This is a genomic window from Rhizobium sp. ERR 1071, from assembly GCF_007828675.1.
GTDB classification, from domain to species: Bacteria; Pseudomonadota; Alphaproteobacteria; order Rhizobiales; family Rhizobiaceae; genus Rhizobium; species Rhizobium dioscoreae.
The window spans coordinates 1-115,343 of record NZ_VITM01000005.1 but is presented as its reverse complement, the minus strand read 5'-3'; the positions used below and the strand labels follow the sequence as shown (position 1 = coordinate 115,343).

Genomic DNA, 115,343 nt, shown 5'->3' with positions numbered 1-115,343 from the left:
GCTGTTGCGTGCCCAGGCCATGGAACCCGTTCCGGACAGGATCAGAATACCGGGCTTTCCGGCGAAGGCGCCGAGATGAGCCGCGTCGACATCGTTGAGAATATGCCGCTTGGCCTTGGGGAAGCTGGTCTCTATAGACTCGCGCTGCCGTTCCGACAAGTGGGCGACCTCACCATAGGCCGGCAGCGCGGCGGCGACGGCGGCCGGCTGCTCCCGCTCCAGGAAGGGGCGCAGGGCAAGATCCAGCTCGCGCCGCCAGTTCGGATTGTCCATCGGATTGACGCCGCCGCTCCGCGTCATCTGGAGTACGTTGCCGGCTCTATCAGCGAGCGCGACCAGCACCTTGCTGCCGCCGCCATCGATGCCGAGGATCAGCTCGTCGCTCATTCCGGCGCTCCGAGATCCGCGATTGTCATCTCGACGCCGAGGTTGACGAGTTCGCCGCGCCAATGGGCGGAAAGACCCGCATCGGTTATCACCTTGGCGGCACTCAGGGGAGCGACCTTATAGGTCGCCATCGTGCCGAATTTGGAGGAATCGGCGAGCACGAAACGGTGCGCCGAGCGGCTGAGCATGCATTTATTGAGGCTCGCTTCGGCGCTGTCGACACTATAGATCGCGCCATCCGGGCTGATGGCGCTCGCGCCGAGAAAGAGTTGATCGAACCAGATGCTCTCAAGCATCGCTTCGGCCTGCGGCCCGACGAGCGAAGCATTTTCGCTGCGAAGCTGGCCACCGAGCAAGACGACGTCCAGATTGGGAATATTAAGGAATTCCTGCGCCACGGTCAGGCCATTGGTGAAGATGCGAAGTGGGATCGGGTTGAGGCGGATAAGACGCGCGAGCTGCAAGACGGTGGTTCCGGCGTCGAGAAAGATCGCCGTGCGCGGGCTCAGCAAATCGTAGGCAGCTGTTGCAATTGCACGCTTGGCCGACAAATGCCGCTTGGCTCGCTCCTGAAAGGCAAGCTCCACCGAGGAGCCCTCGGCGATGCGAGCGCCGCCATGTACCCGGTCGATGGCGCCTTCCCGTTCGAGCACCTGCAGGTCCCTGCGCACCGTTGCCAGGGACGCGCCGATGGCGTCCGCGAGCGCCTGGATGGTCGAAAATCCGTTCGCATAGAGATGACTGCGAATAGCATCGAGACGATCGACTTTCACCCCACCGCCTGACTCAACGAAGGTTCCTCTTTCGCAATTGCTTCTATTTCGCTCAAACTTCCACCCAATAAGATCAATGTTAATCAGAATTTTGATCTTTTTTGATTTATTCCAGTGATCACCTCAGACCAAAAATGCAAACGCGCGGCCTCCTCTGTTGAGGAGACCGCGCTTGGGAATTACCTTCGCTGAAGACGTGATGGGCTAGTGGTAGGCGGGCAAAAGACTGCCGTGCTGCTCGATCATATCGTCGACAAGCGTCCATATTTGATCGGGTGACAGTTCCGCCGAGGTGTGCGGATCAAGTAGGGCCGCCTGATAGATGCGATCTCGCTTCTTCGTCACTGCCGCTTCGGCCGTCAGCTCCTGCACGGAAACGCTTAAGCGCATGACGGCGGCGAGCTGCGAAGGTATCCGCCCGATGCGCATCGGCTGAATGCCGTTGTGATCGACATGGCATGGAACTTCGACAATACACTCGTCAGGCAGATTTTGGATCAGTCCATTGTTCGGGACATTTCCGTAGATCAGCGCGGGCTGCCCGGTGACTGCCGCGTGAATGATGCCGGCCGCGTATTCGTTGCTCCGGCAGACATCGATCGGCTTGCCGCCTTCAAGGTCGCGACGCAACTCGTGCCAGTCGGCGATCTGGACCTCGCAACGGCGGATATATTCATCCAGGGGAATATTGAGCCGCTCTATCAGATCGCTACGGCCTTCCTTGATATACCAGGATGTATATTCCGAGAAATGCTCGCTCGATTCCGTGACGAAGTAGCCAAGTCTTTTTAGAACGTCGAAACGCACCCGATCGTCAGCTGGAATGCGTCCTTCTTCGGCCAGAGCGCGCAGACGCGGATAGAGGTCCTCGCGGCTGCCGTCGGCGTGCAGCTTTTCATATTTGAGAAAGAAGGCGACATGGTTGATGCCGGCCGAGAGATAGTTGATATCGGCGACATCCTCGCCGAGGCAATCGGCAAGATGGGTGGCCGTGTGCTGCACGCTGTGGCAAAGCCCGACGGTGCGGATGTGGGGCGCGATCTCCTTGATCGCCCAGCAATTGATCGCCATCGGGTTGACGTATTGCATCAGCAGGGCGTCGGGGCACACGTCTTCCATGTCACGGCAGATTTCTTCGAGAACAGGAATGGTGCGAAGCCCGCGGAAAATACCACCGATCCCGAGCGTATCGGCTATGGTCTGCCGGAGACCGTGCCGTTTCGGGATCTCGAAGTCAGTCACCGTGGCCGGCTTATAGCCGCCGACCTGCATCATCAGGATGACGAAATCCGAACCTTTCAGCGCTTGTCGGCGATCAAGCGACGCCTCGACGCGCACCTTGTCGAGATGAAGCGCCTCGCAGAGCCGGCGGGCAACGATTTCGGATGTTTTCAGGCGCTCCGGATCGATGTCGAAGAGGCTGATGACGTAATCGCCACCCGTTTGACTGGAAAGGACGTCGCCCAGAATATTCTGGGCAAAGACGGTGCTGCCGGCACCGATCAGGCAGATCTTTGGCATGAAGGGATCTCCGCTTGGAATAGCTTTGAGCCTCAATGCCTCTTTCAATTCGGAATTTCCTCCTGCTATCAATGAAATTATTCCCGGATTCGCGCCACCAGATAGGTCCCATGCCGAAACCCAGCCATTCCGTCGAGCGCGAAGCTCTCATCACATCCGCCGGCGGCTTTCTGATCGAGCGGCACATCGCCGATGCCATGAGCGCTGCGCATTGGCACGACCATGTCGAGCTGAACTTCCTCATGGAAGGGCAGATGACCTATATCTTCAATGGGAGGCAGGAGCAGGTCGAAGCGGGGCGACTGGTGCTGTTCTGGGCCGCCATTCCGCATAGGACGATTACGGTCACCCCTGGTGCGCCACTCATCTGCATCTATCTTCCGCTCGTCGACTTCCTGAGTTTGCCGATCGAGCGTAGCGTACGGCAGTCGATCATGCAGGGACGGTTTTCGGCCGACAGCCGCCCCTACCCCGCCGACGCGATGCTCCTGGCGCAATGGGTGGCCGATTGGGAGCATGGCGACATGGCTCGGCGTCGGCTGATCCTCGACGAGGTCAAGGTCAGAATACGGCGTTTCGTTCTCGATGCTCCCGACGACAACCGTGATTACGCCCAACGGCGCTCGGTACCGGCCGTCGGCATCGCCGTGCAGCGCACCGAAACATTGACGGACCTTATTCATACCCGTTATTGCGAACCGGTAAGCCTGCCAATGCTGGCAGGGCTCGCCGGCATCCATCCCAGCACGGCCAACAAGCTATTCCGCAGCGTATTGGGCATCTCCGTCAACGAATATCTGACGCGCTATCGCCTGGCCCGGGCGATGCAGCAGCTCGCAGAAACCAACAGCCCGATCCTTCAGGTCGCCTATGACTGCGGCTTCGGGTCCAGCAGCCGGTTCTACGACATCTTCAAACGGCGGACGGGAACGACGCCGAGACTGTTCCGGTCGTCGCTCGGACGGGATGGAGGCACTGATGATAGCGATGCAATGCCGTTCCTAACCATTTGACGGCGCCGGACCAAAGCTCTCGCGCCGAATGAGCTTGCTTTCGATGACATGACGCAGGGCCGTTGCCTTATCCGGCGCATCGATCCGCTCCATCAGCAAGCTCACGGCCATCTGGCCCATTTCCTCCACCGGCTGTTCGATGGTCGATAATGGCGGCAGCGAATATTCGCAGACCGGAGCGCCGTCGAAGGATACGATGGAAAGATCTGTCGGAATTTTCCAGCCCATGCGTTGAACGCAACTCATGAAGGAAATCGCCATGTCGTCGCTCGTGGCAATGACGGCCGTCGGCTTCAAGATGAGATCGGCAAATTCCGCCGCCGCGGCGACGCCGATCTGGAAACCATGCTGATAGTCGAGGCTGCCGCCGGACCTGACGATCGCGGTCTCCGGCAGACCCGCGGCGGCAAGCGCTTCAACGGCGCCCAGATAGCGTTCTCTATCGTGATAATTGCCCTCAGGGCCGGCAAGATAAAGGAAACGGCGGTGGCCAAGAGCAAGCAATTCGGCCGTGGCCTCGCGAACGGCCTGCCGATCATTGGTCACGACGCTCGGCAGGGCCGCGTGGCTCATATCGAACAAAAGCGACACGATCGGCAGGGCCGAATCCTTCAGTGACCGACCACCATGGACCGGTAGATCCGAGGAGAGGATGATGGCGCCACGCACCGTGCCGCCGAAAGCCAGATCGAGGATATGGCGCTCGGAAGCCTCGTCGCGATCGAGGTTGGCAATCATCAGGTGATAGCCGTTCTGGCTCAACGATCGATTTATCCCCTGCAGGACCAGAGGAATGACCTGCGAGACACCGTAATAAAGCGAGCCCGGCAGAATGATCATGACGACGTTGGACTTGCCGACACGAAGCCCCCTCGCCATGGCATTGGGCGTATAGCCGAGCTGCTTGGCGGCGGCATCGATCTTGGCGCGGGTCTTCTCGTTGACGCGACCGGGATTGGCAAGCGCCCGGCTCACCGTCGAGATCGCGACGCCTGCCAGCCGAGCGACGTCGGCCATCAAAGGGCCGGAATGCTCTTCTGCTGGCAGATCCTTGTTATTCTTCACTTTTTGGCGTCCTCCCCAATGCCTGTCGCGCGGGATGCTACGGCAAAGCTTATCATTTAGCAAACGTTTGCCAAAAATCGCTTGCATATAAAAACGACTTGTCTACTATCTAGGCACGGCAAACGTTTGCCACTTGCAGTGCATTGAAATCATTATGGATTATTTGCCGTGGATCGTGGTTCCGCGAGCGATCTTCCATGTCTTAAGAACGGATAATCTCATGAACTCTGCGGAACGGCTGCGTTTTGGTGTCGATCTCGTCACCTTTTTCCACCCCGGATTTTGGGGCGTAGGGGATTATGACGGCATCATCGCGCTATCGCGCAATGAGCCACGTGCCTTCTGGGACAAGATACTGGATGCCGTGCAAGCCTCCGGCGTCACCGGCGTGGAACTGACCTTCTCGCCCTTCAACTGGCAGGATGCGACGAAGACCTATGGTTCGGTCGAGAACTTCGCCGCAGAGCTTTCCAGGCGTGGCCTGACGCTTGCGAGCGGCTTCTTCGCGGAACTCGAAGCCGCCGGCGATTTCACCGAGGCCTCCGCCCAGGCCGCCATCATCGATAAGGCAGAAAAATATGCCGAATTCCTCAAGGCATGCGGCAGCGATATCATGGTCATCGGCGCGCCGCTTCGCCAGACGCTCGGCGCTCAGCCGGTACGGTTCTTCGATTTCGAGCAGGCGCGCAAGATTGCCGATTTCCTCAATCGCCTCGGCGCCGCTCTCTACGCCAAGGGTGTGCGGCTCGCTCTCCACACCGAGGCGCATTCGATTTTCGCGGCAGCGCGCGACGTCGATCTGCTGATGCTGCTGACCGATCCCGCCTACGTGCATATGTGCCCGGATACGGCGCATATCATCGTTGCCGGCTCCGATCCGCTGCAGCTTGTCGATCGTCACCATGAGCGCGTCATCATCGCCCATTGGAAGGATGCGCTTGGCCCGATGCCGGCCGATACGGTCATCGACGAGCATATCCATGATCGCCATCGCCCCTATTTCTGCGGCTTCGGTCTCGGCCGGGTCGACTGGCCGGGCTGGGCCAGGCTGCTGCGCGACCGCGGCTATGAAGGCTGGGCGATACTCGAGCTGGATGCCGCGCCCGATCCGGTCGGCGATATCGCCAACGGCCTGACGCTGGTCAGACAGGCGCTCTTGCCGATTTATCGCTGATACCAACGATCCGAAAACGAATAGCCCCGCCAAGAGGGCTTTCCTGAAGAGGTGGAACGATGAAAGACATAGTGAAAATGCTACTGATGGGAGCCGCGCTCGTTACGGCTTCCATTCCTGCCCATGCGGAAGACAAGCCGCAGGCCGAGGTGATGACCTCCTGGACATCAGGCAGCGAAGCCGCCGCCCTCAGCGTCGTCAAGCAGGAGTTCGAAAAGCGCGGCGGCACCTGGAAAGACTCTTCCATCGCCGGTTTCGGCGCGGCCGATGCCGCTTTCCAGAACCGTCTGGTCGCCGGCGATCCGCCGACCGCAAAACAGGCCGTGCTCGGCCTTGCCAATGCCGATTTCGTCAATCAGGGGCTTATGAACCCGATCGACGATGTGGCGAAAGCCGGCAAATGGGCCGACGTCCTGCCGAAATCGATCTACGATCTCATCACCTATAACGGCAAGGTCTACCTCTCCCCGACCGGCGCCCATGGCGAGAGCTGGGTGTTCTATTCCAAGGATGCCTTCGCCAAGGCTGGCCTCACCGGCGAGCCGAAGAGCTGGGATGAATTCTTCTCGGCACTCGATAAGCTCAAGGCAGCCGGCATTCAGCCCGTCGCCTGGGGCGGCCAATCCTGGCAGGAATCCAAGGTCTTCAACATGATCCTGCTGACCCAGGTCGGCATCGACGGCTTCCTCAAGATCTATGCAAACAAGGACAAGGGCGATACATCCGTCGAGGGCGTGAAGAAGACGCTCGATATTCTCGGCAAGCTTCGCGCCTATGTCGACGAGGGGGCTGCGGGCCGCAACTGGAACGACGCGACCGCCATGGTCATCACCGGCAAGGCGGGCGTGCAATTCACGGGCGATTGGGCCAAGGGTGAATTCGTTGCAGCCGGCAAGGAACTGGGCAAGGATTATGGCTGCATGCTCGTGCCGCAATCGCCGGGCATGGTCTACGTCGCCGATTCCTTCTCCTTCCCAAAGATCGCCGATGCGGCCGCGCAAAAGGGCCAGACCCTGCTTGCGGAGGTCGCCATGGATCCGACCGTGCAGGTCGAATTCTCGCTGAAGAAGGGCTCGGTGCCGATGCGCACCGACGTCGACAAGTCCAAGCTCGATACCTGCGCGCAAAAAGGCCTTGAGCTGATGAGAGCCGGCAAGATCGTGCCGGATCAGGCGCTGATCCTTTCGCCGCAGCAGGCCGGCGCACTCAACGACTTCGTTGACGAGTTCTGGACCAATCCGTCCGAGGACAGCGCCTCAGGCGCGGAGAAGTTCTTCGCGATCTTCGAATAGCCTTCCAGCGAGCCGATCCTCGAATTCCGGTCGATCGGCTCCGCCCATCCTTTTGAGAAAGTTTGCCTATGCAAACCAAGCGCAGACGACCCCTTGCTGCGACCTTTGCCCTGCTGCCGACATGGATTGCCGCGATCGTCGTCTATATCGGCACCATGGTCTGGTCGGTGCGCCTGTCCTTTACGGATTCGACCATTTTCCCCTCGTCCAACTATGTCGGCTTTGCCCAATATGCCAAGCTGTTCCGGACATCGCGATGGCTCGCATCCCTGGAAAACGTGCTGATCTTCGGCGTTCTCTACGTCGCCGGCTGCCTTGTTCTCGGCTTCGTGCTCGCCGCGGCCCTCGATCGCAAGGTTCGTTTCGAAAGCCTCTTTCGCACCATCTTCCTCTACCCCTATGCCATGTCCTTCGTGGTTACCGGCCTCATCTGGCAGTGGATGCTGAACCCGACCTTCGGCATTCAGGCGACCGTCAGGGCGCTCGGCTGGCAGAGCTTCGTCTTCGACTGGATCGTCAATCGCGACATGGCGATCTATACGGTGGTCTTCGCCGGTGTCTGGCAGGGAGCCGGTCTCGTCATGGTCATCGCACTGTCAGGCATGCGCGGGATTGGCGAGGAGCAATGGAAAGCCGCCCAGATCGATGGCATTCCGGTCTGGCGCATCTATGCCTCGATCATCCTGCCGCAGCTTGGGCCGGCGCTTGCCGCATCGGGCATGCTGCTCTCCATGGGCGTGATCAAGACCTATGACCTCATCGTCGCGCAGACTGGTGGGGGCCCTGGCTATTCGACCGAGGTGCCGGCAAAATTCATCATGGATAATCTCTTCGAACGCCAAAACCTCGGCCTTGCGAGCGCCGGCGCCACCGTGCTCGTGCTTTCGGTCGTCATGGCCGTCGCTCCGTTTCGCTACGCGCTCCATATGCGCGCCAGAAGAAGGGGAGCACATTGATGGCGGCTCTTCATCCCCGTGGTCCCAAGCCATCACGGCTCACGGCAGGCCAGATCGGGCTCTATGCCTTCCTCATCCTGTCCGCGCTCTTCTTCCTGCTGCCGCTTTATACGATGCTCGTCACCTCGCTAAAGACGATGGAAGAGATCCGCCAGGGTCGCATCTTCGCCTTCCCCGATACCATCGATTTCACCGCCTGGAAGACAGCGTGGTCGGGAGCCTGCATGGGCACCCAATGTCTGGGTGTGCGCATCGGCTTCTGGAATTCGGTCAGGATCACGGTGCCGGCAGTCGCGATTTCCGTCTTCATTGGCGCGATCAACGGTTATGCCCTGTCCTTCTGGCGGCCGAGGGGCTCGAACCTGCTATTCGGCCTTCTGATGGCCGGCGGCCTCATCCCCTACCAGATCTTCCTCTATCCGCTGGTGCGGCTGCTCGCCAACCTCAGCCTTTATAACTCAGTGGCAGGCGTGGTCCTCGTCCACGTGATCTTCGGCCTGCCGCTGGTGACGCTGCTGTTTCGCAACTATTTCGTCGCCATTCCCGAGGAGCTCTGCAAAGCGGCTCGCGTCGACGGCGCCGGCTTCTGGCGGATCTTCATCGAGATCATGCTGCCCATGTCGGTGCCGATGATCGTCGTCGCCTCGATCTTCCAGTTCACCGGAATCTGGAACGACTTCCTGATCGGCCTGGTCTTCGCCGGACGCGACAACCTGCCGATGACGGTGCAGCTCAACAACATCGTCAACACCACCATGGGCGAGCACGCCTACAATGTGAACATGGCTGCCACCATTCTGACCGCCGTCGTCCCGCTCGCCATCTATTTCTTCTCCGGCCGCTGGTTCCTGCGTGGTGTCGCCGCCGGCGCCGTCAAGGGGTAATGCCATGCAGCCTGCCGTCTCGGTCAAGGATCTCAAGATCGCCTATGGTGATCACACCGTCATCGACAAGCTGTCGATCGACATCGCTCCGCGCGAATTTCTCGTGCTGCTCGGCCCTTCCGGCTGCGGAAAGTCGACCCTGCTCAACTCGATCGCCGGCCTGCAAGACATCCGCGACGGCGAGATCTGGATCTCGGACAAGAATGTCACCTGGGCCGAGCCGAAGGATCGCGGCATCGGCATGGTCTTCCAATCCTATGCGCTCTATCCCCGCATGTCGGTGCGCAAGAATCTCTCCTTCGGCCTGCGCGTGGCGGGTCTTCCCAAGGCCGAGATCGAGGCGCGCATCGCCCGCACGACGTCGCTTCTCCACCTCGACAAACTGCTCGACCGCCGACCCTCGGAATTATCGGGCGGCCAGCGCCAGCGCGTCGCGATCGGCCGCGCCCTTGTGCGTGAGGTCAATGTTTTCCTGTTCGACGAACCGCTATCCAATCTCGACGCCAAGCTGCGCAACGAGCTGCGCGTCGAGATCAAGAAGCTGCATCAGAGCCTCGGCAACACGATGATCTATGTCACGCATGATCAGGTCGAGGCGCTGACGCTTGCCGATCGCATCGCCATCATGAAGGACGGCGTGATCCAGCAGCTCGCCAGCCCTTCCGAGATCTACCACCGCCCGGCCAATCTCTTCGTCGCCGGCTTCATAGGGGCGCCGGCGATGAACTTCATCGAGGGCGAGATCATTTCGAAGGCGGACGCGCCGGTCTTCGAAAGCAACGGACTTGCGATCCCCCTCGCCGGCTACCCTTTCCTCAGCGCCGTCAACGCAGGTCCCGCCACGCTTGGCATCCGGCCGGAGCATATCGCGCCGAATGGCGCGGACGTGGGTTGGCCTACCCTTCCGGGCACTGTCTCGGTCGTCGAGCCGATGGGCGCCGATACCGTGCTGTGGTTCGACTGGGCGGGCCGAAGCCTCTCCTACCGCGTCATGGGAGATGCCGCGCTCCAGCCGGGTGCGGCGATCACGCCCGGCCTCGATATCGCCAAGGCCTCCCTCTTCGGCGCTGACGGCGCCCGCCTCTAAGACCACTTCCACAGCATACGGAAATTATCCATGTCTCAGACTGTCTATGACGCGCTGGTGATCGGCTCCGGCGCCGCTGGCTCCTTCGCCGCCAAGGAATTGACTGCCCAAGGGCTGTCGGTGCTGCTGCTCGAGGCCGGCCCGGCGGTGACCCAGAAGGATTTCGATCCGAACCGCAAGAAGGCGCCGGCCAGCAGCATCAATATCTGGGAGCGCGCCCGCGCCACGCTGAAGGGCCAGCCGATCCAGGCGCGCGCCGCCTTCTTTACCGAGCGCTTCAGCCATTTCTTCGTCAACGATCGCAAGAACCCTTATACGACCCCCAAGGATGCGCCATTCCTGTGGATACGCGGCCGCCAGGGCGGCGGCCGTCTGCACAGCTTCGGCCGGGTGCTGCTGCGCTGGACGGATGATGATTTCAAGATCCGCTCGAAGACGGGCAAGGGCGTCGACTGGCCGGTTTCCTACGACGAGCTCGCGCCCTATTATGCCGAGGTCGAAGCAAGCCTTGGTCTCTATGGCAATGAGGATGGCGTGGAGACATTGCCCGACGGCGTCTACGCCCATCCGGCGAAACTGACCCCGGCCGAAGAAATCTTCAAGACGGAAGTCGAAGGACGCTGGCCGAAGCGGCATGTCGTTTCCTGGCGCTATATCGCGCCCGATGCCGAACGGACGCCGAAGCCGCTGCGCGAGGCGTTGGCGACAGGACGGCTGACCATCCGCCATGACGCCATCGTGCGGCGTATCACCACCGACGATGCCGGCGGCCGGGCGACGGGTGCCGAGTTCATCGACCGCGCGACCGGCAAGGTCGAGGCCGCGCGCGCTGCCCTCGTCGTGCTCTCCGCATCGCCGATTGAAAGCGTCCGGCTGCTTCTCAATTCGGCCACGGCTCGCCACCCCCATGGGCTCGCCAACAGCTCGGGTGCGCTCGGGCGCTATTTCATGGATCAGCTTCCATGCCTTGCCTTCGGCTCTTTCTCCAAGGCGAAAGGATGGGCGACCGATGATTCAGCGCCTGTCGATCCCTTCTACAATCCATCCGGCGGCATTTTCGTACCGCGCTTTGGAGAGGGCGACACAGGCCGCGGCGATTTCGACTATCAGGGAAGCATCGGTCGGGCGCCGACACCGGATGACGAGCCTTCACGACTGGCCTTCTTCGGCTTCGGCCGTATGCTGCCCTATGCCGACAATCGCATCACGCTCGATGCAGGGCGCAGGGATGCCTGGGGAATTCCGGTGCCCCATATTCGATGCGTCATGGGCGAGGAGGAACATGCCTTGCTGCGCCGTCAGGAAGAGGTATTGATCGACATGGTGCGCGGCGTCGGCGGCGAGCTGGAATTCATCGGCTCGCCCACCGGTCTTAGGGAAATGGGCCGTGGCGCCTTCCGCGATGCCGATCCGTTCAGCCGCTTCATGTTCCGCAGATGGTTCCGCAAGACCATGTGCATGGGCGCCGCAATCCATGAAACCGGCGGCGCGCGCATGGGGGCATCGAACAACGACTCCGTCCTCAATGCCCATAACCAGAGCTGGGATATCCCCAACCTGCTCGTGACGGATGCTTCCGCCTTTCCGGGCAGCGGCATTGCCGGCACCACGCTGACCGTGATGGCGCTGACCATCCGCGCCTGCAGGAACATCGCCGATCGATATCGCGCCGGACAATCATGATCAGGCGCTTCGTTCCGATTGGAATTCAAACCTTCGGTCGACCTCCATTTTAGATATGGAGGCTCGCCGCACTCCTCCATGGCCGCCGTCCGTGTAACCTTCGCGGTTTCGCCATCTGATGGAAATAGTTTGGCTTTGTCACCTTGCCACTGTAAATATCGTGCATATCTTTCTGCCCAACTACATCGAGCGATTGTGCAGGACGAAGAGGTGGGTTCGACCACTCCGTTACGGTGCCCAACCCAGAAGAAATTCGCGCCGAAATAGCTTGAAAAATTAGAATGTCTTTCGCCAATTGCAGGGAAATCCGGCTCTAGCGCGCAAAGCCATTTAAAGCGCACAATCTCCCCTCGCCACGAAGCGTCGAAAACCGCTTCTCGCGCCAGCATCTGGAGGAGATGCGGGACAAGCCCCATGATTTGACGAGCGTCGGGAACGCTTAGGGAGGAACAATGCTTGAACGACTTTTCAAATTGAGTGAGCACGGCACGTCCGCGCGCACCGAACTCATCGCCGGCGTGACGACGTTCCTGACGATGTCCTATATCATCTTCGTCAATCCCGACATTCTGTCGACGACCGGCATGGATCGCAACGCGGTCTTTGTCGCCACCTGTCTCGCAGCCGCGCTGGGTTCGATCGTCATGGGCCTCGTCGCCAATTGGCCGATCGGCATGGCACCGGGCATGGGGCTCAATGCCTTCTTCGCCTTCACCGTGGTTTCGGCTCTCGGCTTTACCTGGCAGCAGGCGCTCGGCGCGGTCTTCATTTCGGGCTGTATTTTCGTCCTGTTGACGGTAACCGGCGTGCGCAGCTGGCTGATTGCCGGCATCCCGCATTCGCTCAGAAGCGCGATTGCCGCGGGTATCGGTCTCTTCCTGGCGATCATCGCGCTCAAGAGCGCCGGCATCGTCGTCGCCAACAAGGCGACCCTCATTGGCCTCGGCGACCTCAAACAGACCGGCCCCCTTCTCGCGATCTTCGGCTTCTTCGTCATCGCCGTTCTCGATGCGCTGAAAATAAGAGGTTCGATCCTCATCGGTATTCTCGCCGTCACCATTCTCTCCTGGATCTTCGGCGTCAGCGAGTTCCACGGCATTGTTTCGGCGCCGCCGTCGATCATGCCGACCTTTTTGCAGCTCGACATCGTCGGCGCTCTCCATGGCGGCCTGGTCCATATCATCCTCGTCTTCGTGCTTGTCGAGGTTTTCGACGCCACCGGGACGCTGATCGGCATCGCCAAGCGGGCGAACCTGATCCAGGAAGGAAAGCCGAACAGGCTGAGCCGGGCTCTGCTTGCCGATAGCGCGGCCATCGTCGCCGGCTCACTGATGGGCACGAGCAGCACGACGGCCTTCGTCGAAAGCGCGTCGGGCGTCCAGGCCGGTGGTCGCACGGGTCTGACCGCGATCACCATCGCCGCCCTCTTCATCGCCGCCCTCTTCTTCTCGCCGCTCGCGGCTTCCGTGCCAGCCTATGCGACGGCTCCGGCGCTGCTCTATGTCGCGGGCCTGATGATGCGCGAGCTGACCGAAATAGAATGGGATGACCTGACCGAGGCGGCACCCGCTGCAATCACCGCGCTTGCGATGCCCTTCACCTACTCGATCGCCAATGGTCTTGCTTTTGGCTTCATCACCTATGTGGCCGTGAAAGTCTTCACCGGCCGCTGGTCGATGCTGCATCCGGCAACACAGATCGTCGCGGCCCTGTTCGTCGTACGCTTCGCCTTCTTCGCGGATTGACGGCGGAATGATTTCAAGGCCGGGTCGTTCGCTGGAATGACCCGGCCTTTTGGCGTTCCGCAGATTGCGAGGAACGGGAACCACTTTGACAAATAAGGGGCGCTGCAACCGCAGCGCCCCTTATTTGTCTGCACCGATCGAGATCCGATCAGCGGATCAGGAACGCCTCGTCATAGAAATGCTCCTCAAGATTGACGCCTTTGCCACCGCGATCCACAACGATGAAATCCGAGATGCCGTCGAGGGGCGTCAGGATGCCGTGCCAGACGTTGCGCCAGATATTGACGCCTTGTCCGGGCCTGGTTCGGAAAGCCATGGGCTCGCCCGGACCATTGTCCGTCTCCGGCGCCGCAACGACGAGGAACGGATTGCCGGTCAGCGGCACGAAGGCCTGGCTGCCGAGAGGGTGCCGCTCGACCATCTTCAGTTCCAGCGGCAGCGCATAGGGTTCGCCGCGCAGCCAACTGATCATCGTGCGTGCCTCCTCACCAATCGCTTCGACCTTTGCGAGATCATGATAACGAACGCATTTCCCGGCGTTGATGGGGAAACTTTGAGCCCCCTCCATTTCGATGACATCGCCAAAGGGCGCGAATGCGGCTCTCGCCAGCGGCTGAATTTCGATCACTTTCATTCATGGGTCTCCCGTTTCCATTCTCCGAAGTCATCTCTTCCTCGATCGACGATATGTTCGCTTGGGTTTGATACCTGACCCGCTGTGCGGACAGCGGAAATCGACCGGAGCGCGGCTGGCAACCCGGCGGCCGCCATGCCGCGGCTATTTCCATGGTCAATCACTACCGACGCTGATCACGAAGACCGCGGCATCGGATTCCCCCTGCCGCAAGCGCCTCTACCCGATACCCATCAGGGTCGGCCGAACATCGGCGTGCTCATCACGTCCGCCATGCAATACGGAAATCTGCATTTTCATCAAATGCATATCGCGATACCGGCACGTATTTCCCGGCCTCAGCGCATGCGAAGCGCGCAAGCCGTATTCATCCATCCCGCCGCGACATCGTATGAAACGCTCCTCCAAACGTTTCGACATCCAATGTCTAACCGCAAATCACGCGTGCCATTCCCCTTGGAAATTTTGAAAGTCTCGAACGTTACAGCTGCTTTTCATGGGAATGAGCCTGGCGGATAGTAGAGAAAGGAGCGCTACGTTCGGGAGAAGAATATGCAGTCTCATTCGCCAGGAGCCGGACGGCTCACGACCCACGTCCTGGATACGGCGCTCGGCAAACCTGCTGAAGGCTTGCGCATCGAACTCTACCGGATCGAGGGCGATGCACTGCACCTCCTGACGTCCACCGAAACCAACGACGACGGTCGCTGCGATGCGCCGCTGCTATCAGGCGAAACCATGCAGGCCGGCACCTACGAGCTGCGCTTCCATGCCGGTGACTATCTTGGCCGCACATCGGCGAGCCCGATGTTTCTAGACATCATTCCGATCCGCTTCGGTCTCGCTGATGAACAAGCGCACTACCATGTGCCGCTGCTCCTCTCGCCTTACAGCTACTCCACCTACCGCGGGAGCTGAAAATGACATCGACGAAAATCCGCTCCGAACTTCGTTTCATTCTCAACGGCCGGGACATCATTCTTACCGACGTGGCGCCGGACCAGACGCTGCTCGACTGGCTGCGCCTTTCCCGTTCGCTGAAGGGCACCAAGGAAGGCTGCGCCGAAGGCGACTGCGGCGCCTGCACGGTGCTTGTGGGTCGGCTGACGCCCGCGGGTGGCCTCGTCTATGAGAGCGTCAACGCCTGCATCCGCTTCCTCGGTTCGCTGGATGGCTGTCATGTGGTCACCGTCGAGCATCTCGCCCCGAGCGACGAACACCTGCATCCGGTGCAGCAAGCGATGGTCGACTTTCACGGTTCGCAATGCGGCTTCTGCACGCCTGGTTTCGTCATGTCGCTCTACGGACTTTGGATGCAGACGCCGAATCCCACGGATCAACAGATCGAAACAGCGCTCCAGGGCAATCTCTGTCGCTGCACCGGCTATGAACCGATCTTGCGCGCCGCCCGCTCCATCTCCCAATATGGCGGTACGCAAGACGACCCGCTGCTGATCGAACGCGAAACCATGATCGCGCGCCTGCAGGCCCTTCGCGATGGCGTCCGCGTCGAAATCGGCGAGGGTCGAAATCGGCTGATCGTGCCGGCGAACCTTGATGATTTCGCCTCGGTTCTGGAGGCATCGCCGACGGCGACCGTGGTGGCCGGCTCGACCGATGTCGGCCTCTGGGTCACCAAGCACATGCGCGACGTCACGCCGGTCATCTTCATTGCCGGGCTGCAGGAGTTGAAATCGATCGTGGTGAAAGACGGCGTGCTCAGCATCGGCGCCGGCGTCACCTATTCGGAGGCGTTCGCGACGCTTTCGCAGCATGTCCCGGCGCTTGGGCCGTTGATTACCCGCATTGGCGGCCAGCAGGTGCGCAACATGGGCACGATCGGCGGCAACATCGCCAACGGCTCGCCGATCGGCGATACGCCACCGGCGTTGATTGCGCTCAACGCGTCGCTGACCTTGCGCAAGGGCATCGTTCGGCGCACCATTGCGCTTGAAGACTTCTTCATCGCCTATGGCAAACAGGACCGCCAGCCTGGCGAATTCGTCGAAGCCATCCATATTCCGGTTCCTGCAGCCGCGGCGAAATTCGCCATCTACAAGGTGACGAAGCGCCGGGACGAGGACATTACCGCCACGCTCGGCGCCTTCCGGCTGGTACTTGGCGAAGATGGCACGGTTGCCGAAATCCGGATCGCCTATGGCGGCATGGCCGCGACGCCGAAACGGGCCTTCGCCGTCGAAAGGGCGCTGCTCGGCCAGCCCTGGAGCGAGAGGACCGTGGAGACGGCAATGGAGAAATATGCCCAGGATTACGCGCCACTGACCGACATGCGCGCCACGGCGGAATATCGCGCGTTGGCTGCCAGAAACCTGCTGCTGCGCTTCTACCTGGAAACGACGTCCATCGCGGCGCCGGCGCAGGTATCGAGATACGAGGCCGCGTAAGACATGAACAAGCACACTCCCGATCTCAAACCCGAAACCATCATTGGCGGCGTCCATTCCAGCCCGCGCCATGATTCCGCCCACAAGCATGTCTCCGGTGCCGCCGTCTATATCGACGACATCACCGAACCCACGGGCACGCTTCACGTCGGCCTCGGCCTGTCCACCGTGGCGCACGGCATCCTGAAATCCGTCGATCTCTCAGCCGTGCGGGCCGCCCCCGGCGTCGTTGCCGTCCTCACCCATGAGGATGTGCCCGGCGTCAACGATATCTCGCCCTCCTATATGCATGATGACCCCGTGCTTGCCGCCGGCAAGGTCGAGTTTCATGGCCAGCCGATCTTTTGCGTGATCGCCGAAACGCGCGAGCAGGCGCGCCGCGCGGCAAGGCTGGCAAAGATCGAGTACGAGGAATTGCCTGCTGATATCGACATCTGGGATCTGGATGTTTCCTCTCATAAGCAGGTCGTCACGCCGCTAACGCTGAAGCGTGGCGATCCGGCGGACGCTCTTGCGAATGCTCCGCGGCGCGTGAAAGGCCGAATGCGGCTCGGCGGCCAGGATCATTTCTATCTCGAAGGCCAAGTCTCGCTCGCTGTTCCCGGTGAGGACGACGAGGTGGTTGTCTATTGCTCCACCCAAGGCCCGAGCGAGACGCAGCACATGGTCGCCCATGCGCTTGGCGTGCCGAGCAATGCTGTTACGATCGAGGTTCGGCGCATGGGTGGCGGCTTCGGCGGCAAGGAAACCCAGGCGAACCAATGCGCCGCGATCGCTGCCATCGCCGCCAAGAAGCTGAAGCGCGCCGTCAAGATCCGGCTCGACCGCGACGAAGACATGATCGCGACCGGTAAGCGGCATGATTTCGCCATCGACTACGAAGTGGGCTTTGACGACGAAGGCCGCATCCTTGCCGTCGACTATACCTTCGCGCTTCGCGCCGGCTTCTCAGCCGATCTGTCCGGTCCGGTCGGCGACCGTGCGCTGTTTCACTGCGACAATGCCTATTTCTTTCCGCATGTTCATGCGAAATCGGCGCCGCTCTATACCAATACCGTCTCCAACACGGCCTTTCGCGGCTTCGGCGGTCCGCAGGGAATGGTCGGCGCCGAACGGGTCATCGACGAGGTGGCCTTCGCCGTCGGCAAGGACCCGCTCGAAATTCGCAAACTGAATTTCTATGACGCGATGGGCGTCGATGGTGAGCGCAACCTTACCCCCTACCACCAGAAGGTCGAGGACTGCATCGTTCAGCGCATCGTCGCCGAACTGGAGGAAAGCGCTGACTATGCCGGACGCCGCAAGGCGATCGCCGAGTTCAATGCCAAGAGCCGCATCGTCAAGCGCGGCATCGCGCTGACTCCAGTGAAATTCGGCATCTCCTTCACCAAGACGGAGTCGAACCAGGCCGGCGCGCTGGTGCATGTCTATAGCGATGGCTCCGTGCACATGAACCATGGCGGCACCGAGATGGGACAAGGCTTGCACCTGAAGGTGGCGCAGGTCGTGGCGGAAGAATTCCAGATCGATCTCGACCGGGTGAAGATCACCGCGACGACCACGGCCAAGGTGCCGAACACCTCACCGACCGCGGCCTCCTCGGGTGCCGATCTCAACGGCATGGCGGCCCAGAACGCCGCACGCCAGATCAAGGAGCGACTGATCGCCTTTGCCGCGGAAAGCCATCAGGTATCGCCTGACCAGGTTCTCTTCCTGCCCAACCGGGTGCGCATCGGCGACATCGAAATGCCGTTCGACGATCTCGTCAAGAAGGCCTACATGGCCCGCGTCCAGCTTTCGGCCGCCGGCTTCTACAAGACGCCGAAAATCCATTGGGACCGCAAGGCGGGCCGCGGCCATGCCTTCTACTACTATGCCTATGGCGCGGCGTGCTCGGAAGTATCGATCGATACGCTGACCGGCGAATATGTCGTTGAACGCACCGATATCCTGCACGATACCGGCCGCTCACTGAATAAAGCCATCGATATCGGCCAGGTCGAAGGCGGCTTCATCCAGGGCATGGGCTGGCTGACGACGGAAGAGCTCTGGTGGGACGGCAAGGGGCGGCTTCGAACGCACGCGCCCTCGACTTACAAGATCCCGCTTGCATCCGACCGGCCAAAGATTTTCAATGTGGCCCTAACCGATTGGTCGGAGGCCCATGAGCCGACGATCCATCGGTCCAAGGCGGTCGGCGAGCCGCCGCTGCCGCTCGGCCTCTCCGTCTTGCATGCCCTTTCGGATGCCGTGGCGAGCGTCGCCGACCACAAGATCTGCCCGCGTCTCGACGCGCCGGCGACACCCGAACGGGTGCTGATGGCGATCGAGCGTCTCAAGGCGGCGAAGAAGGAGTAAGATCATGCCTGCCGCCCGTGAAGATATCCGGGATTTTCTCCGCCGCGAACCGGCATCGATTCTCGTCGAGGTGACGGGGGTCGCAGGCTCCGCGCCGCGCGACGCGGATGCCTGGATGCTGGTTTCGGAGCGGGCAATCTTTGCGACGATCGGCGGCGGAACACTGGAATATATGGCGATCGACCAGGCACGACGGGCATTGCGCTCCGGCCTTGCGGCGGAGCCGATGAACGTACCGCTCGGCCCGGAGATCGGCCAATGCTGCGGCGGTCGGGTGGGCCTCGCCTTCACCGCCCTCAGTCCAGTGCTTGCGAATGATCTCATAGCTCGGAGCGACCGCGAGATGGCCACACGCCCACATGTCTATGTTTTCGGCGCCGGTCATGTCGGCGATGCGCTTGCCATGGCGCTTTCGCTCGCGCCATTACGCGTGGTACTTGTCGATACGCGAGAGGAAGAGCTTGTCGCCAGCTCCGTGCCAGGCATTGAAACCTGTCTCACGGCCATGCCTGAGGCTGTCGTGCGCGATGCGCCGGCCGGCAGCAGCTTCGTCATTCTCACCCATGATCACGCGCTCGATTTCCTGATTGCCGCCGAGGCGCTCAAACGTAACGATGCAGCCTATGTCGGCATGATCGGCTCCAAGACGAAGCGCGCCACTTTCCGCAACTGGCTGTCGCGCGAAAGCGGGCACGATGAGCTTTTCGATCGCCTCGTCTGCCCAATCGGCGGAACGGCCGTGAAAGACAAGCGTCCCACGGTCATCGCCACGCTTGCCGCCGCCGAGATCATGACAGCGGCGCTGACTTGGACGGCCGCGGCACAGCTAGCCGCGACAAAACCTGTTATCGGATAACGGGCAACTGCTTGAAGGGATTGGCGACCGGCACGCCGAGCGGCGCGAAATGCCGCTCATTGGCCGTCAAAACCGTGAGGCCGCATGCAGCGGCGATGGCGGCGATGGCAATGTCCTCGAAGCCGGGGTCGTGAGCACGCGCCCGGTCAAGCATCAGGCCAGCATGCTGCGCCTCCTCAACTCCGAAGGGCAGGATACGGCCGGCATAGAAATGTTCCACCGCGGCGAGCCAGCGGCGCAGGTGCTCCGCTTTCGTCGTCGCCCCAATCCTAACCATGCGGGCGATGCCTGCCTCGATCTCGGCGATGGTGATGGCCGAAAGATAAAGCCGGTCACTATTGGCGCGCAGCCAGGCCGCGAATGCCTCAGCGCCGACTTGGCGCTTGATCGGCGCATCGGCCGATACGATATTGGTATCCAGAAGATACAAGATCAGAAGCCATTTTCACGCAATGAACGCGCGGGCTTTCGCGATCGCTCTGGAATATCGGCGGGCTCGCCGGGAAAGGCGAGAAGCAGATCGGGGAAATCAGGTACTTTGGAGACCCTTTGCCATTCCTCGAAGGAAACCAGCACCGCTTCCTTCCGGCCATGGCGGGTAATAACGGTCGGCTCACCGGCCACCGCTTGATCGACCACGGCCGAAAGCCTCGCCTTCGCATCCTTGAGCTGGATTTCCTTCATGCCGCCTCTCCATATGACCACCGATAGTCATATGTGATTTCACTGAATTGAGCCAAGTGGAGATCAATCTGTCGCGTTCGATTCACGAGGCTGCGGCCACTGGCTCGTCCTCGAGCAGCTTGCCGATCAGCCGCTGACAGCGCTCCGCCATGAAATCGATCATCAGGCGGACCTTCGGATCCTGGAAACGCTTGTGCGGATAGATGGCGGCGAGCTGAACCGGAGCTGGCGGACTTTCCTTCAGGATCTCCACCAATCGCCCTTCCCTCAGATAGGCTTTAACCTCGAACAGCGGTTTGTTGATGATGCCGCGGTCTTCCAGCGCCCATTGGGTCAGCACATCGCCATCATCGCTGTCATAAGGGCCTGCGACCTCGAACTTGCGAGTACCTTCCGCCGTCATCAGCGTCCAGTAATATTCCTTCGATCCCGGATAGCGCAGCAAGAGACAGTCATGCTTGTCGGCGATCAACGCATCCGCGCTCGCCGGCACGCCACGACTTGCAAGGTAGGCAGGTGATGCGCAAAGCACCCGCTCGCAATTGAGGATACCGCGCATGCGCAGGTTCGAATCCTCCAGCACGCCAAGCTTGAAGGCGACGTCGACGCCTTCGGCGAGGATGTCGACATTGTGGTCCGACAGGCGCAAGCGTACTTCGATATCCGGATATTTGTCATGAAATTCCGGAATGCCCGAGGCGATCAGCCTTCGGCCGATGCCGAGCGGCGCGGTGATCCTCAGCGATCCCTTCGGATTTCGCGAAAGATCGGCGATCGCCGCTTCCGCCTCATTGACCGCCTCGATGATCTTCACCGCTTTTTCGTAGAAAACGCGGCCATGTTCGGTCGGCGAGAGCTTACGCGTGGTGCGGTTGAAGAGGCGCACGCCAAGATGACGCTCGAGCTCCTTGATGCGGTTGCTCGCCACCGCAGGCGTGACGCGCTGGTCGCGGCCTGCTGCCGAGAGAGTACCGAGTTCGACCACGCGAACGAAGACGCGGACATTATCAAGATAGGACATGGCTCCTTCTACCACATTGGCGCGCGGAACAAACCAGGGTTCATCTTATAGATTTTTTTGAAAGTGTTGGTGGATTCACCGGGATTTTCGAGAAAATCACCCGATGGCAAACAGTCCCGTGAAGATCAGGCCCATGAAGGCCGGGAGGAGTTCCCATGTATGAATATGCCATCGCCTGGGACTGGCTGACATTCGCCGTCCGCTGGCTGCACGTCATCACCGCCATCGCCTGGATTGGCTCGTCATTCTATTTCGTGGCACTCGACCTCGGCCTCAAGAAACATCCGGCCCTGCCGCCTGGCGCCTATGGCGAGGAGTGGCAGGTGCATGGCGGCGGCTTTTACCATATCCAGAAGTATCTGGTGGCGCCGGCCAACATGCCGGACCACCTCGTCTGGTTCAAATGGGAAAGCTACGTCACCTGGCTGTCGGGCTTCGGCATGCTCTGTCTCGTCTATTATGCCGGCGCCGATCTCTACATGATCGACCCGGCCGTGCTTGACGTCTCCAAGCCGGTGGCGATCGCCATTTCGCTCTGCTCGATCGCCGGTGGCTGGCTCCTGTACGACCTGATCTGCAAGTCGCCCTTCGGCAACGATAATACCCGGCTGATGGTGGCGCTCTATTTCATTCTGGTAGCGGTGGCTTGGGGCTATACCCATCTCTTTACCGGCCGCGCCGCCTTCCTGCATCTCGGCGCCTTCACGGCGACGATCATGTCGGCCAATGTCTTCTTCATCATCATCCCGAACCAGAAGATCGTGGTTGCCGACCTGCTTGCCGGCCGTACGCCAGATGCGAAATACGGCAGGATCGCCAAGCAGCGGTCGACGCACAACAACTACCTGACGCTGCCGGTGCTGTTCCTGATGCTGTCGAACCACTATCCGCTGGCTTTCGGCACGCAGTTCAACTGGATCATCGCCTCACTCGTCTTCCTGATGGGCGTCACCATCCGCCACTGGTTCAATACCCGGCACGCCAATGCCGGCAACCCGACTTGGACCTGGCTGATCACCGTCATCCTGTTCATCATCATCATGTGGCTCTCCACGGTACCGAAAATGCTGACCGGCGAACCCACAACGAAGATCTCCGCCATCCAGCAGCCCTTCATCACGGCGCAGGATTTCCCAAAGGTCCGCGATACCGTGATGGGTCGCTGCTCCATGTGCCATGCGAAGGAGCCGAGCTGGGAGGGCATCGTGGCTCCGCCGAAGGGGGTGATGTTCGAGACCGATCGCGATATCGCCGCCCATGCGCGCGAGATCTACCTGCAGGCTGGCCGCAGCCACGCCATGCCGCCCGCCAATGCCTCTCACATAACCGACGAGGAGCGCCGCCTGCTCGTCTCCTGGTATGAAAGTGCCATCAATGGGGAGAAGACCCAATGAACGAAGTCCTAATCCGTGGTCGCGTGCTGACCTTCCTTGCCGAGCCGCAAAGCATAGATGACACCGCCTCCTATCGCTATATCGAGGACGGCGCCGTCTTCGTCCGCGACGGCAAGATCGTGGAAATCGGCACCTATGGCGACGTGAGAAAGCTGGCTGACGCCGGCATCAGGATCGCGGACCATCGCCCGAACCTCATCCTGCCGGGCTTCATCGACACGCACCTGCATTTCCCGCAGACGCAGGCGATCGCCTCCTATGGCGCGCAGCTGCTCGAATGGCTGAATACCTATATTTTCGTCGAGGAACAGAAGTTTGCACGCGCCGCCCATGCGGCCGAAGTGGCCGACCGCTTCATGGACGAACTCCTGTCGAACGGCACGACGACGGCGGTTGCCTATTGTTCGGTGCATCCGGAAAGCGTCGATGCCTATTTCGCGGCGGCGCAAGCGCGCGGCATGTGCATGATCGGCGGTAAGGTGATGATGGATCGCAACGCGCCGGAGGCGCTGCGCGATACGCCGCAGCGCGGCTATGACGAAACAAAGCGGCTGATTGCGAAGTGGCACGGCCGCGGACGCGTCCATTATGCCATCAGCCCTCGCTTTGCGATTACCTCGACGCCCGAGCAGATGGAAATGAGCAAGGCGCTCGTCGCCGAGCATCCGGACTGCTATGTCCAGACGCATCTCTCGGAAAATCGGGATGAGATCGCCTTTGCCACCTCTCTCTACCCCGAGGCCAAGGATTATACGGATATCTATGCTCGCTACGGTCTGCTCAACGACCGCATGCTGCTCGGCCATTGTATCCATATGAGCGAACGGGAAGTCGCGGTGCTTGCGGAGATCGGCGCGGTGGGTGTCTTCTGCCCGACCTCGAACCTCTTCCTCGGCTCGGGACTTTTCAACGCCGCACAGTTCGACAGGCTTGGCGCGCGCTGGTCGGTCGCAACCGATGTCGGCGCCGGGACCAGTTTCTCCATGCTGGAAACGATGGATGAAGCCTACAAGGTGTTGCATTTGCAGGGGCAGCGGCTGACGCCGTTCAACTCCTTCTATCGCATGACGCGCGGCAACGCCCTGGCGCTCGGTCTCGAAAAGCGGATCGGCTCGCTGCAGGCGGGCGCGGACGCCGATATCGTCGTGCTGGATTCCAGCGCCAAGTCGGCCATGGAATTCCGCATGCGCACGACAACCTCATTGGCGGAGGAGCTCTTTATCCTTCAGACCATGGGTGATGACCGTTGCGTTGCCGAAGTCTATGTCGCCGGCAAGGCGATGAAGACCAAGGGTAAGAAGACAGATACGACGCTACGCGAACAACTGCAGCTCGCCTGACCAAGTAAATGTGGCGGACCGGCAACGCCGTCGTCTCGGCAGAGACGGCGGCGAAGACGTTCAGGTCCGCTTCGAGCGTCCACCCATTGCCTTCGTCAATTCTTCCGCTGCGGCCCGCACGACAGGGCCGAGCGCAGCAACCCTTTCATCCGGCAACCGCACAGCCGGGCCTGAAATCGAAATTCCGGCGATAGCCTCGCCATATTCATCGAAGATCGGCGCCGCCACGCATCGCATGCCGAGCGTATGTTCCTCATCGTCGATCGACCAGCCGCGCGAGCGGATCTCGTCCATATCCGCGAGCAGCATAGGCAGAGTGTCGCGGGTTTTGTCGGTGAAATGCTGCAACGGACGCTCCTGGAGCAAAGTTTTTATCTCGCTGTCCGCCCAGGTGGAGAGGATTGCCTTGCCTATGCCCGATGCATGGATCGGCCCGCGGCGGCCAGGGCGGAAGAAGGCGCGCATCGGCGCGTGGCTTTCCGCTTGCGAGATGAAGACGACGTCACCGTCCTCCTCGATGGCGATATTGGCGGTCTCGCCGGATGCCTCCATCAACTGCTTGAGGAAGGGCCGGCTGATCGTGCCGAGCTTGCGGAAGCGCAAGTAGGCGGTTCCGATCTCGAAGGCTTTCACCCCGATCGTCCAGGCGCCGGTCTCATCGTCATGCGCCACCATGCCGTGCTGAGCAAGAGACGTCAGTAGCCGGTGGACGGTGGACGGCGCCATAGCCGACCGGTCAGCGAGATCGGTCAAAACCGCGCCGTCGGCTTGCGCCACCAACTCCAAGAGTTTCAGACTGCGATCGAGCACTTGGACGGATGAAGCCGCCGCGTTCCCTGCCGGTTTCCGGCCCGGCCTGCCCCTCGTCTTTTCCCGATTTTCCGCCATGACGCTCACTCTAGACCAAACGCATGCCGCACAATTTGGCGCGACCCGCTTGGGCTTCATGACATATCCGCTTCGCCGCGATTGTTCCAGATTCGTTGAAAATGTTTATTTCCATATGATGGGATTAATTTCCATTTTTTGATTGCGCTTGTTCACCCATGCGGTACCTTCGATCCAGAAACGGAGGAAATCTCATGGCGAAGATGCGCGCAGTCGATGCCGCAGTGCTGGTTCTGGAAAAGGAAGGCGTCAATTGCGCCTTCGGCGTTCCCGGCGCTGTGATCAACCCCTTCTATTCCGCAATGAAGGCACGTGGTTCTATCCGCCATGTACTTGCCCGCCATGTCGAGGGCGCAAGCCATATGGCCGAGGGCTACACCCGCGCTCGCGCCGGCAATATCGGTGTCTGCATCGGAACGTCCGGACCTGCCGGCACCGACATGATCACCGGCCTTTATTCGGCTTCCGCCGATTCCATCCCGATCCTCTGCATTACCGGCCAGGCGCCGCGCGCCCGTCTGGACAAGGAGGATTTCCAGGCCGTCGATATCGCCAAGATCGCAGCCCCCGTAACCAAGTGGGCCGTGACCGTCATGGAACCGGCGCTGGTTCCTTACGTCTTCCAGAAGGCATTCCACACGATGCGCTCGGGTCGCCCTGGCCCTGTGCTCATCGATCTGCCCGTTGACGTCCAGCTCGCCGAGATCGAGTTCGATATCGACACCTATGCGCCGCTTGCCCCCTACAAGCCCTCGGCGACGCGGGCACAGGCGGAAAAGGCGCTTGCCATGCTGAACGCGGCCGAGCGGCCGCTGATCGTCGCAGGCGGCGGCATCATCAATGCCGATGCTTCCGACCTGCTCGTCGAATTCGCCGAAATCACAGGCGTCCCGGTCATCCCGACGCTGATGGGCTGGGGGACGATCCCGGACGATCATCCCCTGATGGCCGGCATGTGCGGGCTGCAGACCTCGCATCGCTACGGCAATGCGACGCTGCTTGCCTCCGATTTCGTCTTCGGCATCGGCAATCGCTGGGCGAACCGCCATACAGGAAATGTTTCGACCTATACGGAAGGGCGAACCTTCGTTCATGTCGATATCGAGCCGACTCAGATCGGCCGTGTCTTTGCTCCTGATTTCGGCATCGTCTCGGACGCGGGTGCCGCCCTGAAGCTCCTCCTCGACGTCGCGACCGAATGGAAGACCGAAGGCAAGCTGCGCGACTGGTCGGCCTGGGCCGAGGAGTGCCGCGAGCGCAAGCGGACCATGCTACGCAAGACGCATTTCGACCAGACGCCGCTGAAGCCACAGCGTGTCTACGAGGAGATGAACAAGGCTTTCGATCGCGATACATGCTATGTCTCGACCATCGGGCTTAGCCAGATCGCCGGCGCGCAGTTCCTACACGTGTACAAGCCGCGCAACTGGATCAATTGCGGCCAGGCCGGCCCGCTCGGCTGGACGCTGCCGGCAGCACTTGGCGTGCGGGCGGCAGATCCCGACCGCCCGATCGTCGCACTGTCGGGCGACTACGACTTCCAGTTCCTCATCGAGGAGCTGGCCGTCGGCGCGCAGCACAAGCTCCCTTACCTGCATGTGGTCGTGAACAATTCCTATCTTGGCCTCATCCGCCAGGCCCAGCGCGGCTTCAACATGGATTTCGAGGTCAGCCTCGCCTTCGAGAACATCAATGCCGCTGATAATGCCGAACCCGGCTATGGCGTCGACCATGTCGCCGTTGCCGAAGGCCTCGGCTGCAAGGCGATCCGCGTGCGCAGCCCGAACGAGTTCCAGGAAGCGTTCACGACAGCAAAGCAGCTGATGGCGGAGCATCAGGTTCCTGTCGTTATCGAGTTCATTCTGGAGCGCGTCACCAACATCGCCATGGGCGCCGACATCAATGCCGTAGTCGAATTCGAGGAGCTTGCCGAGCGCGGCGAGGACGCACCGACGGCGATCCTCGCATTGCTAGACTAAAGGAGGAACACAATGCCGAAATTCGCGGCCAATCTCACCATGCTCTTCACCGAGGCACCGTTTCTGGATCGTTTCGCGCTGGCCGCCAAGGCGGGCTTCGAGGGCGTCGAATATCTCTTTCCTTACGATTTTGCCAAGGAAGCGCTGCGCGCCGAACTCGATCGTCATGGCTTGGCGCAGGTGCTGCACAATCTGCCCGCCGGCAACTGGGCCGGCGGCGAGCGGGGGATCGCGATCCTGCCCGATCGTATCGACGAGTTCCGCCGCGGCGTTGCTTCCGCTATCGACTACGCGACGACGCTCGGCTGCAGCCAGATCAATTGCCTCTCTGGCATTACACCAGCCGGTGTGCCCGATGAGGTGCTGCGGACTACCTTCATCGTCAACCTCAAATATGCGGCGGAAGAGCTCGGCAAGCACGGGATCCGGCTACTGGTTGAGCCGATCAACCGGTTCGACATTCCCGGCTTCTATCTCAACGCGCCGGACCAGGCAGCCTCGATCATCGCCGAGGTCGGCAGCGACAACCTGTTCATTCAGTACGACCTCTATCATCAGCAGCGCACCGAGGGCGAATTGATCGGCACCTTTAGGAAGCATCAGGCACGGATTGCCCATGTGCAGCTCGCCGACAATCCGGGTCGCAATGAGCCGGGCACCGGCGAGATCGCCTACCCCTTTGTCTTCGAAGCGCTTGATGCGCTCGGCTATGACGGCTGGATCGGCTGCGAATACAAGCCGCGCAGCACGACCGCGGCGGGGCTCGGCTGGTTTGCCGCAGCAGGCCGCCACGCCGAAAGCGCAGCCATTCTCAATATCAGGAGCTAAACAGCATGGCACATATCGGATTTATCGGCCTCGGCATCATGGGTACTCCCATGGCGCGTCATCTGCAAAATGCCGGCCACATCGTCGTCACATCAAAGTTTGCCATTCCGCCGCGCCAGGAGCTGCTCGACAACGGTCTGCAATTCGTCGAAACGCCGAAGGAGCTTGCCGAAACCGTCGACACAATCATCCTGATGCTGCCGGATACACCTGAAGTGAAGGACGTGCTCTTCGGCGAGAACGGCGTTGCCTACGGACTGTCCAAGGGAAAGCTCGTCATCGACATGAGCTCGATCTCGCCGATCGAGACCAAGGAATTCGCCAGAAAGATTCGCGAGACCGGCGCCGAATATATCGACGCGCCCGTCTCCGGCGGCGAAGTCGGCGCCAAGAACGCCTCGCTTTCCATCATGGCCGGCGGTTCCGAAGCCAGTTTCGAGCGGGCGCTGCCCCTCTTCCAACTGATGGGCAAGAACATCACCCTCGTTGGCGATTGCGGCGATGGCCAGGTTACCAAGGTCGCCAACCAGATCATCGTCGCATTGACGATCGAGGCCGTGTCCGAGGCGCTTGTCTTCGCCTCCAAGGCCGGCGCCGATCCGGCTCGCGTGCGCTCGGCCCTGATGGGCGGTTTTGCCTCCTCGCGCATCCTCGAAGTGCATGGCGAGCGCATGATCAAGCGCACTTTCGAACCCGGATTCCGCATCTCGCTGCATCAGAAGGATTTGAACCTCGCCCTGCAGGGTGCCAAGGCGCTCGGCGTCTCACTGCCGAACACCGCGGCGACGCAGGAGCTTTTCAACCAATGCGTCGCCAATGGCGATAGCGGGCTCGACCATTCCGGTCTCGTCAAGGCGCTGGAGCGCATGGCGAACCATCCCGTCGCGTAACGTGTGAGAAATCCGATGCCTGATATCGCCGATCCCCGCGCCTTTCTGGAAAAGCTGTTCTATGCGGCGGTCGCAGCCGCCGATCCGGATAAGGCACTGGTTCCCCATCTGCCTGAAAAGCCGAAGGGCCGGACGGTGGTGGTCGGTGCCGGCAAGGGGGCGGCGCAGATGGCGCGTGCCTTCGAGCGTCTTTGGGACGCACCGCTCTCCGGTGTCGTCGTCACGCGTTATGGCTATGCCGTGCCGTGTGAGCGCATCGAGGTTCTCGAGGCCGCGCATCCCGTGCCGGACGAAAGCGGTCTGCATGCATCAGATCGGTTGATGGCAGCGGTAAATGGTCTTACGGAAGACGATCTGGTCGTCGCCCTGATCTGCGGAGGCGGCTCGGCACTGTTGCCCGCGCCGGCAGGCGATCTCACGCTTGCCGACGAGATCGCCGTCAATCGGGCCCTGCTTGCCTCCGGCGCACCGATCGGCGCCATGAATGCCGTTCGCAAGCAGGTCTCGCGCATCAAGGGAGGGAGGCTGGCGGCCCTTGCCCATCCGGCAAGGGTCATCTCCCTCGTCGTTTCCGATATCCCAGGCGACAACCCAGCCCTGGTCGCCTCCGGCCCGACCATCGCCGACGAGACGATCCGCGCAGATGCACTTGCGATCATAGAACATTACGGTTTCGACTTGCCCGACGCGGTGATGCGTCATCTCGCAGATAATAGCGATGAACCGCCCCTACCCTCCGACCCTCGTTTCGCTCGCAACGAGGTGAAGCTCGTTGCTTCGGCGGCCATCGCGCTGGATGCGGCCGCCGATGTCGCCCGCAAGGCCGGCGTCGAGACCATCGTGTTGTCCGATGCTATCGAGGGCGAGGCATCGGAGGTCGGTCGCCAACATGCGGCGATCGTCGCCAAGATCCTGCAGCGAGGTATGGCGTCGCAAGACCCCATGCTTCTTCTGTCTGGCGGGGAAACCACAGTAACGATCAAGGGCAAGGGCAAAGGTGGCCGCAACAGCGAGTTCCTCCTGTCCTTCGCCTGCGCCATTTCCGGCCAGAAGGGCATCTCAGCGCTCGCCGCCGACACGGACGGCATCGACGGCTCGGAGGACAATGCCGGCGCCTTCGCCGATGGCACCACCGTTGCCCGGCTTGCCGATCGAAAGAGGGATGCGGCCGACTTCCTTCAGCGCAACGACAGCTGGTCGGCCTTCGCCGCTATCGACGACCTCTTTGTGAGCGGCCCGACTGGCACGAACGTCAACGACTTCCGCGCGATCCTGCTGCAATAGATCATCGCCGCCCGCCAATCGAGCGACTCGGAGTTATGCAGCCGGTGGCGTGACGCATTCTGTATTGAGCGGCGCAGTTGGAAAGCGTATGAGTTCAACAAAAAGCTGAACTATTTTTCTTGCTGGCAACGCCAACCGTTGCGGGCAAGCCGGGGACCGTATCTATCATGAATTTGTTGCACTTGCTCACTATCGAGGAGTAGCAAGGAGAAGTGCTGTCGCGCCAGTCACTTTTTGGTGTGGTCACCGCACGTCTTGGGGATGATTGATGGGGAGATGAAATCGCAACGTCCTTAAAGCCGCCGAAGCTGCCGAGAAAATCCATATCGGCATCCGTCGACTTCATAGCAAAAGTGCAGATCAGTAGCACGTAACCCGGATCTTACCGAGCTGAAAATAGATCAGCGAGTTCGGACAAATGCTACGCTAAATCTTGAGCTGTTAAGTTTGTTTCCATCGCCCTGTGGAACTTAACCGATCTTTAACAGCCAGTTGTGCAGGCTGGAGATAGAACGGGCAAGGCCCATACCCCGAAAGCATCGGACCCTCAATGCGTCTTCTCGCCTCAGTTATTTTTGCAGTCCTTGCTTTGTTCGTCGCGCCCGCCCTGGCGCAGGACGTGCCGTCGGTGACGATTACCGGTTCCTCGGGCTCGGTGACCTTCGATCGCAATCAGCTTGAGGCGATGGGCCTCGTGTCGATCAAGACTTCGACGCCCTGGAACGAAGGTGTCGTCAACTTCGAAGGCGTGCCAATGGCGCTGTTGCTTGAAAAGGCCAAGGCCCAAGGTGCGACGGCCACCGTCATCGCCCTCAATGATTATAGCGTCGATATCCCGACCAGCGATTTTACCAAGTTCGGCACGATCCTTGCCGTCAAGCGCAATGGCGCATATATGCCTATCGACGATCAGGGCCCGTTCTTTGTTATGTATCCATTCGACAGCAACCCCATCCTGCAGGGACAGCCCTATCACGGTCGTGCCGTCTGGCAGGTCAAGGCAATCTCCGTGAAATAGCCCCGGGGCCGCATGCGCTATCTCCGCACAGCGCTGATCATTGTGATCCTGGGTTTCATCACCTCGGCGATCTATATTTCCGCCTTGGTTTTCCAGCGCCAGACCGCCCTGCAAGATGTCGGCCTGGGCAACATCACCTGGACGATAGCCCAAGCTCCGAGTGAGTTCACCAGGCTCGAACAGCGCGTCAGTGCCATGGGCATGAACGATGGCCAGGTCGATGCACACGAAGTCAGGCTGCGCTTCGATATCGTCGTCAATCGCCTTAAGACCCTGCGATCCAACGGGGTCGAGAAGTTCGTACAATCCAACCCTCATATCGGCGAGACCCTCGACGACCTCGAAGAGGCGCTCAACCAGACCCGCCCACTGCTTAGCCAGCTTTCTGTGCCTGGCACACCGGCGCGGATCCTTGCGATCCTGGAGCCGATCTATCCGAAGCTGGCGCGGCTCTCCAGCGACAGCAACATGTGGTATTCGGCGCGCATTGCCGAAGACCGGCGTGGCCTCCTCGCGCTGCAACTGGCCCTGACATGGGTGACCGTCGGCATGCTCATCGGCGGTTGTCTGCTGATTCTGCTGCTGCTCATTCACAATGGTCTTCTGGGCCGGGCGCAGAAGATCCTGCAGGCCAAGGAGCAGACCCTGGCAATCCAGAATGCACGGTTCGATGCGGCAATGGAAGCCATGTCGCTCGGTCTCTGTCTGCTTGACGACCAATATCGCGTCATCGTGCACAATCCCCGGTTCCTGGCCCTGTTCGGTCTGGACGAAGTCCGGGCGAAGATCGGCACCCCCTTGGCTGACCTCATCGCGCCCGAATTACTGCCTCCTGGACTATCCACCAGCGGGCCGCCCGGCGTTGCTGGCGATAAGGCGCGTGTCCGGAATGACATCGCGGTGCTCAGCGACCATATCCATCATCTCGCGAATGGCATGGTGCTGGCCGTATCGCACGAGCCGACGGCTGAAGGCGGTTGGGTCTGCACTTTCGAGGATGTCAGCGAGCGTCATCGCGCGCAGGATCGTGTGGTGCACATGGCCCATCACGACGCACTCACTGATATGCCCAATCGGCTGCTGTTCTGGGAAAGCGTCAGCCACGCACTGCGTGCATTGGCGGCCGGCGGCCAGTTATTCACCATACTCTATCTCGATCTCGACCGCTTCAAGGAAGTCAACGACACGCTGGGCCACCCGGTGGGCGACGTGTTGCTGCGCAAGGTCGCCAGGCGGCTGCGCAACACCGCGTCACAACATGACATCGTGGCGAGATTGGGCGGTGACGAATTCGCCGTGCTGCATCGGTGCCTGGACTCCACCCTCGACAGCGCCCGCGATCTGTCGGAACGCCTCATTGCCAGCATCAGCCGGCCTTATCGTGTCGATGGCAACGAGATCGTTGTCAGCACCTGCATCGGCATCGCGGTCGCACCGCGCGCTGGCGGTGATACCGGTCAACTGATGAAGAACGCCGACCTGGCGCTATACCAGGCCAAGGCCGATGGTAAGGGAGTCTACCGTATCTTCTCCCCGCAGATGGAGGAGGATCTCCAGAACCGGCGCAATCTGGAGGCGGATATGCGTCATGGCATCAAGCTTGGGCAATTCGAGATTCATTATCAGCCGCAGATTTCGCATAAGACCCGCAAGATCGTCGCCAGCGAAGCACTGGTGCGCTGGCGCCATCCCGAGCGCGGGCTGATCCCGCCGGCCGAATTCATCCCGCTGGCGGAGGAAACCGGCTTCATCGATACGCTCGGCAAATGGGTGCTGCAACGGGCATGCGAGGATGCCCTGAACTGGCCCGAGGACGTGCGCGTTTCGGTCAACCTCTCTCCGGTTCAGTTCCGTCAGACGGATTTGGTCGATATGGTCAAGAGTGTGCTGGAATTCACGGAATTCGATGCACGGCGGCTGGAGCTGGAAATCACCGAGTCGGTGCTCTTGCGGGACAATGCGGCGAACATCGAGGTACTGAACCGGCTGCGTTCGCTCGGCTTGACCATCGCGCTTGATGATTTCGGCACCGGCTATTCTTCGCTGAACTATCTGCAGCGCTTCCCCTTCGATAAATTGAAAATCGATCGCAGTTTCGTGCGCGATCTGGAAAACCGGCCCGACAGCTTTGCCATCGTCCAGTCCATCGCTACGCTCGGTCGTAATCTCAAGATGCTGACCACCGCGGAGGGCGTCGAGACGCAGACCCAACTCGACATGGTCATCAAGGCCGGTTGCTCGGAGAGTCAGGGTTATTACTTCAGCCCGCCTGTCCCGGAAGCCGAATTCCGCGCCATGGTCGACCGGAAGAACAGCAATACCGGCGGAACCTCAAATGGTCGAAGCCCCAAATCTGGCAGAGACAAAAGTCCTGAGAAGACCGCAGACGCTGATTCCACGGACGGGCAGTATTAGCCCATACCCGACTGCACGGCACTGACCTAATGAGTGGATGACAAGTTCTCGGGGAAAGCGACCTGCCGTTCAAAGCTGATGCCAATATTGAGGGGTGCGTCCGACGACAAAGGATGGGGGCAGTCGTCGGACGCTGCACTGTCCGGCCCGAGGGTGGCATTCAGGCCGGCAATTAGAATATTAGCATCTACCGCAAATTTAGGTGAGCTACCCAATTGGATTGGAAGGCGGATAGGATGACCCCGATCGAATTGTCACGTTGCTCGAGTGAAAACCGTTCTTCGCAGCTTTGCCGTCCGAGACTTCATTCATGCGATTGCTGAATTCCGCCTTTATTGGCGAGAATATTATTCCAAAATCGTTTCGGAAATTAGCAAATCACTATAGGCTCGATTTCGACTCGGCTGCGCCTACGCTTTGAGCGAGCTCACTGCGCCGCCGGGCAAGATAATCCTGCGAAGAAAAGCCGACATGCCCAATAGACCCTCTCCGCTCGTCGCGTTCCAGTCGAAGACTTTCCGCTCTCTCTGGTCAGCAACGCTCATCTCCAATCTCGGCGGATTGGTCGAAGGCGTCGGTGCCGCGTGGCTGATGACCAGCCTCGCGACATCACATGGCATGGTGGCGCTCGTTCAGTCCTCCACCACCCTGCCCGTCATGATCTTCTCGCTTGCGGCCGGAGCGCTGGCTGACAATTACGACCGCAGGCGGATCATGCTAATTGCGCAGACGCTGATGCTCTCGGTCTCGGCGACGCTGGCGATCCTGTCCTACAGCAATGCATTGACCCCATGGCTTTTGCTCTGCTTCACCTTCCTGATCGGCTGCGGCGGCGCGCTCCACAATCCGTCATGGCAGGCCTCGATGGGCGATGTCGTGCCACGCGAGCACCTTCCGGGTGCGGTCGCGCTGAACAGCATGAGCTACAACCTCATGCGCAGTATCGGGCCGGCGATCGGCGGCGTCATCGTCGCGGCCGCCGGTGCGGCCTTCGCGTTCCTCTTCAATGTCTTCTGTTACTTCGCGCTCATCATCACCCTGTGGCGGTGGAAGACCGCGCCCGCTCGCAATACGCTGCCACGCGAGCCGTTCGGCAGTGCGATGTCGGCGGGCTTTCGCTATGTGCTGATGTCGCCGAACCTTCTCAAGGTCATGTGCCGCAGTTTCGTCTTCGGCTTGACGGCGATCGTCATCCTGGCGCTCCTGCCCCTCGTGGCGCGCGACCATGTCCACGGCACGGCGATCACCTACGGCATCATGCTCGGCTTCTTCGGCTTTGGCGCCATCTGCGGCGCGATGCTGATCGGCCGCATCCGCGATATCCTGAGCAATGAATGGGTGATCCGCAGCGCCTTCTTCACATTGGCGGTGAGCTGTTTCCTGCTTGCGCTAAGCAATCAGGTATGGCTGAGCTGCCTTATTCTCATGCCGGCCGGCGTCGCCTGGGTGCAGGCCTTCTCGCTCTTCAATGTCACGGTTCAGCTTTCCACGCCACGCTGGGTGGTCGGCCGCGCTCTGTCGCTCTATCAGACCGCGACCTTTGGCGGTATGGCGGTCGGAAGCTGGCTGTGGGGTGCACTGGCCGACGCCCACGGCGTCACGGGCGCGCTTTTCATCGCAAGCGTCGGCCTGGCAATAGGCGGGCTGCTTGGCCTGCTGCTGCGCCAGCCGGATTTCGAATCGCTTAATCTCGATCCGACGAACACCTTCAGCGAACCACAATTGCAGCTCGACCTGCGTTCCAGAAGCGGCCCCATCCTGGTCATGGTGGACTACGACATCGATCAGGAGGATGTGGCGGAATTTCTAGCCGTCATGGCCCAGCGTCGCCGGATGAGAATCCGCGACGGGGCAAAGCAATGGTCGCTGTTGCGCGATCTGGAAAAGCCGAACACCTGGACGGAAAGCTACCATCTGCCGACCTGGATCGATTATGTTCGCCACAGCCAGCGCCAGACGCATGCCGATGTCGAGGTCGCCGAACGCCTGGACAGATTGCATCGCGGCGACCGCCCGCCCGTCATCCACCACATGATTGAACGGCAGACGGTGCCTAGGCACGACGACATGCCATTGAAGCCCTATCTCGACGCGACATGATGGTCATGGCTGGGGACTCGCAACGGCGGAGCCGCTTCCAGCGTGCTGGCGCGCCATTTCGCGTGGCGAACAACCGAAGGCGCGCTTGAACATGGTCGTAAAGGCGGCCGGGTTCTTATAGCCAAGGTCAATCGCGATCGTCGTCACCGGCACGCCGGCGACAAGCCGCGGAAGCGCGGCATGCAGACAGGCCTGCTCGCGCCATTTGACGAAGCTCAGCCCCGTCTCCAGGCGAAACATGCGGGTAAACGCGCGGCGGCTCATGCGCATGTGGCTGGCCCATAGATCGATCGTATCATGCGTTGCCGGCCGCCTGAGGAAATCCTGGCATTTCTGAGCCAGCGTCCTGTTGCGCGGGATCGGCAGGGATAAGGGCAACGGCCTCAACCTTGCCAGTTCGTGCAGAAGCAATGCCATCAGGGCGCCGGCCCGATCATTGACGTCGTAATCGACCGGAATATCGACGGCTTCGGCGATGAGCGTGCGCAGCAGGGGCGAGATTTCGACCACCTGACAGTGATCCGGCATCGTCTTGATCGCTTCCGGCTCAATGTAGAGACTGCGCATGCTGACCTTTCCGAGCATGCGAACGCTATGGATCACGCCCGGAGGGATCCACATCCCGCGCTCCGGCGGCATGACGAGCGTGCCGTCAGGCGTGGTCACCACCACGACGCCGGAAAAACCGTAGAGCAGTTGGGCGCGGCGATGCTGGTGCGGTTCGACGCGGTGGCCGTCGCCATACTCATTGCCGAGGGCGATGAGTGGCCGGTCGACATCGATGAATGGGTCTATGCGGCTGTTCCTGACCATTCTGGCCCAGTCTCGTAAGAATTACGCCCTGTCGCGGTAGCGGGCAATTTTGTTTTCTAATATCAGCGCGACGACACATTGAAAAGTGACGATCATGAGCCAGGTGATGAATCCGCCCCGCGCGGCTACGACGATATATCCGGTTATTATGGTGGCGAGCCTTGGCCACTTCATCAACGACGTCACCCAGGCATTGCTGCCGGCAAGCTATCCGGTGCTCAAGACTGGCTTTGACCTGAGCTTCGCCCAGCTCGGCGTGCTGACATTCGTCTACCAGATCACGGCCTCGATCCTGCAACCCTTCGTCGGCTGGTACACGGATGGACGGCCCCAGCCCTATTCATTGCCATTCGGCATGATCTGCAGCTGCGCCGGCATGATCACGCTCGGCATGGCGCCCAATTACCCAGCGCTACTCATGGGCGCGATACTGCTCGGTTTCGGCTCCTCGATCTTCCATCCGGAAGCCTCCCGCCTCGCCCGCCTGGCATCAGGGGGAAAGCATGGCTTCGCCCAGTCCCTGTTCCAGGTCGGCGGCAATTTCGGCACCTCACTCGGGCCGCTGCTCGCAGCCTTCTTCATCCTTCCGCGTGGCCAGCATGGAATGGCGGCGCTTGCGAGCCTGGCTTTTGCCGGCATTCTTATTCTCGCTGGCCTCGGCCGCTGGTATCAGCTGAATGGCAGCCATCTGCGCGCGCCGGCGAAATCTGGCAAGCCCCATAAGGCGCTGAGCCTGTCGCGCACCCGCGTCGGTCTTGCCATTGCCGTCCTGATCGCGCTGATCTTCTCGAAGTATTTCTATCTGGCGAGTTTCACCAGCTACTACAATTTCTATCTCATGGCACGGTTCGGCGTGACGGAACGGACGGCTCAGCTCTGCCAGTTCGTGTTCTTCGCCGCGGTCGCCGTCGGCACGATGGTCGGCGGCCCCGTGGGCGACCGCATCGGCCGCAAGAAGGTCATATGGGGTTCGATCCTCGGCATCCTGCCCTTCACCGTCGTTCTGCCCCATGCCAATCTCGAAACGACGATCATTCTCAGCGCAATCATCGGCACGGTCATTGCGTCGGCCTTTTCCGCGATCGTCGTCTACGCGCAGGAATTGCTACCGGGTCGTGTCGGCATGGTGTCCGGCCTGTTCTTCGGCTTCGCCTTCGGCATGGGCGGCATCGGCGCTGCCGCGCTTGGCGTGCTTGCCGACCACACCAGCATCGAGTTCGTATTCGAGCTTTGCGCCTTCCTGCCGCTGATCGGACTTTTGACGATCCTGCTGCCGAACGTCGAAGACTAAGGGCCCTCTGGAGCGAGGGCCCATGGAGGAAACATCGGCGCCTTGTCCTCTGGCTTTCACGAGGCGGAGATTCTCTTCACCCAGGCTTCGACGTCATCGCCGCTGCTCATGTCGGTCTGCACCAGTCCGTCGATCATGAAGGTCGGGGAAACGTGAATGCCGTTCTGCCGGGCATATTTGCAGTGCCACTTGATCTCCCGATCAAGATCCGGGATGGCGAAAGCCTCCTTCAACTTGATACCGCTGTAGCGCTCCAGCCGCTCGATCAGTTCATTCGGCGTCACATCCATATTCGGCCCGCCCGCGTGATGGGCGAATTCAAACTCCTCGCGGTGCGCCCCGATCGCGGCCATCACCTTCCTTGCGGTTTCCCTGCCGCCGCCAAGTGTCGACGCGGCGAGGATGCAGCGCACCAGAACACCCGAATACATATGCCAGGGCTGCGATTGCAGGCGGATCCTGATGGTGATCCTGTCCTCGCCCGCCTGCTCCAGCAAGGCATCGAGCTTGTTGAAGGCCCTGACCGAGAATGGGCAGGTCGGTTCCAGGAAAACCTCGAATATACGAGGTCCGTGACCCCAACTTAGCGGCTCTGCATGCCAGGCGGCATTGGTCATATTGATATCCTTCTTCGGTCTGGAAAATCCATATGGATGCGGAAGCTAAATCATGACGCGCAAAAATGCGCAGCGTTTTTGTGACACCGACACGCGCGAGATCAGAAGTCTTAAGGGCGAGAAACGAATCTGAGAGATCGCGATGCGCTCCCGACGGACTCGTCCGTACCGGTCAAGGTTGCGGTACAAAAAGGTCACACACAGACGGGTTTACTCTAGCATCACCATGAATTCGTCGAATGGCCTACAACCGGGTATTGAGTCATTGGGTAGAGTGTCTATTTCTTCGCGCCGCAGCTGTGGGCGCAAAGTGGGACTTCCGGAATTTTGCGAGGCCTCTGCTTCGCTTCCTGCTTTGCGGATGCCCACACAATCAATCGGAGTTTCAGGCAGACAATGACATTCCCGACAATCAAACTTCCAGAGAGAGCCCTGAGGCTTGGCCAGAACCTTATTTCAATGCCGAAAGCCGTCTATTTCTCCCTGCCGATCCTGATCGGTCTGACGGTTTTCATGGCTGTTTCCGAAGTGCCGGGCATATTGAGGGATTGGACGATCAGCCAAAATCCCGTCAAGCTCGCCAACGGCGATATCCGCGATGGGAAATGCTCGACCCGGAAGGGCTTCTTCACAACCTGCGAGGCGCATCTCAACTACGTCTACGATGGCCAGGCCTATGACAAGGATGTGGAGATCATGTTCGTCGATATCCATGTCGGTGACTATGACACGGACCTGGTCATCTCCGGTGACCATCCGGACCTGGCGACCCTCAGCCTCGGGCTGGATATGCTGTGGAACCGGATCATAACGCTAGCCGTGTTCGTCGCCCTTCTTGGGGGCGCCTGCATCGCCATGATCTTCCAGATCCTGCGTGTCTGGCGTGTTCGTGGGCAATTGCGCCGGGCTGCTCAGCTCGAGCCGGTCCCGGTGGAAATCACAGCCTTCCAGCGGCGAGGCAAGCGGCTGACGGTGACCTATACCGACAAGATCGCCGGCAGAAAAACCGGGCGCGTGGCCCATACGAGCCTCGAGCCAGGACAGGAACCCCTGGTCGTCGGTGCAAAGAACGGCAAGGCGGTGGCGCTCGCCGTCTGGCATGGAAATGCGGCTCTCCCAGTACTTTTGGACAGCCGACTGGAGCGGATCGACATGCCGGCGGAGGAACGTACCGGCATTCTCGCGCCCCTGACATCGGAACTTGGCGGTCATCCGCCGCAGCTCGTGGCTCAAGGGAAGAATGGGCCGTCCGTCATGGCGCGGCTTGCCAGGGTTTTCCTGGTCATACTTCTCTTCGTCGCCGGCATTTTCGGTTACTGGGTCTGGTATGTGACCAGTGCCAGTTCGCAGTTCACCTCGCCCGCCATGGATCTCAACAATATGATGCCGGCGCCACTCAACCGCTGGGGCTGCGATCAGCTAAAGGAGCGCTTCGGTGATCAACGCGCGCCCTTTGGCTGTACAGCCTCGGACTATACGAGCTGGAAGTGACGTTCGACCGACACAGGTGGACGCGGCCTCCAACGAGTCCGCGTCCACCTGCCATGCCTTAGACCGTTACTCGACGATCTCGGCGGCAATTGGAGATGAGCCACGCAACGGCCGACGGAAAAGCCCGGCGCAGGCGACACCCACCAGAGCGGCGCCGCCGCCGATGACGTGGTAGGCGTGCACCGGCTCGCCGAGGATCACGATGGCGCCGAGCGCGGTGAAGACCGGCAAGAGGTTCATGAAAGCCGCGCAACGATTTGGTCCGAGAATGTGGACGCCGCGCACCCACAGGAACGGAAGAACGACGGAGGCAAGGCCTCCGGCATAGGCAATCAGCGGCAAGGTCTCGGCATTCAGCGAACGTAAGGGCGCAGGCGTTGCCAGGAACGCCGGAAACATGATGACCAGAGCGCAGATCGCCTGCATATAGGTCGATTGCCAGCCAGCGACTGGGAGGCTCCAGCGCTTGAGCAGAACCCCATATACGGCATAGCTCAGCGCCGCTATGAACATCAGCGGATCACCGAGATGCACGCCATCGCGAGCAAGCGCCGTCGGATCGCCGGCACTCACCAGATAGATAAGCCCGGCAAGCGACAGAACTCCGCCGCCGACCATGCCGACGGTCGGCGTATCCTTCAGCACAAAGGCGCTCAAAGCCACCGTAAGCAGTGGCGTCAAGGCCGTGAACACCGCCATGTTTGTCGCCGTGGTCGTTTCCGCCGCCAGATAGGACAGGCTCTGGAAGAAGCACATGGCAAGGAAGCCGAGAATGGCGAATTGCCCGAGATGCGGCCAGATGACGAAGCGGTTTCGCCAGGCGGGGATGGCGACGAAGGTGCTCATCAAGCAGACGGCGAGAAGCAGCCGATAGAAGGTGATTGCCTCCGGTCCGATCGTGTGCGCTGACAGCCGGGAGACAATGACGTTTCCGGACCAGAGGACGATGGCGACGAGGGGATAGAGGAATGCGAGGTTGTTTTTCATGTGCGATAACCATGGACCAATTCGAAGGCCCTGGCTTATCGTCTTGAAGCCGGTCCGTATCACTCTATGATGACCATGATTGTAGAGATTGGGACATGCAAAGCGATCCGACGCGCAAACATCTTGAGTTTCATAATACCCATCGCGCCATGGCGGCCATGGACGTCAACTATCCTGACGGCGCCTCCACCGGCTGGCATTCGCATCCGCGCGGCCAGTTGCTCCATGCGATCGAGGGGGTGATGATCGTGCGGTCGGCGGAAGGATCATGGGTGGTGCCGCCGAACCGGGCGCTGTGGCTCGCCGCCGGGCTGGAGCATGACGTGAAGATGTCCGGCGAGGTCAAGATCCGAACCGTTTTCATCGATGCGACGGCAATCCGCCATATGCCGGCGGAAAGCTGTGTCATCGAGGTTTCGCCGCTGTTGCGCGAGCTGATCGTTGCCGCCGTCCAAGTTCCGCTCGACTATGGGGAAGGCAGTCGAGACGACCGTCTCATGCAATTGCTCCTAGATGAAGTGCGTGTCTCCGATGTCTTGCCCCTTCACCTTCCCATGCCGGAGGATGAACGTATCAAACGGATATGCGAGGCGATGACCGCACATCCTGCCGACACGTCGACCGCGGGGCAATGGGCCGAACGTTTGAATGTAACGGCCAAGACGGTGCACCGCCTCTTCGCCAGGGAAACGGGCATGAGCTTCGCGCGATGGCGCGAACAGGCACGCCTCCTGTCCGCGTTGAGCAAACTGGCGAATGGCGAACGCATCATCGACGTCGCCTTCGATTGCGGCTACGCCAGCCAGAGCGCTTTTACCGCCATGTTCCGCCGGCACTTCGGCAAGCCGCCGTCGGAGTTTTATCGTTAGGCGCGCTTTGCCGGCGACTTCAACGAGAACCCGAGAATCGGCGAGCGGCTCTTCGAGTTCGGGCCACGCGAAGTCAGACTGCTACTCGTAGGCCATTTTGAAACGCGCTACGAAATTCAGCAATCGACGATCTACATTCCGCGACTGTGGCACACGAGGCAAGATCGGTGACAGGCTCGAACATCGACATCGGCTCTTCCTGAGCCGAACATTGGATCATTGGCGTAGCCGTGATCCGAAGATGGCTCGACCGAAAGCATCGGCCTAACTATATTCCCTGGATCGTCCTCCATTCCGGACGTGGGATTTGGCGGAAGCACACAATCATGGACCAGTTCAGCAGCACCGCCGCGACCCTCCTCTCCAGCAAGGATCGCGGCTGGAAGGGCCTGGAGGCGAATTTCCTTCATATCAAGGCCGGCCGTACCCATGTGCCGGGGTCGCAGACGCATCGGCTCGGCATTCATTTCGGACGGGCCGTGAATGCTTTTTGCGAATGCGACGGCCGCCAATACCACCGTCGTCAATCGCACGGAGATATCGATATCGTCCCTGCCGGGCTGGATGGCTGGTGGGAGGACGACGGGGACTGCACCATTCTGCGCCTGAATATCCAGCAGGAACTCCTTCAATCGGCTGCGGAAGCACTCGGCGGAAATCCGGAAACCATCTCCCTGTCGCCAAAATTCCAGCTTCGGGATTCTCGGATCGAATCGATCGCCTGGGCGATCAAGGCTGAAATTGAGGCGCCGGTTCCGTCGGACAGGACATACGCGGAAGCGCTGGGATTGGCGCTGGCGATCCGCCTGATGGAAGGCGGCGAACAGTCTTCGGTCAGTACAGTCGCGACAGGCGCAACTTTGACAATCCGCCATCAAAGACACCTGAGGGATTTCATCGAAGCGCATATAGATCAGTCGCTGTCCCTTGGCGATCTCGCCGCGACGGTCGGTCTCAGCGTATCGCATTTGAAGCCACTCTTTCGCGCCACTTTCGGCATGCCGGCTCATCACTATGTACTGACGCGCCGGATCGAGCGCGCCAAACTGCTCATCCTGTCTACCGACATGCCGCTCGCAGAAATCGCTTTGGCGACGGGGTTTGCCCATCAGAGCCACATGACGTACTGGATGCGCCGGATCCTCGGCCTCACCCCCGGCATGCTGAGCCGAATGCATTCATGACTTCGATTGTCGTCCAAACCTGCCATTGACCGTCCGAACCTGCGCGATCCCATGCGCATACAGGGCTAGGCTGCAGCAGGATCGACAGGAGAAGATGCAATGCACGCAATTCTGGGCGCCACCGGCAAGGTTGGCCGCACGACCATCACCACACTGCGCAAGGCCGACGTTGCTGTCCGCGCAATTCTGCGTGATGGCTCGAAAGCACAGGCTTTTTCCGATCTCGGCTGCGAGATCGCCATTGCCGATATACATGACCGCGAGGCGCTGGCGACCGCATTCAAAGGGGTAAGCGCCGTCCAGATCATCTGCCCGGTCGATATTCGTGCCGTCGAGGCCTATTCCAGCATGAAGCGAGTGGTGGACTGCCTTGGCGAGGCCCTAATGGCCGCCAGGCCGCGAACCATTCTCGCCATTTCCGACTATGGCGCACAGCATAGCTCTGGCACCGGCGTCACCTTGATCTTCCACGCCCTCGAAGCACGGCTGCGTCAGCTGGAGGCCCGAAGACTTATCCTGTTGAGGTCGGCCGAGCACATGGAAAACTGGGCACGTCTGGCGAAGCTGGCGGCAGAAAGCGGCCGATTACCGAGCTTCTATGATCCGCTGACCAAGCCTCTTCCGACCATCTCCGCCCACGATGTGGGCTTGCTCGCCGCCGAGCTGCTTTTGGAGAAGCAGGACGCCGCTCTCAGGATCGTCCATGCAGAAGGCCCCCGGCGCTATACGCCGAACGACGTTGCGACGGCCATCGGTTCACTGACCGGTCGCGATGTCGTTGCCCAGCTGCTTCCCGAGAGCCAGTGGCAGGCCGCGCTCATCGGCGCGGGCCTATCCGAGGACTACGCGCGACTTCTCGTCGAGCTTTATGCCGCTCATAATGCGGGCCGAATAGACGCTGAACAAGATGTCGGTGAAATTCGTCGAGGCCGGAGCGAAATAGCGGAGGTATTGGGGCGGATTCTCACCGCCTGAGGCAGTCCCTGCATGCCCGCAACGGATCGTTTGCCGCCCACCACACCATTTCAGCAGCCCGGGATCGTCAGCACGACGGTCGTGCCGCCGCCCTTGCGGCTGTCGATCGTCGCGTGGCCGCCATGTGCCTCGGCTATGGCCTTGACAACGGCGAGGCCGAGGCCTGACCCACCGCCTCTTCGTGTTCTGGCATCGTCAGCTCTCCAGAACCGTTCGAAGGCCCGTTCGCTCTCCGCAGCCGTCATGCCCGGACCGTCATCCGAGATCATGATGACGCACAGATTGTCGACTGCTTGCGAGGTCACCGCTAGCGTCGAGCCTGGAGCGTAGCGCGCGACATTGTCGATGAGGGCAAGGACGGCCTGCCGGATACGCGCCCGGTCGGCAATGACAGGCATCTCCTGCAAGTCGGATTCGATCCTGATGTTGAGGTTGGAAAGCGTCGGCATTACGGATTCGAGGATGTCGCCGATTTCCTCTCCGAGGTCGAAGCGCGATTGCTGCAGCTCCATGCGCCCGGCATTCATCAGCGAAAGCGTCCTTAGGTCGTCGACGATGCGCGTCAGGGCATCTATATGCCCTATCAAACCGCGAAACACCTCCTGGCTCGGTTCGAACACCCCATCCGCCAGCCCCTGCATGCGGCCGCGCAGGATCGTCAGAGGCGTGCGCAGTTCGTGCGCGATCGCCGAATTTGAATATTGGAGTTCCTTTTCCGCTCTTTGCAGCTCCTCCGCCATGCGGTTGAAGTCGTTGATCAGACGGTCGGCTTCGCCAAAACTGCCTTCGCCGGTCGCCCGGCCGGCAAAGTCTCCCTCCGCGATGAGACGCGCAGCCTCCGTCACGGCCGTCAGGGGCTTCACAAGGCGCCTGGCGAGCCGCCATCCAACATAGGCGCCGACGGCCTGGCCGATCGCCACGTTGATGCCGAGCACGACGAAATCGCTGACTGCCCAATCATCCGGCGGAGCGGAGTCCTTGAATAGCCATTCGTAGGCATAGCCGTAGATCAGGAATCCGAAAAACATCACCGACAGGGCGACGAAAGCCACGATCGTCGTCGACCAGATGATTTGCCTGTTAAGGCTGTTGCTAACCGAAGTCGCCAAGGCGGTAACCCACTCCCCTGACGCCATTAAGGAGGTCGCCGACACCGGCGGCATCCAGCTTGCGGCGAAGTTTGCTCATGTGGCTGTCCACGGTGCGGTCGAGCGCATCTCCCTCGGGAAGGCAGGCATCGACGATTTCGCCGCGTTCGAAGGCCCTGTTCGGGAAGCCGGCCATGTATTCGAGGATGCGGAATTCGGTGCGCGTCAGGTTCAACGGGATGCGGCTTTCGCCGTCCTCCACCACCGCCATATGGGCTACCGGATCTATGGCGAGCCTGCCGACCCGCAGCACCTTATTCGCAGCGCTTCCCGTCGCCCTCCTTAGAACCGCCCGCGCCCGGGCGACCACCTCGACAGGGTTGAACGGCTTGACCACATAGTCGTCGGCGCCCGAGCGCAGCCCATGCAGCTTGTCGAGGTCGTCGGCGAGCGCGGTGACCATGATGACGGGCGTATCGCTTCTTTGGCGAATGGTGGCAAGCACGGTGTGACCGTCAAGCTTCGGCAGCTTGATATCGAGCACCACGAGATCCGGCCTCAGCCGCTGGTGATGGGAAAGCCCGATCTCGCCATCCGAGGCCGTCAGCACCCGAAATCCCTCGCGCTCGAAATAGCGTTCAAGGATATCGGAAATCTCCGGCTCATCTTCCACGATCAATATCAGCGCGTTTTCCATCCAGGGCTCCTTTGCCGGGAAGAAACGTCAGACGGGCCTGCACGTCAATATTCCTCCACCCTCCTCCATGAAACCTCCACAAAACGTCGACCAAAGAACAACAATCCCGATGTTTGCTTAGGCTCGGACGAAAGTGCCACTCGCGCCCGGCGTTGAAGCGGCTCCTTTCGGATAGTTCATGCCGGCAAGACGCGGAGCGACGATCTCGGCGCGTCACGGCCAATTGGGAATACATTCATGCGATCTGCATTCGAACTGCCTTGCTGGAAGGCAATATTGGCGGCGGCGGCGATGCTCGCGCTGGTTTCCGGCCACGCGTACGCACAGGGGAGCGGCGAAACGCCCCCGCCCGCCGTCGGTGTCCTGGAAATCAAGGCGCATCCGGTCCCTGTCATGAGCGAGCTTCCCGGACGCATAGCCGCGACCAGGATCTCCGAAGTGCGTGCTCGGGTCTCGGGCATCCTCCAGGAGCGCGTCTTTCAACAAGGCAGCCTCGTCCATCAGGGCGACGTCCTTTACCGGATCGACCCGAAACTGTTTCAGGTGCGGGTGGCGAGCGCCAAGGCGGCCTTGCAGAAGGCAAAGGCCGTGCAGGCCAATGCCAAGCAGCAACTGGAACGCCAACGCTCGCTCCGTGAGCGCAATGTCTCGACGGCCGTCGACTACGATACCGCCGCCGTCAATCTTGCCCAGGCCGACGCCGATGTCGCGTCCCAGGAAGCGGCGCTCGACGAGGCGGAGATCAATCTCGGCTATACGCAGGTGCGGGCACCCATCACCGGCATCATCGGCGGAGCCCTCGTAACCGAAGGAACACTCGTGACTGCCGAGGGCGCGTCCAACCTCGCGCTCATCCAGCAGATCAATCCGGTCTATGCCGACTTCACGCAATCGGCGCAGGATCTCCTGGCGTTGAAGCGCGCCGTCAGCGAAGGCAAGCTGCAGAGCCCGGCGCCCGGAGAGGCGTTGGTCGAACTCGTCCTCGATGGCGGGAAAAGCTATTCCAAGTCCGGCAAGCTTTTGTTTTCGAATGCGAATGTAGACCCCAATACGGGACAGGTCATGCTGCGCGCGGAATTTCCCAATCCCGATGGCGATCTTCTGCCGGGCATGTATGTGCGTGTGCGCATCGAGCAGGCCGTCCAGAAGAGCGGCATTACCATTCCGCAGAGAGCCGTGACGAGGGACGCCGAAGGCAATCCTCAGGTCCTCGTGCTCTCTTCCGATCAAACGGCCCAGATACGCAATATCGCCCTCGGCGCATCCCTCGGCGCCGAATGGATCGTCCTTTCGGGCCTGAAGGACGGCGAAACCATCATCGCCGAAGGGGTCCAGAAGGTCACGCCCGGCGGCAAGGTCGCCCCCGAACCATGGACGCCACAAAACGCGGAGCCGAACACCGCAGACCAGGCCGCAAAGTAATTAAATCATGGCACAGTTCTTTATCGGGAGACCCGTCCTCGCATGGGTCTTTGCTTTCTTCATCATGATCGCGGGGATCATTACGATTCCTGTATTACCGGTGGCGCAATATCCCGCCGTCGCTCCGCCGCAGCTCTCCATTTCCGCCTCCTACCCCGGCGCTTCCCCGCAGGAAATCTATCAGGGGGTTACCCGCCTGATCGAGGAGGAGCTGAACGGCGTCCATGGCATCGCCTATTTCGAATCGACCTCCGACAATTCCGGCTCGGTGAGCATCAATGCGACCTTCGTCTCCGGAACCGATATCGGCAAGGCGACCGTCGACGTCCAAAACGCCGTTCGACGCGTCGAGGCGCGGCTGCCGCAGGCGGTCCGCACGCAGGGCATTCAGGTTGAGGAAGCGAGCGCCGGCTTCCTGTTGATCGCCGCCCTGACCTCGACCGACGGCAAGATGGACGAGATCGCGCTTGGCGATTACATCAACCGCAATATCCTGGGAGAGCTGCGCCGTTTGCCGGGCGTAGGCCGGGCTCAGGTCTTCGCCTCACAGCGGGCGCTGCGCGTCTGGATCGACCCGGATAAGATGGTGGGTCTTCACTTGACGGCGGCAGACATCGGTGCGGCAATCGCAGCCCAGAATGCGCAGGTCGCGGCCGGCCAGATCGGCGCCACGCCCAATCCGGTCGGCCAGGATTTGACCGTGACCGTAATCGTCGAAGGCCAGCTCGACAGTGCGAAGCAATTCGGCGACGTCATCCTCCGCGCCAATCCCGATGGCTCGACCGTGCGCCTGCGCGACGTCGCGCGCGTCGAGGACGGCGCGGAAACCTATTCGACCGCAAGTCGGCTCAACGGCAATCCGAGCGCCGGCCTTGCCATCCAGCTTTCCTCGACCGGCAACGCCGTCGCCGTGTCAGGCGCCGTCAGGGCGAAAATGGACGAACTGTCGAAATTCTTCCCAAAGGGCGTCGAGTACTCGATACCCTACGACACCAGCCCCTTCGTCAATGCCTCGATCGAGAAGGTCGTTCACACGCTCATCGAGGCGATCGTGCTCGTCTTTATCGTGATGTTCGTCTTCTTGCAGAACTTCCGCTACACGGTCATCCCGACACTCGTCGTGCCGGTCGCGCTGCTGGGCACCTGCGCCATCATGTATGCGACAGGCTTCTCCATCAACGTGTTGACCATGTTTGCCATGGTTCTGGCGATCGGCATCCTTGTCGACGACGCGATCGTCGTGGTCGAGAATGTCGAGCGCATCATGGCCGAAGAAGGTTTGCCCCCGAAAGCCGCGACGCAGAAGGCGATGAAGCAGATCACCGGCGCCATCCTCGGCATTACATTGGTGCTGTCCTGCGTCTTCATTCCAATGGCATTCTTCCCAGGAGCCTCCGGCATCATCTACCGCCAGTTCTCGCTGACCATGGTCGCCTCGATCATGTTCTCGGCCTTTCTGGCGCTGTCGCTGACGCCGGCGCTCTGCGCCACCTTCCTGAAGCCGATCGACGGAAATCACCATGAGAGGAAGGGTCTCGGCGGCTGGTTCAATCGCAAGTTCGATGGAATGACGGCGAGCTACACCGAGATCGCGGCTGGGCTGGCGCGGCGGCCGGGACGCGTGATGGGCGTCTATCTCGCGCTCGTCGTCGGCCTCGGCTATCTTTTCGTCAACCTGCCTGGTTCCTTCGTGCCGGAGGAAGATCAGGGCATCCTGATCGTCGATATCCAGGGACCGCCGGAAGCGAGCGCCAACCGCACGATCGCGTCATTAAAGCAGATCGAAGCGATTTTCAGCGCAGAACCGGCTGTCGAGAACGTCTTCGCCGTCCAGGGCTTCAGCTTCTCCGGAAACGGCCCGAACTCGGCCATCGCCTTCGTGACGCTCAAGGACTGGGCCGTTCGGCCGGCCGGCAGTTCGGTGCCTGAAATCGCCGAGCGCGTCAACGCACAGCTCGCCGGATTGAAGGACGCCACCTCCTATGCGCTGTCGCCGCCGCCGATCGACGGCTTCGGCACAGCAAGCGGTTTCTCCTTCAGGCTCCAGGATCGCTCCGGGCGCGGGCAAAAGGCGCTGAAGCTGGCCGGAGACGAGTTGATGGCAAAGGCGGCCGAGAGCAGCGTGGTGACGAATGTCCGCATCGAGGGAATGCAGGAGGCTGCGCAGATCGTGCTGGCGATCGACCGCGAAAAGGCAAACACCTTCGGCGTCGGCTTCTCCGACATCAACGATGCGATCACCACAAGCCTCGGCTCTTCCTATATCAACGACTATCCGAATGCCGGCCGCATGCAGCAGGTCATCGTGCAGGCGGACGGCCGCAGCCGCATGCAGGTGGAAGACATGATGAAACTGAACGTTCGCAACGCAAGCGGCGGGATGGTGCCGCTCTCGTCGTTCGCGACCGCCGACTGGCGCAAGGGCGATCCGCAGATCGTAGGCTACAATGGTTATCCGACGATCCGCATCACCGGCGAGGCAGCGGTAGGCAAGTCTTCGGGTGCTGCGATTGCCGAGATGGAACGCCTCGCATCCGAACTTTCCGACGGCTTCGGCTACGAGTGGTCCGGCCAGTCGCGCGAGGAAATCACCTCCGGCAGCCAGGCGCCGATCCTCTTCGCCTTCAGTATCCTCTTCGTCTTTCTGCTGCTTGCAGGCCTTTATGAGAGCTGGTCGATCCCGCTATCGGTCATGCTTGTCGTCCCACTCGGCATCATCGGCTGCGTGCTGGCGGCAATCCTGCGCGAGATGCCGAACGACCTTTATTTCAAGGTTGGGCTCATCGCGATCATCGGCCTGTCGGCGAAGAACGCCATCCTGATCGTCGAGTTCGCAAGGGATTACTATGCTCAAGGCAAGTCCCTGCTCGACTCGGCGATCGAGGCGGCCTGTGTCCGCTTCCGCCCGATCGTGATGACGTCACTTGCCTTCACGCTCGGCGTCGTACCGCTCGCCATCGCCACGGGTCCCAGTGCCGCCAGCCAGAACGCGATCGGCACCGGCGTCCTCGGCGGCATGATCTCCGCGACAATCCTCGCCGTCTTCTTCGTCCCGGTCTTCTTCGTCTTTGTGCTGTCCCTCCTCCGGACCAAAAGACCGGCCGAAGAGAAGGGTGCGGGCACCGACGTCCCGCCCGCACCCACTGCTCACTCCGGTTCCGGATAAGGTGTGAAGGGGATAAGAGTGGAAGCGGCCTGAAATGTTCGAGGCCTCTTCCGTTCATGACCAATCAGGTCTGTTAGAAACCGGGCTGGGAGCGCTGGATGCCGGCCCACTGATCCTGCGTTAGAGAATCGAGGCCGCGAGAGACGGATTGTAGGTTGGAGATCGAACATGATGATCGTCATTCTTGCGATCCGGCCTTTGGCGATTTCAATCGCTTCACGTCGCGCGCAATTCCTGACATATATGCGGAGAGGCGACTTGCCGTCGTGGATATGGCGTCATGAACGGGTCAACACCGGAGAAAAGCAAGTTGCGGGCACCCGCGGGCTCCGTCACGGGGCTTTGCTCAGCGTCCGCGACGATGTTTGCAGTGGGAATGGCCTTTCTGGGCTATTGGGGAGTGTATGATCAGGGGCCCTGGCGTATATCCGATTATTTCGTCGTGGCCTTAGCCATTATCGGATTCGCAGCTCTCGGCTCCGTGCCCTGGATCGTAACGACGCCGGTAGCGAAAGAAGAGGCGGAGAAAGTTGTCGGTGCCAGGCGCGCGTTGGCACTTGGGGTCGCCTTGATCTGGCTGTCCGTTTGCATCGCGGTATGCACCTGATCCATTCTGCCAACTTGTCGCATAGCTGATTTCAAAACTCCCCCGGCTGCAAGGGATACCGGCCTGCTGGGCTATGCGAACACCCGTGAAAGGATGGAGCTTTTATCCTCCCGCTTCCTCGATATACATGACATAATCAACGGCCATATGGAGCAGGAGCATTTTTCGATGCAGCGCGAAGCGGTGTGGACGCTGGCTTTGTTTATTCTCCTCGTGTTTAGCGCCGCGCTCGGTTCGATATTGCGCGCGAGATTACCCGCCCCGCATCGCGGCAACGAGACGATGGACTTTCTCCGGGTCGTTACAGCCCTTCTTGTCACCTTTGCCGCACTCGTCATGAGCTTGCTCCTGGCATCGGAGCTGAACGCATTCACAACGGCGTCTCACGATCGCAACCGCTACGCCGCCAGCCTGGCAGAGATGGACCGCTGTCTGAGGAATTACGGCCCGGCATTGGATCATGAGCGACAACTTCTGCGCGGCTACACAACCGCCGTCATTGCCAGCACATGGCCAGGTGAGCCAGTTCCAGCGGGGGTGACATATCCCGACATATCAAAATTGCCTTTGACTGGCGAAGCGCCCGTTCTTGGAGCAATTCTCAATGATATGGGTCTCGGCATTGCCCGCGAGCGGCCCACCGATCCCTTGCATCAGTTGCTCGTGACCCGTTGTAATCAGCTCTTCAGTGATCTCCTGGCGGCGCGATGGACCGTGATCGAGGACGCGCACGGCTCGCTTTCGGCACCGTTTCTTGGTGTCCTGATCTTCTGGCTTATGCTGGTATTCCTAAGCTTTGGTCTTCAGGCCCCCAGAAACCCGCTCACCGGCTCCATTGTCACCGTCGCCATCATTTCGGTGGCGAGCGTCATGTTTGTCATCTTGGATCTCGACCTTCCCTATGGCGGTCTCTTCGGCATTTCGAGCGAATCCATGCGGCATGCGCTCGCCGATATGCTGGCGCCATAGCAGTCGACAAAGCCGTGTACATCGCTCGATCGACGCGTGGGCGCGAAATCATCGGATCGAAACTCGATAGCTGGCGAACGTGCGCGTCTTGCAGCTATGATATGGCGCGCAGGATCCTGGAGAAGGCAGGCGTGAGGGTCGCACCGGGCTCGGTTTTCGGGCCTGGGGGGAAGATTGCGACACATGTGTTTTGCCGTTGATCCTGGCGCTCATCGAGGAAGGTGCGAAGCGACTGAAAGCGCTTCCGTGCAAGCAGCAATAGGATGAAGGATAATGAAGAAACTTATCAATCGACCCGCTGACGTGGTGCGGGAAATGCTGGAGGGCATTGTCGCCCTCGCGCCCGGCCTTGCGCTGCTCGACACGGAGAATGTCATCCTGCGCGCCGACCTACCCGCGATCGCGGACCGGGCGGTCGCCCTGATCTCGGGCGGCGGCGCCGGCCATGAACCGGCCCATGCCGGGTATGTCGGGCCTGGCATGTTGACCGCGGCTGTTACCGGCGAGGTCTTCACCTCGCCGAGCGTCGATGCCGTGCTTGCCGCCATTCGCGCCAGCGCCGGCCCCGCCGGCGCGCTGCTGATCGTGAAGAATTATACCGGCGACCGCTTGAATTTCGGCCTTGCCGGAGAACTCGCCGCTATCGAGGGAATCCCGACCGAGCTCGTCGTCGTGGCGGACGATGTGGCGCTTTCCGGTCTCGTGCCGCGTGAGCGCCGCCGCGGCATCGCCGGAACGGTACTTGTCCATAAGATCGCGGGCGCGGCCGCGGCGAGCGGCAAGAGCCTGAAGGAGGTTGCCGCCATCGCTCGGTCGGCCGCGTCGCGACTCGGCACAATGGGCGTAGCGCTCGGTGCCTGCATCGTGCCGGCCGCCGGCAAGGCCGGTTTCACGCTCGCTGATGACGAAATCGAACTTGGCCTCGGCATCCATGGCGAAAAGGGCGTCGAGCGCACGAAACATCTGCCTGCGGACGCCATCACCGACAGGATCATCGGGCAGATCGTCACGGACATGCAGCTTGCGTTAGGTTCCAGGGTCGCATTGCTCATCAATGGGCTCGGGGCAACGCCGCCCATGGAGCTGGCGGTCGTCACCCGTCGCGCGATCGCATCGCTGCGTTCTCGTGGTCTCAGGATCGAACGGGCCTGGAGCGGCAATTTCCTGACGGCGCTCGAAATGCCGGGTTGCTCGATTTCACTCCTGAACCTGGACGAGGGCGATATCGAACTGCTGGATGCCGATACGTCCGCGACCGCGTGGCCGCGGGGCGGCGCGATCTCGGAAGCACCCCATATCGTGCGGGTGCCGAACATGCCGGAGAGCGAAGCTCCGCTCGGCGATGCGGGCCGGTTCGACCCTCACGATTTGCGCCGCATCGGTCTCGCCGTCTGTGATGCGCTGGAGGCGGCCGAAGCCCATCTGACCGAGCTCGACAGCAAGGCAGGCGACGGCGATCTCGGCGCGAGCATGCTTCGTGGCGCCGAAGCCATTCGCGCCCTGCCCGAAAGCGCCTGGATCAACGCCGCCAACGCGCTGGTCGCAATCGGCAATGCGCTACGGCGGGCGATCGCCGGAAGCTCCGGGCCCTTCTATGCAATCGCGTTGACGCGGGCTGGGCGCCATCTCGGCGAGCACAATCGTTTCTCGCCTGAAGATTTTCGCGCCGCCCTCGCGATCGGTATTGCTGCCATCAGCGAGATCGGGGGAGCAAAGCCGGGTGACCGCACCATGCTCGATGCGCTTGATCCGGCCTTGCGAGCGCTCAAGGCAGCCGGCGTCAAGGTGCCCGCCGCCGAGGCCTGGAAGCAGGCAGCCTCCGCCGCGGCCGAAGGCGCACGCCGCACGGCGGATATGGTACCGAAACTCGGCCGCGCGAGCTATCTTGGCGAAAGAGCTCTCGGCACCCAAGACGGTGGCGCAGCAGCCGTCGCGATCTGGATGGAGGCACTGGCGACAAGTCTCTGATTTCGCTGGCGTAGCGCCAAACCCGACATTCGAACCGCTCCGACCGCCATCCATGTCGCACTTATGGCCATCTTCTTGGCTGTATGAGCATTCGCATTACGCGCTGCAGGATCGGACAGTTAGAGGAACGCCATATAATCGATTTCGCTGTATCGCCAGCTACGGCAGCCAATCCTTCTTCGGGAGAGGCTGCCGATACGGATCGACCAATCGGTCCACCCTGCCCCCGTACGCCGGCAGCATGAGTCAGCCGTGGAAACGAAATACATTCTCGTCCCACTCACTTTCCGGAGGAATCCAAGGTCGCCCGCAGCGATCGACGAGCTTCGGACAGCACGGGAACGTAGAGCGAGCTCAAGGTCGCCGCGAACGTCGCTGTGAGATGATCGGCATCCTTATAAAGCGGCAGACCGTTTCGCACGGCATCGCAACGATCGCTGCCGCAGATGGCTGGAAGCGGATCGATGATCGTTGCACCATATTTCGCAGCCACACGGCTTAGGATCACATGCGAGAGCGCCTGCCTCTTCTCGATATACTCCAAGGGGGGAGCAACCTCCGTTGACGTGCCTTGCATCATCGCCTTGGCGACGGCCTCCGGCATATAGCGCCCCATTTCGGGGACATCCGAGACCAGCACGACCTTGATGCCCTGACTAGTCAGATCGGCAATCAGGCGGTCCATCGATTGGGCGACCGACGCCGATCGATCCTCCACTGGAGGCTGCACGGAAGCATCGAAATACGGCCCCTCATTGGGCATTTCGGCATCGTGGACATATTTGGGCCAATAGGCCACCAGGAAAACCAGTGGAATATGCTGGGCCTTAATCAGATCGAGCACCGCGCCGTTGAAATCGCCGCAAAGCTCGGTATCACCGCGCGGTGTGAGCTGAACATCTGGCAAAGGCGGGCACGACGAATGGCCTGCGAATAGGCCGCTGATCCCAACCTGCCTCGCCGCCGCATCGATGGCGGGCGCCATGGCGCCGGAATGGGAATCGCCCCAAACGAGAAAAGTGGGTTTCGCCGCCTCCTCCGGCCCAAGCGGACAAAGCTTGCCCGCACGAATATCCGCAGCAGGACGCCCTGCCGTGTCGGATTCAGCAAAGCACGGCGGTAGGCTGAAGCGGCTCTGATCGTAAGTGGAAGCATAGACCCGCTGCACATCCGCCGGCAGTCGACCGGGTACACCGCCGTGATGGGCGACATAGTCTCCCAATCCGGCAGCGGCGATCACGACGGTCAGTGCCCCAGCAAATAACGGCGAGCGCTTTACCAGGCTGCCTCGTCCACGGAACGGCCGCTCGATGAAGCGCCATGAGATGATGGACATGGCGAGCGACGCCAGCACGATCAGGCCGCCCTGCATCAGCGAAAGCTCCCGTCCCGTCACCTCGCGGCTGAAGACGATGAGCGGCCAATGCCAGAGATAAAGCGAGTAGGAGATCAACCCAACGAAGACCATTGGCCGCGATCGTAGAACTCTGCTCGCTGGCCCGAGCTCGTCTCGCGCATGGATCACCAGTGCCGCGCCAAGACAGGGTACCAGAGCTGCCGGCCCGGGGAAGAGTGTCCGCTCGCTAAAGCCGAAGACGGCGATCGCGATCAAAAGCACACCGGCGCAGGCCAATCCGGCTCGCACCTGGGGTCGCTTTGGCATCGGTAGGACACCGAAGGCCAGCATCGCTCCTAGGAGCAGCTCCCAGGCGCGAAATTGCAGCAGATAAAATGCGTCGGGCTGCGACCGGAACAGCGTCCATGTGACCGCTGCGAAAGACACGGCCAGCAATCCAGCCAGGATCGATGCGATATACCGTCGCGCAAACCGGTTTAGGACCAATAACAGCAAGGGAAACAGAATGTAGAACTGCTCCTCGACCGCCAAGGACCAAGTGTGCAGCAGCGGCTTCATTTGCGCGCCGATATCGAAGTATCCGCTCTCCTTGTCGAATTGGATATTCGATGTGAACAGGGCGGCCGCCTTCAAGCTACGCGCGAAATAGGCAAATTCGGCTGGCATCAGCAGGAACCATGCCGCGACCGAAGACGTGGCCAGGACAGCGAACAATGCCGGAAAAATCCGCCGGATACGGCGCTCATAGAATCGGACGAGACTGAATTCGCCCGTCGCGATTTCCTTGGAAATCAGTGATGCCATCAGGAAGCCGGAAATGACGAAGAATATATCAACGCCGACGAAGCCGCCGCCAAACCCCGGGATGCTGGTGTGATAGAGAACGACCGGAAGGATCGCCAGGGCGCGCAGGCCGTCGATATCGCGGCGATAGGTGAAGCCGCCAGGCTCGTATCCGGGGACGGACGCCACGGACGACGAGCGCCTAAGAACAAGATTCAAATTCAACGCTCCGACGCCGCCGACACGTGCATACAGCCGCGGCGTGTTGTTTTTCTGGGAAATAGTCTCTTTGACTGACGTAAAGCTGAAGAACCCTGGTTTCGAGTGCTTTCTCGAGGCGTCGGTCAGGGCGCCACCAGAATGGGGCCGACGGAGGCGATCAAGCATCAAGGCCTTCCGATGCGTCGGCGGCGGCGCATCTGACCGGCCGACACGGAATTCCAGCGTGTCACGTCAGCCTGGTCGTCCCCAGTGCAAGAGCGACATAGCTCCCAAACCTTCACGATCTTACAAGGAATAGGAAGGTCAAGGTCAACAATCGGTCCCGCGGCAACCCGCAACAACGATGATCGGATCGCCGAATGGATCGAACCGACAGCACCATTGTCGCTGGCGCGACTTTTTCGCCCATGGCCGATCTCATTCCGCTGTCTTTCAGAGAGTGTCTCAAAAGGGCTTGAACCGCCTGCTTATAGCTCCCATGGTGGCTTCGGGCAGATATCATTGAGCTGGCGCGTCCCATCGCGACGCGATGGGAGACCAAATGCGCGAACTCGATATTACCATTGCCAGATCGATCAACAGCTTCGCCGGCTGCTGATGACCTATCGGGCCGATTTGTCAAACCAGGTCGGACCGGCCCGATATCAGTACTGCATGCGATAACCGATCGGATAAAGCGGGCGGGATGTGTCGTGCGGCACATCGGATTTCTGCGCGCGCACCTCTTCCATCGATGAAGGAAGCTCGAAAGGCAGCCTGCCTTCAGCTTTCCGCTTGCCCTCGATCACATCGAACAAGGCTGTGTCGCTTGCGCCGAAATTGGCGAGGATTGCAGCGGCATGCTCGCGTATGCCGGTGAGGATTGCCGGACGGGCCAGATAGATGGAGACAACCGTCGGAACCTGTTTCGCCGTTTCCTTGAACGTCTCGAAATCGGCATTGCCGTCCTTGAAATCCAAATCGCCTTCCTGCTGACGGGAACCGAAGAAATAGTTCATATGAGGCTGCTGATAGGGCGCGCTGAGACGCATCACCGCAAAATCGGCATCCTTGGCGTCCGTCACCACGGTAAAGCCGCGTGCCGACACGATTTTTGCATCAACGCCGTACAGGAACACCTTTTTGCCTGGCGTCACAGGCAGCAGGCCAGCCTTATTGTCGAGCAAGACCATGGCGCGGCTTTGAGCGACGGTTGCCTCCGCAGCAAATGCCCCATTGCCAACAATCACGTGCGCCTTTTGCGGTTCGACATAGGGATTTTCAAAAAGGCCCTGCTCGAATTTCTGGACAAGGATACGAGTTGCGGATTGATCGATGCGCTGTTGCTTGATCTTTCCTTCCTTCACCGCCTGAACGAGAAGATCGGAAGAAGTGACACCGCCGAACTGATCGACGCCGGCATTGACGGCCTTGGCAAAGCGGTCGACACGGCTCAAATCCTCCACGCCCCAAGGCATGCCGAAGGTTTCCTCGTTCAAAGTCGGCTTTACGCCCGGCTTCTCGCCATCCAGGCAAGTTCCCTTGCAGTCGTTGGTGATCAGCCAATCGCTGAGAACGACACCCTGGAAGCCGTATTGGCCACGCAGCAGATCGGTCAGAAGCTGCTTGCTGTATCCCGCTCCCACCGGCTCCAGCAGCTTGCCGCCGAGCGTCACACCGTCAAGGATCGAATATGTCGGCATGACGCCGGCGACCTTCGCCTTGAAAGCTCCCTCAAACGGAATGAGATGTTCGGCAAAATTATTGCCTGGAAAGGTCGCGTGGCGTCCATAGGCGTTGTGGCTGTCATAACCGTCTTTTGCCGCACCGTAGCCGACCCAGTGTTTGGCCACGGCGACGACACTGTCCTTGTTGATGCCGTTCTCGCCGTTTTGAAACCCCGCCACATAAGCTTCCGCCATGGATTTGGAAAGTTGCGCATCCTCGCCGAACGTACCGTTGGTGCGTGGCCAGCGCGGCTCGCTGGCAAGATCCACTTGCGGAGACAATGCTTCCTGTATGCCGACGGCGCGGTATTCCTGACGGACAATGTCGCCGAAACGGCGAACGAGCGATGGATCGCCTATGGCCGCCAACCCTAAGGTCTCGGGCCATTTCGAGAATCCGCCGGCCGAAACACTCGCGCCGAGTACGAATTGGAAATGATTGCGCGGATCGGTGCTGATCGTCGCTGGAATCCCAAGCCGGCCAGCTTCCGCGATCTCCTGAAGCTTGTTGTTCTGCTCGGCCAATAGGGCGGCATCGCCCGCCAATCGCGTTATGAAGGTCACGACCTTGCGCCCGTCGATCATCTCCTTGGCGCGTGCAAGATCATATTCGGTCCCGACCCCCATCCCGGAACCGGGACCGGCGGATGGAGCCGTGCCATGCATCATGAGGCCGGCCTTCTCCTCTAGCGTCATCTGACTGATGAGATTGGCCGCCCGCTCGGCAGCCGGGAGGCGCCAGTCCTCATAAGGATCAAGTTTGCCATTGCGATTGAGATCCTTGAAGGAAAGCCCGTCAATGGTCAGCGTCTTGGCGACGCGGGCCGAAAGCGCCGGCTGCTCCTGCGACAAAGCCGTTGAAGCGAGCAACGATACGGCCGCACATAAGGCAATGAACTGTTTCACGGCATCCCTCCCCAAAGAATTTCAATCGATCCCGACAAATTAAAGGGGGCAAACCGTGCCGCCTCATGTACTTTGGCGGCACCTGTCGGCCCGTCGATGCCCATCAGTTCGCAACCGCAAACTGTAAGCATATACTAACCTAGTTCATCAACGACCGGGTTGCTGAGAATGCCGAGCCTGTCGATCTCCACCTCCACGACGTCTCCCGGCTTCATCCACAGCGGCGGCTGCCGCTTGGCGCCAACCCCGCCCGGTGTGCCACTGACGATGACGTCGCCCGGTTCCAGCCGTGTGAAGCTGGAGCAATATTCGATCTGCCGGGCGATATCGAAAATCATTTGGCCGAAGGTCGCATCCTGCACGACGGTCCCATTGAGGCGCGTCTGAATACGAAGATCGGGCAGCGGACCAAGTTCGTCCGGCGTCATCATCCAAGGCCCGAAAGCGCCGGTGTCGGGAAAGTTCTTGCCCGGTGTGAACTGATGCGTATGACGCTGGAAATCACGCACGCTGCCGTCATTGTAGCAGGCATAGCCAGCAACGTATCCCATGGCCTCATCGCGGGTGATGTAACGGCCCGATTTGCCGATGATGACCGCCAGCTCGCCTTCGAAATCAAGTTCCGTCGAGACCCTCGGGCGCACGATCGGGGCGAGATGGCCCGTCTGGCTATTGGCATAGCGGGCAAAGATCGTCGGGTTTTCCACCTCCGCACGCCCCGTCTCCTTGCGATGCATTTCATAGTTCAGCCCAACGCAGAGGATCTTGTCGGGATTGGGAATGACCGGCAGCCATTCGACGTCACCTAGCGGCGTGGCGGCGGCGGAACCAGCGGCCTCGGCAACGCCGGCAAGGTCGCCGGCCACAGCCGATTTGAGATCGGCATAGCGTGACGCGAGAACCGCGCCGGCATCGAGGAAGCGATCGTCCTCGATGACGCCCCAGGTCGTGCAGCCGGCGATCTTGACGGTGGACAGTCTCATGGTTCTTGCTCCTTTAGGGGGTCGGACTGGGCGACGGGCGCGTTCACACCCGCTGCATTTGATCGGTGAAGCGCGTTAACTTGCCGAAGCGCTCGATGGTGCGATCCGGGAAGATCAGCGCGAAGGCGGAAATTGCGCCAATGATGAGGATCGCGGCCGTGAACAGCATGGCATTTGCATAGCCGGCCGCGACATGATCGGGTCCGGCTGCCTGCACGATCATGCCGGTGACGGCGTTGGATGCGAGTGCGGACACCGCATTCGCCGAATAGATCACGACGATCAGCCGGCCGCGCTGGACAGCCGGCGCGACGCTACCGAGCGTGATCGGGCCGTATATCGTGGTCAGACTTGGAGCAGCGAAAGCGATCGCGATCAGCGCCAGTTGCAATGGACCACTGACATGAACCGAGGCGATCAGCGCCAATCCACTGACGAGAAGCGCATAGCCAGAAGCGCTGCCGAGGGAAGCACGTTTGCTGGCGCCCTTCTGAAGCATGCGCTGCGCGATCCATGAACCAACCAGCAACAGCGGCGACTGGAAGATATAGACGGCCGAAATGATCGAGCCGGTTTCGGTCTGCGAATAGCCAAGGCCCTGCTGCAGGAAGGGCGGCAGCCACGTGGCCGACATGCCGACGATCCAGTAAGACATGGTCGACATGATGATGACACCGATCACGGTCGGGTCGAGCCAGAGTTTGCGGGCTGGGATCGGGGTCTCGCCCACTACGGCGCGCGCCTTTTCATTTTCCGCGACGGCATGCGGCCCTTCGCCGCCGATGAGCAGCCAGGCGATGATCCAGGCAACACCGATCAGCCCGCAGAACAGGAAGCCCGAACGCCAGCCGTAATTGACGATGACATAGGTCAGGATCGGCCCACCGGCGAGCAAGCCGACACTGATGCCCTGCAACACGACGGCGCTTGGCACGCTGCGCTTTTGCGGGCTGAACCAGTTATGGCAGGCATGCAATGCCGTCGGCAGCCCAGGTCCCTCGCCGAGGCCGAGCAAAATGCGGCAGGCGACCAGAACCGTCACCGAGCTGGTAAAATAGATCGGGATCTGCGCGAGCGACCAGATTGCCGCCAGAATGACAAGGATCCATTTGACGGGGACACGACCGATCATGAAGAGACCGACAAGAACGCCCGAAATCGAGAACAGCAGAAAGAAGCTGCTGCCGATCAGGCCGAACTGCTGTGGCGAAATACCGAGGTCCTTCATGATCGACACGGCGGAAAGGCCGAAGACGAGCTTGTCGAAGAAGTTCAGCGTCTGGAACAGGAAAAGCAGGATAAGGACGGCAAAAGGTCGCCATTTGCTGACGGTATCGATGGTTGGTTCAGACATATGTTCCTCCCAGAACTTCAAAGAAAACTGCGATTGCCGATGCGGGACTCAGGCAAGGCGAGCGCGCAGGTCCGCGATCTGCTGGCGAAGCGCCTCGAGGTTGCCTGCGGCGCCAAAGACATAGTGGTCAGGACGTACGAGCGCAGCGATCGCTTCATGCCGTTCGAACCAGGCCGAAAGCACGCCATCCCTTTCTCGGAGCGCGGCCGGATCGGCTGTATTATCGCCTTGAGGCACAACAGCCTTCACCACGATGCCGTCGATCGCGTCGGCGAGCGCCTGTCCTTCCGCCATCCCGATCCGGCGGCCGTCGAGCACAAGCCGCCATTGCGCTCCGGTAAAGGCATCCATCAAGCGCGGAGCGGGGTCTTCGACGATTGCCGGCTGCGGGAACAACAATCCTCGCGCCGGCGTGCCTTCTTCGGCGATCAGCCCATCCTCGATGGGCGGGACGATTTCCTGCCGGGTAATGGTAAGAGGCCGACCGCCGCCCTCGGCAAGTATGCGGGCATCACGCGCCGCGGCGGCTTCCGGATCGCGTTCGCAGATCGTCTGGCCAATCGCCTTGATCTTGCCGGTCAGCGTCTGCACATGCCGCTTGCGTTCCACCGTGTAGGTATCCAGCAGCGCTTCGGAAGACTGCCCCTTCAGGATGCGGTCGAGCCGCCAGACGAGATTGGAAACGTCGCGCAGGCCCTGGCACATGCCCTGGCCGATAAAGGGCGGCTGCTGATGCGCGGCATCGCCGGCGATCATGACTTTCCCCCGCCGCCATTCGTCGGCCACCAGCGCATGAAAGCGATAGGCGGCGGCCCGCCAAAGCTCGCCGTCTTCCGGCGCCAGCCAGGGCGACAGCAGCCGCCAGACATTGTCGGGCTTTTCCATCTCGCGTGGATCCTCGCCCGGCAGAAGCATGATTTCCCAGCGACGGTGATTTTTGGGCCCCATGATGTAGCTGGTCGGACGCGCTGGATTGCAGAACTGGGCCGAAGTCTGTGGTAGCTTGCCCAGCGCGGTTTCATGTACCTGCAAATCGACTACGAGCCACGGCTCGTCGAAGACGAGATCCTTAAGCTTCATTCCCGACAGTTCACGCACACGGCTCCACGCCCCGTCGCAGCCGATCACATATCTCGCTGTGATCCTCTGGCTCTCGCCGGACGAATCCCGAAGCGTCGCGACCACTTCATTCCCCTGAGGATCGAGATCGACCATTTCCGTGCCAAGTTCTATCGTCACGCAGTCGAAACTTTCGGCATGCCGTCTCAGCACGGCTTCGACCGGAGGCTGGGTAAACACCATGCTCGGGGTGTAGCCGAGCGGATACGGTTCCGGCACCATGTCGATACGACGGATGAGCTGCCCCTCTGCGCCGAAGTGCTGGGAGGCCGTGAACGGCGCGGTATGGGGAAGCACCTCGTCGGCGATGCCCATATTGTCGAAGTGGCGCAGGATTTCGTGGTCGAGCGCGATAGCGCGCGGCTTGTCATAGATACCGGTCAACCGATCGACGACGAGCGTGGAATGGCCTTGCGCGCCGAGCATGCCGGCGGCCACGGCTCCAGCCGGGCCGAAGCCGACCACCAGCACGTCATAAGAGTTCGAAATATCGTTATCGTTCGTCACGGGCATGCCTCTGCAAATGTCTATTGGGCGCATCAGGCGCCGGAAAAGCCGATGCAAATCTGTGCCTTCTTGCAGGCTTCGCTTTTGGGAGGCGCAATGCCCCAGTGATCGGTTCGGCCGGGCGGCCAGACCCATTCCTCGGGTCCTCGGGCGCGATAGGAGTCGTCCACCCGCAGGACTTCGGCGGTGTACTCGATCACTACGCCTTGCGGGTCGACGAAATAGGCAAAGACGTTGTCGCCCGGCCCATGCCGGCCCACGCCCCAGCCGATCGGATAGCCGTGATCGACGACGCGACCAGAACCTCGCATGACGGATTCGAGGTCGGGCATCAGGAAGGCGACATGGTTCAGCCCATTGACCGGTGCCTCGGCCAGCACGACCGCATGATGGTCGTCGTTGCAGCGCAGGAAAGCCATAAGTCTCGACCGGTCCGTCAGGCGGAAGCCGAGGACATTGCGATAGAAGTTCGAAAGCGCCTCGATATCAGCGCTGTTAATGTTGACATGCGCCAGACGTTCCGGCCGGTTGGGAACCACGCGGCCATGCTTGCGGCGGTCGCCGTACACGAATTCCAGAACGGCGCCTTGCGGCTCGCGGATGACGAAACGCTCGCCACCGGCGGGACCATCAGCGGGTCCGATGTCGCGCAGGACAGCACAGCCTGCGGTAACCGTCTTTGCGAACAGCGACGCCAGCGCTTCAGCCGAACCGACGCGAAAACTGATCTTGCGCAGTTCCGAACGGTTGCTTTGCTTTAGCTCCAACACATGAAAATCAGCACCCGTTGCCGCCAGGAAAACCTTGCCCTCCACTTCGGCGACGACATCCAGGCCCCAGACGCGGGTATAAAAGTCGACAGACGACGCGAGATCGGGCGTACCCAGTTCCACGCTGCGCAAAGCGATGACAGGAAATTCAGTCATGGGATCAAACCTCATCCAAACCCAGGAAAGCGCGCGCATTCGCAAATGTCAGGCGCTCGCGCAAACTCGCATCCGCAAACGCCTCCTCGACGCCAGCGATGGGCTCTTTCTCGCGGAAATTGAAGGGATAGTCGGTGCCGATCATGATGCGATCCTCGCCGAAGACGGCGACAAGGCGGCGTAGCATGTCCGGATCGAAAACCAACGAATCCACATAGAGACGCCGCGCCTGCGCGGCGGGGCTCTCATGCGTGATTTCGCTGAGCGCCGGGAAGGCCGAATAGCCCTGCTGCAGCCGCGGCAGCAGCGAGGCAAACGTGCCGCCGCCGTGGCTGAAGGCGATCCGCAGTTTCGGGAATTTCTGAAGCAACCCGCCGGTGATCACGGATCCTGCCGCCAATCCGACATCGGTCGGATGGGCGAGCACCTGCTGAAGCGGCGCTGGCCCAACGAGACGATCCATGCCGGTCGGCCGCACGGCGTGCACGAAGACAGCGGCATTCAGCTTCTCCGCCTCCGCAAAAAAGGGATGGAAACGAGGATCACCGATAGGCACGTCATTGATATTGCTGCCGATCTCGACGCCACGAAAACCGAGTTCGCCGACGAGGCGATGCAACTCGGAAATCGCAAGATCAATATCCTGAAGAGGAAGGCCGCCGAGCCCAACGAAACGACCCTGGCCCTGCCCGATCATCACAGCGATCGCATCGTTGACGTATCGGACAAGGTCGTGGGCCGCGGTCTTTTCGATCCAATAGCCGAAGAGCTCAGGCATGGGAGACAGAGCCTGGATGCGGATACCGGTCCTGTCCATCTCCTCCAGCCGCCGTTCGGCCACCCAGCAGGCATCGCTGACCGTGCGATAAGGCTTGTCATCGATAACGACCGTTGCGTGACAAGCATCCGCGGCAACCATCGAGGGCCAGCCACGGATGGGAGCATTCCCTGCCGCAAGCGGAAAACGTGCGGGCACCACGTGACAGTGGATATCAATGCCGCAACAAGCGCAGCCGTTCGCAAAGGCGCCCGACGCTCGCTCTTTCGTTCCGCTCATGGAGCCCTCCCTCGTTAAGAGCCGTCATAATGTACAAACTTTACCACGTAAAGATAAAATTTATAAATTTTGCGCCGCTGCTTCCTCGTGTATATAAAAAGTGATTTGCAAGCCAGAGAGCACCATGAACGTCAACCTGCTGAAGAAAGAGGCCGGAAGCCCCGCGACATTGGCGACCAGCATCTATGAGCGGCTGAAGGCCGACATTCTCTCGACGCGCCTGGAGCCCGGCCGAAAGCTTCAGCTCCGCTTCCTGATCGAGCACTATGATGCCGGCCAGACCCCGTTGCGCGAGGCATTGAACAGATTGACGACGGAGGACCTCGTCATCGGAAAGGAACAGCGCGGCTTCTTCGTCAAACCCATCAGCCTGGACGAATTGCATGAGCTGACGAAAACGCGCTGCTGGGTGGAGACGCTGGCCCTGCGGGAATCCATGGCGAATGCAACGCCTGACTGGGAAGAGGCGCTTCTGGTCGCCCATCATCGGTTGGAGCGCACCCCGCGCTCACTCAACCCGGAGCAGTTCGAGGACAATCCGGAATGGGAAAGGCTTCACCGCGCCTTTCATGCGCTGCTGATCGGGGGATGTGGATCTAAGCCATTGATAGGCTTTTGCGAGCAGCTGGCCGATAGGCTCTACCGGTATCGAGCGCTTTCGATCCGCAAAGCCTTTCGCGTGCGCAAGGTCAATGATGAGCATGCGCGTATCCTCGGAGCCGTGCTCGACCGGGATACCGTGGAGGCCGAGCGGTTGCTGCAACTCCATTATGAGAAAACGGCCGACATCATCCGGACTGATCTTGATACGGCGACGTAAGGCGCCGCCGCGACCGGCTCGAATACCCAACATAGGGCCAGGGCATTATCTTTGGCAGGGATCTTTGGCAGGCGATAGCCGTTCATGATGCCTTGCGGTCCGAGACGCTGGCCATCGAGACCTGTGTCGCAGTCTCCGCGGGACGCGAAGCGCGCCGTCCAGGATATGAACCGGATCGCATGCCTTGAGCCCCACGAATCGGGAATGTGGAGCGCGCGCCGGCTCAAGCATCGTCGAATGTTTTGAACTGATTCAAACTGGCGGCGCACGCCAAAAAGCCAGCTTCACACAAGTCATTAACGCTACCATCCCCGCATCAGCAACGTGCGAGGAACCAATGAGCATCTTTGGTAGCATGAAAACGGCAGTTTCCGGCATGAACGCGCAGGCAAATAAGCTTAGCACCGTGTCGGACAACATCGCGAACGTCAATACAACGGGCTACAAGTCGGCGAGCACCAGCTTTTCGTCGTTGATTCTCCCTTCGGGCGGCGGCAACTATAACTCCGGCAGCGTCGAAACCAACGTCAGCTATTCGGTCTCGCAGCAGGGCGACACGGTCTCCACCTCGTCGAGCAGCGACTTGTCGATCCAGGGCGCCGGCTTCTTCGTCGTGCAGGGCGCCGACGGCAAGACCGTCCTGACCCGCGCGGGCGACTTTACGCCGGATGCAAACGGGAACCTCGTGAACTCCGCTGGCTATACGCTGATGGGCTACTCCTATGCTTCTGGAGCGCCGGCTGTCGTCGTCAACGGCTTCGACGGCCTGGTGCCGATCAACGTCAATCAGAGCGGTCTTGCCAGCTCGCCCTCGACAACGGGCACCTTCACCGGTAACCTCAATTCGAACGCGACCGTCGTTACCGATACAGCGACATTGCCAAGCGCCAACCCGACCTCGGTTACCTCAAATACCCAGAAGAGCTCGGTGGTTGCCTACGACAAGCTTGGCAACTCCGTCATGTATGACGTTTATTACACCAAGATACAGTCCGCCGATTCCACTACGGGCGCGACCGATCAGTGGGAGGTCAGCGTCTATCGCAATGCCGACAAGAGCACGTCAGGGAGCTCCTCGTTCCCTTATTCGTCGGGCCCAGTCAATGTTCCAAATCCATCCACATTGACATTCGACGCAAACGGCAACATGACGAGCGGTGGGACATTCACCATCACCGACCCAACAACCGGCGGATCCATCGCGATGGATTTGAGCGGGATGACGCAGAAGGCCAGCGACTTCAGCTCGACGGGCTCGACCAATGGTCAGGCGGCAAGCCCCGTGACCGGCGTCACCATCGACAAGAACGGCATTGTCTATGCAAACTACAAGACCGGCGATCCGAAGGCGATCTACCAGATCCCGCTCGCGACCGTTGCAAGCCCCGACAAGCTGACGCTCTTGAGCGGCAACGTCTATCAAGCCAATGCCGATTCAGGCGTGACGGTCACCAGCTTTGCCAACAGCAACGGTCTCGGTTATATCCAGTCGAACTCTCTGGAAGCATCGAACGTCGATTTGGCCGGCCAGCTCACTGACATGATCCAGGCACAAAAGAGCTACACTGCGAACTCCAAGGTCTTCCAGACGGGATCAGACTTGCTGGACGTACTGGTCAACCTCCAACGCTGATCTTCCGCCTGCTCAATCAGAAGGGCCCTCCGGGGCCCTTTTGTCGTACGGCCCGATGACGAAGCCCGCTGCTCGATCAGCATGATCGGATTTCGATCAGTGGGAGAATTCGATACCCACAGCGACAATCACAAGTTCAACCACAGCTTCAGGCAAGCCAGTCGAACTACGCTGCGAGCGTGGGGCGTGAATTTTAGAGAGTGTTAATCCGCCAACGCTTCGGCAAGGCAAGCTTGGTCGGCTTTGAACATGCTGACAGTGCAACGTGGCTACGGAAAGAGTCCTGTTAATGACTTCGATCGTTTCATCCTTGAGCCTCACTCAGATCAGATCTCTTTCAACATCAGCTGTGGCGGCCTGGACCACGGAAGATGTGGCATCACTATCCACCAAGCAGATCAGCGTTCTCACATCAGCGCAGATCGCGGCGCTGGATACAGAGGACGTGGAGGTTCTCACCTCCCAGCAGTTAAGCGCAATTTCGCAAAGCGCCATTCCGGGGCTCACGCTCGATCAGCTGGCCGCCCTGTCAACATCCGCGATCGAGAGCTTCAGTTCCGTGCAGATCACCGCGATCACGACACAGCAACTCCAGGCCCTGACAATCGAACAGGCGGAAGCCCTGACGACGTCGCAGGTCCGGGTCTTGAGTTCGTCGCAAATCGCCGCGCTCAGCGCCGCAGATCTGGCTACCTTTTCGACAGACGATATGGCCGCGATCAGCAGCAAGGCGATATCGGGCCTCTCGACCGCTGCAATGGCCACGCTTTCGACCGAGCAGATCGCGGCGTTGAGCACCAGCAGCATTTCCAATTTGACGACAAGCCAAATCGCGGCGCTTGGCACGACGCAAATTGCTGCCCTGACGACGGCGCAAATCGCCGCTCTCAGGACGACGCAAGTCGCAGCGATGGCCACGAGCGATATAGCGGCCTTTTCAACTGCTCAGATCGCGGCCCTGACGGCCAGCGCGATTGCCAGCCTGAAGACGGCGCAAGTCGCAGCCCTGAGCACCGCACAAGCCGAGGCTCTCACCTCCAGCCAGGTCAAGGCCCTGAGCTCGGCGCAGCTTTCCGTGCTGTCCACGGGCGGTATCGCCGCGTTTTCGACGGATGACATGGCGGCGATCACGGCTGCCGCGGTCGCGGGCCTCTCGACAGCGACCATTTCCTCTCTTGCGACGAACCAAGTCGCCGCCTTGAACACGGCCGCGATTTCCGGCCTGACAACGGCTCAGATAGCTGCCTTGAGCACGGCGCAGATCGCCGCGATGACAACGGCACAAGTCGCGGCGCTCACCGCAACCCAGTTCGCGGTCATGAGCACGGGCGATGTTGCCGCCCTCTCGGTCTCACAGGTCGCAGCCCTCAGCAAGTCGGCCGTTTCCGGCCTGAGCACCGTCCAGATCACCGCGTTGAGCACGGCGCAGATCAGCGCGTTGACAACGAGCCAAATCAATTCGCTCAAGACGACGCAGACCGGAGCCTTGAGCACGAGTGATATCGCAGCACTTTCGACCGCGCAAATTGCCGCCTTCAGCGTGAGCGGCATCGCCGGGCTGACAACGAGCCAGATCAGCGTGATGACCACAACGCAGATCGCCGCTCTGACAACGGCTCAGGTCGCGGCGCTGACGTCGACCCAGATATCCGCGTTGAGCATGGACGATATCGCGGCGCTCTCGACCGCCAGCATCGCCGCAATCACCAGCAAGGCCGTATCGGGTCTTGACACGACAGCCATTGCTGCCCTGTCAACGGCGCAAGTCGCGGCGCTAAGCACCGCTGGGATTGCCGGGTTGAGCGCCGCCCAGATCGCGATTCTGGGCGCGGCTAAAACGAGCGTCCTGACCACGGCACAGGTCGCGGCGCTCGGCTCAAGCCAAATTGCCGTGTTGGGTACGGATGTCATTGCGGCGCTTTCGACAGGACAGATCGCGGCTCTGAAAGCAGCCACCGTTGCCGGTTTGACGACAGATCAGATCGCCGCGCTAAGCACGCAGCAAGTGGAGGCGCTCGCCAGTGCTCAAATCGCGGCGCTGAGCTCGAGCCAATTCTCGGCCCTCGGCACGGATGAGATCGCCACGTTCTCGACGACGGAAATCGCGGCCATTACCAGCAAGGCTGTGGCGGGGCTAGGTACGGAGGTCATCGCCGCCCTTTCAACCGATCAGATCGCCGCCCTTAGCTCGAGCGCGGTCACCGGCCTGACGACGGCCCAGGTCGCCGCGCTTTCGGGCGCTCAGGTCGCGGGCCTGGCGACGCGCGCCATCGCGAGCCTGACGACGAACCAGATCGCGAGCCTGAGCTCGCAACAGGTCGCGGCCTTGACGGCTACCCAGATCAGCGTGCTGAAAACAGCCCAGATCGCGGCTCTCAGCACGAATGACATCGCAGCCTTTTCAACCGCTCAGATTGGTGCACTGACCACGACCGCGATCACAGGGTTGACGACGGGCCAGATTACCGCGCTCACGACAGCACAGGTCGAGGCGCTGTCGTCGAGCCAGCTCAAGGTACTGAGTTCCACTCAACTTGCCGCCCTGGGTTCGGATGACGTGGCAACGTTCACGACAGACGAAATCGCCGCGCTTTCCAGCAAGGCGATCGGCGGCCTCACAACCAGCGTCATCGCGTCCCTTTCGAGCGCGCAGCTCGAGGCCTTGACCACGAGCGCCATCACCGGCCTGACGACCGCCCAAATATCGACGCTGGGTACCGCTCAGCTCGCAAGCCTCACGACCAGCCAGATCGCAGCGTTGAGTTCGACGCAAATGGCGGCGCTGACGGCGAACGACATGGCTGCCCTCTCGACGGTCGACATGGCGGCTATCGCCACCAAGGCAATCGCGGGCTTGAGCACTGGCGCCGTCGCTGCTCTCTCGACAATACAGATTGCCGCCCTGGGCACGAGCACGCTCGCGAACCTGACGACCAATCAGATCGCGGCCTTGAGCACCGCGCAGCTCGCGGCACTCAGCACGACACAGGTCGCGACCCTGACGTCGAGCCAGATCGCAGCCCTCGGCACGGGCACCATTACATCCCTCACCGCCAGCCAGATCGCGGCCCTCAGCACATCCGGCATCCCGGGTCTGACGACGGATCAAATCGCGGCCTTGAGCACGCAGCAAACGCAGGCATTGACGACGGCCCAGATCGCCAAACTGAGTTCGACCCAGGTCTCCGCTCTTGGAACGGATGATATCGCGACCTTTGCGACCGATGAAATCGCCGCGCTTTCCAGCAAGGCGGTAACGGGGTTGAGCACCGGCGTCATCTCGACCCTCTCGACGCAACAAATCGCCTCCTTGAGCGCCGCCGGAATTGCCGGTTTGACGACGAGCCAGATCGCCGCGCTCAATACCGCGCAGATCGCCGCCCTGCCGGCATCGTGGATGACGGCTCTCAGCGCCACCCAGATCGCGGCCCTCGATACCAACGTCATCGCCGCTCTGTCCACGGCACAGGTCGCCGCGATAAGCACGTCGGGGATTAGCGGTTTGACGACCGATCAGGTCAATGCGCTGAGCACCACCCAAGTCGCGACCCTGACAACAAATCAGGTCGCCGCTCTAAAGACCGCTCAGCTCTCCGCGCTGAGGACCGATGATGTCGCCGCCCTTTCAGTCGCCGATATCGCCGTGATCAGTTCGACTGCGATGTCGGGACTGTCGACCGACGCTATCGCCGCGCTGACGACCGCTCAGATCGCGGCCTTGAGCACGGCAGGAATCGCGGGTCTCAGCACCGCGCAGATCGACGCCCTGAGTTCCGGCCAAGTCGATGCGCTGCTCACCAATCAGATCGCGGCTCTCAGCCAATCGCAAATCGCGACCATGGATGCGGATATCGTCGCCTCACTCTCCACCGCCCAAATCGCGGCATTCAGCACGTCCGGGATAATAGGTCTGACAACAGGGCAGATGACCGCGCTTAGTACGGCACAGGCAGAGGCGCTGACCACCGCGCAGGTCAAGGTACTCAGCTCCGTCCAGCTCGGCGCCTTGAGCGCCGATGATATAGCAACGTTCTCGACCGCCGACATCGCCGCAATTTCGAACAAGGCAGTGTCGGGTCTCGGCTCGTCCATCATCGGTTCATTGTCCACGGATCAGATCGCAGCGCTCAGCACGACCACCGTCGCGGGCCTGACGACCGATCAGGTCGCTGCTTTGAGCACGACACAAGTGGCGGCCTTGGCCACAACGCGAATCGCGGCGCTGAGTTCGGCGCAAGTGGGAGCTCTCGGCACAGGAAGCATAGCTTCACTCACGACTGGCCAGATCGCTGCACTCAGCACCGCCGGAATTTCCGGACTGAGCACTGATCAGGTCAACGTCCTGAGCAGCGCGCAGCTTGCCGCCTTGACCACGACACAGATCGCCGCGCTCAGTTCGGCCCAGCTTGGCGTCCTCGGTTCGAGCGACGTCGCGGCCCTCTCGACCGCGGATATTGCCGCCATCGGTTCGAGTGCCATTTCGGGCTTGTCCACGGCAGCCTTGGCGGCGTTCTCGACGGCGCAGATCGCCGCGCTCAGCCCGACCGGCATCCTTGGCATGACCACGGATCAGATCAGTGCCCTCAACAGCAGCCAGATAGATGTGCTATCCACCAAGCAGATCGCAACCTTGAGCTCGGCGCAGGTCGGGGTTTTGGACCCGAGCATCGTCGCGACACTTTCGACCGCGCAGATCGCGGCCCTCGGCGGCTCGGCCGTCGCAGGCCTTACCACCACACAGATCTCTGCATTCAACACCAGCCAGACAGAGGCGCTGACATCGGCCCAAGTCGCGGCTCTGAGTTCCAAACAGATCAGCAGCCTGAGTGCTGCCGATATCGCCACTTTCTCGACCAAAGATATTTCGGCCATCGGCTCCGCCGCCATCTCCGGCTTGTCGACAGATGCCATCGCCGCCATGTCGACAGCCCAGATAGCGGCTCTCAGCACATCGGGCATAGCGGGGCTGACCACCCAGCAGATCGCCGTTTTGAGCACCGGGCAGCTCCAAGCCCTGACGACGGTACAAAGCGCAGCGCTCAATTCCGCGCAGCTTTCCGTATTGACGACAAATGACATAGCTGCTCTGTCGACCAAGAACATCGCAGCCATCACTTCCGCCGCCATATCGGGTCTTTCCACGACAGCAGTCGCCGCTTTGTCGACGAGCCAGGTGGCGGCCCTGAGCACCTCGAGCATTACCGGCCTCACCACGAAACAGATCGCAGCGCTCGGCACCATCCAGGCCGAGGCGTTGACGACAGCGCAGGTCGCGGCCCTGAACTCGACCCAGCTTTCAGCGCTAACGACAGACGACCTAGCCGTGTTTTCGACGCAGGACATCGCGGCCATCGGCTCGAACGCCATATCGGGCCTGTCCACGGGCGCGATAGCGGCACTGACGACAAACCAGCTCGCGGCCCTCAGCACGCTGGGGATCGGCGGTTTGTCGACCAAACAGATCGCCGCCTTGAATACCGCTCAGATCCATGCCCTGAGCAGCAAGCAGATGGCTGCGCTGAGTTCGGCGCAGGTTTCCGCCTTGAGTACGGCGGACATAGCCTCGCTTTCGAACGTCCAGATCGCGGCCCTTAGTTCATCCGGCACGGCCGGATTGACGAGCCTGCAGATAGCCGCCTTAGGCACGGGTCAGGTGCAAGCCCTGACGACGACACAGATCAATGTTCTTGGCTCTAAGCAGGTATCCGCGCTGACGACAGCCGATATAGCGGCGATGTCGACGGCGCAGATTGCCGCTTTGAGCAGTCTCGGCATTGCGGGCCTGACAAGTGCTCAGATCGCGGTCTTGAACACCGCCCAGGCCGAGGCCCTCACCTCGGCCCAGGTCGCCGCTCTCAGTTCGAGCCAGATTGCGACACTGGATGCTGCCAATCTGCAGACATTCTCGACGTCCGATATCGCGGCTATCAGTTCAAACGCCATTTCCGGCCTGTCGACGGCCACCGTCGCCGCCTTCTCGACAGATCAGATCACGGCGATCAGCACCGCCGGCATCGCGGGCCTCACCACCCTGCAGATTTCCGCTCTCGGCACCAACCAGGTCGGGGCGCTCACGACAGCCCAGATCAGCACTCTTGGCTCGAGGCAGATTTCGGCGCTGACAACAGCTGATATCGCAGCCATGTCGACCGCACAAATCGCCGCGCTTAGCACAGCCGGGATACCCGGCCTGACAACGGCACAGCTGGCGGCGCTCAGCGTCGACCAGGCGGAGGCCCTCACAACGGGGCAGATCGGCGCGTTGAGCTCGACCCAGGTCGCAGCTTTGAGCGCGGATGACCTAGACGCTTTTTCCACGGCCGATATCGCGGCCATCAGTTCGAGCGCGATACAAGGCCTATCGACGGCGACGATCGCCGGATTCTCGACGGATCAGGTCGCAGCGCTCAGCGCATCGGGCATTGCCGGCCTGACAACATCGCAGATAGCGGCTCTGAGCACCGGGCAGTTGGAGGCCTTAACCACGGCTCAGGTCGCGGCGCTCAATTCCAAACAGATCGCGGTGCTCGGCACGAACGGCATCGAAGCCCTCTCCACCAATCAGATCGCGGCGCTGAGCACCAGCGGGATTGCCGGACTTACGACCGATCAGATCGCGGTGCTCAGCACGGATCAGGCTGAAGCCTTGACGCCGACCCAGGTTGGGGCGTTCACCTCGAAGCAGATCGCCACCTTCGGGACAGAAGATCTCGCGACCTTCTCGACCGCGGACATGGCAGCCATCGGTTCGCTCGCTATGTCCGCCCTGTCAACCGCCGCGATCGCAGCCTTTTCGACAGAACAGATCGCCGCCTTGAGCACGGCCGGCATCGCGGGCCTCACCACCAGCCAGATGGCCGCTCTCAGCACGGCCCAGGCCGAAGCCCTCACACCCACCCAGGTCGGAGCACTCAGCTCCGCGCAGATCGCCGCTCTCGGAACCGATGATCTCCAGACCTTCTCGAGTGCGGACATCGCGGCCATCAGTTCAAGCGGTATTTCCGGCCTGACGACGGCCATTGTCGCGGCGCTATCAACGGCCCAGATTACGTCCTTGGGTACAGGCGGCATCGCCGGATTGACGACGGCGCAGATCGCCGTGCTCAGCACCGATCAAATCGAGGCTTTGACAGCGGCGCAAGTCGCGGTACTCGGCTCAAAGCAGGTCGCGGTCCTGAGCACCGCCGATATCGCCGCTTTATCGACAAGCCAGGTCGCCGCCTTGAGCACGGCGGGCGTGGCCGGCCTGAGCAGTACCCAGGTCTCCGCCATGAGCGTCGATCAGATCGCGGCATTTTCGACGGCCCAGATCGCCGCCCTGAGTTCAGCCGGAATTGCGGGCCTCAGCTCGGCCGACCTGGCAACCTTCTCCACTTCCGATATCGCGGCGATCAGTTCCAACTCGGTCCAGGGACTGTCGACCGACTTTATCGCCTCCCTCTCCACCGCTCAGATCGCGGCACTCGGGACAGGCAGCATCGCCGGCCTGAGCAGTACCCAGGTCGGGGTGCTTAGCATCGAACAATTCGAAGCGCTTTCAACCACCCAGATCGCGGCGTTGAGTTCAGCCGGTCTGGCGGGACTGACCACGGCGGATCTGACAACCATTTCCACCGCCGAGCTGTCCGTGATCAACTCGGATGCGATCCAGGGACTGTCTACCGCCGTCGTCGCGGCCCTCAGCAGCGATCAGATCGCGGTCCTGACGACCTCTCAGATCGCTTCATTGAGCTATGGTCAGATCGCGGCAATGAGTACGGCTCAGATCGCCGCTCTTTCAACGTCGCAGATCGGCGCCTTGAACGCCCTTCAGGTCGCGGCCCTGGATACGGATGATATTTCGGTCTTCACGACCGATGACATCGCCGCATTGAACTCGGGGGCGGTCGCCGGATTGACCACGCGGGTCATCGCGGCGCTGACGACGGCGCAGGCCGAGGCTCTCGCACCATCCCAGGTCAGCGGGCTGACCTCGGCGCAGGTCGCCGCCCTGACGACCCAGGAGCTCTCGACCTTCTCGACCAAGGATATCGCGGCTTTTAGCTCGAATGGCATAACGGGCCTATCCACTCAGGATATCGCGAGCCTTTCCAGTACGCAGTTGCTCGCGTTGATGCGTTCGCAAATGGCATATCTGAGCTCGGATCAAATCGCCGCGGTCATCTCGAGCTATGTGACGTGAAACGGCACAAAGGCCTTGCGACGGCGATAGGCGAGATCGAGACCCAGGACGCGAAAGGCGAATCCTGAAGATCGCGATATGCCCCGGCATTGCTGGATCGAATCACGCGACAGAGCGCCTGGCGGCGGCCGATTTCAGAAGCTGCCCGAGCCATCGCGAGCAGCGCCCGCGGCATATGACTTGGTCTCGTGGTCTCGAACACCCGCGCGGTCGTTGCAATTCGCCTTGGCGCGTTCGAAAGCTGTTGATTGCCGGCGCGCAACGGCCGATTCCCGCGGCAGGCTGATGACATGCCGACGGCAACCAAGCACAGTCGAGACATCGGCAGCCATTATGAAAATGGTTGCCTTGCCTGCCGCCAGTTTATGGAATGCCCATGGTCACCAATGATGCTTCAGTCACCAGTCCGGTCATGCCCCTTGCCGGCATCTTGGACCTGGCGCGTTCGCAGCGCCTCTCCTTCAACGACCTGTTCCAATTTGCCGAAACACGAAGTGCCGCCGGGCGGAAGCTGGAGGCGGCGGAGGCTTACAAGGTCTGGATTGCGTTCAACGATGGCCACCCCTACCTGCATCTCGTTTACTTCAACTATTCGGTCACGCTGCGGCAGCTCGGCGACATAGCCGGCTCCATTCAGGCGCTGCGCGCCTGCCTGAAGCTCGATCCGCAATTCGGCCCGGCACACATCAATCTCGGACGGGCATTGGAAGATAGCGGCGTCGCGGCGCAAGCCATCGTGCAATGGCGAAGCTTCGTCGACATGACGGCTGAAAGCACTCCGGACAAGCTCGCGCACCGCCTCATGGCGCTTCAACATATTGGCCGCGTCATGGAAAATGCGGGTCTTTTGGATGATGCCGAAGCGGCTCTTTGGCAGGCTATCGAACTACGACCCGACAAGGGCGAGGCCGGGCAGCATTGGAGCGCCTTGCGACAGCGCCAATGCAAATGGCCTGTTCTGACGTCATCCGACCACGTCTCCACGCGTCAGCTCCTCGATTCCATGTCGCCGCTGACGCTTGCCTGCTATTCCGACGATCCCCTGTTTCAGCTCGCAAGAGCCTATCAATACAACAAATCCTTTGTCGGTCGGCCCGACATAAGCGGATTTCCTCGCAAGATGCCGCGCAAAAAATCCGGAACCGCTCAGCGGCTTCGCATCGGCTACGTATCGTCGGATCTGCGCGATCACGCGGTTGGCTTCGCACTCAGGGAAGTGCTGGAGCTGCACGACAAGCAAAGCGTCGAGATCTACGCCTATTACTGCGGGGAGCCCGTGGAGCAAGACGCCACGCAAACGCGCATGAAAGCCGTCGTCGACTGCTGGCGCGAGATCGCCGCGCTCAACGATCAGGATGCGGCACGGCAGATCGCGGACGATGACATCGATATCCTCATCGACGTCAATGGCTATACCAAGCATGCGCGAACGAAGATCTTCGCATATCGACCGGCCCCCGTCATCGTCAATTTCTGCGGCTATCCGGGCACGATGGGCAGTCCTTTTCATCACTATATCATCGCGGACGAGCACGTCATTCCTCCGGAAAATGAGATCTTCTATTCAGAGAAGGTCCGGAGGATCCCTTGCACCCAGCCAATTGATCGCAAGAGAGCGGTCGCCGAAAAGCCGACACGCCTCGAAGCGGGCCTGCCGGACGGCGCCTTCGTCTTCGCCTGCTTCAACGGCATGCAGAAGATCACGCAGGAGACGTTTGCGCGGTGGATGGAAATTCTCGCGGCAACATCCGACAGCGTATTATGGCTGTTGAGCGGCGGTGGCGATGTCGACGCCCGTCTGCGCCAGGTCGCGGCAAATGCCGGTGTCGCACCTGAGCGTCTCATCTTCGCGCCCAAGGCACCAAACGCTCAACACCTCGCCAGGATTGGCCTTGCCGATCTTTTCCTCGACACGTTCCCCTATGGAGCACATTCGACCGCGGCCGATGCCCTGACCATGGGCTTGCCTGTCCTCACCATTCCAGGCAAGAGCTTCGCAGCACGCTTCTGCCATAGCATAGTCGCGGCTGCCGGCGCGACGCAGCTCATCTGCTCGGACCCGCAAGACTACATAGAAAGGGCGATCGGATTCGCAAAGGATTCAACTAGCCTGAAGAGAATAAGGGCGTCCATGCGGGAACAACGAGACACAAGTGTCTTGCGCGATATTCCAGCCCTCGTTCAGCGCCTGGAGACGCTGTTCTGGCAGATGCAAAGAGAAGCCGAGCAAGGAAACATTCCTCAGCCGGATTTGCGCAACCTCGATGTCTACTATGAGATTGGCGTCGGATTGGTGCAAGACCACATTGCCTTTCGCGACGACAGCACTTACAGGCGCGAATATAGAAAGCGGCTGGCCGAATGGCACGACTATTCCCCATTGCAGCGAGACGGTCGCCTCTGGCCTAATGGCACGGTAATCTAGGCATTCCCGTTGGATTTCTCCTGCGCCAATGCCCAAACGCCAAGGTTGCCGAATCTGACGGGCCAGAAGAATCTGACGGATACAGCGGCCGGATTTCCATCACTCTCTGCGGCTTGCCTCACGGGCGGCCAGCCGCTTTCCGGATCATGAAGCTCAGGGCGAGCACGGTAAAGATCAGTGTTCCCGTACCGACCTGCTGCCAGTAGAAATTCAGATCGGTCAATAAAAGTCCATTGGCCACGATACTGAGCAGCAGCACACCCAGCACGGTACCAGTGACGTTCGGCCGCCCGAGCGGACTGAGCGTCGTGCCGATGAAGGTTGCGCCGATGGCATTCAGCAGGAATGCATTGCCGGAAGACGGGATGTAGACGGTGACGGTCGCGGTCAGAATCAGGCCAGCGACGGCCGCGATCAATCCGACCAATACGAAGGTGGGCGCTATATAGGCGGGAGCCACAATACCGGAATAGCGCACGACACCCGGCTGGATACCGATTGACAGCACGACGCGGCCGAAGCGCGTGCGGGCAAGAATGACCGCGGCGACCGCGATGAGGACGATGGCGATTGCGAGCGGCACAGGGAAACCCCAGATCGTACCGTGGCCAAGGAAACGGAAAGCCTCCGGCACGCCGTTCGGCGGCAGATAGACGGGATTGCCGCCATTGGTCAGCAGTTGCTGGATGCTGCGGCCGATGAACAGCGTGCCGAGCGTCGCAAGGAACGGCGAGACGCCGATCCCCGAGATCAATAGCGCATTAAAGGCGCCCACGAGCGCCCCGGCTCCCAATCCGGCAAACGCCGCAAGTGCCACCGGCTGCCCGGCAAGGACGAGCGAGACGAAGGCAAAGCTCGCGAAATCCATCGCCGTCCCCACCGAAAGATCGATGCCGCCAGAGGCGACCGCGAAGGTCATGGCGATGGAAACGATGGCAAGCAACGTGAAATTGTTAACCAGGATGCTCTGCAGGTTGGCAAGGGTCAGGAATGTCGGTGTGATCAGGGAAAAGACGGCGAAGACCGCAACCAGGGCGAGGATCAGCCCATAGCGCACGAGGCTGGCGGCGATCAGCCGCGTCAAGCCAACCGGGGCGTGTGCGGAACCATGGAGCGACATGTTCAGGCCTCCTGCCGACGCAACAGGGTGGTCGCGGAGACCACGATGAGAATGAGCAGGCCCTGCACGCCGCTGACCAGCGTGCTCGAAATATTGAGCAGCTGGAAACCGTTGGTGAGGAAGCCGACCAGCAGAGCTGAAAGCAACGTTCCAGTCACTGTTGGAACCAGCCTGCGTGAAAAGACCGAACCGAGCAAAGCGGTGACAACGACGGGCAACAGCATCTCGCCGGAACCCGTCGTGCTGCCGCTCAGGTAGGAAACCGAGAGGATGCCGGCGATGCCGCCAGATAGGCCGCTGGCGACGAAGCGGAAGGCCAGCGGCGCGCGCGGCATCCGGAAACTCGCCGACAGCGTAAAGGCGCAGACCAAGCGGCGTATATTGCACGATCGCCGTCGCAATCGCCGTGAAGCCGATGAGCACATAGGCGAGGATCGGCATGCCGAGGGAGTCCGAAGCAGAAAGCGCCGAGAGGAATGGCGTGGAAGCCGGAAGGACGGTATTTCCCGTCAGCACCAGTTCCAGGCCGGCAACGACGTTCATGACGGCAAGCGTGGCGAGTAGCGGCACGATACCGGCATAGACGACGGCGATAGCATTGACCGCGCCGATCAGTGTACCAGTCAGGATCGATGCCAGGATCGCCGTGACATCACCAAAGCCGAGTTGCGTGAGGCTGGCATAGACGGCGGCGCTGAGGCCCATATTGGCAGCAAGCGACAGGTCGATACCGCCGGTGACGACATTGGAGCCGCCGGCGATGAGGACGATCGTCAGTCCGATCGCGAGCACGCCGGAGATGGCTGATTGGCCGAGCACATTGCCGATATTGCCAATGCTGAGGAAGTAAGGCGCGGTCAGCGAAAAGACGATCAGGATGACCCCAAAGGCGATCAGCGACCCGAAGCGCAATGCCGTGGCCGCTATATTGCCGGCCGGCCGGGCAGGTTCTTCTAAGGTCGAAAATCCGGAAGGCGCGAATTCTACCTCAGCCGACATGGCGCTGTCCTTCCGACGATCCGGTGGCTTCGGCGAGCACGGCATCCGCCGTCGTCTCCGACGATATGAATTCCCGCACCACCCGGCCACGGAAGAGCACAAGGATGCGATCTGTGATGCCAAGGAGTTCCGGCAGGTCGGAAGACAGGACTATGACACCGGCGCCGCGCGCCGCGAGTTCGCCGATCAGCGTATAGATCTCGACCTTGGAGCCGATGTCGACGCCGACCGTCGGCTCGTCGAGGAGGTAGACCTCGGAATGGCGACTGAGCCATTTGGCTATCGCCACCTTCTGCTGATTGCCGCCCGAAAGCGTGCGCAGCAAGGCGTTACGCCCGTTGGTCTTTACCTGCAGGCGTTCAATCAGGGCATCGACTTCCCGCCTTTCGCCCTCGCGGTCGAGAAAGCCGAGGCGCGTGAAGCGATCGAGGCTGGAAAGACTGATATTTTCCGCGACGCTGAGGTCGAGCGCGATGCCATGGCGGCGCCTATCCTCGGGCACCAGGGCGATCCTGTTATCCGTCGCGTGACTGGGATTGGCGAAACGGACAGCCTTGCCGCCGATTTCGATGCGACCGAAGGCCGGCCTATCCAGACCGAAGAGAGAGCGGACCAGCTCCTTTGCCCCGGAACCGAGCAAACCAGTGAGGCCCAGCACCTCGCCGCGCCGAAGGGTGAAGCTGACATCCTCGTATCTTCCGGGCGCCGAAAGCCGTTCGACCTTGAGGATTTCATCGCCGGGCACAACAACCGGCTTCGGAAACATGTCCTTGATGTCGCGCTCGACCATCAGCCGCGCGATCGCCGCGGCCGATGTTTCCCGGATCGGCACCGAAGCGACGTCCAGCCCGTTGCGCAGCACGGTGACATGGTCGCAGAGTTCCTCGATTTCGTTCAGGTAATGCGAGATGTAAATGACGGTCACGCCTTCATCGCGCAGGCGACGGATCAGACGGAAGAGAATATCGGCCTCGCGACGCACCAATGCCGCCGTCGGTTCGTCGAAGACAAGCACCTTAGGCTGGTTGAGAAGCGCGCGGGTGATCTGGACGATCTGCTTTTCGGCCGTCGACAATTCACCGATCAGCGCGCTGTTCGGCAACCGCACACCGAAATAATCCTTGAGGATATCGGATGCACGGCGCTGCATCAGCCGGCGATCGAGAAATGGCGTGCCTGGTATGCGCGGCTCCCGGCCGAGAAACAGGGCTTCGCCGACCGTAAAAGTCGGCACGAGAAGCCGATCCTGATGAATGAAGTGAATGCCCAGCTCTTCCGCGAGATGCGGGGTCAGCCTATCGAAAGCTTGCCCTTCGATCTCGATCCTCCCGTCATCCGGCTGATGAAGACCGGCAAGCAGCTTGATCAATGTCGACTTGCCCGCGCCGTTCTGGCCGACGAGACCGTGGATGGTTCCACGCCTGACGCTCAGCGACGCACCCGCCAGTGCCTGCGCTCCGCCGAAGCGCTTGACGATGCCTTCAAAGCGGATGATGTCGTCTTTTGCCGTCACCGGCTGCTTGAAAGAAATGGCCGTCATCTCGGTCTCCAGCGGACATGTTCCGGGCGATCCAGCCATGGCGGCATCGCCCGGAGCGGACTATCAGCCGATGCCGAGCTTCTTGGTGACCTCGCCGACATTGGCCTTGTTGGCCAGAAGTGCTGGAACGTAGGTCTCGCGCGGCAACGTCTGCCCGGCGAGGAGCTTCGCAACATTGCGGATGGCGGTGCGGCCGATTTCCGCGGGCTGTTGAGCGACGTCGGCGCCAGCGGGCGATTTCGGATCGGCGATGAGCTGCAGCACTTCCGGGCTGCCATCGACGCCGTAGGTGCGGATTTCGGTGCGGCCAGCGGCGGCAAGCGCCTGGGTCGCGCCGAGCTGCGGGATGTCCCATGCCGACCAGATCGCCTTGATCGACCCCTTTTCCGGATATTTGTTCAAAATCGCGGTGATCTGGGTGAAAGCGTCCTGCACGGTATTCGGGATGACGTCGCGCAGTTCCGGCTGGATGATCTTCACCTTCGGGAAATATTTGACGACATTGACCAGCTGGTCATAGCGGATCGCGCAAGGCGTCACGCCGTAAAAGCCGTTGAAGACGACGATATTGCCTTCGCCGCCGATATCGGAGACGAGCTGGAGCGCCAGGTCCTTGCCGATGCCCCAGTTGTCGGAGGTGGTATTGTTGATCGAATTGGTCGAGCCGACGTCGACCGTCAGAACCGGAATGCCGGCGTCGCGCGCCTTCTTCAGCCAGGGGTCGATGACGCTGAGCGTCCCGAGGATCTGAACGATGGCATCCGGCTTCTGGGCAATCAGCGTCTGCAATTGCGAGACCAGTTTGGCGTCGTTGCGCCCCGCGTCCACGGCGATCGGCTCGCCCCCGAGGCGTTTGACCTCTTCGATCTGGGCATTATAGGCCTGCAGGTCGAAGAAATGGTCGGTTCCGGTCGCGCTGATGGCGATGCGCTTACCCTTTAGGGACGGCTCTTCCCCGGCCGCGAAGGCGGGCTTTCGCCCGATCAGCGAAGCGCCGGCAACGGCAACTCCAGCCGCCGCGGATAATTTCAGCAGCTCCCGTCTTCCTAGACCGCTGTCGGACTTTTCGATGCTCATTGCCACTCTCTCCAATTTGACTTTAGTCTATAAATTAAGTGGACTAACGAGAATGGGGAGAAATGAATTTCCAAAAAGGCGGCCTGGAGAGGAAAGAGTAGACGGCGCGGGTGCTCGTCCCCGGCCGCGGCTTTCAAGGACGATCAGCCGATGGAGACCGTCTTGTCTTGCCGCGTGGGAAGCGTTGGGTCGAGATCAAGTCCGCACCCTGAGCGCTCGCTCCGTCCTGTCCGCGATCTGGGTTACTGCATAGGCTATCACCATGTAGATCACGACCGCGACCAGGAAGGCCTCGAGATAGTAGAAGTTCAGCGCTGCGGTCAGTTGCGACTGCGCGAAGATGTCGACCACCTCGATGGCGAACCCCAGGGAAAGCGCCTTCATGATGACCATGAAGGAATTGGCAAGATCCGGTATCGCCGCGACGATGACCTGCGGAAGCATGACCCGGCGGAAGAGTTGGCTCTTCTTGTAGCCGAGCGAATAGGCTGCATCGGCCTGGCCGGTGTCGAAAGAATTCAGAGCGCCCTTGACGACTTCCGCCTGGAAGGCGGCGACGCAAGCGGTCAGGGCGACAATGAGCGTGACCCAGTTTGGCGTGGAATGGCCGTTATAGTCCACGCCAATCAGCGATGTCAGGAATTGCAGGGTCGAGGGCAGGCCATAATAGGCGAGGAAGATCACCACGACCATCGGCACGCCCTTGAACGCGACCTTGTAGGCGACGACAAGCTGTCGCAGGACAGGGATGCGCCGATATTCCACCATGGCGAACAGGCTGCCTATGATCGTCGAGAAGACGAAGATCGCAAGCGCCATCGCGAGCGTGAGGGGTACCGCACCCAGGATATCCCAAAGATCGGAGAGAAGAACGTCGATATCGAACATGTAGCAACTCCTTCGATCAGACGCTTGCCATCATCCTGGTTCTGCCGCGCTTCGCGCCTGGAGAAAATCTCGCGGAACGAAGCTCGAAAAAGCGGACGACAGACCAGGCGACCAGGCAAAGCAGCGAATAGAGCACCGCCAGCACGAGGTATGTTTCGAACTGGTACTGGTTATAGTCACGCTCCATCACAAGATGAGCGGTCGCCATGACATCGGCCGCGCCGATATACATGACGAGCGCGACGTTATGGATCAGATAGATGATCGAATTGCCGTAGCCGGGAAGCGCGATGTGAACCGCCTGTGGCCCGAGAACGCGCGTGAGCTTCTGGCGGAACGTATAGCCAAGACTGTCCGCGGCATCATGCTGGCCGCGTTCGACGGCGAGATAGGCCGGCCGCATGACTTCGGACAGATAGCCGCCGTGATAGAGGCTCAAGCCCAGCATCGCCGCGATGGTCGGGGACACGAAGTCCGCGACGCCGAACACACCCACAAGCACGGGAAGCCCGTAGAAGGCGACGAACAATTGCAGGACGACGGGCACGCTGCGGGCATAGGATACGTAGAGATCCGCCAAATGGCTGATCACCGGGATCCTGCGAACCCGGAACGTCGTCGCGATCAACGCCAGCACGAAGCCGGCGATCATGGCCGTGAACGTGATCGCAAGCGTCAGCGGCAGAGCCGAGAGCAGCTCTGGGATCATGACGGAAAGGTCCACTTCGGAACACTCCTTCTCTCAGTCTTTGGGCCTGATCACCGGGGTCGGAGGGCGGCGTTACTTCATATACGTGGTGATGTCCTCGCCGAACCACTTCTGCGAGAGCTTGGCAAGCGTGCCGTCGGCCTTGAGCTCCTTCAGAGCCTTGTCGATGCCATCGGAGAGGGCCTTGTTCTCCTCGGAGCGATGGATCAGCACGAAGGTCTGATTGATCGCGACCGGCTCGCTCGTCTTGATGTCGAGCTTCTGCTGGTCGATCACGGTCTGCTCGCCGAGGTTGGATGGCAGCACGAGCGCATCGTATTTGCCGTTCTGCACTTCCTTCAGCCGGTCCGGATAGGGAACGCCGGCGCTCGAGGCGGTGATCTCGATCTTGTAAGCCGGGTTTTGCTCCTGCCATGCCGTGGCGAACTTGTAGATGCCGCCGCCTGCGGTGACGGGCACGATCTTCTTGCCGACCAGATCCTTCATCTCGTTGATGCCGCTATCCTTGCGGCTATAGATCTTGATCAAGCTCGCACCGATCGGGGCGTCAGGAATGAGGAACTGCTTTTCACGGGCAGGCGCGCGATAATAGCCGCCCGTCGCGATGTCGTACTTGCCGGTGGCAAGGCCGGTTTCCTGGGCGATGTCGGCCGCACCTTCCATGACGAACTTGTACTGGGGCAGCTTCGCGTTGATCGCCCTTAGCACGTCGGGTTCGTAACCCTGCGGCTCGACGCCGATCGCGCCCCAGGAGAGCGGCTTCGATTCGGCCGCGGTGGCGATCTTGATCGTGCGGACCTCCTCGGCGAACGAGGCGGTTGCGAAGGCGATCGCGACGCCTGCTACGGCAAGACCGAGGCCACGGCGCGAGATTGAACTCATGGAAGTCATTTCAGGCATCCTTTCTACTGGATCGCGCGTTCGGAATTGAGAAACTGAGCGAGGCGCGGGTTGGAGGGTGTATCGAAGATTTCGGCCGGAGTGCCGTCCGCGGCGACAACGCCCCGGTCCATGAAGACGATGCGGTTCGAGATGTTCTTGGCGAACTGCATCTCATGGGTAACGAGGAGCGATGTGATGCCCGAGGACGTCACATCCTTGATCACCTTCAGGACCTCGTTCACCAGTTCGGGGTCAAGCGACGATGTCGGCTCGTCGAACAGCATCACGTCCGGCTTGACCGCCAAGGCGCGGGCGATGCCGGTCCGCTGGAGCTGACCACCTGAGAGCTGGGAGGGATAGTTGTCGAGCTTGTCGGCAAGTCCGACGCGCTCGAGTTCCCGCAGGGCAATCGCGCGGGCCTCTTCCTTCGGCTTGCGCTGAACGACCACCAGCGGGTCCATGACGTTCTGGATGACGGTCATGTTCTTGAAGACGTTGAACTGCTGGAAAACCATCGCCGTGCGAAGACGGATCGCCTGCACCGCGGCCTTGTCGGGGCGAGCGTAATCCATGCGGATGCCATCCAACGCGATCGAGCCGGAGGACGGCTTGGTCAGATGGTTGATGCACTTGAGAAGCGTCGTCTTGCCGGTGCCGCTCGGGCCGATGATCGACACCACGTCGCCCCGTTTCACCGACAGGTCCACACCATTTAGAATTTGCGTGCTTCCGTAAGACAGCTTTAGGTTCTTGATCTCAAGCATTGCGGGCTCAGGTCCTTTCGGAAGATAGTTCGGAAGGCTCCTTGGTATCGTCATCCGCCCACTCGTCACCGAGGAGTTCCGGCGTGTCGAAAGCCTGGAGGTTTTCAAAGTGTTTCTCGCGGTCGGCGACAAAGAGGGCGCGGACAATGCCGCGCGCCAGGCGATCGGCACCTTCGCTGATCGCGGGGATGTCGCCGGTGAGCTTGCCGTGACTGAGTGTCGCCGGAAAATTGAAGCAGTGAATCCTTGCCAGCGTCGGGCACGAGCCCGGCTCCCTTTCGAGGAATTCGAACGCCTCTCCGAGATCGGGGGATCCCTCGAGCTCGGCGTTGGGCATCTCCGCCGGCACCGGGAAGCGATCGCGCCACAAGCGTATATGTGGGCCGAAGGCGGCAAGCTCCGGTCGATTGCTCAGGTCGATCTTGAAGCCCGTTCCAAAGATCAGAAAGTCGACGGGATAGCCGGCCCTCGGCGTCGTCACGATGACGTGGTCGCCTTCTTGCTCCAGCCTGCTGATAGGGCTCTCAAGATGGAGATGGGCTTGCGGGAAGGAACTGACGCGCAAGACGCTCGGCCGCGGCGGCGGCGTCTGCTGGGCCATGGCATAATTGAGGAAGCGCCACTTCCACTCATCGGGAAGGCCGGCGAATCCGTGCACGACGCCCTGGCTGCCGATGCCGGTGAACTTGTTGATCCGCGGCAGCTCCCTGCGGCGCACGAACATGTCGAGGCGCGCCGCACCGGCTTCGAGAGCGGCCGCTGCATTGTCCATCGCCGAGGCGCCGGCACCAATCACGCCTATCCGCTTGCCGCGCAGCATCGCGAAATCGATGTCGTCAGCGGTATGCGCCCAGAACTTGCCACCGATACTTTTCGCGATATCTGGCACGAACGGGCCGCCCAGACCATCGCGGCCGGTCGCCAACACCGCATGACGCGCAATGATCGTCTCCTTGAGGCCGTCCTCGGTGCAGACAAGATCAAGCATTCCGTCCTCGCGTGGGAGGATCGCATCGACTGTCACGCCGTTGCGGACGGGAAGCTCGAGCACCTTACGGTACCAGATCAGATATTCCATCCACGTCTCACGCGGCGCGCGGTCGAGTGCGACCCACGCCTCCCGGCCAAAGCGCGCTTCGTAGTAGGCGCGAAACGTCAGGGCGGGCAGCCCCATCGCTGGACCGGTGAGCTGCTTGGGAGAGCGTAGCGTTCGCATTCGGGCGAAGGTGACCCAAGGCCCCTCGCGACCCGCGGGTGCCTTGTCGAGCACGACATGGTTGGCGACGCCCAGCCTCTTCAGCATCGCGGAGGCGACGAGCCCGGCCATGCCCGCGCCAATGATGACGACATCGACGACAGGCTGACCGTCGATCATGCGCGGCGGCACCCAGGATTTGGCCGGCAGTTCCAGCCAGGCGAGATCCTGCCGCAGCCGCGCCTCAAGAGCATCGAGACCGTCCGGCAAGATTGAAAGGTCGCTCATATCGACGCTCCCTCAGGTCTCGCGGTTTGCCCGTAAATGGTATCGGCCAGCGCTTCCGCGCCGCTCGAGTCGAACAGGCGGCAGCCTGGCATCGTTAAAGCCACCGCGCGCGCCGCCTCGATCACTGCCGTGATCGTCGATGTGAGCGGCAGCGCGGCGGGCGATATCGCACCGAAGAGAAAGGGGATGGTGTGATCAAGCACGCGCATCACGACACCGTCAAGCGGCACGCCGACGACGGTCGCCGGCTCGACGATGCCAACCCCTAGTCCTGCCCGAACCAACGACAGCGCCGTCAGTGAAGCATTGACGTCGATAATCCGGTCCGGCGAGACCCCTGCCCGTTCCAGTGCCTCATCGACTCGATGCCGCAAGCGATATGGATTTGCCAGGGTGATGATGCGGCGATCGGCGAGATCGGCAAGACGCACCACGTCACGGTCGGCGAGCGGATCGTTCGCGGCGATGGCGACGACACATGGAGCCTCCGCGATCCAGTGTATTTCGAGGCCCGGATGTTCGAGCGGCAGGCTTGCGATCCCCAAATCCGCCGAGCGGGCGAGCACTGCCTGGACGACGTTTTCGGCCGCAAGCGCCTGCACATGCAGATGACGCGGGATCAGATCCGGGGCAACGGCCGCGAGTGCCCGCGGCAGAACGCCCGCCGAAAGCGACGGCGTGGCCGCGATCGTCAGCGTGGGTGGTTCATCACGACCGATCGCCTCCGCGCGCTCACGGATATGTGTGAGACTGGCAAGATGGCGCTCGACCTCGGAATGAAACAGCACGCCTCGCGAGGTCGGCGTGATCCGTGGACCGCTTCGATGCAGGAGCGCATAGCCGATATCGGCTTCCAGATCCTGGATGAGCCTGGTGACCGCCGGTTGCGATCGGCCCAGCAAGCGCGCTGCCCCGGTCACGCTACCCGCGGAAATCACCGCCGCGAAGGCTTCAAGTTGACGAATATCGAAAGAGTTAGAATGCATAATTGACATGAAACACCCCTCTTAATGCGAGTAAAGCATAAGAATTCTCACTTGACGATCGGAATTAGATAATTATTTCGCATGAAATTCGCTTAATCATTATCGTTTGACATAATGATGTGTCACGCCTACCTAGATGCTGCCCCCAAAGACGCACCCGAGGAGCCTGTTTTGACACTCATCGAAACCCTAGTCTCCGTGAAGCCTGGCTCCGCGCTCGCCGAAGCCATGGAAAAGCGCGCTGAGATCCTGCGCCTGAGCGAGGCAGCCCATGACGCGGTGCTGCTGCCACGCGATCCCGGCGGTCTGTCCCATGGACTTCGGGCGGCGCTTGCCGCCCGCATGGCCCGGCAAAATCACAACGAGGCGCTGGCGCGCCACTATGATGCTCTCGTGGAGCGGGCGGGCGAAACCGCGATTGCCCCGCTCTCCTCACCTGGCACGACCGTGGAGGACCCACGCGCCGCCGAGATCGTTCGTCACGCCGACCGGCTGACCGTCGCACCGAGGGAGGCGAGCCGGGCGGACATAGAGGCATTGCGCGCCAGCGGCGTGGCCGATGCCGACATCGTCCGCCTCTCCGAACTGGCAGCCTTCGTGAACTACCAGGTGCGCGTCATCGCGGGATTGGCATTGATCGGAGCAAGACAATGAGCGAGGTCGTCCATGCCTTCACCACCAAAATTCCGCGCTGGCAGCCTTATGTCGTTCCAGTCGACCTCGAGACCGCGACCGCGGAACAGCGCGCGGCCATGCAGGTGACGCCGTCCAACAAGGGCATTTCGCCCTATGTCCTGACGCTCGCGCACGATCCGGAATCGCTGAGCGTCCGCTCTCCACTGTTCAATCTGATCATGTACGGAAAGGATGGGCTTGCTTCGAGCGAGCGCGAACTGGGCGCGACGGCCGCGTCCATCGTCAACCACTGCGTCTACTGCGCCGCGGTTCACGCCTCCCGCTTCATCAGCCAGACCAAAAGAACCGACGTGATCGAAGCAATCTTCACGGACGGCCTGGATGCGGAACTCGACGAGCACCTGCAGGCGATCTTTGATTTTTCCGCACGCCTGTCGCCAACGCCGCCCGAAGCCACGAAAGCAGATGCGCAGGCATTGGCCGACGTGGGCTTGTCTGAATTGGAATCCATCGATCTCGTCTTCTCGTCGGCAATTTTCGGCTGGGCGAACCGCCTGATGCATACGCTCGGCGAGCCGGTGACCGATTAGGTCGGATAGACCGAAATATGGACCATGAGCCCCAGGACCGCATCCGCGGCTCTGGTGATCCGCTTGTCATCACCGTCTGGCGATGCGGCCGCGGAGGTTGCTGGCAAGGCCTCCCATCATTTGACGAGACCAAGCGCCGCCGCCACGTGCCCCAGCCGTTGTTTGCTTGCCGGACGATCGTAGATTCGGCGCTTGCCCTCATGTGATTGCCCCTCGATCGAATGGACGATGGTGACTATGGGCACGCTCTTCCGGTATGAAAGGCCAATATGTTTGATCGCGGCTGCCGCGCCACACGACAGCCTTGCCGCCATGCAGGCCCGTTTTCAAGCGGAGAGGAACAATGTCGCGTCGAAATATTTTTCCGGTGGCAGCGGATCCTTGATGGTTCCGAAATCGACGAACATCTTGTTGAATTCACCCAACCACTTCGTGACACTGCCGTCCTCGGTGAACTTGTTCAGCTCGCCGCTCGTTAGAAGTTTTCGGCTTTTCGCAACCTTGGCCGTCGCATCGGGAGGCGATTGCGTAAAGGCGACCGTCAACTCAATCGAATGATCGAGATTGGCAACCCTGTAGTCCATGGCCTTCTTGATGACCTTCAGGAGGCTCTTGGCAAGATCGGGATCGCTTTGGATCGTCTCGTTGCGCGCCACGAAGGTGTTGATGAACGAGGTATCGGGATAGAAATCCTTGTTCGAGGCCAGCTCCTTCATATCGGGGACACGTGGTTTGATCGCATCGATCAAGGGATACCAGATGCCCGCCGCATCGATCTGCTTGGAGGAGAATGCAGCCACGACGGTGCTCGGATCCATCGGGACGACCTGCACGTCCTTGATCGTCAGGCCAGCCTTGCCGAGAGCCATGCGCAGGATCATCTCTCCGGATGTGCCTTGTGGGACACCGACCTTCTTGCCCTTGAGATCGGCGATCGAGGTAAATGCCGCCTGGGCGATGACGCGATCGCTGAACCCGATATCGTTGACGCCGAGCACCTTGGCATGGCCGCTGGCCGGAAGCCACAGCGCGCCCGGCCCGATCGTCCCGAAATCGCGGCTCCCCGCACCCATGGCCTGGATCTGAATGGGACCATTGGTGAACACCTTCAGGTCCGGCTCCAGCCCTTCGGCCTGCCAAAGCTTCTGATCGTTGGCAATCGCGAACAGGCTCGAATTGGGAAAGTCGGAGAGATAGCCGATCCGGATCGGCTTTGAGGCCGCGCGGGCCGACCTAGCGATCATAGGCATCGCGGTGGCGGCCGTCAGAGCCGCGGCCGTCGTCAATAAACTGCGTCTCGTCAGCATGATCATGTCCTCCTGTGATTGCTGATCTTCAGTTTGAGGCAGGGTGATAGACGGCCCGCCAGACCTCGTTGCGCAGCTCGGAAAACCGCGGCGAAAGCCGCATCTCCTCCGTCCGGGGAAAGGCAAGGTCCACGGGAATGATCTTGTGGAGCCGACCCGGACGGGCCGCCATCACAATAACCCGGCTTGCCAGATAGACCGCCTCGTCGACATCATGCGTGATGAACATCACTGTACGGCGCTCCTTGCTCCACATGGCAAGAAGCTGGTCCTGCAATTGCACGCGCGTCAGGGCATCGAGCGCGCCGAAAGGTTCATCCATCAGCAATATCTTCGGATTGACCGCATAGGCCCGGGCAATGGCGCAGCGCTGCTTCATGCCGCCTGAAAGCATCTTCGGCAATGCATCGGCGAAGTCCGTTAGGCCGACGAGCTCGATGAAATGGTCGGCGATGCCGCGGCGCTCATCCTTGGGACGGCCGGAGATTTGAAGCCCGAACTCAACATTCTGCCGCACGGTCAGCCACGGAAACAGGGCATATTGCTGGAAGATGACACCGCGTTCCGGCCCCGGCCCTTTCACAGGCATATTGTCGACCAATACCTGCCCCGATGACGGCGGGGTCAATCCCGCGGCGATGTTCATGGCTGTCGACTTGCCGCAGCCGGAAGGGCCGACGACGGTGATGAACTCGCCATCCTCGATATCGAGGTCAAGGTTTTGCAATGCGGTAAAGGCTGCCTGACCCGCAAGATCGAAGCTTTTCGAAACGTTCTGAAACGAAATCTTCGGCGTCATAGCTTTTCCTGCCATGCTGTGAGAATACGGTCGGCCATCATGACGATCCGATCCATGAGCAGGCCGAGAACGCCGATGGCGATCAGGCTCACGAAAATGGTGGGCAGATCATAATAGAGCTGGGCCTGCTGCATGCGGTAGCCCAGGCCGGACTGCGCGGCGATAAGTTCGGCTGCGACGACGGTGGCCCAGGACGAACCGAGGCCAATGCGCACGCCGACCATGATATAAGGCGTTGAGGCCGGAATGATCACGCGGCGGAAAATGGTGAAATCGTCCGCTCCCAATACGCGCGCGGCGTTGATGAGTGTCTTGTCGACGCTAATCACCCCCTGGTAGGTTGCAACGACGCTCGACAGGAAAGCGGCGAGGAAGATGACAAAGATCTTCGGTGTCTCGTCGATGCCCATCGTCACGATCGCAAGCGGAATGATCGCCAGCGGTGGAATGGTGCGGAAGAATTGCACATAGGGCTCGATGATGCCCCGGGCGATGCGATACCACCCCATCAGGAAGCCGACGGGAACAGCGACGATCAGGCCGAGGCAGAAGCCCGTCATGACCCGGCCGAGACTGGCCAGCGCATCGCCGAGCAGGATGCCATTTTTAGCCTCGGCGGCGGCGGCCGCGGCCACCTGGGCAGGCGTTGGCAGACCAACCAGCCCTTCGGCCGTCACCAGCCACCAAAGGCCGATGCCGATGACGACAGCGGCCACATTCAGACCCAGCATCGCGGCAGGCGTCGTCAGCAACGGGCGCCGCGGAGCGCCAGGGCGTATGGTCGCGTTCGTCGCGATGGTCATTGGCGTTCGCTCCCAACTGCACATTGCTCGCCGCGAGACTTGTCAGCCTGACGGCTGACACAACGGAAGCCGATATGGGTCGTGGCGCTGTCGATCATTTCCGGATGCCGGGCCGCCGGCCGATAGCGGCGGCAATAAGTCGGCGCGCAAAGATGCGATCCACCCTTCAACACCTTGCGCGGAATGCGGATCGCCGGCTGACGCGGGTCGTAGCTTTGCTCGGCAATGGCGACTCTCGGATTGCTCGGAACACAGCAAGGCTTCGCTGCATCGTCTGGATGGCGGTCCGTCCAGTAATCGTCCGTCCACTCCCAGACATTGCCGATCATGTCGGAAAGACCATAGCCATTTGCGGGAAAGGCTCCGACCGGCGTGGTGCCGAACTCAGCCTTGCCGGGGAGATTGGCCATCGGAAAATCGCCGTTCCAGATATTCGCCATCCTGCGGCCGTCGGGCTCGAGCTCCTCGCCCCAGGCGAAGGTCGCCCCTTCCACGCCGCCGCGGGCGGCGAACTCCCATTCCGCCTCGCTCGGCAAAGCCTTTCCGGCCCAGCGCGCATAGGCTGTCGCGTCGGCATGGCAGATCTGCACCACCGGATGATCCATCATCGCCTCCGTCAGAGACGAGATGCCATCGGGCCGATGCCAACATGCACCCGCCGCAAAGTGCCACCAATCACCCCAGAAGCGCATATCGCCGGACCTCCGCGGCGCTCGAAAGACCAATGATCCCGGCTGCAGGATAGCCGGATCGGCGCCGGGATAAACCGATGGGTCCGGCGTCTGCTCCGCGACCGTCACATGACCGGTATCGGCGACGAAGCGCGAAAAGTCCCGGTTCGTGACCGGCGTGGCATCCATGAAGAAGCCGTCGACCCGCACGCGATGAACAGGCCCTTCCTCGGGATAAAAATCTTCCGATCCCATCAGGAAGCTGCCACCTTCGATCCATACCATCCCATCCTTTGCGGGCGGGGACGATCTGGTTGCGGTTGCCTCCTGAAAATCTGTCATCGCACACCCGCCATGACATCGCGCGTGCGGTAGTTCGACTCGATGAGCCAGTCCCGCATGACATCGAGAAGTTCGCGCTTTCGCGCCTCGCATGCGGGATCGTCCCAGAGATTTTGCACCTCGCCAGGATCGTTCTTGAGATCGAACAACTGTCCGTCGCTCGACCCTTTGAAATGGACCAACTTCCATCCCTCGCTACGCACGCCGGTCATGAATTCCACGCCGCCGCTCATGGCGACGTCACCGATCTGCTCGCAGAATACGTGGGTACGAGGCGTCCACTCACCCGTCTCCAGCGCCGACTTCAGGCTGCGCGCCTCGAAGCTCTTCGGCGGCGTGATCCCCGCATATTCCAATATGGTCGGACCGAGATCGAAGAGCTGGCAGAGGCCGTTTAGCTCCCTGCCACCCTCGAATCGATTTGCGGTCGACCAGATGATGGTGGGCACCCGTGTGACGACGTCATACATCGACCATTTCTGGATCAGGCCGTGGTCGCCGAGGCACTCGCCATGGTCGGAGGTGAAGATGACGATCGCATCCTCCAGATAGCCGCGCTCCTTCAAGGCTTCCAGCAACTCACCGATCTTTTGGTCGATCAGCGTCACGTTGCCGAGATAGTGAGCCCAGAGCCGCTGCATCTGCTCGGGCGACGGATCAAGGCTCCAGACAACCGAATCGTGATCGACCTCGACGTCGTGCTGTCGCTTCTCCTTCAGTTCCTGATGCAAGGAATCGAGCTCCTGGCGCGACGGCTTGGGCAACGGCAGATCGTTGCGCTTGAGGTAAGGCTCGGAATATCGCGCCGGCGGATCGAACGGCGGATGCGGGCCTGGGAAGCCGACCTGCAGGAAAAGCGGTTCGGTCCGTGGATATGTGTCAATCCACCACTTCGCCATATTGCCGACGAAAGCGTCGGAATGCAGCTCCTCGGGCAATTCCCAATCAAAGGCGCCAAGACGCTCGCGATAATCCTCCCGCCGACGATAGGTCTCGCGCTGCTGCTTGACCAGACCATTCGCGGCGAGCGCCTTGTCCCATTCGTCGAAATACCAGCGCCCCTCCATGTAACGATCCTTGTTTTCGACGACGTAACGCTCGTGGAAACCGGAGTCCGAATTGTAGGGAATGGTGTGCATCTTGCCGACGTTGACGCAACGATAGCCGGCATCCCTCAACTGGTCGACCCATGTCCTCTGCCAGCGCTGACCATTGGCGAGCACCCCGGTGGTATGTGGATAGTAGCCAGTGAAGAGGCTGGCTCGTGAGGGAACGCAGCTGGGAGCGTTGATATGACAATCAGTCAGCGTCACCCCCTTTTCGACAAGCGCATCAAGATTGGGCGTAACCGCATAGGGAAATCCAAGCGCGGCGATGGAGTCGTATCGCTGCTGGTCGGTCATGATCAGGATGATATTGGGGCGGTCGGCCACGCTTTACGTCCTTCCCTGCTGCCAGAACGCAAATTTCAATGGAAAGTCTCGTTGGAAAAATTTTGCGCTCTTGTCTCCTCGTTCGAGAAATGACATAAAGTTAACGGTAACGCAACGCTCACTTGAGCAAATTTTTGCGAGGAGAATGGGGGCGAACGTGGAGGAGCGAGAAAAGGGCGGCGCACCAACACTGGCTTCGATCGCCGTCAGGGTCGGGGTTTCCATCAATACGGTCTCGCGGGCGCTTCGCGCGCCCAACACGGTGAGGCCGGAACTGCGGCGAGAGATCGCCAAGGCCATGGACGAGCTGAATTATGTGCCGAACCGGCTGGCCGGGGGATTGTCGGGGACGAGATCCGACATCGTCGGCGTCGTCGTGACATCGCTCTATTATTCTGAATTTGCCTCCATTATCGATGCCCTGCAATCGGCGCTTCTCAAAGACAATCTTCAGGTCATGCTCGCCAATACGCGCTATGATCCTGACCAGGAGATAACGCTCGTGCGCTCGATCCTCAGTTGGCGCCCAGCCGCGGTTGCCATTATCGGTGTCGACCACCCGACCAAGGTCACTGAGCTGCTGACGTCCTCGGGCGTTCCGGTCGTCGAAATGTGGGATGTCGGCGGCGACATCATCGATTCCGCGGTCGGCATGGATCATCGGGAGGCCGGCGGGGCGCAGGCCGACCACATGATTGCGTGCGGTTACCGGCATCTCGCCTTTCTCGGCAGCATGCGCGAAAACGACATGCGGGCAAGGAAACGCGCCCACGGCTCAGCACGCGCCATTGCCGCGGCCGGATTGCCGGATCTCGTCTATGCTGTTCGACAGGAAGGCGGCCGGCCGGCGCTCGGCGAAGAGCTCGCCCGTGAACTGCTCGACAGCAATCCACGGATCGACGGGATCATCTGCAACAGCGACGTCGTCGCCTTCGGTGTCCTGAAGGCGCTGCATGAGCGCGGCAGGAAAGTGCCCGCCGATATCGGCGTCGTCGGCTTCGGCGACAGCGAGGCGGCAAGCTACGTCACCCCTTCGCTCAGCACCATCAAGCCCGACCGTCATCGGATCGGCGAACTCACGGCCGAATTGATCGTCGCGCGGATCAACGGCGAGGACCCGCGAACGAGTGTGGTCGACTGGGAACTGCTTGCACGCGACAGTACCCGCTCGCCCTTTAAATCCCTGAATGGAGATTGACGTGACAGAGGCAAGGAACAGGCCCAACATCGTCTTCGTCATGACCGACCAGCAGCGTTTCGATACGATCGCGGCGGCCGGTTTCGACTACATGATCACGCCGAATCTTGATCGCCTGGTTCGGGACGGCACGTGTTTCAGCCACATGTACGTGACGTCACCGTCCTGCGCGCCCTCGCGGGCAAGCCTGTTCACGGGACTCTATCCGCACACCAACGGCGTCTTCCGCAACGATGAGCGCTGGACGCATAGCTGGGTTCGCCGCCTTGCCGATGCTGGCTATCGCTGTGTCAATGTCGGCAAGATGCACACCTCGCCCTTCGAGGAGTCCTTCGGTTTTCACGAAAGGCATGTTGTCGAAAACAAGGATAGAGCGACCGAGCGGCTGCCGTTTTATCTCGACAACTGGGACAAGGCTTTCTGGAGCCGAGGCATCGAAAAGCCGAGCCGCGTCACATACCGACGGCTCGAAGATTATCGCGAACGTCTTGGCGCCTTTGTCTGGGATCTGCCTGAAGATCTGCATTCGGACAATTTCGTCCCTGAGTTCGCCGCCATGTGGCTTGATCGCTACCGGGGCCAAGAACCATTCTTCCTGCAGATCGGCATTCCAGGTCCGCACCCGCCCTACGATCCGACACAGGACTATCTCGACAAATATAGGGATCGCGATCTGCCAGAAGCGATCCGTGACCATGCGGCAATGGATGGGCAGCCATCGGCACTCAAGAAGCTTAGAGAACAACATATCAGCGTCGATCATGATGCGGTCGTGCATCTTGAAAATCCGACGCCGGAACAATTGCGCCGCCAACGCGAGCATTATTTCGCCAACGTCTCGATGATCGATACGCAGATCGGCAAGCTCATGGAGGCGCTCGAGCGTCGCGGCGTTCTTGAGGATACCATCATCATCTTCACGTCGGATCATGGCGACTGTCTGAACGATCATGGACACAGCCAGAAATGGACGATGTACGAGCCGAGCGTGCGCGTGCCGGCAATCGTCTGGTCGCCGGGCCGTGTCGAGCGTGGCAAGATCGTCGGCGACCTCGTTTCGCTCTTCGATTTCGGGCCGACAATCCTGGAGCTGGCGGGACTTGAAGCGCCAAAATGGATGGAAGCACGTTCCTTGGCTCCTTACCTCACCGGTGCGAACGTCACGCCGCGCGAATTCGTCTTCTCCGAACATGCGGGCGACCGTATCCTGAGCGGCACGGAATTCATGACGATGATCCGCGACAAGCGGTTCAAGCTGGTCCACTTCGTCGAGAGCGACGAAGGCCAGCTTTTCGATCTGTCTGTCGATCCAAATGAAGTCAATGACCTGTGGAGCGACCCCGCCTATCAGGATGTCAAACGCCGCCTGATCGATGAAATCCTGAAATGGCGTATCCGCAGCGACCTGAAGACACAAGGCTGGACGGAGGCGATCCTATAAGCGGGAATGGCAAGAGCCTCGATCGCGAGGCCTTTCGAGCTTTAGGTGGCAATGATGAACGGAATATGCGGCAGGAGAGCCGTTTTCCGATCGGTCAGCCGGCTTGTCGGCACGCACGGGCGTAGGTCTCGAGGACCCCACCGACAAACGTCTTGACGATCCTGTCGACGCTGTCCTTCGCGCCGATCCTGTCTGCCATCCGCCCGAGGAACTGGCTTGCCAGCGTCGGCGGAATTTCGCGGCGATGAAGTGTATCGGTCAGCTTTTGAACGGCGCCAACAGCCTCCGGATAACCCCAGTAATAACGGATGCGGTCACTGTAACTGTAGCGAAGTTGAAGCCGGATAGCCTCTTCGCTGCCATGATAATGTCCCGCCCAGTCGCCCGTATGTTTCAGCATGAGGCGCTCCATGGTGACGGCAAGGTCGCGGTCATAGTCCGGGTCAAGTTCCGTTGCGATCAAGTCGAGCGCCAAGAGACCTTCTCGCAGCGCGAACGTCAATCCAGGCCCAACCTTCAGAATTGGAAATCCATCGCGTACCAGTGCGGTCAGCGCGCTTTCCGACTGGTAGTCTGTCGAATGCGCTTCGAAAACCAGACCCACTTCATGATCCAGCACGCTGGTTAGTTTCCTAGCGAGCTCAGGTCTGTAGCCAACGACGTTCTCATTGCCAAACTCCACGCCCGGCTGGACGACGAAGGCAATGCATCTGTCGAACGCCTCCGACAACCCTTCCCTCGCAAAAATCTCGCGATGGATCTCGATGGTGGCGGTGGCGGCTTCGGCCTCGGTCGGTTCGACAACATCGAGCGTGTGGTCCGCGCCTCCCGGCACCGGGACTTCCGTCCCCAGCACGTAGAGCGGCTTGGTGCCGACTTCCCGCGCAGCCTGCTCGGCAATTTTGGCAAGCCTTGCCGCCCTTTGAGCCACGATCGCATCGTCGAGGGCGGATGGGTCATCGGCGCATGCCATGGATGCGTCGAGGTGAATTTTCGTGAAGCCCGCTCTCACATATTCAGCAACCATGACCTCGGCCTTGGCCATTGCCGCGGAGGCGGTCTCCCGCCGCCAGGGATTGGGTCCGAGATGGTCGCCACCGAGGATGACGTCGGAAGTCGTTACCCCGTTGGCCGCGGCGAGCGCGAGAACATCTCCGGCAAAATCCGCCGGCGTTTTTCCAGTGTAGCCGCCAAACTGATTAACCTGGTTACAGGTAGCCTCTATCAGGACGGGACCACCCTCCCGCCGAGCCAGCGACATCGTCGCTTCAAGCACGAGCGGGTGCGCCGAGCATACCGACGTAATTCCGACCGGCTTGCCCGCGCGGCGCGCGTCTGCAAGGCTTTTGAGGAAGAGGTTCATGCGGCTCTCCAACCTTATCCGCTTCTGGAATAGCAATGCGGTTCCCATCACATGTACATGCCCGGCGCCTTCGCAATCAAGGTTTCCGCCGGGGGCTCAAGAATTATCAAGCCCGCCGCCGAACGCATGAAGGTTCGAACCTTCATCGACTTCTTCGCTTCGCGGCCAAACCTGTGTTCGGGGCGGCCGAAAAGCGCTGACCGCATGGGCCTGGATGTTTCCTGCGAAATCACGCAGCATGGGACGCGCCGGGATGGCCCCGTTTTCAAATCCGACAACCCGCCGACCTTGCACCTTTTGACACTCCCCAGTGTTTTTTCGCCGTCGCAACAAAAATGAACATGAAAGCACACACAGCAATCTTGCGGGACGACATAGTCACCCTATGAGCCGGGCGGATGCGACACGCGAACGCCTTTCCGCTGGTGCAAAACATGAGGCACTGCCATTATGCATATCAAGCTTTTCGTCGTCGGCGCCCTGGCGTCGTTCCTGGCCGTTCCGGCCCTCGCCGCCGACCTCACCTATGAGCGTTCTGCGCCAGCCGCCGAACAGGCTTATTCGGCCTATGACTGGTCCGGCTTCTATCTCGGCGGACAGGGCGGCTATGTCTGGAACAAAGGGACCGTTCTGGGCACCGACCGCAATCTCGACGGTGGCACGGCTGGCGTTCATGCCGGATATAATTTCCAATCCGGCAATATCGTCTACGGTATCGAAAACGACTTCAACTACAATTTCAAGGACAAGAAGGAAGCGGATCTCGAATGGGATGCGTCGGGCCGCGCTCGCGTCGGTTACGCCCTGGACCGGACGCTGCTCTTTGCGACAGCCGGTCTCGCTGCCGCCGGCGGCAAGGTTGATGCCCCCGGCGTTGGGAAAAAAGACGATATCCTGATCGGCTGGACGGCCGGCGGCGGCATCGAGCACGCCTTCACGGATAATGTCATCATTCGCGGCGAATACCGCTATTCCGATTTTGGAAACAAGGATTTCGGGTCGGCGATCGGGGAGTTCGGCGCCACTCAGAACAAGGTGCTTGTTGGCGCGAGCTACAAGTTCTGAAAAAACGAACAGCAAGCCGCGCTGGCCAAAGCCAGTAGACAAACCGGCAATCGGGCGGAGGAAAAAATCCTCGGTCCAATTGCTGGCACCGGCATGTTTCCCGTCTGCCTTTGCAAACAGCGGTTAGCTATCCGGCTGTCCCCATGCCGAGCAGGGGCGGCGGACACGACCGGGTGCGTCTTACTACCTTTTCGTCCGGATCGCGCGTCAAGTGGTGCCGCGCAATTCCACGCGGGGTTCGATCAGCGGATGTCTGGCCTCGCGCCGGCCATCGATCCTGCCGAGCAGCACCTCCACAGCCGTCCGCCCGAGCAGCATCTGGTATTGATCGACGCTCGTCAGGCCGACGAGCGGCATGGCGGCCATCGGAGAGTTGTCGTAGCCGATGATCGCAAGATCTTCAGGAACCCGAATAGCGCTTGTCCGTGCTGCATTGATCAAGGGGGCGGCATCGAGATCGGGCGCCATATCGAGCGGCTCGGCGCCGACACGGTCGTTCATCTTGATGTCCCCGAACTGATATCACTTGTCGCACGCACCGACGGCGATCGACCGATCCAGATCGGCGAGGCTTTGTTCGCCACGCCGTTGACCGGGAAGGAACACAGATTTTCATAGCACCGAGCCACATTGATCTTGATCCAAGGGAGGCGGCCCGCGGGGCTTCGCATGCACCAAGCCGTTGCATTGTTTTTTTAATGCGACGAGCAGAAGCTCTTTACCTGCGATGTTTCCGACCTTCAGAGCAGACAATCGCCGGCCTATATCCATTTTCATCGTGCGGGTAGCTGCCAGCTCGCTAGAAACCAATGAGCCACCATGTCATTTCTTCGGAACGCTAATTGCGAGAGGCTGGTACCGATCTCCGCGAATGAACCCGGGCTGAATGGTGCTTTCAGCTTCTGTTCCGAAGGCGGCGTCTAAAAGAAAGACGTTCAACCGCGGTCTTATCCGCCTGAGGAGACACAGTCATGATCCGCACGTCTTTCATTGCAACCGCACTCGTCGCTCTCGTCGGCATCACCGCCGCGGCCCCCGCCATGGCCAACGATGTGCGTATCGAACAATATGGCTGGTCGAACTCCGCCGGCGGCGCTCAGGAAGGGTATGCAAACCGCATCAGAACCTACCAGAACGGCGCCTACAACCGGATCGTCGGCCATCAATATGGCCGCCACAACCTTTCGGCTATCGGTCAGGAAGGCAATGACAATTACGGCGCCACCTATCAGAACGGTGACCGCAACATAGCTGGCATCGGCCAGTTTGGCTCCAACCACACGACCATTCTTACCCAGGACGGCAATGGCAACATCGCGGCTGGCGTCCAGGTCGGCCATGGCTGCAGCGCCAATGTCAGCCAGGGCGGCAACGGCAATGTCGCGGCCTTCGTCCAGGCCTGCCCTTAAGCGACCGCGCGATGACGTGAAAGAAGTCACAAACGCGACAGCAGACCATTTGGGGAGATGACCCATGCCAAATAGCGTCAAACATCCACGCCGACTGATGACGATCCTCGCGCTGGTCCTGCTTCCCGTCGGCGCCGTTGCGGCCATGACGACTGCCAACCAATCTGACGATGCGGGGCTTTGCGAAATCAAAGCAACGCCTGGAGCAGGTATGGTGAGACTGGATGCGCTCGTCCACGCCGACACGCATGTCGGCGGGACTTACACGTTTCGCGTCGAAAAATCGGGAGACGGTGGAAGTTCCATGATCAACCAGAGTGGCGATTTCGATGCCACGGCCGGGCATCCGGCAATCCTCAGCTCCGTCTCGCTCGGCTCCAAAGGAACCGCATACAGGGCAACGCTGGATATTGTGATCGGAGATAAGAGTTTCAGCTGCACGAAGCAGGTCGGCGACAACTAATCGGCCTCCAAACTCTGCAAATCCCTTTAAAAGGGCGCCGGCTCCTGGCGCCCTTTTGCTTTCGATCAGGTTTAGAGCGGTTCAGTTTCTCACGGAGCCTCTGAACCGCTCTGTCTCTTTGGTTTCACGCAATTCCAGACGACTGAACCACAACTGAACGGGCAATTCCGACGGGGTTCAGCTTAAAGATGCGAAGGTTGGTCATCGGCTCAGACAGCCGGCCAATGGAGATCAGGATGACCCGCAGCGTGTTTAAGATCCTTACCATCACTCTTCTTGCCGGGAGCCTGGGACAGGTCGCCTTGTCCGCGCCAGCCTATGCCGGTGGCCGGATCTCGTTCAACCTTGTGCCTGATAATGCCGAGGATGCGGATCTTTTCTCGACCGGACTGCGCGTCTATTCGCTGTACCGCGGCCTGAAAGACGCCGACATCCGGCAGCTGGGCCGGGGGAACGCGGCTGGCATTGCCCAGGCCGGCCGAGGCAATCTCGGCTTCATCCAGCAGCAGGGCAATGGTCATTCCGCAACCTTGCGGCAGAACGGCAACAACAATGCCTATGGCATTTTCCAGTACGGACGAAATACTGAAACCGATGTGGAGCAGGATGGGGATAATGGCAGTGGCGCTACCTTCAGCTACGGCTGGTAGGCAGTTCACGGCAATCCCGAAGGCGATCCCAGGCAAAAGATCTTCGCTTATTTTGGCAGAGAGAGAAAGCGCCGGCGAACGGCGCGCGGAATGATTTCCTCCTCGATACAGGCGAAGGAAAAGCCGGTCTTTCCTTTCGGATGGGCTTTTATCGCGGCTTGGCACGATCGGAACCAGGGCTGCCGACGGGGGTTATATCCATAGCAAAGGAGAAACCGTCATGATCCGCAAACTGAAATCCGGTGAATATCGTCTCTACTCACGCAAGCTCGATCCGAAGACACACAAGCGCAAGAATCTCGGGACGTTCAAGACCCGCGAGGCGGCCGAAAAGCATGAGCGCGAGGTGCAATATTTCAAGCACCACTAACAGATCGGCGGAGCCGGATGGGCGTCCGAGAAGCAAATCGGAGCTTAGCGTGTTTCTTGAGCTGAAGGGAAGGAGATTGGCTATGACACAGTTTCGAAAGAAGAAATCGCTGTCGCGAGAAGAGGACTATCGCGACTATCAGGATCGCGATGCCCGCGAAGGCTGGCCATATTCCGACGAAAGCGCCCTGGGTTCGACCGAACCGGAAAATCGAGAATATGGCACCACTCCAGCGAACTTTGACGAAGATACCCCCTCTGGCCTGATTGGAGATAACGCGGACACGAACGGGCTTGAGGAAGACACGGCCCACACGATTGGGCCATTGCCACCCAGCCGTATCGATAACGATGAACTGGAAGCGGCGATTACCGAACGGTTCATCGAAAGCAAAGAAATCGATGCAGACAGCATCGAGGTTCATGCCGAGGACGGTATCGTAACATTGGAAGGCAGTGTCGAAACGCAGGCGGCTGCCGAACAGGCGGAAGCGCTTGGGCTGTCTACGCCCGGTGTCGTCAAGGTTCGCAACAATCTGAAAACGATCGGTGTCGATTCCCATATTCCCCCCGATGTGTGATACGCGGGCCCCACATGCCCTAGACGTTGGGAAGATGTTGCCCCCTTGCAACATCGGAATTCGATACCCATTTATCGGCTTGAGATATGCGGTTCCGCTCGCCCGTTGCATTGCAATGGCTGGTCCAGGCCTTAATCGCCCGACCCATCATGCGGTCCGTTCCTTGCCCTCCGTCCGATGACGTGACGGGCGCTTCCATCATCCATTGACATGAGCGCTGGCTTAGTGGCCGGCGCAGGAGATTTCATTGAAAAAATCAAAGGCAATCGACGCGCTCGCGGCGGTGAAGCCGCGCGGATGCGATCAACCCATCAACCAGCTCCCCGACAAAAGCTGGAAACCCTATCCCTGTTTGCTCACCCGCGAGGAGCTTCAGAAGCTGATAGCCGAGCAACTCGGCTGACGGCCGCCATTCATCACCAATAGTGAGGAGAACAAAATGCAGGTCCTGGTAAGAGACAACAATATCGAACAAGCAATCCGAGTTCTCAAACGAAAGATGCAGCGTGAAGGCTTGTTCCGGGAAATGAAGGAGCGACGAGCCTACGAGAAACCATCCCAGCGGCGTATTCGGGAAAAAGCGCAGGCCATCAGCAGACATCGCAAAGCCATGCGCAAAAGAATGAAGCGCGATGGCGGCTGATTAGGTCAGCCAGATCCGACATGAAATCGGATGAACACATCATAATGCATGCAAGTTCATTTCGTTCAGGGCGGCTTTGCCATGATGACCGCGACTATGCTGGCGCTTCAAGGCGCCTTTCGATCCGCCGGCATTGCGCGAAACGCGGGCCAAGCACACCGCTTTCTCGACGGCGTCGGTAAAGTTTACGGCGCTGCCGAGCTAACGCGCCAGACCGTATTGCCGACGTCATCGGCGATTAGCAAGGCGCCAGGCTTGTCGACCGCCAAACCTACCGGCCGGCCCCTCGCCTCGTTGTCGCCATTCAAGAAGCCGGTCACGACGTCTTGCGGAAGGCCTTTGGGCCGACCGTCCGCGAATGTGACGAAGACCACCTTGTAGCCGTTGAATTGGTGTCGATTCCAACTCCCGTGCTCGCCGACGAAGGCACCGCCGCGATACGCTTCCGGCAAACTGGTACCGGTATAGAAGACCATCCCAAGGGGCGCCACGTGCGAACTCAGCGCGTAATCCGGAACGATTGCCTTCGCCACAAGGTCTGGTCTTTGCGGCATGACCCTGGGATCGATGTTCTTGCCAAAATAGCTGTACGGCCAACCATAGAAGCCGCCCTCCTTCACCGAAGTCATATAGTCCGGCACGAGATTGGGACCTAGCTCATCGCGCTCGTTGACGACTGCCCAGAGAGCGTGCGTCTGCGGCTCCCAGGAAAGACCATTCGGATTTCTCAATCCATCCGCGAAGATGCGATGGCGCCCCGTTGCTCTATCGACCTCCCAGATGGAGGCGCGGTCCATTTCAGCCTGTATGCCGTTTTCCGTGATATTGCTGTTCGAGCCGACACCGACATAAAGTAGCGTACCATCAGGGCTCGCCACAAGGCTCTTGGTCCAATGGTGATCGATGGGTCCGCCGGGCAAATCGGTAAGTTTCGTTCCCGGATCGGGGATGCTCGTCTCTCCCGTCTTGTATGGATAACGCATGATCTTGTCCGTCTCCGCGACATACAGGTCGCTACCGACAAGAGCGACACCGAAAGGGGAGGCGAGATGATCGAGAAAAACGCTCTTCGTTTCGGCAACTCCATCCCCATCGGCGTCACGCAGCAAGGTTATACGGTTGCTTCCTTCATTGCTGCCGGCAGATGTCGCCATCGACTCGATCCAGCCCATGATCAGATCCTTGGGACGCTTGATCGATGCCGCGGGCGGCGCAACAGATTCCACGGCAAGAACATCGCCATTCGGCAGCACATAAACCGAACGCGGGTGCTTCAGTCCTGTCGCGAACGCCTTTATCTGCAATCCTTCCGCAACCTTTGGCTTGTCGCCGTTTTGCCAGCCGATCACCTTCGCGACATGCATCGGTGGGATGAGATATTGCGTCTGGGCCGGCAATGTCGGATTTGGTCCGACCTGATCCTTCGGATCCTCTTCGTTCTGACCGCAGCCAGACAGGATAAGGATCGTGCCGCAGATAAGCGCGGCAACGGGGGATGGCGCGGTCAACTTACCTACACCGATCTTCATCTCTCGGCTCCCGGATCTCTGCGGAAAATCAATACCCGCCTTATCCAGCCGCTCAAAAGGACGAGAACGACCACCACGGATGAAAGAATAAGCCCGGTCGGAACGACGGAAGTCCATGCATCCCGGCTATGCACGAGCGCGTTAAAGAAGGACAAGACGAGGATAAGAACGCCGCAGATCGAATAAAGCCAGACTGGTCCGCGCATCAAGGAAAGGCGCCTGCCGAGTGCATCGATTATCATGGCGATTATAGCAAGCAAGCCGAACAGCAAGCCAACCGCGAGCAGCCACGCGGAAGCATCCGCCCACATCATCTCGGCGGTTGCCCAATAGGCCAGGTCCGTTGCCAATGTGCCAAGGAAGCAAACCATCGGGATCGGAATGAGGAGCGAGTGAAGGGGGCGGGGCGGAAGAGGGTGTGCAGCGCGAAGGTCCTGTGCGACCATATCGGTGTCTCCAATATTCCTGAGAGCACCCAAACATTTATCGACTTGCTTTGTTCCAGGCGGACAATTGGGGTCTTATGGACTGCATCGGGCCTTCCGCTCGGCTTCTCGACACGAGCGGAATTCGGCCTCAGCTTGCGGAGTGGCCACCTTTCCGGCTGGGATCGTGGCCATGATGGCGATCTCGTTCGCCGCCGCCGCCGGAAACCTTGCTGCGGTCCCGCTTATCGGGCTCGGCCGGCGGCTTTGGAATATTCAAGGGCGCCTTGGCATTTTCATGGGATGCTCCCGGGCCGCCTTGGCGAATACTGGCCGGTGTTTTCGTCGACGTGGACATTGACACCTCCCTATCGATCCTGTTGATGCCCCTGGTGACTGGTATTGATCCGGCTATTTCCCTGCTGACCTTTCTTGTCGGGATCCACCGTCATGTCAGGCTTATGGGGGTCGGATATCGATGGCTTGGCGTGGTCACCAACACCTTTATCGCTTCGATTCTCCTCGGGAACCGGTGGTGGTCTGCTGTTCATCATCTCCTCCTGTCATTGCCTTGCCAGAAGCTGTGGACGATTTATCTTGGCCGTCTTGCTGCATTCGTTGTCATGGCCAAACCACTTCCAGCCCGGAATGTTCCGAGAATGAGCGCCGTTCGCGGACATAAGCACATGATTTCGATCTGAAGAGCGCGGCTCAGCTCCGTGTCGCGCAGATGCACCGAACTCAAAGGAGAGGCTTGCCCCCAGTGACCGCGACGGTCGTGCCGGAAACATAGCTGGAGAGTGGATCGGCAAGCATGACATAGGCCGTTGCCAGTTCAGCCGGCTGACCCGGTCGCTTCATCGGCACTTGCTTTCCGAAATTCTCGACTGCTTCCGACGTCATTGTCGAAGGGATCAATGGCGTCCAAATAGGTCCTGGCGCCACGGCATTGGCGCGAATGCCTTTTTCCGCGAGCAATTGCGCCAGCCCCGCGGTAAAATTCTGGATGGCCCCTTTGGTGGTGGCATAGGCAAGCAATGTGGGGTTTGGAGTGTCCGAGTTGATGGACGCCGTATTGATGATGGCGCTGCCCGGCTTCATGTGCGGTACGGCCGCCTTGGTCAGATAGAACATGGCATGGATATTGACCTTGAAGGTCAATTCCCATTCCTCGTCACTGATATCGCCGATATCTTGAAAGCTCGCCTGATGCGCGGCATTGTTGACAAGAATATCGATCCCTCCCAGTTCGGCGACGGCCTTGTCGATGATATCTCGACAATGTCTGGGATCCTGAATATCGCCGGCCATCAACACCGCCTTGCGGCCGGCCTCCTCGACCCATTTCTTGGTTTCGTGAGCATCGTCGTCTTCGCTCAGATAGGCGATCAAAACATCCGCGCCCTCGCGGGCAAAGGCGATCGCGACAGCGCGGCCAATGCCGCTGTCACCGCCGGTGATGACAGCCCTTTTGCCGGCAAGCTTTCCTGATCCGTGATAGGTCACCTCTCCATGATCGGGTTTCGGATGCATGTCGGCGGTATAGCCGGGCATGGGCTGTTGCTGCGGCGGAAATGGTGGTCGTGGATGTGTCATGACTTTGCTTCCGGAGATGATTGCGTTGTCATTCCAAACCATCCACCTCGCTTTCGGTTCCATCCATGGCACACTATCCGCCCGGTGCATCGGGGAACATTCAAGTCCGGTCCTGGTTCCTATCGAAAGCTACGTTTCGATAGATCCCGTTTCGCCGATTTTGAAAGGACAGCCCGATGCATCGCTTCGAAGGAAAGGTCGTCATCGTAACAGGTGCTGCATCGGGAATGGGAGAGGCGACGGCACGGCGCTTTTCCAAGGAAGGCGCCAATGTCGCTCTCGTCGACCGCCGCGAGGATGCGCTGGAAAAAGTCATCGCGGATTTGCCAGCCGAACGCAGCCTTAAGCAGTTGGTGGATGTATCGGCATCGTCGGCGGTCGCCGCGATGGTAGCGGCGGTGGTGGAACGGTTCGGTCGCCTTGACGTCATCGTGAACAATGCTGGCATTCACGAGGGTGGCGCGCCCGCCGACATTTCCAACGAGCAATGGCGCGATGTCATGGCGACCGATCTGGACGGCGTGTTTTTCGGTTGTCGTGCGGCCATACCGCATCTTGAAAAGACCAAGGGGTCGATCATCAACACTGCCTCCGTCTCCGGCACCGGCGGCGATTGGGGTATGAGCCCCTACAACGCCGCCAAGGGTGCCATCGTCAATCTGACCCGCGCGCTGGCGCTAGATCTCGGCCGAAAGGGAATTCGCGTCAATTCCGTATGCCCGAGCCTCACGCGCACTGGCATGACGGAGGACATGCTCAAGGATGAAGCCCTCGTTGCCAAGTTCAAGGAACGCATTCCACTTGGTCGTGTCTGCGAGCCGGACGAGGTCGCGGCCGTCATCGCCTTTCTGGCAAGCGACGATGCAAGCTTCGTGACCGGCGCCAACATCGCCGTCGATGGTGGCGTGTCGGCTTCCAACGGCCAGCCGGCACAGGATTGAAAGGGAGACGAGCGCGATGAATTTCAAGAAAGTTGACCTGCGGAACGGCCTGAAGACCTATGTCGTCGTGCTCGATGCGAATGAGGAAGCATTCTCCACGCTCGCCCGCTTCGCCACGGATCAGGACCTGAAGGGGGCTTCGATCACCGCGATAGGCGCGTTTGAACGCGCGACTGTCGGCTGGTTCGATTTTAGCGAGCGAAGCTACCGCAAGATCCCGATTACCGAGCAATGCGAGGTGCTGAGCCTGATCGGCGATATCGCGACAGGCGACGATGGCAAGGCGAGCCTCCATCTTCATGCCGTCCTCGGTCTGAAGGATGGCTCCACGCGCGGCGGCCACTTTCTCGACGGTATCGTGCATCCGACCTTGGAAGCGACCATCGTGGAAACACCGGCGGAATTGCAGCGTCGGCATCAAGAGGATCTCGGCATCGCGCTGATCGAACTTTGAGGTCACCAGCCGCCATCTCCGGCCAATCGGAACATTGCCCGTCGAACAAGGTTCGGTCAGCGGTTCCAACGGCAAAAAAGAGGATATCATGGCGAAGGACACGAGCTTCGAAACATCGCGCGGCGAAGGCGGGGAGACGCACCAGCATATTCCCGAAAGCGGTCCCCATGGCGACGCGGAGCATCTGACCACCAATCAGGGTATCCGGGTGTCGGACAATCAGAACAGCCTGAAGTCCGGGGTCCGTGGCCCGACGCTGCTTGAAGATTTCGTCCTGCGTGAAAAGATCTTCCATTTCGACCATGAGCGCATCCCTGAACGGATCGTGCATGCACGAGGTTCGGCCGCACACGGCTTCTTCGAGCTCTATGAATCGCTGTCCGATGTGACCAGCGCCGATCTGTTTCAGCGCAAGGGTGAAAAGACGCCGGTCTTCGTCCGCTTTTCGACCGTTGCCGGCGGTGCCGGCTCGGTGGATACGCCGCGTGACGTGCGCGGCTTCGCCGTGAAATTCTATACCAAGCAGGGTAATTGGGACCTTGTCGGCAACAACATCCCCGTCTTCTTCATTCAGGATGCGATGAAATTCCCCGATCTTGTGCATGCCGTGAAGATGGAGGCCGACCGCGCGTATCCGCAGGCGGCTACCGCCCATGATACGTTCTGGGACTGGGCGTCGCTGATGCCGGAATCCACGCATATGCTGATGTGGGCGATGTCCGATCGAGCTATTCCGCGCTCGCCGCGCATGATGCAAGGCTTCGGCGTCCACACGTTTCGCTTCGTCAACGATGCCGGTAAATCCACATTCGTGAAATTCCACTGGAAGCCGAAGCTCGGCATTCAATCGCTTGTCTGGGACGAGGCATTGAAGCTGCAGGCGGCCGACAATGACTACCATCGCCGCGACCTCTTCGAGGCGATCGCGGCCGGGCATTTTCCTGAATGGGAACTGGGCCTGCAGCTCTTCGACGATGCCTTTGCCGAAAACCTTCCCTACGACGTCCTCGATGCCACGAAGATCATCCCGGAAGAGGTACTGCCGGTAAAGATCGTCGGACGGCTGGTTCTCGATCGCAATCCGGACAATTTCTTCGCGGAAACCGAGCAAGTGGCGTTCTGCCCGGCAAACATCGTCCCAGGCGTCGATTTCACCAACGATCCCCTGCTGCAGGGCCGGCTCTTCAGCTATCTCGACACGCAGAAATCCCGCCTTGGGACCGCGAACTTCCATCAACTGCCGATCAATGCGCCCAAATGCCCCGTCATGAACTTCCAGCGCGACGGGCAGATGCAGATGCAAGTGCCGAAGGGCCGCGCGAACTACGAACCGAATAGCCTTGGCGACAACGGCGAAATCGGCGGTCCGCGCGAATGTCCGGTGACGGGCTTCCGCACCTATGAGCATCAAGCCGGGAAGGAAGAGCAGGGCGATAAGCTGCGCGTGCGCGGTGAACTCTTTGCCGACCATTACAGTCAGGCTCGTCTTTTCTGGAAGTCCCAGACACCGTCGGAACAGGCTCACATCGCATCGGCCTTCGTCTTCGAATTATCGAAGGTTCAGCTTCAGCACGTGCCGCCCCGCATGGTCGGCAACCTCATGAATGTCGATGCGGGGCTTGCCAACAGGGTCGCCGCGGGCCTCGGGCTCGTCAACCCGACCAGGAATTTGCCGGCACGTGAGCCGATCGATCTCGCCCCCTCCCCCGCTCTTTCCATCCATAAGAACATGAAGGAGACGCTCGAAGGGCGGCAGATCGGCATATTGATCGCCGACGGAAGCGACGCCAAGGCGATCTCCGATCTCGTCGAAGCCCTCAACGACGCCAAGGCGAGGCCTTTCATCGTGGCGCCCAAGGTGGGGGAGACGAAGCTTTCCGACGGAAATACGATCCGTGCCGATGGGCAGCTCCTTGGTTCGCCTTCGCAGCTTTTCGATGCCGTTGCCGTCATCCTCGCGAAGGAAGGCGCCGCTGTGCTCCTCAACGAAGGGGCTGCCGTGCAATGGGTGATGGATGCTTTCGGACACCTAAAGGCGATCGGTCATGACGCTGCCGCCAAGGCGCTTCTCGACAAGGCGGGCATTCAACCCGACGCCGGTGTCGTGGATCTCGCCTCCTTCCTGAGTGCCGCGCCCAAGCGATATTGGGACCGCGAGCCCCGTGTCCGGATGCTCGCCTGATGGGCAAGCTCCCTCACGTCGCTGCCTGCCTCCGTTGGTGATCAGCGGTGTCCACCGATTGTCGCGCCATTCCCTGATCTGATTACCAGCGAGGAAATATCGGAAAATCCGGAAACAACTGCCCGCCATTGGAGTTGGAAGGTGGCAAATCCAAAGAAAGGAAATACCAATGTTGACGAGAATAATCGCAGTCTGTGCTCTTTCGATCGGCATGGCCACGGCAGCCATGGCTCAGCAATCAGGTTCCGGCGGAACAGGCAATTCCGGAAGTGGTAACGGCGCCGGCACCGGTTCGCAGAGCAATGGCACCTCCAACGGAACTGGAGGCGCCAATAGCAATACCACCGGAACCAACGGGACTCCGAATTCCAACGGTCAGTCCCAGGACTGCAATGCCATGAAAACCGGCAAGAACACGACGCAAGGTACGGATACGCAAAACAATAGCCAGTCGAGCGACAGCACGTCCAGCCAGAACTGCCCGCAATAATAATGGTGGAAATCCGAAATGCCTCCCGCATTTCGCACACCTCTTGGCTGTCGGTGTCCGTGACGTGGATCACCGGCAGCGGGAGGGCCAATCAAGGAGACAAATCATGATGAATGGCGCTCAGGAACTTGCCGAGGAATATCTAAGGCTCGGTGGAAAAAGACTTCTGGTAATGGATGACAACATCCTGTCGACCAACAGCTGGGAGGCTGATCCGCTCGAAGCTGAAGCCTTTTGGAAAAGGGAAATCGAGAGTTTGGCACCAAGACAACGCAACGAGGTCATGTCGTTCCTGCCGTCCATCAACGTTACCTGACGGGATCGACGGGCATTGAATTACGACATCGTCTCTTGCACAGGCAAGGTGATCCGGACGCGGTATGAACCATGGTAAAGGTTGGAACGATCCGCATCGGAATTTCCGGGTGGACGTACGCACCCTGGCGCGGCGTTTTCTATCCGAAGGGCGTGACCCAGAAACACGAATTGTCCTACGCCTCGTCGCAATTTCCATCCATTGAAATCAACGGCACATTCTACAGCCTGCAGACACCCGACACCTTCGCAAGATGGCGGGAGGCCACTCCAGACGACTTCGTTTTCGCGGTCAAGGGATCACGCTATATAACCCATCTACGAAGGCTTCGCGATATCGAGGTGCCGCTTGCCAATTTCATGGCCTCCGGCCTCTTGCGGCTGGGAGCAAAGCTGGGACCCATACTTTGGCAGTTTCCTCCCCGGCTGCGGTTCGATCGAGAACTGTTCTCCAATTTCATCCACCTGCTGCCAAAGGACACGGATGAGGCACTTTCCTTGGCCAAGCGGCATGATGAGCGCTTGAACGGCCGAGATTGGTTGATGGCGGACAAAAGGAGACCGATCCGGCATGCATTCGAAATCCGCAACGAGAGCTTCGTGGACGCCGATTTCATTGAACTCTTGCGGAAGCATCGGATCGGGCTCGTTTGCGCCGATACCGTCGAGTGGCCGTTGCTGATGGATGTCACCGCGGACTTTATCTATTGCCGCCTGCATGGCTCGGAAGAACTCTATGTCAGCGGCTACGATGATGAAGCGTTGAGCATGTGGGCGGAGCGCATCGCCGATTGGGCGCACGGGCGCGAGCCGGACAATGCCAACCGTGTCCTGAAGCCATTGAAGCGGTCACGACGGGGTCGCGATGTCTATGTCTATTTCGATAATGACGTGAAGGTGCGGGCGCCGGCCGACGCGCGGCGGCTCAGCCAGTATCTTAGGCTGGTCTGGCAAAAAGGTCCGTAAGGAGGAGCACGCGGCGGCATCATACTTATTCAAGCCGCCCCCAGGCCGGATTCCAGTTCACGCCTTCCGACAGTTCGACATAGATGGGCCGCATAACCTCATTCGACATCTTGTTGCGAGCGGCCCGAAAGGCGTCATCTGGCTCCATTTCCTCACCAGGAAAAACCGTGTCATCCTCTCCTGGCGACATGACCTTGCGCAGGAATCCTCGGATCTGATCGCCGGAATGGTAGAACTTGATGACGATGGAGCCTGGCGGCACGTTGTTCTTACGATACCTATGATAGGTTTCCACCTTACACCTCCTGACGTTGTCGCCTGTTGCCGCGTCCAGAGCACTTCGCCGTCTCGCGCTATGCTCTTTCATTCAGCCAAGGCTTAGTCGATTGACATCGGTCCAAACCACCCTTCCCAGCATTGGTTCCCGCAGCGCAGCCGACATTTGCCCGTCGTCACCTGTTGGCGCGACTAGGAAGGATGGCACTCAGCGCCTGTCTTAGCGTTCCCTTGATCACACCGCTTTCTTCAGGATCCCCTTTCAGCAGGGCGGTGGTCAGGTTGCGCATCTGCTCGAAAGTCAGGTGCGGCGGTATCGGCGGCACTTCGGGATCTGTCTTGACCTCGAGAACAACGGGACGATCGGCGGTAAGCGCTTCATCCCAGGCGGCGCCAAGCGCCTCCGGTCGATCGACGAAAATCCCCTGAAGGCCAATCATGTCGGCGAAGCGATGATAGGGGACATCGGGGATCCGCTGCGAGGCATCAAATTTTGGGTCTCCTTCCATGACGCGTTGCTCCCAAGTCACCTGGTTGAGATCCTCGTTGTTGAAGACGCAGACGACCATGCGTGGGTCGGACCATTCGCGCCAGTATTTCGTCACGGTGATCAACTCCGCCATGTTGTTCATCTGCATGGCGCCATCACCGACCAGGGCGACGATTGGCCGATCCGGATGCGCGACCTTCGCGGCGATCGCATAGGGCACCGCCGCCCCCATGGACGCGAGACCGCCGGACAAGGAGGCCATCATGCCGCGGCGCATGCGCAAATCGCGCGCGTACCAATTGGCGCATGAACCGGAATCGCTCGTGACGATGACGCCGTCTGGCAGGCGTGGCGAAAGCTCCCAGACGACACGCTGCGGGTTGACCGGATTGGCCTCCACGTGCGCCCTCGCCTCCAGCGTTCGCCACCACTTTCCGACACTCGTCTCGATCTCCTTGCGCCAGGAAAGATCCTGCTTCTGCTTGAGAAGCGGCAGCAATGCCTGCAAGGTCTCCCGGGCGTCGCCGACAAGATTGACCTCCATGGGATAACGCAAGGAGAGCATGTCAGGCCGGATATCGATCTGAACCCCTTTTGCATCGCCTTCTTCGGGCAGGAACTCCGAATAAGGAAAATCGGATCCGACGACCAACAGGGTATCGCAGTCTCGCATCAGGTCCCAGGATGGTTCGGTACCCAGAAGGCCGATGGAGCCGGTGACCCACGCCAGATCATCCGGTAGGGCGGCCTTGCCGAGCAAGGCTTTCGCCGCTCCTGCTCCCAGCCGGTCCGCGACCGCGATCAGCTCGTCGCTCGCGCCCAACGCGCCGGCACCGACGAGCATCGCGACCCTCTTTCCGGCATTCAGGACGGACGCGGCGCGCTTCAGATCGATCTCGTGCGGCACCGTTCTCGGTGCCACATAGCCGACGCCCGACATGACCGAGCCATGCTTGCGTGGCGGCGTCTCATAGGGCATCTCCTGCAGGTCGTTCGGCAGGATGACGGCAGTGACCGTCTTGTTCGCCAGCGCGATGCGCGCGGCCCGATCGACCAGATGGCGTACTTGCGCGGGAGCTGAGGCCTGATGGACGAAGTTGCCGGCAACATCCTTGAAGAGCGATGCGAGATCGACTTCCTGTTGATAGTGACCGCCCAGCGCCCGACGGGCCTGCTGGCCGACAAGGGCCAAGACAGGTTGATGATCCAACCGCGCATCATAGAGCCCGGTCACCAAATGCGTGGCACCCGGTCCAGAGGTGGCGACGCAAACGCCAAGCTCGCCTGAGAATTTGGCATAAGCCGACGCCATGAAAGCGGCCATCTCCTCGTGACGAGCCTGAACGAATTCAATTTTTCCATCGGCCCGGTTCAAAGCCCCGAAGAGGCCGTTGATGCCATCTCCGGGATAGCCGAAGATGCGTCGCACGCCCCAATCGTAGAGGCGCTGCACGATAAAGTCGCCAACCGTCTTTGCCATGATCCATCTCCACTTGTCGCGCGCCATCAAAGCGCGTGGGGTCCAACAAGCAGAGGCTCTTTATGTTCCCGCTATCGGAAGAGGCAGTCATTGGAAATGAGGTGGCTCGGTTTGTCTGAACAGTTCCGGGCGTTTTGCTAAGTGGATTTCCGCCTCGGTTATGCCGCCACCATCATCGGTGTCAGCGCGT

Annotated in this window: 97 protein-coding genes and 3 pseudogenes (1 of these 100 running past the window's edge); 54 read left to right on the top strand and 46 right to left on the bottom strand. The window is 60.4% G+C overall.

What is annotated here, in order from left to right; translation table 11 throughout:
- From FBZ99_RS18850 to FBZ99_RS18840, 3 genes are all read right to left on the bottom strand, one after another.
- Positions 1–387 carry the beginning of an N-acetylglucosamine kinase gene (locus tag FBZ99_RS18850; RefSeq protein WP_145634272.1) on the bottom strand. 612 nt of this gene lie to the left of the window's left edge, so only the first 387 of its 999 coding nucleotides appear in the window; the start codon lies at positions 385–387; its stop codon lies beyond the left edge, outside the window.
- On the bottom strand, positions 384–1,160 hold the full coding sequence (locus tag FBZ99_RS18845; protein WP_145634270.1) for a DeoR/GlpR family DNA-binding transcription regulator: 777 nt from the start codon (positions 1,158–1,160) through the stop codon (positions 384–386). Before FBZ99_RS18845 ends, FBZ99_RS18850 begins: the two co-directional genes overlap by 4 nt.
- A 204-nt stretch (positions 1,161–1,364) precedes the next feature.
- Positions 1,365–2,681, bottom strand: a complete 1,317-nt coding sequence (locus FBZ99_RS18840) for an alpha-glucosidase/alpha-galactosidase (protein ID WP_145634266.1) — start codon at positions 2,679–2,681, stop codon at positions 1,365–1,367.
- A 110-nt stretch (positions 2,682–2,791) separates the two neighbouring features.
- Here FBZ99_RS18840 and FBZ99_RS18835 point away from each other — a divergent pair, with 110 nt between their 5' ends.
- A complete protein-coding gene (locus FBZ99_RS18835) occupies positions 2,792–3,694 on the top strand; it encodes a helix-turn-helix domain-containing protein (RefSeq protein WP_145634257.1) in 903 nt (300 codons plus the stop codon).
- Here FBZ99_RS18835 and FBZ99_RS18830 read toward each other — a convergent pair.
- Complete coding sequence (locus FBZ99_RS18830) at positions 3,683–4,759, bottom strand: LacI family DNA-binding transcriptional regulator (RefSeq protein ID WP_145634256.1); 1,077 nt, start codon at positions 4,757–4,759, stop codon at positions 3,683–3,685. The genes FBZ99_RS18835 and FBZ99_RS18830 overlap by 12 nt on opposite strands.
- A gap of 220 nt (positions 4,760–4,979) precedes the next feature.
- Here FBZ99_RS18830 and FBZ99_RS18825 point away from each other — a divergent pair, with 220 nt between their 5' ends.
- From FBZ99_RS18825 to FBZ99_RS18795, 7 genes are all read left to right on the top strand, one after another.
- The gene (locus tag FBZ99_RS18825) at positions 4,980–5,933 is read left to right on the top strand and encodes a sugar phosphate isomerase/epimerase family protein (protein ID WP_145634254.1); all 954 of its coding nucleotides are present in this window, start codon (positions 4,980–4,982) and stop codon (positions 5,931–5,933) included.
- A gap of 59 nt (positions 5,934–5,992) precedes the next feature.
- Positions 5,993–7,225: an ABC transporter substrate-binding protein gene (locus tag FBZ99_RS18820; RefSeq protein WP_145634252.1), complete on the top strand. Its 1,233-nt coding sequence runs from the start codon at positions 5,993–5,995 to the stop codon at positions 7,223–7,225.
- A gap of 68 nt (positions 7,226–7,293) precedes the next feature.
- Complete coding sequence (locus FBZ99_RS18815) at positions 7,294–8,181, top strand: carbohydrate ABC transporter permease (RefSeq protein ID WP_113420697.1); 888 nt, start codon at positions 7,294–7,296, stop codon at positions 8,179–8,181.
- Positions 8,181–9,065: a carbohydrate ABC transporter permease gene (locus tag FBZ99_RS18810; protein WP_145634250.1), complete on the top strand. Its 885-nt coding sequence runs from the start codon at positions 8,181–8,183 to the stop codon at positions 9,063–9,065. Before FBZ99_RS18815 ends, FBZ99_RS18810 begins: the two co-directional genes overlap by 1 nt.
- A gap of 4 nt (positions 9,066–9,069) precedes the next feature.
- Complete coding sequence (locus tag FBZ99_RS18805) at positions 9,070–10,152, top strand: ABC transporter ATP-binding protein (protein WP_145634248.1); 1,083 nt, start codon at positions 9,070–9,072, stop codon at positions 10,150–10,152.
- 30 nt (positions 10,153–10,182) lie between these two features.
- Positions 10,183–11,835, top strand: coding sequence for a GMC oxidoreductase (locus FBZ99_RS18800; RefSeq protein WP_145634245.1), 1,653 nt, complete (start codon positions 10,183–10,185; stop codon positions 11,833–11,835).
- A 452-nt stretch (positions 11,836–12,287) separates the two neighbouring features.
- Positions 12,288–13,580, top strand: a complete 1,293-nt coding sequence (locus FBZ99_RS18795) for an NCS2 family permease (protein ID WP_069614091.1) — start codon at positions 12,288–12,290, stop codon at positions 13,578–13,580.
- 148 nt (positions 13,581–13,728) lie between these two features.
- Here FBZ99_RS18795 and FBZ99_RS18790 read toward each other — a convergent pair whose 3' ends face one another.
- The gene (locus tag FBZ99_RS18790; RefSeq protein WP_113353383.1) at positions 13,729–14,214 is read right to left on the bottom strand and encodes an ureidoglycolate lyase; all 486 of its coding nucleotides are present in this window, start codon (positions 14,212–14,214) and stop codon (positions 13,729–13,731) included.
- A gap of 552 nt (positions 14,215–14,766) precedes the next feature.
- Between FBZ99_RS18790 and uraH the strand changes: the two genes are divergently transcribed.
- The 4 genes from uraH to xdhC are packed head-to-tail and all read left to right on the top strand — an operon-like array spanning position 14,767 to position 19,833.
- A complete protein-coding gene (gene uraH / locus FBZ99_RS18785; protein WP_113331751.1) occupies positions 14,767–15,132 on the top strand; it encodes a hydroxyisourate hydrolase in 366 nt (121 codons plus the stop codon).
- A gap of 2 nt (positions 15,133–15,134) precedes the next feature.
- Positions 15,135–16,619 carry a xanthine dehydrogenase small subunit gene (gene xdhA, locus FBZ99_RS18780; protein ID WP_145634243.1) on the top strand — a complete coding sequence of 495 codons (1,485 nt, stop codon included), beginning with the start codon at positions 15,135–15,137 and terminating at the stop codon, positions 16,617–16,619.
- Positions 16,620–16,622: 3 nt separating this feature from the next.
- Positions 16,623–18,977, top strand: a complete 2,355-nt coding sequence (gene xdhB / locus FBZ99_RS18775; RefSeq protein ID WP_145634241.1) for a xanthine dehydrogenase molybdopterin binding subunit — start codon at positions 16,623–16,625, stop codon at positions 18,975–18,977.
- A 4-nt stretch (positions 18,978–18,981) separates the two neighbouring features.
- Positions 18,982–19,833: a xanthine dehydrogenase accessory protein XdhC gene (xdhC, locus tag FBZ99_RS18770; protein ID WP_145634239.1), complete on the top strand. Its 852-nt coding sequence runs from the start codon at positions 18,982–18,984 to the stop codon at positions 19,831–19,833.
- On the opposite strand, the gene FBZ99_RS18765 is transcribed toward xdhC, so the two are convergent.
- The 3 genes from FBZ99_RS18765 to FBZ99_RS18755 form a co-directional block, all read right to left on the bottom strand.
- Entirely contained in the window at positions 19,823–20,263 is a 441-nt protein-coding gene (locus tag FBZ99_RS18765) for a PIN domain-containing protein (protein ID WP_113353388.1), read from the bottom strand. The two genes, xdhC and FBZ99_RS18765, sit on opposite strands and share 11 nt — an antisense overlap.
- 2 nt (positions 20,264–20,265) lie before the next feature.
- Positions 20,266–20,517 carry a type II toxin-antitoxin system Phd/YefM family antitoxin gene (locus FBZ99_RS18760; RefSeq protein WP_113353389.1) on the bottom strand — a complete coding sequence of 84 codons (252 nt, stop codon included), beginning with the start codon at positions 20,515–20,517 and terminating at the stop codon, positions 20,266–20,268.
- A gap of 82 nt (positions 20,518–20,599) precedes the next feature.
- Positions 20,600–21,538 carry a LysR family transcriptional regulator gene (locus tag FBZ99_RS18755; RefSeq protein WP_113353390.1) on the bottom strand — a complete coding sequence of 313 codons (939 nt, stop codon included), beginning with the start codon at positions 21,536–21,538 and terminating at the stop codon, positions 20,600–20,602.
- A gap of 155 nt (positions 21,539–21,693) precedes the next feature.
- On the opposite strand from FBZ99_RS18755, the gene FBZ99_RS18750 reads away from it, so the two are divergent.
- Entirely contained in the window at positions 21,694–22,932 is a 1,239-nt protein-coding gene (locus FBZ99_RS18750; protein ID WP_113353391.1) for a urate hydroxylase PuuD, read from the top strand.
- A complete protein-coding gene (guaD, locus tag FBZ99_RS18745; protein WP_145634236.1) occupies positions 22,929–24,272 on the top strand; it encodes a guanine deaminase in 1,344 nt (447 codons plus the stop codon). Before FBZ99_RS18750 ends, guaD begins: the two co-directional genes overlap by 4 nt.
- 60 nt (positions 24,273–24,332) lie before the next feature.
- On the opposite strand, the gene bhcR is transcribed toward guaD, so the two are convergent.
- Positions 24,333–25,160, bottom strand: coding sequence for an HTH-type transcriptional regulator BhcR (bhcR, locus tag FBZ99_RS18740; RefSeq protein ID WP_113331742.1), 828 nt, complete (start codon positions 25,158–25,160; stop codon positions 24,333–24,335).
- Between the two features lie 194 nt (positions 25,161–25,354).
- On the opposite strand from bhcR, the gene gcl reads away from it, so the two are divergent.
- From gcl to FBZ99_RS18720, 4 genes are read left to right on the top strand one after another with little or no spacing between them, the layout of a single operon-like run.
- A complete protein-coding gene (gene gcl / locus FBZ99_RS18735; protein WP_145634234.1) occupies positions 25,355–27,139 on the top strand; it encodes a glyoxylate carboligase in 1,785 nt (594 codons plus the stop codon).
- A 12-nt stretch (positions 27,140–27,151) separates the two neighbouring features.
- Positions 27,152–27,967 carry a hydroxypyruvate isomerase gene (gene hyi / locus FBZ99_RS18730; protein ID WP_145634231.1) on the top strand — a complete coding sequence of 272 codons (816 nt, stop codon included), beginning with the start codon at positions 27,152–27,154 and terminating at the stop codon, positions 27,965–27,967.
- Between the two features lie 5 nt (positions 27,968–27,972).
- A complete protein-coding gene (gene glxR / locus FBZ99_RS18725; protein ID WP_145321263.1) occupies positions 27,973–28,857 on the top strand; it encodes a 2-hydroxy-3-oxopropionate reductase in 885 nt (294 codons plus the stop codon).
- Between the two features lie 15 nt (positions 28,858–28,872).
- Positions 28,873–30,141, top strand: a complete 1,269-nt coding sequence (locus tag FBZ99_RS18720) for a glycerate kinase type-2 family protein (RefSeq protein ID WP_145634230.1) — start codon at positions 28,873–28,875, stop codon at positions 30,139–30,141.
- 94 nt (positions 30,142–30,235) lie between these two features.
- Here the strand turns inward: FBZ99_RS18720 and FBZ99_RS18715 are convergent, their stop codons facing one another.
- Complete coding sequence (locus FBZ99_RS18715; RefSeq protein WP_145321261.1) at positions 30,236–30,466, bottom strand: hypothetical protein; 231 nt, start codon at positions 30,464–30,466, stop codon at positions 30,236–30,238.
- Between the two features lie 225 nt (positions 30,467–30,691).
- On the opposite strand from FBZ99_RS18715, the gene FBZ99_RS18710 reads away from it, so the two are divergent.
- The 3 genes from FBZ99_RS18710 to FBZ99_RS18700 all read left to right on the top strand — a co-directional run bounded on the left by FBZ99_RS18710 (position 30,692) and on the right by FBZ99_RS18700 (position 35,674).
- Complete coding sequence (locus FBZ99_RS18710; RefSeq protein ID WP_113353397.1) at positions 30,692–31,159, top strand: molybdopterin-dependent oxidoreductase; 468 nt, start codon at positions 30,692–30,694, stop codon at positions 31,157–31,159.
- A 12-nt stretch (positions 31,160–31,171) separates the two neighbouring features.
- Complete coding sequence (locus FBZ99_RS18705; protein ID WP_145634228.1) at positions 31,172–33,574, top strand: putative bifunctional diguanylate cyclase/phosphodiesterase; 2,403 nt, start codon at positions 31,172–31,174, stop codon at positions 33,572–33,574.
- A 471-nt stretch (positions 33,575–34,045) separates the two neighbouring features.
- The gene (locus FBZ99_RS18700) at positions 34,046–35,674 is read left to right on the top strand and encodes an MFS transporter (RefSeq protein ID WP_113353399.1); all 1,629 of its coding nucleotides are present in this window, start codon (positions 34,046–34,048) and stop codon (positions 35,672–35,674) included.
- Between the two features lie 3 nt (positions 35,675–35,677).
- On the opposite strand, the gene FBZ99_RS18695 is transcribed toward FBZ99_RS18700, so the two are convergent.
- On the bottom strand, positions 35,678–36,487 hold the full coding sequence (locus FBZ99_RS18695) for an AraC family transcriptional regulator (RefSeq protein WP_112721621.1): 810 nt from the start codon (positions 36,485–36,487) through the stop codon (positions 35,678–35,680).
- A gap of 94 nt (positions 36,488–36,581) precedes the next feature.
- Between FBZ99_RS18695 and FBZ99_RS18690 the strand changes: the two genes are divergently transcribed.
- Positions 36,582–37,778 (top strand): MFS transporter, encoded by a 1,197-nt coding sequence (locus FBZ99_RS18690; protein WP_145634226.1) that lies wholly within the window; start codon positions 36,582–36,584, stop codon positions 37,776–37,778.
- 56 nt (positions 37,779–37,834) lie between these two features.
- On the opposite strand, the gene FBZ99_RS18685 is transcribed toward FBZ99_RS18690, so the two are convergent.
- Entirely contained in the window at positions 37,835–38,395 is a 561-nt protein-coding gene (locus tag FBZ99_RS18685; RefSeq protein ID WP_113353401.1) for a DsbA family protein, read from the bottom strand.
- A gap of 396 nt (positions 38,396–38,791) precedes the next feature.
- Here FBZ99_RS18685 and FBZ99_RS18680 point away from each other — a divergent pair, with 396 nt between their 5' ends.
- On the top strand, positions 38,792–39,886 hold the full coding sequence (locus FBZ99_RS18680) for a hypothetical protein (RefSeq protein WP_145634225.1): 1,095 nt from the start codon (positions 38,792–38,794) through the stop codon (positions 39,884–39,886).
- A 66-nt stretch (positions 39,887–39,952) separates the two neighbouring features.
- Here FBZ99_RS18680 and FBZ99_RS18675 read toward each other — a convergent pair whose 3' ends face one another.
- Positions 39,953–40,873, bottom strand: coding sequence for a DMT family transporter (locus tag FBZ99_RS18675; protein WP_145634223.1), 921 nt, complete (start codon positions 40,871–40,873; stop codon positions 39,953–39,955).
- 95 nt (positions 40,874–40,968) lie between these two features.
- Here FBZ99_RS18675 and FBZ99_RS18670 point away from each other — a divergent pair, with 95 nt between their 5' ends.
- From FBZ99_RS18670 to FBZ99_RS18655, 4 genes and pseudogenes are all read left to right on the top strand, one after another.
- Positions 40,969–41,742 carry an AraC family transcriptional regulator gene (locus tag FBZ99_RS18670; RefSeq protein WP_113388779.1) on the top strand — a complete coding sequence of 258 codons (774 nt, stop codon included), beginning with the start codon at positions 40,969–40,971 and terminating at the stop codon, positions 41,740–41,742.
- A pseudogene (locus tag FBZ99_RS33480) lies at positions 41,661–41,913 on the top strand (type II toxin-antitoxin system RelE/ParE family toxin). The gene FBZ99_RS18670 and the pseudogene FBZ99_RS33480 overlap by 82 nt, the downstream one beginning before the upstream one ends.
- A 155-nt stretch (positions 41,914–42,068) precedes the next feature.
- Positions 42,069–42,926, top strand: coding sequence for an AraC family transcriptional regulator (locus tag FBZ99_RS18660; RefSeq protein ID WP_113353405.1), 858 nt, complete (start codon positions 42,069–42,071; stop codon positions 42,924–42,926).
- Between the two features lie 99 nt (positions 42,927–43,025).
- Entirely contained in the window at positions 43,026–43,901 is an 876-nt protein-coding gene (locus tag FBZ99_RS18655) for an NmrA family NAD(P)-binding protein (RefSeq protein WP_113353406.1), read from the top strand.
- Between the two features lie 50 nt (positions 43,902–43,951).
- Here the strand turns inward: FBZ99_RS18655 and FBZ99_RS18650 are convergent, their stop codons facing one another.
- On the bottom strand, positions 43,952–45,010 hold the full coding sequence (locus FBZ99_RS18650) for a sensor histidine kinase (protein WP_113331727.1): 1,059 nt from the start codon (positions 45,008–45,010) through the stop codon (positions 43,952–43,954).
- Complete coding sequence (locus FBZ99_RS18645; RefSeq protein WP_113331726.1) at positions 44,994–45,686, bottom strand: response regulator; 693 nt, start codon at positions 45,684–45,686, stop codon at positions 44,994–44,996. The genes FBZ99_RS18650 and FBZ99_RS18645 overlap by 17 nt, the downstream gene beginning before the upstream one ends.
- A 237-nt stretch (positions 45,687–45,923) precedes the next feature.
- On the opposite strand from FBZ99_RS18645, the gene FBZ99_RS18640 reads away from it, so the two are divergent.
- The 5 genes from FBZ99_RS18640 to FBZ99_RS18620 all read left to right on the top strand — a co-directional run bounded on the left by FBZ99_RS18640 (position 45,924) and on the right by FBZ99_RS18620 (position 53,818).
- Positions 45,924–47,108, top strand: coding sequence for an efflux RND transporter periplasmic adaptor subunit (locus FBZ99_RS18640; protein WP_145634222.1), 1,185 nt, complete (start codon positions 45,924–45,926; stop codon positions 47,106–47,108).
- 7 nt (positions 47,109–47,115) lie between these two features.
- On the top strand, positions 47,116–50,274 hold the full coding sequence (locus FBZ99_RS18635; protein WP_113395150.1) for an efflux RND transporter permease subunit: 3,159 nt from the start codon (positions 47,116–47,118) through the stop codon (positions 50,272–50,274).
- Positions 50,275–50,554: 280 nt separating this feature from the next.
- The gene (locus tag FBZ99_RS18630; RefSeq protein WP_145634219.1) at positions 50,555–50,881 is read left to right on the top strand and encodes a hypothetical protein; all 327 of its coding nucleotides are present in this window, start codon (positions 50,555–50,557) and stop codon (positions 50,879–50,881) included.
- 168 nt (positions 50,882–51,049) lie between these two features.
- Positions 51,050–51,850 (top strand): bestrophin-like domain, encoded by an 801-nt coding sequence (locus FBZ99_RS18625; protein ID WP_113353584.1) that lies wholly within the window; start codon positions 51,050–51,052, stop codon positions 51,848–51,850.
- A gap of 273 nt (positions 51,851–52,123) precedes the next feature.
- On the top strand, positions 52,124–53,818 hold the full coding sequence (locus FBZ99_RS18620) for a dihydroxyacetone kinase family protein (protein WP_145634217.1): 1,695 nt from the start codon (positions 52,124–52,126) through the stop codon (positions 53,816–53,818).
- A 280-nt stretch (positions 53,819–54,098) separates the two neighbouring features.
- Here FBZ99_RS18620 and FBZ99_RS18615 read toward each other — a convergent pair whose 3' ends face one another.
- The 7 genes from FBZ99_RS18615 to FBZ99_RS18585 all read right to left on the bottom strand — a co-directional run bounded on the left by FBZ99_RS18615 (position 54,099) and on the right by FBZ99_RS18585 (position 64,738).
- Complete coding sequence (locus FBZ99_RS18615; protein WP_113420877.1) at positions 54,099–56,177, bottom strand: acyltransferase family protein; 2,079 nt, start codon at positions 56,175–56,177, stop codon at positions 54,099–54,101.
- A 647-nt stretch (positions 56,178–56,824) separates the two neighbouring features.
- Positions 56,825–58,792, bottom strand: coding sequence for a glycoside hydrolase family 3 protein (locus tag FBZ99_RS18610; RefSeq protein WP_145634215.1), 1,968 nt, complete (start codon positions 58,790–58,792; stop codon positions 56,825–56,827).
- A 134-nt stretch (positions 58,793–58,926) separates the two neighbouring features.
- Positions 58,927–59,775, bottom strand: coding sequence for a fumarylacetoacetate hydrolase family protein (locus FBZ99_RS18605; RefSeq protein ID WP_113353412.1), 849 nt, complete (start codon positions 59,773–59,775; stop codon positions 58,927–58,929).
- Positions 59,776–59,818: 43 nt separating this feature from the next.
- On the bottom strand, positions 59,819–61,129 hold the full coding sequence (locus FBZ99_RS18600; RefSeq protein WP_113420673.1) for an MFS transporter: 1,311 nt from the start codon (positions 61,127–61,129) through the stop codon (positions 59,819–59,821).
- 48 nt (positions 61,130–61,177) lie between these two features.
- Positions 61,178–62,761, bottom strand: coding sequence for a bifunctional 3-(3-hydroxy-phenyl)propionate/3-hydroxycinnamic acid hydroxylase (locus FBZ99_RS18595; protein ID WP_113395154.1), 1,584 nt, complete (start codon positions 62,759–62,761; stop codon positions 61,178–61,180).
- A gap of 26 nt (positions 62,762–62,787) precedes the next feature.
- A complete protein-coding gene (locus FBZ99_RS18590) occupies positions 62,788–63,681 on the bottom strand; it encodes a VOC family protein (RefSeq protein ID WP_145634212.1) in 894 nt (297 codons plus the stop codon).
- Positions 63,682–63,685: 4 nt separating this feature from the next.
- On the bottom strand, positions 63,686–64,738 hold the full coding sequence (locus FBZ99_RS18585; RefSeq protein ID WP_145634210.1) for an amidohydrolase family protein: 1,053 nt from the start codon (positions 64,736–64,738) through the stop codon (positions 63,686–63,688).
- A gap of 124 nt (positions 64,739–64,862) precedes the next feature.
- Between FBZ99_RS18585 and FBZ99_RS18580 the strand changes: the two genes are divergently transcribed.
- From FBZ99_RS18580 to FBZ99_RS18565, 4 genes are all read left to right on the top strand, one after another.
- The gene (locus FBZ99_RS18580; RefSeq protein ID WP_113353416.1) at positions 64,863–65,558 is read left to right on the top strand and encodes a GntR family transcriptional regulator; all 696 of its coding nucleotides are present in this window, start codon (positions 64,863–64,865) and stop codon (positions 65,556–65,558) included.
- Positions 65,559–65,895: 337 nt separating this feature from the next.
- Entirely contained in the window at positions 65,896–67,191 is a 1,296-nt protein-coding gene (locus FBZ99_RS18575; protein ID WP_145634206.1) for a flagellar hook protein FlgE, read from the top strand.
- A 289-nt stretch (positions 67,192–67,480) separates the two neighbouring features.
- Complete coding sequence (locus FBZ99_RS18570; protein ID WP_145634203.1) at positions 67,481–75,373, top strand: beta strand repeat-containing protein; 7,893 nt, start codon at positions 67,481–67,483, stop codon at positions 75,371–75,373.
- A gap of 376 nt (positions 75,374–75,749) precedes the next feature.
- The gene (locus tag FBZ99_RS18565; RefSeq protein WP_145634201.1) at positions 75,750–77,798 is read left to right on the top strand and encodes an O-linked N-acetylglucosamine transferase, SPINDLY family protein; all 2,049 of its coding nucleotides are present in this window, start codon (positions 75,750–75,752) and stop codon (positions 77,796–77,798) included.
- A 118-nt stretch (positions 77,799–77,916) separates the two neighbouring features.
- Here FBZ99_RS18565 and FBZ99_RS18560 read toward each other — a convergent pair whose 3' ends face one another.
- From FBZ99_RS18560 to FBZ99_RS18515, 10 genes and pseudogenes are all read right to left on the bottom strand, one after another.
- Positions 77,917–78,918, bottom strand: a complete 1,002-nt coding sequence (locus FBZ99_RS18560) for an ABC transporter permease (RefSeq protein ID WP_145634199.1) — start codon at positions 78,916–78,918, stop codon at positions 77,917–77,919.
- A gap of 2 nt (positions 78,919–78,920) precedes the next feature.
- Positions 78,921–79,917 (bottom strand): annotated as a pseudogene (locus FBZ99_RS18555) (ABC transporter permease).
- Positions 79,907–81,457 carry a sugar ABC transporter ATP-binding protein gene (locus FBZ99_RS18550; RefSeq protein WP_113353423.1) on the bottom strand — a complete coding sequence of 517 codons (1,551 nt, stop codon included), beginning with the start codon at positions 81,455–81,457 and terminating at the stop codon, positions 79,907–79,909. The pseudogene FBZ99_RS18555 and the gene FBZ99_RS18550 overlap by 11 nt, the downstream one beginning before the upstream one ends.
- Positions 81,458–81,520: 63 nt before the next feature.
- On the bottom strand, positions 81,521–82,534 hold the full coding sequence (locus tag FBZ99_RS18545; RefSeq protein ID WP_113353424.1) for a sugar ABC transporter substrate-binding protein: 1,014 nt from the start codon (positions 82,532–82,534) through the stop codon (positions 81,521–81,523).
- Between the two features lie 195 nt (positions 82,535–82,729).
- Positions 82,730–83,422 (bottom strand): amino acid ABC transporter permease, encoded by a 693-nt coding sequence (locus FBZ99_RS18540; RefSeq protein ID WP_113353425.1) that lies wholly within the window; start codon positions 83,420–83,422, stop codon positions 82,730–82,732.
- 16 nt (positions 83,423–83,438) lie between these two features.
- Positions 83,439–84,146, bottom strand: coding sequence for an amino acid ABC transporter permease (locus tag FBZ99_RS18535; protein ID WP_113353426.1), 708 nt, complete (start codon positions 84,144–84,146; stop codon positions 83,439–83,441).
- Positions 84,147–84,203: 57 nt separating this feature from the next.
- Positions 84,204–85,022, bottom strand: coding sequence for an amino acid ABC transporter substrate-binding protein (locus FBZ99_RS18530; protein WP_112721605.1), 819 nt, complete (start codon positions 85,020–85,022; stop codon positions 84,204–84,206).
- Positions 85,023–85,036: 14 nt separating this feature from the next.
- Positions 85,037–85,777 carry an amino acid ABC transporter ATP-binding protein gene (locus FBZ99_RS18525; protein ID WP_069614054.1) on the bottom strand — a complete coding sequence of 247 codons (741 nt, stop codon included), beginning with the start codon at positions 85,775–85,777 and terminating at the stop codon, positions 85,037–85,039.
- Between the two features lie 7 nt (positions 85,778–85,784).
- A complete protein-coding gene (locus FBZ99_RS18520; protein ID WP_113353427.1) occupies positions 85,785–87,260 on the bottom strand; it encodes an NAD(P)-binding domain-containing protein in 1,476 nt (491 codons plus the stop codon).
- Entirely contained in the window at positions 87,257–88,255 is a 999-nt protein-coding gene (locus FBZ99_RS18515; RefSeq protein ID WP_113395158.1) for a LysR family transcriptional regulator, read from the bottom strand. Before FBZ99_RS18515 ends, FBZ99_RS18520 begins: the two co-directional genes overlap by 4 nt.
- Before the next feature lie 162 nt (positions 88,256–88,417).
- On the opposite strand from FBZ99_RS18515, the gene FBZ99_RS18510 reads away from it, so the two are divergent.
- Positions 88,418–88,900: a CMD domain-containing protein gene (locus FBZ99_RS18510; RefSeq protein ID WP_113353429.1), complete on the top strand. Its 483-nt coding sequence runs from the start codon at positions 88,418–88,420 to the stop codon at positions 88,898–88,900.
- Positions 88,897–89,472 carry a peroxidase-related enzyme gene (locus FBZ99_RS18505; protein WP_113353430.1) on the top strand — a complete coding sequence of 192 codons (576 nt, stop codon included), beginning with the start codon at positions 88,897–88,899 and terminating at the stop codon, positions 89,470–89,472. The genes FBZ99_RS18510 and FBZ99_RS18505 overlap by 4 nt, the downstream gene beginning before the upstream one ends.
- A gap of 326 nt (positions 89,473–89,798) precedes the next feature.
- On the opposite strand, the gene FBZ99_RS18500 is transcribed toward FBZ99_RS18505, so the two are convergent.
- The 5 genes and pseudogenes from FBZ99_RS18500 to FBZ99_RS18480 all read right to left on the bottom strand — a co-directional run bounded on the left by FBZ99_RS18500 (position 89,799) and on the right by FBZ99_RS18480 (position 94,827).
- Positions 89,799–90,776 (bottom strand): aliphatic sulfonate ABC transporter substrate-binding protein, encoded by a 978-nt coding sequence (locus FBZ99_RS18500; protein WP_442966496.1) that lies wholly within the window; start codon positions 90,774–90,776, stop codon positions 89,799–89,801.
- 18 nt (positions 90,777–90,794) lie between these two features.
- Positions 90,795–91,578, bottom strand: a pseudogene (locus tag FBZ99_RS18495) (ABC transporter ATP-binding protein); the annotation flags it as partial.
- Entirely contained in the window at positions 91,575–92,309 is a 735-nt protein-coding gene (locus FBZ99_RS18490) for an ABC transporter permease (protein ID WP_113353587.1), read from the bottom strand. The gene FBZ99_RS18490 and the pseudogene FBZ99_RS18495, both read right to left, overlap by 4 nt.
- A 68-nt stretch (positions 92,310–92,377) precedes the next feature.
- The gene (locus FBZ99_RS18485; protein WP_113353433.1) at positions 92,378–93,337 is read right to left on the bottom strand and encodes a formylglycine-generating enzyme family protein; all 960 of its coding nucleotides are present in this window, start codon (positions 93,335–93,337) and stop codon (positions 92,378–92,380) included.
- Positions 93,338–93,390: 53 nt separating this feature from the next.
- Positions 93,391–94,827: a sulfatase family protein gene (locus tag FBZ99_RS18480; RefSeq protein ID WP_113388791.1), complete on the bottom strand. Its 1,437-nt coding sequence runs from the start codon at positions 94,825–94,827 to the stop codon at positions 93,391–93,393.
- A gap of 157 nt (positions 94,828–94,984) precedes the next feature.
- Here FBZ99_RS18480 and FBZ99_RS18475 point away from each other — a divergent pair, with 157 nt between their 5' ends.
- Together FBZ99_RS18475 and FBZ99_RS18470 are read left to right on the top strand one after the other, a co-directional pair.
- Positions 94,985–96,025 (top strand): LacI family DNA-binding transcriptional regulator, encoded by a 1,041-nt coding sequence (locus FBZ99_RS18475; RefSeq protein WP_246661133.1) that lies wholly within the window; start codon positions 94,985–94,987, stop codon positions 96,023–96,025.
- A 1-nt stretch (position 96,026) separates the two neighbouring features.
- Positions 96,027–97,466, top strand: coding sequence for a sulfatase family protein (locus FBZ99_RS18470; RefSeq protein ID WP_233788491.1), 1,440 nt, complete (start codon positions 96,027–96,029; stop codon positions 97,464–97,466).
- A 94-nt stretch (positions 97,467–97,560) separates the two neighbouring features.
- Here FBZ99_RS18470 and FBZ99_RS18465 read toward each other — a convergent pair whose 3' ends face one another.
- Positions 97,561–98,829 carry a D-tagatose-bisphosphate aldolase, class II, non-catalytic subunit gene (locus FBZ99_RS18465; protein WP_113353437.1) on the bottom strand — a complete coding sequence of 423 codons (1,269 nt, stop codon included), beginning with the start codon at positions 98,827–98,829 and terminating at the stop codon, positions 97,561–97,563.
- 51 nt (positions 98,830–98,880) lie between these two features.
- Here FBZ99_RS18465 and FBZ99_RS18460 point away from each other — a divergent pair, with 51 nt between their 5' ends.
- Both FBZ99_RS18460 and FBZ99_RS18455 read left to right on the top strand, forming a co-directional pair.
- A complete protein-coding gene (locus tag FBZ99_RS18460) occupies positions 98,881–99,168 on the top strand; it encodes a hypothetical protein (RefSeq protein ID WP_145634190.1) in 288 nt (95 codons plus the stop codon).
- Positions 99,169–99,279: 111 nt separating this feature from the next.
- Positions 99,280–99,894, top strand: coding sequence for an outer membrane protein (locus tag FBZ99_RS18455; protein ID WP_113353439.1), 615 nt, complete (start codon positions 99,280–99,282; stop codon positions 99,892–99,894).
- A gap of 207 nt (positions 99,895–100,101) precedes the next feature.
- Here FBZ99_RS18455 and FBZ99_RS18450 read toward each other — a convergent pair whose 3' ends face one another.
- Positions 100,102–100,395: a substrate-binding domain-containing protein gene (locus FBZ99_RS18450; RefSeq protein ID WP_145634188.1), complete on the bottom strand. Its 294-nt coding sequence runs from the start codon at positions 100,393–100,395 to the stop codon at positions 100,102–100,104.
- 470 nt (positions 100,396–100,865) lie between these two features.
- On the opposite strand from FBZ99_RS18450, the gene FBZ99_RS18440 reads away from it, so the two are divergent.
- The 6 genes from FBZ99_RS18440 (at position 100,866) to rpsU (ending at position 104,009) form a co-directional block, all read left to right on the top strand.
- Complete coding sequence (locus tag FBZ99_RS18440) at positions 100,866–101,303, top strand: curlin (RefSeq protein ID WP_113353441.1); 438 nt, start codon at positions 100,866–100,868, stop codon at positions 101,301–101,303.
- A gap of 64 nt (positions 101,304–101,367) precedes the next feature.
- A complete protein-coding gene (gene csgH / locus FBZ99_RS18435) occupies positions 101,368–101,766 on the top strand; it encodes a curli-like amyloid fiber formation chaperone CsgH (protein ID WP_113353442.1) in 399 nt (132 codons plus the stop codon).
- A gap of 236 nt (positions 101,767–102,002) precedes the next feature.
- The gene (locus tag FBZ99_RS18430; protein ID WP_113353443.1) at positions 102,003–102,416 is read left to right on the top strand and encodes a curlin; all 414 of its coding nucleotides are present in this window, start codon (positions 102,003–102,005) and stop codon (positions 102,414–102,416) included.
- Positions 102,417–102,636: 220 nt separating this feature from the next.
- Positions 102,637–102,786, top strand: coding sequence for a hypothetical protein (locus tag FBZ99_RS18425; RefSeq protein ID WP_095438695.1), 150 nt, complete (start codon positions 102,637–102,639; stop codon positions 102,784–102,786).
- A gap of 82 nt (positions 102,787–102,868) precedes the next feature.
- Positions 102,869–103,366, top strand: a complete 498-nt coding sequence (locus FBZ99_RS18420) for a BON domain-containing protein (RefSeq protein WP_113388795.1) — start codon at positions 102,869–102,871, stop codon at positions 103,364–103,366.
- Between the two features lie 439 nt (positions 103,367–103,805).
- Entirely contained in the window at positions 103,806–104,009 is a 204-nt protein-coding gene (rpsU, locus tag FBZ99_RS18415) for a 30S ribosomal protein S21 (protein ID WP_095438691.1), read from the top strand.
- Between the two features lie 185 nt (positions 104,010–104,194).
- Here rpsU and FBZ99_RS18410 read toward each other — a convergent pair whose 3' ends face one another.
- The 5 genes from FBZ99_RS18410 to FBZ99_RS18390 form a co-directional block, all read right to left on the bottom strand.
- Positions 104,195–105,538: a PQQ-dependent sugar dehydrogenase gene (locus FBZ99_RS18410; RefSeq protein ID WP_113388796.1), complete on the bottom strand. Its 1,344-nt coding sequence runs from the start codon at positions 105,536–105,538 to the stop codon at positions 104,195–104,197.
- Positions 105,535–105,984 carry a DUF2231 domain-containing protein gene (locus FBZ99_RS18405; RefSeq protein ID WP_145321206.1) on the bottom strand — a complete coding sequence of 150 codons (450 nt, stop codon included), beginning with the start codon at positions 105,982–105,984 and terminating at the stop codon, positions 105,535–105,537. The genes FBZ99_RS18410 and FBZ99_RS18405 overlap by 4 nt, the downstream gene beginning before the upstream one ends.
- A 130-nt stretch (positions 105,985–106,114) precedes the next feature.
- Positions 106,115–106,321 carry a hypothetical protein gene (locus tag FBZ99_RS18400; RefSeq protein WP_113353448.1) on the bottom strand — a complete coding sequence of 69 codons (207 nt, stop codon included), beginning with the start codon at positions 106,319–106,321 and terminating at the stop codon, positions 106,115–106,117.
- 10 nt (positions 106,322–106,331) lie between these two features.
- Positions 106,332–106,514: a hypothetical protein gene (locus FBZ99_RS33475; protein WP_083258237.1), complete on the bottom strand. Its 183-nt coding sequence runs from the start codon at positions 106,512–106,514 to the stop codon at positions 106,332–106,334.
- 190 nt (positions 106,515–106,704) lie between these two features.
- Positions 106,705–107,559 carry an SDR family oxidoreductase gene (locus FBZ99_RS18390; RefSeq protein ID WP_173002519.1) on the bottom strand — a complete coding sequence of 285 codons (855 nt, stop codon included), beginning with the start codon at positions 107,557–107,559 and terminating at the stop codon, positions 106,705–106,707.
- Between the two features lie 176 nt (positions 107,560–107,735).
- Here FBZ99_RS18390 and FBZ99_RS18385 point away from each other — a divergent pair, with 176 nt between their 5' ends.
- The 6 genes from FBZ99_RS18385 to FBZ99_RS18360 all read left to right on the top strand — a co-directional run bounded on the left by FBZ99_RS18385 (position 107,736) and on the right by FBZ99_RS18360 (position 112,907).
- The gene (locus FBZ99_RS18385; protein WP_113353450.1) at positions 107,736–108,500 is read left to right on the top strand and encodes an SDR family NAD(P)-dependent oxidoreductase; all 765 of its coding nucleotides are present in this window, start codon (positions 107,736–107,738) and stop codon (positions 108,498–108,500) included.
- Between the two features lie 16 nt (positions 108,501–108,516).
- Positions 108,517–108,954: a PPC domain-containing DNA-binding protein gene (locus tag FBZ99_RS18380; protein WP_113353451.1), complete on the top strand. Its 438-nt coding sequence runs from the start codon at positions 108,517–108,519 to the stop codon at positions 108,952–108,954.
- An 88-nt stretch (positions 108,955–109,042) separates the two neighbouring features.
- Positions 109,043–111,136 carry a catalase gene (locus FBZ99_RS18375; protein ID WP_113353588.1) on the top strand — a complete coding sequence of 698 codons (2,094 nt, stop codon included), beginning with the start codon at positions 109,043–109,045 and terminating at the stop codon, positions 111,134–111,136.
- 169 nt (positions 111,137–111,305) lie between these two features.
- A complete protein-coding gene (locus FBZ99_RS18370; protein WP_113353452.1) occupies positions 111,306–111,626 on the top strand; it encodes an oxidoreductase in 321 nt (106 codons plus the stop codon).
- A 106-nt stretch (positions 111,627–111,732) separates the two neighbouring features.
- On the top strand, positions 111,733–111,942 hold the full coding sequence (locus FBZ99_RS18365; protein WP_113331686.1) for a hypothetical protein: 210 nt from the start codon (positions 111,733–111,735) through the stop codon (positions 111,940–111,942).
- A gap of 71 nt (positions 111,943–112,013) precedes the next feature.
- A complete protein-coding gene (locus FBZ99_RS18360; RefSeq protein WP_145634186.1) occupies positions 112,014–112,907 on the top strand; it encodes a DUF72 domain-containing protein in 894 nt (297 codons plus the stop codon).
- Between the two features lie 25 nt (positions 112,908–112,932).
- Here FBZ99_RS18360 and FBZ99_RS18355 read toward each other — a convergent pair whose 3' ends face one another.
- A complete protein-coding gene (locus FBZ99_RS18355; RefSeq protein WP_069614031.1) occupies positions 112,933–113,202 on the bottom strand; it encodes a hypothetical protein in 270 nt (89 codons plus the stop codon).
- Positions 113,203–113,359: 157 nt separating this feature from the next.
- On the bottom strand, positions 113,360–115,153 hold the full coding sequence (locus FBZ99_RS18350) for a thiamine pyrophosphate-requiring protein (RefSeq protein ID WP_145634184.1): 1,794 nt from the start codon (positions 115,151–115,153) through the stop codon (positions 113,360–113,362).
- Positions 115,154–115,343: the final 190 nt, after the last annotated feature.

Bases quoted from the DNA above. Each gene is read 5' to 3' on its own strand.
- FBZ99_RS18840 (WP_145634266.1), bottom strand. From the start codon at position 2,681: ATGCCAAAGATCTGCCTGATCGGTGCCGGCAGCACCGTCTTTGCCCAG.
- FBZ99_RS18835 (WP_145634257.1), top strand. From the start codon at position 2,792: ATGCCGAAACCCAGCCATTCCGTCGAGCGCGAAGCTCTCATCACATCC.
- FBZ99_RS18825 (WP_145634254.1), top strand. From the start codon at position 4,980: ATGAACTCTGCGGAACGGCTGCGTTTTGGTGTCGATCTCGTCACCTTT.
- FBZ99_RS18820 (WP_145634252.1), top strand. From the start codon at position 5,993: ATGAAAGACATAGTGAAAATGCTACTGATGGGAGCCGCGCTCGTTACG.
- FBZ99_RS18815 (WP_113420697.1), top strand. From the start codon at position 7,294: ATGCAAACCAAGCGCAGACGACCCCTTGCTGCGACCTTTGCCCTGCTG.
- FBZ99_RS18810 (WP_145634250.1), top strand. From the start codon at position 8,181: ATGGCGGCTCTTCATCCCCGTGGTCCCAAGCCATCACGGCTCACGGCA.
- FBZ99_RS18805 (WP_145634248.1), top strand. From the start codon at position 9,070: ATGCAGCCTGCCGTCTCGGTCAAGGATCTCAAGATCGCCTATGGTGAT.
- FBZ99_RS18800 (WP_145634245.1), top strand. From the start codon at position 10,183: ATGTCTCAGACTGTCTATGACGCGCTGGTGATCGGCTCCGGCGCCGCT.
- FBZ99_RS18795 (WP_069614091.1), top strand. From the start codon at position 12,288: ATGCTTGAACGACTTTTCAAATTGAGTGAGCACGGCACGTCCGCGCGC.
- FBZ99_RS18790 (WP_113353383.1), bottom strand. From the start codon at position 14,214: ATGAAAGTGATCGAAATTCAGCCGCTGGCGAGAGCCGCATTCGCGCCC.
- uraH (WP_113331751.1), top strand. From the start codon at position 14,767: ATGCAGTCTCATTCGCCAGGAGCCGGACGGCTCACGACCCACGTCCTG.
- xdhA (WP_145634243.1), top strand. From the start codon at position 15,135: ATGACATCGACGAAAATCCGCTCCGAACTTCGTTTCATTCTCAACGGC.
- xdhB (WP_145634241.1), top strand. From the start codon at position 16,623: ATGAACAAGCACACTCCCGATCTCAAACCCGAAACCATCATTGGCGGC.
- xdhC (WP_145634239.1), top strand. From the start codon at position 18,982: ATGCCTGCCGCCCGTGAAGATATCCGGGATTTTCTCCGCCGCGAACCG.
- FBZ99_RS18760 (WP_113353389.1), bottom strand. From the start codon at position 20,517: ATGAAGGAAATCCAGCTCAAGGATGCGAAGGCGAGGCTTTCGGCCGTG.
- FBZ99_RS18755 (WP_113353390.1), bottom strand. From the start codon at position 21,538: ATGTCCTATCTTGATAATGTCCGCGTCTTCGTTCGCGTGGTCGAACTC.
- FBZ99_RS18750 (WP_113353391.1), top strand. From the start codon at position 21,694: ATGTATGAATATGCCATCGCCTGGGACTGGCTGACATTCGCCGTCCGC.
- guaD (WP_145634236.1), top strand. From the start codon at position 22,929: ATGAACGAAGTCCTAATCCGTGGTCGCGTGCTGACCTTCCTTGCCGAG.
- bhcR (WP_113331742.1), bottom strand. From the start codon at position 25,160: ATGGCGGAAAATCGGGAAAAGACGAGGGGCAGGCCGGGCCGGAAACCG.
- gcl (WP_145634234.1), top strand. From the start codon at position 25,355: ATGGCGAAGATGCGCGCAGTCGATGCCGCAGTGCTGGTTCTGGAAAAG.
- hyi (WP_145634231.1), top strand. From the start codon at position 27,152: ATGCCGAAATTCGCGGCCAATCTCACCATGCTCTTCACCGAGGCACCG.
- glxR (WP_145321263.1), top strand. From the start codon at position 27,973: ATGGCACATATCGGATTTATCGGCCTCGGCATCATGGGTACTCCCATG.
- FBZ99_RS18720 (WP_145634230.1), top strand. From the start codon at position 28,873: ATGCCTGATATCGCCGATCCCCGCGCCTTTCTGGAAAAGCTGTTCTAT.
- FBZ99_RS18715 (WP_145321261.1), bottom strand. From the start codon at position 30,466: ATGGATTTTCTCGGCAGCTTCGGCGGCTTTAAGGACGTTGCGATTTCA.
- FBZ99_RS18710 (WP_113353397.1), top strand. From the start codon at position 30,692: ATGCGTCTTCTCGCCTCAGTTATTTTTGCAGTCCTTGCTTTGTTCGTC.
- FBZ99_RS18705 (WP_145634228.1), top strand. From the start codon at position 31,172: ATGCGCTATCTCCGCACAGCGCTGATCATTGTGATCCTGGGTTTCATC.
- FBZ99_RS18700 (WP_113353399.1), top strand. From the start codon at position 34,046: ATGCCCAATAGACCCTCTCCGCTCGTCGCGTTCCAGTCGAAGACTTTC.
- FBZ99_RS18695 (WP_112721621.1), bottom strand. From the start codon at position 36,487: ATGGTCAGGAACAGCCGCATAGACCCATTCATCGATGTCGACCGGCCA.
- FBZ99_RS18690 (WP_145634226.1), top strand. From the start codon at position 36,582: ATGAGCCAGGTGATGAATCCGCCCCGCGCGGCTACGACGATATATCCG.
- FBZ99_RS18685 (WP_113353401.1), bottom strand. From the start codon at position 38,395: ATGACCAATGCCGCCTGGCATGCAGAGCCGCTAAGTTGGGGTCACGGA.
- FBZ99_RS18680 (WP_145634225.1), top strand. From the start codon at position 38,792: ATGACATTCCCGACAATCAAACTTCCAGAGAGAGCCCTGAGGCTTGGC.
- FBZ99_RS18675 (WP_145634223.1), bottom strand. From the start codon at position 40,873: ATGAAAAACAACCTCGCATTCCTCTATCCCCTCGTCGCCATCGTCCTC.
- FBZ99_RS18670 (WP_113388779.1), top strand. From the start codon at position 40,969: ATGCAAAGCGATCCGACGCGCAAACATCTTGAGTTTCATAATACCCAT.
- FBZ99_RS18660 (WP_113353405.1), top strand. From the start codon at position 42,069: ATGGACCAGTTCAGCAGCACCGCCGCGACCCTCCTCTCCAGCAAGGAT.
- FBZ99_RS18655 (WP_113353406.1), top strand. From the start codon at position 43,026: ATGCACGCAATTCTGGGCGCCACCGGCAAGGTTGGCCGCACGACCATC.
- FBZ99_RS18645 (WP_113331726.1), bottom strand. From the start codon at position 45,686: ATGGAAAACGCGCTGATATTGATCGTGGAAGATGAGCCGGAGATTTCC.
- FBZ99_RS18640 (WP_145634222.1), top strand. From the start codon at position 45,924: ATGCGATCTGCATTCGAACTGCCTTGCTGGAAGGCAATATTGGCGGCG.
- FBZ99_RS18635 (WP_113395150.1), top strand. From the start codon at position 47,116: ATGGCACAGTTCTTTATCGGGAGACCCGTCCTCGCATGGGTCTTTGCT.
- FBZ99_RS18630 (WP_145634219.1), top strand. From the start codon at position 50,555: ATGAACGGGTCAACACCGGAGAAAAGCAAGTTGCGGGCACCCGCGGGC.
- FBZ99_RS18625 (WP_113353584.1), top strand. From the start codon at position 51,050: ATGCAGCGCGAAGCGGTGTGGACGCTGGCTTTGTTTATTCTCCTCGTG.
- FBZ99_RS18620 (WP_145634217.1), top strand. From the start codon at position 52,124: ATGAAGAAACTTATCAATCGACCCGCTGACGTGGTGCGGGAAATGCTG.
- FBZ99_RS18605 (WP_113353412.1), bottom strand. From the start codon at position 59,775: ATGAGACTGTCCACCGTCAAGATCGCCGGCTGCACGACCTGGGGCGTC.
- FBZ99_RS18600 (WP_113420673.1), bottom strand. From the start codon at position 61,129: ATGTCTGAACCAACCATCGATACCGTCAGCAAATGGCGACCTTTTGCC.
- FBZ99_RS18595 (WP_113395154.1), bottom strand. From the start codon at position 62,761: ATGCCCGTGACGAACGATAACGATATTTCGAACTCTTATGACGTGCTG.
- FBZ99_RS18590 (WP_145634212.1), bottom strand. From the start codon at position 63,681: ATGACTGAATTTCCTGTCATCGCTTTGCGCAGCGTGGAACTGGGTACG.
- FBZ99_RS18585 (WP_145634210.1), bottom strand. From the start codon at position 64,738: ATGAGCGGAACGAAAGAGCGAGCGTCGGGCGCCTTTGCGAACGGCTGC.
- FBZ99_RS18580 (WP_113353416.1), top strand. From the start codon at position 64,863: ATGAACGTCAACCTGCTGAAGAAAGAGGCCGGAAGCCCCGCGACATTG.
- FBZ99_RS18575 (WP_145634206.1), top strand. From the start codon at position 65,896: ATGAGCATCTTTGGTAGCATGAAAACGGCAGTTTCCGGCATGAACGCG.
- FBZ99_RS18570 (WP_145634203.1), top strand. From the start codon at position 67,481: ATGACTTCGATCGTTTCATCCTTGAGCCTCACTCAGATCAGATCTCTT.
- FBZ99_RS18565 (WP_145634201.1), top strand. From the start codon at position 75,750: ATGGTCACCAATGATGCTTCAGTCACCAGTCCGGTCATGCCCCTTGCC.
- FBZ99_RS18560 (WP_145634199.1), bottom strand. From the start codon at position 78,918: ATGTCGCTCCATGGTTCCGCACACGCCCCGGTTGGCTTGACGCGGCTG.
- FBZ99_RS18550 (WP_113353423.1), bottom strand. From the start codon at position 81,457: ATGACGGCCATTTCTTTCAAGCAGCCGGTGACGGCAAAAGACGACATC.
- FBZ99_RS18545 (WP_113353424.1), bottom strand. From the start codon at position 82,534: ATGAGCATCGAAAAGTCCGACAGCGGTCTAGGAAGACGGGAGCTGCTG.
- FBZ99_RS18540 (WP_113353425.1), bottom strand. From the start codon at position 83,422: ATGTTCGATATCGACGTTCTTCTCTCCGATCTTTGGGATATCCTGGGT.
- FBZ99_RS18530 (WP_112721605.1), bottom strand. From the start codon at position 85,022: ATGACTTCCATGAGTTCAATCTCGCGCCGTGGCCTCGGTCTTGCCGTA.
- FBZ99_RS18525 (WP_069614054.1), bottom strand. From the start codon at position 85,777: ATGCTTGAGATCAAGAACCTAAAGCTGTCTTACGGAAGCACGCAAATT.
- FBZ99_RS18520 (WP_113353427.1), bottom strand. From the start codon at position 87,260: ATGAGCGACCTTTCAATCTTGCCGGACGGTCTCGATGCTCTTGAGGCG.
- FBZ99_RS18515 (WP_113395158.1), bottom strand. From the start codon at position 88,255: ATGTCAATTATGCATTCTAACTCTTTCGATATTCGTCAACTTGAAGCC.
- FBZ99_RS18505 (WP_113353430.1), top strand. From the start codon at position 88,897: ATGAGCGAGGTCGTCCATGCCTTCACCACCAAAATTCCGCGCTGGCAG.
- FBZ99_RS18490 (WP_113353587.1), bottom strand. From the start codon at position 92,309: ATGCTGGGTCTGAATGTGGCCGCTGTCGTCATCGGCATCGGCCTTTGG.
- FBZ99_RS18485 (WP_113353433.1), bottom strand. From the start codon at position 93,337: ATGGTATGGATCGAAGGTGGCAGCTTCCTGATGGGATCGGAAGATTTT.
- FBZ99_RS18465 (WP_113353437.1), bottom strand. From the start codon at position 98,829: ATGAACCTCTTCCTCAAAAGCCTTGCAGACGCGCGCCGCGCGGGCAAG.
- FBZ99_RS18460 (WP_145634190.1), top strand. From the start codon at position 98,881: ATGTACATGCCCGGCGCCTTCGCAATCAAGGTTTCCGCCGGGGGCTCA.
- FBZ99_RS18455 (WP_113353439.1), top strand. From the start codon at position 99,280: ATGCATATCAAGCTTTTCGTCGTCGGCGCCCTGGCGTCGTTCCTGGCC.
- FBZ99_RS18450 (WP_145634188.1), bottom strand. From the start codon at position 100,395: ATGAACGACCGTGTCGGCGCCGAGCCGCTCGATATGGCGCCCGATCTC.
- FBZ99_RS18440 (WP_113353441.1), top strand. From the start codon at position 100,866: ATGATCCGCACGTCTTTCATTGCAACCGCACTCGTCGCTCTCGTCGGC.
- csgH (WP_113353442.1), top strand. From the start codon at position 101,368: ATGCCAAATAGCGTCAAACATCCACGCCGACTGATGACGATCCTCGCG.
- FBZ99_RS18430 (WP_113353443.1), top strand. From the start codon at position 102,003: ATGACCCGCAGCGTGTTTAAGATCCTTACCATCACTCTTCTTGCCGGG.
- FBZ99_RS18425 (WP_095438695.1), top strand. From the start codon at position 102,637: ATGATCCGCAAACTGAAATCCGGTGAATATCGTCTCTACTCACGCAAG.
- FBZ99_RS18420 (WP_113388795.1), top strand. From the start codon at position 102,869: ATGACACAGTTTCGAAAGAAGAAATCGCTGTCGCGAGAAGAGGACTAT.
- rpsU (WP_095438691.1), top strand. From the start codon at position 103,806: ATGCAGGTCCTGGTAAGAGACAACAATATCGAACAAGCAATCCGAGTT.
- FBZ99_RS18410 (WP_113388796.1), bottom strand. From the start codon at position 105,538: ATGAAGATCGGTGTAGGTAAGTTGACCGCGCCATCCCCCGTTGCCGCG.
- FBZ99_RS18405 (WP_145321206.1), bottom strand. From the start codon at position 105,984: ATGGTCGCACAGGACCTTCGCGCTGCACACCCTCTTCCGCCCCGCCCC.
- FBZ99_RS18400 (WP_113353448.1), bottom strand. From the start codon at position 106,321: ATGTCCACGTCGACGAAAACACCGGCCAGTATTCGCCAAGGCGGCCCG.
- FBZ99_RS33475 (WP_083258237.1), bottom strand. From the start codon at position 106,514: ATGAACAGCAGACCACCACCGGTTCCCGAGGAGAATCGAAGCGATAAA.
- FBZ99_RS18390 (WP_173002519.1), bottom strand. From the start codon at position 107,559: ATGACACATCCACGACCACCATTTCCGCCGCAGCAACAGCCCATGCCC.
- FBZ99_RS18385 (WP_113353450.1), top strand. From the start codon at position 107,736: ATGCATCGCTTCGAAGGAAAGGTCGTCATCGTAACAGGTGCTGCATCG.
- FBZ99_RS18380 (WP_113353451.1), top strand. From the start codon at position 108,517: ATGAATTTCAAGAAAGTTGACCTGCGGAACGGCCTGAAGACCTATGTC.
- FBZ99_RS18375 (WP_113353588.1), top strand. From the start codon at position 109,043: ATGGCGAAGGACACGAGCTTCGAAACATCGCGCGGCGAAGGCGGGGAG.
- FBZ99_RS18370 (WP_113353452.1), top strand. From the start codon at position 111,306: ATGTTGACGAGAATAATCGCAGTCTGTGCTCTTTCGATCGGCATGGCC.
- FBZ99_RS18365 (WP_113331686.1), top strand. From the start codon at position 111,733: ATGATGAATGGCGCTCAGGAACTTGCCGAGGAATATCTAAGGCTCGGT.
- FBZ99_RS18360 (WP_145634186.1), top strand. From the start codon at position 112,014: ATGGTAAAGGTTGGAACGATCCGCATCGGAATTTCCGGGTGGACGTAC.
- FBZ99_RS18350 (WP_145634184.1), bottom strand. From the start codon at position 115,153: ATGGCAAAGACGGTTGGCGACTTTATCGTGCAGCGCCTCTACGATTGG.